At 43.3% G+C, this 115,343-nt stretch carries 89 protein-coding genes and 2 tRNA genes (1 of these 91 running past the window's edge); 53 read left to right on the top strand and 38 right to left on the bottom strand.

The window, feature by feature from the left end; all coding sequences use genetic code 11:
• Together NBH01_RS07855 and NBH01_RS07850 are read left to right on the top strand one after the other, a co-directional pair.
• Positions 1-695: the 3' portion of an o-succinylbenzoate synthase gene (locus NBH01_RS07855; RefSeq protein ID WP_022471050.1), read on the top strand. Its footprint begins 331 nt before the window's first position; the window shows 695 of its 1,026 coding nt (coding positions 332-1,026); its start codon lies beyond the left edge, outside the window; it ends in the stop codon at positions 693-695.
• The gene (locus tag NBH01_RS07850; protein WP_165360433.1) at positions 695-1,801 is read left to right on the top strand and encodes an AMP-binding protein; all 1,107 of its coding nucleotides are present in this window, start codon (positions 695-697) and stop codon (positions 1,799-1,801) included. Before NBH01_RS07855 ends, NBH01_RS07850 begins: the two co-directional genes overlap by 1 nt.
• Here NBH01_RS07850 and NBH01_RS07845 read toward each other — a convergent pair.
• Positions 1,772-2,335, bottom strand: a complete 564-nt coding sequence (locus NBH01_RS07845; protein ID WP_074857245.1) for an RNA polymerase sigma-70 factor — start codon at positions 2,333-2,335, stop codon at positions 1,772-1,774. The two genes, NBH01_RS07850 and NBH01_RS07845, sit on opposite strands and share 30 nt — an antisense overlap.
• A 350-nt stretch (positions 2,336-2,685) precedes the next feature.
• Here NBH01_RS07845 and NBH01_RS07840 point away from each other — a divergent pair, with 350 nt between their 5' ends.
• The 7 genes from NBH01_RS07840 to NBH01_RS07810 all read left to right on the top strand — a co-directional run bounded on the left by NBH01_RS07840 (position 2,686) and on the right by NBH01_RS07810 (position 14,309).
• Positions 2,686-3,609 carry a FecR family protein gene (locus NBH01_RS07840; protein WP_074857516.1) on the top strand — a complete coding sequence of 308 codons (924 nt, stop codon included), beginning with the start codon at positions 2,686-2,688 and terminating at the stop codon, positions 3,607-3,609.
• Between the two features lie 249 nt (positions 3,610-3,858).
• On the top strand, positions 3,859-7,164 hold the full coding sequence (locus NBH01_RS07835; RefSeq protein WP_074857513.1) for a SusC/RagA family TonB-linked outer membrane protein: 3,306 nt from the start codon (positions 3,859-3,861) through the stop codon (positions 7,162-7,164).
• A gap of 17 nt (positions 7,165-7,181) precedes the next feature.
• Positions 7,182-8,780, top strand: coding sequence for a RagB/SusD family nutrient uptake outer membrane protein (locus NBH01_RS07830; RefSeq protein WP_250700059.1), 1,599 nt, complete (start codon positions 7,182-7,184; stop codon positions 8,778-8,780).
• Between the two features lie 27 nt (positions 8,781-8,807).
• Positions 8,808-9,779, top strand: coding sequence for a glycoside hydrolase family 18 (locus NBH01_RS07825; protein WP_074857239.1), 972 nt, complete (start codon positions 8,808-8,810; stop codon positions 9,777-9,779).
• 28 nt (positions 9,780-9,807) lie between these two features.
• Complete coding sequence (locus NBH01_RS07820) at positions 9,808-10,941, top strand: DUF1735 and LamG domain-containing protein (protein ID WP_081363719.1); 1,134 nt, start codon at positions 9,808-9,810, stop codon at positions 10,939-10,941.
• A 46-nt stretch (positions 10,942-10,987) separates the two neighbouring features.
• Entirely contained in the window at positions 10,988-11,932 is a 945-nt protein-coding gene (locus NBH01_RS07815; protein ID WP_081363717.1) for a discoidin domain-containing protein, read from the top strand.
• Between the two features lie 493 nt (positions 11,933-12,425).
• Complete coding sequence (locus NBH01_RS07810) at positions 12,426-14,309, top strand: alpha-L-fucosidase (protein WP_250700058.1); 1,884 nt, start codon at positions 12,426-12,428, stop codon at positions 14,307-14,309.
• 97 nt (positions 14,310-14,406) lie between these two features.
• Here the strand turns inward: NBH01_RS07810 and NBH01_RS07805 are convergent, their stop codons facing one another.
• Entirely contained in the window at positions 14,407-14,883 is a 477-nt protein-coding gene (locus NBH01_RS07805) for a Dps family protein (RefSeq protein WP_016268133.1), read from the bottom strand.
• Positions 14,884-15,020: 137 nt separating this feature from the next.
• Here NBH01_RS07805 and NBH01_RS07800 point away from each other — a divergent pair, with 137 nt between their 5' ends.
• Positions 15,021-15,947, top strand: a complete 927-nt coding sequence (locus tag NBH01_RS07800) for a hydrogen peroxide-inducible genes activator (protein WP_016268132.1) — start codon at positions 15,021-15,023, stop codon at positions 15,945-15,947.
• 6 nt (positions 15,948-15,953) lie between these two features.
• Here NBH01_RS07800 and NBH01_RS07795 read toward each other — a convergent pair whose 3' ends face one another.
• A complete protein-coding gene (locus NBH01_RS07795) occupies positions 15,954-16,886 on the bottom strand; it encodes a DMT family transporter (RefSeq protein ID WP_225679840.1) in 933 nt (310 codons plus the stop codon).
• 121 nt (positions 16,887-17,007) lie between these two features.
• Here NBH01_RS07795 and NBH01_RS07790 point away from each other — a divergent pair, with 121 nt between their 5' ends.
• Entirely contained in the window at positions 17,008-17,697 is a 690-nt protein-coding gene (locus NBH01_RS07790; RefSeq protein WP_048692455.1) for an MIP family channel protein, read from the top strand.
• Positions 17,698-17,815: 118 nt separating this feature from the next.
• Here the strand turns inward: NBH01_RS07790 and NBH01_RS07785 are convergent, their stop codons facing one another.
• Entirely contained in the window at positions 17,816-18,535 is a 720-nt protein-coding gene (locus tag NBH01_RS07785) for a NigD1/NigD2 family lipoprotein (RefSeq protein WP_225679838.1), read from the bottom strand.
• A 179-nt stretch (positions 18,536-18,714) separates the two neighbouring features.
• Between NBH01_RS07785 and NBH01_RS07780 the strand changes: the two genes are divergently transcribed.
• The 13 genes from NBH01_RS07780 (at position 18,715) to NBH01_RS07725 (ending at position 33,398) form a co-directional block, all read left to right on the top strand.
• Positions 18,715-19,263, top strand: a complete 549-nt coding sequence (locus NBH01_RS07780) for an RNA polymerase sigma factor (RefSeq protein ID WP_008760422.1) — start codon at positions 18,715-18,717, stop codon at positions 19,261-19,263.
• 8 nt (positions 19,264-19,271) lie between these two features.
• Positions 19,272-20,531, top strand: a complete 1,260-nt coding sequence (locus NBH01_RS07775; RefSeq protein ID WP_250700057.1) for an outer membrane beta-barrel protein — start codon at positions 19,272-19,274, stop codon at positions 20,529-20,531.
• A gap of 180 nt (positions 20,532-20,711) precedes the next feature.
• On the top strand, positions 20,712-21,308 hold the full coding sequence (locus NBH01_RS07770) for an RNA polymerase sigma-70 factor (RefSeq protein WP_016268127.1): 597 nt from the start codon (positions 20,712-20,714) through the stop codon (positions 21,306-21,308).
• Between the two features lie 63 nt (positions 21,309-21,371).
• Complete coding sequence (locus NBH01_RS07765) at positions 21,372-22,349, top strand: FecR family protein (RefSeq protein ID WP_016268126.1); 978 nt, start codon at positions 21,372-21,374, stop codon at positions 22,347-22,349.
• 170 nt (positions 22,350-22,519) lie between these two features.
• Complete coding sequence (locus tag NBH01_RS07760; protein ID WP_016268125.1) at positions 22,520-25,939, top strand: TonB-dependent receptor; 3,420 nt, start codon at positions 22,520-22,522, stop codon at positions 25,937-25,939.
• Between the two features lie 12 nt (positions 25,940-25,951).
• The gene (locus NBH01_RS07755) at positions 25,952-27,295 is read left to right on the top strand and encodes a RagB/SusD family nutrient uptake outer membrane protein (RefSeq protein WP_016268124.1); all 1,344 of its coding nucleotides are present in this window, start codon (positions 25,952-25,954) and stop codon (positions 27,293-27,295) included.
• Positions 27,296-27,316: 21 nt separating this feature from the next.
• Positions 27,317-29,848 (top strand): glycerophosphodiester phosphodiesterase family protein, encoded by a 2,532-nt coding sequence (locus NBH01_RS07750; protein WP_250700056.1) that lies wholly within the window; start codon positions 27,317-27,319, stop codon positions 29,846-29,848.
• A gap of 14 nt (positions 29,849-29,862) precedes the next feature.
• On the top strand, positions 29,863-30,783 hold the full coding sequence (locus NBH01_RS07745; RefSeq protein ID WP_016268122.1) for a glycerophosphodiester phosphodiesterase family protein: 921 nt from the start codon (positions 29,863-29,865) through the stop codon (positions 30,781-30,783).
• Between the two features lie 15 nt (positions 30,784-30,798).
• Positions 30,799-32,157, top strand: a complete 1,359-nt coding sequence (locus tag NBH01_RS07740; RefSeq protein WP_016268121.1) for an MFS transporter — start codon at positions 30,799-30,801, stop codon at positions 32,155-32,157.
• A gap of 117 nt (positions 32,158-32,274) precedes the next feature.
• On the top strand, positions 32,275-32,409 hold the full coding sequence (locus NBH01_RS26560; RefSeq protein WP_016268120.1) for a hypothetical protein: 135 nt from the start codon (positions 32,275-32,277) through the stop codon (positions 32,407-32,409).
• A gap of 17 nt (positions 32,410-32,426) precedes the next feature.
• Positions 32,427-32,681, top strand: coding sequence for a hypothetical protein (locus NBH01_RS07735; RefSeq protein WP_016268119.1), 255 nt, complete (start codon positions 32,427-32,429; stop codon positions 32,679-32,681).
• A gap of 92 nt (positions 32,682-32,773) precedes the next feature.
• Positions 32,774-33,115 carry a type II toxin-antitoxin system RelE/ParE family toxin gene (locus NBH01_RS07730; RefSeq protein ID WP_008760431.1) on the top strand — a complete coding sequence of 114 codons (342 nt, stop codon included), beginning with the start codon at positions 32,774-32,776 and terminating at the stop codon, positions 33,113-33,115.
• The gene (locus tag NBH01_RS07725) at positions 33,087-33,398 is read left to right on the top strand and encodes a helix-turn-helix domain-containing protein (protein WP_008760432.1); all 312 of its coding nucleotides are present in this window, start codon (positions 33,087-33,089) and stop codon (positions 33,396-33,398) included. The genes NBH01_RS07730 and NBH01_RS07725 overlap by 29 nt, the downstream gene beginning before the upstream one ends.
• 115 nt (positions 33,399-33,513) lie before the next feature.
• Here NBH01_RS07725 and NBH01_RS07720 read toward each other — a convergent pair whose 3' ends face one another.
• The gene (locus NBH01_RS07720) at positions 33,514-33,780 is read right to left on the bottom strand and encodes a hypothetical protein (RefSeq protein WP_022471060.1); all 267 of its coding nucleotides are present in this window, start codon (positions 33,778-33,780) and stop codon (positions 33,514-33,516) included.
• A gap of 166 nt (positions 33,781-33,946) precedes the next feature.
• On the opposite strand from NBH01_RS07720, the gene NBH01_RS07715 reads away from it, so the two are divergent.
• Both NBH01_RS07715 and NBH01_RS07710 read left to right on the top strand, forming a co-directional pair.
• Positions 33,947-34,279, top strand: coding sequence for a type II toxin-antitoxin system RelE/ParE family toxin (locus NBH01_RS07715; protein WP_008766756.1), 333 nt, complete (start codon positions 33,947-33,949; stop codon positions 34,277-34,279).
• Complete coding sequence (locus NBH01_RS07710; protein ID WP_008760436.1) at positions 34,260-34,565, top strand: helix-turn-helix domain-containing protein; 306 nt, start codon at positions 34,260-34,262, stop codon at positions 34,563-34,565. The genes NBH01_RS07715 and NBH01_RS07710 overlap by 20 nt, the downstream gene beginning before the upstream one ends.
• Before the next feature lie 69 nt (positions 34,566-34,634).
• Here the strand turns inward: NBH01_RS07710 and NBH01_RS07705 are convergent, their stop codons facing one another.
• Together NBH01_RS07705 and NBH01_RS07700 are read right to left on the bottom strand one after the other, a co-directional pair.
• Entirely contained in the window at positions 34,635-36,749 is a 2,115-nt protein-coding gene (locus tag NBH01_RS07705; RefSeq protein WP_165360432.1) for a virulence-associated E family protein, read from the bottom strand.
• Positions 36,750-36,835: 86 nt separating this feature from the next.
• Positions 36,836-37,066 (bottom strand): DUF4248 domain-containing protein, encoded by a 231-nt coding sequence (locus NBH01_RS07700; RefSeq protein WP_008760437.1) that lies wholly within the window; start codon positions 37,064-37,066, stop codon positions 36,836-36,838.
• A gap of 194 nt (positions 37,067-37,260) precedes the next feature.
• Between NBH01_RS07700 and NBH01_RS07695 the strand changes: the two genes are divergently transcribed.
• The 3 genes from NBH01_RS07695 to NBH01_RS07685 are packed head-to-tail and all read left to right on the top strand — an operon-like array spanning position 37,261 to position 38,428.
• The gene (locus tag NBH01_RS07695) at positions 37,261-37,764 is read left to right on the top strand and encodes an HU family DNA-binding protein (RefSeq protein WP_074857210.1); all 504 of its coding nucleotides are present in this window, start codon (positions 37,261-37,263) and stop codon (positions 37,762-37,764) included.
• Between the two features lie 60 nt (positions 37,765-37,824).
• On the top strand, positions 37,825-37,992 hold the full coding sequence (locus NBH01_RS07690) for a hypothetical protein (protein WP_022470308.1): 168 nt from the start codon (positions 37,825-37,827) through the stop codon (positions 37,990-37,992).
• Positions 37,979-38,428, top strand: coding sequence for an N-acetylmuramoyl-L-alanine amidase (locus tag NBH01_RS07685; RefSeq protein WP_008766752.1), 450 nt, complete (start codon positions 37,979-37,981; stop codon positions 38,426-38,428). Before NBH01_RS07690 ends, NBH01_RS07685 begins: the two co-directional genes overlap by 14 nt.
• Here the strand turns inward: NBH01_RS07685 and pflA are convergent.
• The gene (gene pflA, locus NBH01_RS07680; RefSeq protein ID WP_032813866.1) at positions 38,421-39,146 is read right to left on the bottom strand and encodes a pyruvate formate-lyase-activating protein; all 726 of its coding nucleotides are present in this window, start codon (positions 39,144-39,146) and stop codon (positions 38,421-38,423) included. The genes NBH01_RS07685 and pflA overlap by 8 nt on opposite strands.
• 16 nt (positions 39,147-39,162) lie before the next feature.
• Positions 39,163-41,391, bottom strand: coding sequence for a formate C-acetyltransferase (pflB, locus tag NBH01_RS07675; protein WP_225679833.1), 2,229 nt, complete (start codon positions 41,389-41,391; stop codon positions 39,163-39,165).
• A gap of 240 nt (positions 41,392-41,631) precedes the next feature.
• Here pflB and NBH01_RS07670 point away from each other — a divergent pair.
• The 3 genes from NBH01_RS07670 (at position 41,632) to NBH01_RS07660 (ending at position 43,094) form a co-directional block, all read left to right on the top strand.
• Positions 41,632-41,716 (top strand) — tRNA-Ser (locus NBH01_RS07670).
• A 109-nt stretch (positions 41,717-41,825) separates the two neighbouring features.
• Positions 41,826-41,913 (top strand) — tRNA-Ser (locus NBH01_RS07665).
• 173 nt (positions 41,914-42,086) lie between these two features.
• Entirely contained in the window at positions 42,087-43,094 is a 1,008-nt protein-coding gene (locus tag NBH01_RS07660; RefSeq protein ID WP_008760442.1) for a beta-ketoacyl-ACP synthase III, read from the top strand.
• 50 nt (positions 43,095-43,144) lie between these two features.
• On the opposite strand, the gene nuoE is transcribed toward NBH01_RS07660, so the two are convergent.
• The 3 genes from nuoE to nuoF are packed head-to-tail and all read right to left on the bottom strand — an operon-like array spanning position 43,145 to position 47,325.
• Positions 43,145-43,621 (bottom strand): NADH-quinone oxidoreductase subunit NuoE, encoded by a 477-nt coding sequence (nuoE, locus tag NBH01_RS07655; RefSeq protein ID WP_008766748.1) that lies wholly within the window; start codon positions 43,619-43,621, stop codon positions 43,145-43,147.
• 18 nt (positions 43,622-43,639) lie between these two features.
• A complete protein-coding gene (locus tag NBH01_RS07650; protein ID WP_225679497.1) occupies positions 43,640-45,406 on the bottom strand; it encodes an NADH-dependent [FeFe] hydrogenase, group A6 in 1,767 nt (588 codons plus the stop codon).
• 11 nt (positions 45,407-45,417) lie between these two features.
• Positions 45,418-47,325, bottom strand: coding sequence for an NADH-quinone oxidoreductase subunit NuoF (gene nuoF, locus NBH01_RS07645; RefSeq protein ID WP_225679499.1), 1,908 nt, complete (start codon positions 47,323-47,325; stop codon positions 45,418-45,420).
• 581 nt (positions 47,326-47,906) lie between these two features.
• Between nuoF and NBH01_RS07640 the strand changes: the two genes are divergently transcribed.
• The 3 genes from NBH01_RS07640 (at position 47,907) to NBH01_RS07625 (ending at position 54,683) form a co-directional block, all read left to right on the top strand.
• Positions 47,907-50,663, top strand: a complete 2,757-nt coding sequence (locus NBH01_RS07640) for an endo-acting ulvan lysase-like protein (RefSeq protein WP_143919848.1) — start codon at positions 47,907-47,909, stop codon at positions 50,661-50,663.
• Between the two features lie 144 nt (positions 50,664-50,807).
• Positions 50,808-54,101, top strand: coding sequence for an alginate lyase family protein (locus NBH01_RS26660; protein ID WP_080979771.1), 3,294 nt, complete (start codon positions 50,808-50,810; stop codon positions 54,099-54,101).
• A 210-nt stretch (positions 54,102-54,311) separates the two neighbouring features.
• Positions 54,312-54,683 carry a hypothetical protein gene (locus NBH01_RS07625; RefSeq protein ID WP_008766743.1) on the top strand — a complete coding sequence of 124 codons (372 nt, stop codon included), beginning with the start codon at positions 54,312-54,314 and terminating at the stop codon, positions 54,681-54,683.
• Between the two features lie 105 nt (positions 54,684-54,788).
• Here NBH01_RS07625 and uxuA read toward each other — a convergent pair whose 3' ends face one another.
• Both uxuA and NBH01_RS07615 read right to left on the bottom strand, forming a co-directional pair.
• On the bottom strand, positions 54,789-55,976 hold the full coding sequence (gene uxuA, locus NBH01_RS07620; RefSeq protein ID WP_080974017.1) for a mannonate dehydratase: 1,188 nt from the start codon (positions 55,974-55,976) through the stop codon (positions 54,789-54,791).
• A gap of 12 nt (positions 55,977-55,988) precedes the next feature.
• Positions 55,989-56,804, bottom strand: coding sequence for an SDR family oxidoreductase (locus NBH01_RS07615; protein ID WP_225679501.1), 816 nt, complete (start codon positions 56,802-56,804; stop codon positions 55,989-55,991).
• Positions 56,805-57,016: 212 nt separating this feature from the next.
• On the opposite strand from NBH01_RS07615, the gene NBH01_RS07610 reads away from it, so the two are divergent.
• Positions 57,017-58,966, top strand: coding sequence for a glycoside hydrolase family 97 protein (locus NBH01_RS07610; protein ID WP_250700055.1), 1,950 nt, complete (start codon positions 57,017-57,019; stop codon positions 58,964-58,966).
• Here NBH01_RS07610 and murQ read toward each other — a convergent pair.
• The 3 genes from murQ to NBH01_RS07595 are packed head-to-tail and all read right to left on the bottom strand — an operon-like array spanning position 58,950 to position 60,937.
• The gene (murQ, locus tag NBH01_RS07605; protein WP_061474223.1) at positions 58,950-59,783 is read right to left on the bottom strand and encodes an N-acetylmuramic acid 6-phosphate etherase; all 834 of its coding nucleotides are present in this window, start codon (positions 59,781-59,783) and stop codon (positions 58,950-58,952) included. The two genes, NBH01_RS07610 and murQ, sit on opposite strands and share 17 nt — an antisense overlap.
• Positions 59,784-59,793: 10 nt before the next feature.
• The gene (locus NBH01_RS07600) at positions 59,794-60,177 is read right to left on the bottom strand and encodes a DUF3037 domain-containing protein (RefSeq protein WP_008760453.1); all 384 of its coding nucleotides are present in this window, start codon (positions 60,175-60,177) and stop codon (positions 59,794-59,796) included.
• A complete protein-coding gene (locus NBH01_RS07595) occupies positions 60,155-60,937 on the bottom strand; it encodes a HipA family kinase (protein WP_072067322.1) in 783 nt (260 codons plus the stop codon). Before NBH01_RS07595 ends, NBH01_RS07600 begins: the two co-directional genes overlap by 23 nt.
• A 152-nt stretch (positions 60,938-61,089) precedes the next feature.
• Here NBH01_RS07595 and NBH01_RS07590 point away from each other — a divergent pair, with 152 nt between their 5' ends.
• The 10 genes from NBH01_RS07590 to NBH01_RS07545 all read left to right on the top strand — a co-directional run bounded on the left by NBH01_RS07590 (position 61,090) and on the right by NBH01_RS07545 (position 80,012).
• Positions 61,090-62,700 carry a hypothetical protein gene (locus NBH01_RS07590; RefSeq protein WP_072067321.1) on the top strand — a complete coding sequence of 537 codons (1,611 nt, stop codon included), beginning with the start codon at positions 61,090-61,092 and terminating at the stop codon, positions 62,698-62,700.
• A gap of 110 nt (positions 62,701-62,810) precedes the next feature.
• Positions 62,811-64,730, top strand: a complete 1,920-nt coding sequence (locus NBH01_RS07585) for a glycoside hydrolase family 127 protein (RefSeq protein ID WP_032813852.1) — start codon at positions 62,811-62,813, stop codon at positions 64,728-64,730.
• Between the two features lie 185 nt (positions 64,731-64,915).
• On the top strand, positions 64,916-67,699 hold the full coding sequence (locus NBH01_RS07580; protein WP_165938003.1) for a two-component regulator propeller domain-containing protein: 2,784 nt from the start codon (positions 64,916-64,918) through the stop codon (positions 67,697-67,699).
• A 747-nt stretch (positions 67,700-68,446) separates the two neighbouring features.
• Positions 68,447-68,962 (top strand): RNA polymerase sigma-70 factor, encoded by a 516-nt coding sequence (locus NBH01_RS07575; RefSeq protein WP_008766735.1) that lies wholly within the window; start codon positions 68,447-68,449, stop codon positions 68,960-68,962.
• A 133-nt stretch (positions 68,963-69,095) separates the two neighbouring features.
• Complete coding sequence (locus tag NBH01_RS07570) at positions 69,096-72,326, top strand: SusC/RagA family TonB-linked outer membrane protein (RefSeq protein WP_170848630.1); 3,231 nt, start codon at positions 69,096-69,098, stop codon at positions 72,324-72,326.
• Between the two features lie 10 nt (positions 72,327-72,336).
• Positions 72,337-74,076, top strand: coding sequence for a RagB/SusD family nutrient uptake outer membrane protein (locus NBH01_RS07565; RefSeq protein WP_008760460.1), 1,740 nt, complete (start codon positions 72,337-72,339; stop codon positions 74,074-74,076).
• Between the two features lie 29 nt (positions 74,077-74,105).
• The gene (locus tag NBH01_RS07560) at positions 74,106-75,491 is read left to right on the top strand and encodes a DUF4979 domain-containing protein (protein ID WP_008766733.1); all 1,386 of its coding nucleotides are present in this window, start codon (positions 74,106-74,108) and stop codon (positions 75,489-75,491) included.
• 9 nt (positions 75,492-75,500) lie between these two features.
• Positions 75,501-76,877 (top strand): alginate lyase family protein, encoded by a 1,377-nt coding sequence (locus NBH01_RS07555; RefSeq protein ID WP_008766732.1) that lies wholly within the window; start codon positions 75,501-75,503, stop codon positions 76,875-76,877.
• 204 nt (positions 76,878-77,081) lie between these two features.
• A complete protein-coding gene (locus NBH01_RS07550) occupies positions 77,082-78,731 on the top strand; it encodes a glycoside hydrolase family 43 protein (RefSeq protein ID WP_055228983.1) in 1,650 nt (549 codons plus the stop codon).
• A 60-nt stretch (positions 78,732-78,791) separates the two neighbouring features.
• Positions 78,792-80,012 (top strand): glycoside hydrolase family 88 protein, encoded by a 1,221-nt coding sequence (locus NBH01_RS07545; RefSeq protein ID WP_011107138.1) that lies wholly within the window; start codon positions 78,792-78,794, stop codon positions 80,010-80,012.
• A gap of 99 nt (positions 80,013-80,111) precedes the next feature.
• On the opposite strand, the gene NBH01_RS07540 is transcribed toward NBH01_RS07545, so the two are convergent.
• From NBH01_RS07540 to NBH01_RS07525, 4 genes are all read right to left on the bottom strand, one after another.
• Entirely contained in the window at positions 80,112-80,588 is a 477-nt protein-coding gene (locus NBH01_RS07540) for a copper resistance protein NlpE (RefSeq protein ID WP_008760465.1), read from the bottom strand.
• Positions 80,589-80,647: 59 nt separating this feature from the next.
• Positions 80,648-81,934, bottom strand: a complete 1,287-nt coding sequence (locus NBH01_RS07535; protein WP_008760466.1) for a hemolysin family protein — start codon at positions 81,932-81,934, stop codon at positions 80,648-80,650.
• A gap of 217 nt (positions 81,935-82,151) precedes the next feature.
• On the bottom strand, positions 82,152-82,934 hold the full coding sequence (locus tag NBH01_RS07530) for a M48 family metallopeptidase (protein ID WP_011107141.1): 783 nt from the start codon (positions 82,932-82,934) through the stop codon (positions 82,152-82,154).
• Positions 82,935-82,972: 38 nt separating this feature from the next.
• Complete coding sequence (locus NBH01_RS07525; protein WP_143919844.1) at positions 82,973-85,351, bottom strand: TonB-dependent receptor; 2,379 nt, start codon at positions 85,349-85,351, stop codon at positions 82,973-82,975.
• Positions 85,352-85,448: 97 nt separating this feature from the next.
• Here NBH01_RS07525 and NBH01_RS07520 point away from each other — a divergent pair, with 97 nt between their 5' ends.
• A complete protein-coding gene (locus NBH01_RS07520) occupies positions 85,449-85,883 on the top strand; it encodes a putative signal transducing protein (protein ID WP_008760469.1) in 435 nt (144 codons plus the stop codon).
• A 26-nt stretch (positions 85,884-85,909) separates the two neighbouring features.
• Positions 85,910-86,728, top strand: coding sequence for an alpha/beta hydrolase (locus tag NBH01_RS07515; protein WP_008760470.1), 819 nt, complete (start codon positions 85,910-85,912; stop codon positions 86,726-86,728).
• Positions 86,729-87,092: 364 nt separating this feature from the next.
• Here the strand turns inward: NBH01_RS07515 and NBH01_RS07510 are convergent, their stop codons facing one another.
• Positions 87,093-87,866 carry a DUF4595 domain-containing protein gene (locus NBH01_RS07510; protein ID WP_231109670.1) on the bottom strand — a complete coding sequence of 258 codons (774 nt, stop codon included), beginning with the start codon at positions 87,864-87,866 and terminating at the stop codon, positions 87,093-87,095.
• Between the two features lie 100 nt (positions 87,867-87,966).
• Positions 87,967-89,421: a S41 family peptidase gene (locus tag NBH01_RS07505; RefSeq protein WP_250700054.1), complete on the bottom strand. Its 1,455-nt coding sequence runs from the start codon at positions 89,419-89,421 to the stop codon at positions 87,967-87,969.
• Between the two features lie 329 nt (positions 89,422-89,750).
• Between NBH01_RS07505 and mnmA the strand changes: the two genes are divergently transcribed.
• Positions 89,751-90,818, top strand: a complete 1,068-nt coding sequence (mnmA, locus tag NBH01_RS07500; protein ID WP_011107145.1) for a tRNA 2-thiouridine(34) synthase MnmA — start codon at positions 89,751-89,753, stop codon at positions 90,816-90,818.
• Between the two features lie 29 nt (positions 90,819-90,847).
• Here the strand turns inward: mnmA and NBH01_RS07495 are convergent, their stop codons facing one another.
• The 8 genes from NBH01_RS07495 to NBH01_RS07460 all read right to left on the bottom strand — a co-directional run bounded on the left by NBH01_RS07495 (position 90,848) and on the right by NBH01_RS07460 (position 104,732).
• Positions 90,848-91,510: a response regulator transcription factor gene (locus NBH01_RS07495; protein ID WP_008760474.1), complete on the bottom strand. Its 663-nt coding sequence runs from the start codon at positions 91,508-91,510 to the stop codon at positions 90,848-90,850.
• A gap of 85 nt (positions 91,511-91,595) precedes the next feature.
• Positions 91,596-92,186 (bottom strand): DUF4251 domain-containing protein, encoded by a 591-nt coding sequence (locus NBH01_RS07490; protein ID WP_008766721.1) that lies wholly within the window; start codon positions 92,184-92,186, stop codon positions 91,596-91,598.
• A gap of 67 nt (positions 92,187-92,253) precedes the next feature.
• Positions 92,254-93,681: a Na+/H+ antiporter NhaC family protein gene (locus tag NBH01_RS07485; protein WP_008760476.1), complete on the bottom strand. Its 1,428-nt coding sequence runs from the start codon at positions 93,679-93,681 to the stop codon at positions 92,254-92,256.
• A gap of 94 nt (positions 93,682-93,775) precedes the next feature.
• Positions 93,776-94,648 carry a VIT1/CCC1 transporter family protein gene (locus NBH01_RS07480; protein WP_008760477.1) on the bottom strand — a complete coding sequence of 291 codons (873 nt, stop codon included), beginning with the start codon at positions 94,646-94,648 and terminating at the stop codon, positions 93,776-93,778.
• Between the two features lie 121 nt (positions 94,649-94,769).
• Positions 94,770-95,204, bottom strand: a complete 435-nt coding sequence (locus NBH01_RS07475; protein WP_008760478.1) for a hypothetical protein — start codon at positions 95,202-95,204, stop codon at positions 94,770-94,772.
• Between the two features lie 47 nt (positions 95,205-95,251).
• A complete protein-coding gene (locus NBH01_RS07470; protein WP_008766719.1) occupies positions 95,252-96,427 on the bottom strand; it encodes an MFS transporter in 1,176 nt (391 codons plus the stop codon).
• A 19-nt stretch (positions 96,428-96,446) separates the two neighbouring features.
• Complete coding sequence (pbpC, locus tag NBH01_RS07465; protein WP_118417908.1) at positions 96,447-98,765, bottom strand: penicillin-binding protein 1C; 2,319 nt, start codon at positions 98,763-98,765, stop codon at positions 96,447-96,449.
• A gap of 318 nt (positions 98,766-99,083) precedes the next feature.
• Positions 99,084-104,732 carry an alpha-2-macroglobulin family protein gene (locus NBH01_RS07460; protein WP_195380518.1) on the bottom strand — a complete coding sequence of 1,883 codons (5,649 nt, stop codon included), beginning with the start codon at positions 104,730-104,732 and terminating at the stop codon, positions 99,084-99,086.
• 96 nt (positions 104,733-104,828) lie between these two features.
• Between NBH01_RS07460 and bamJ the strand changes: the two genes are divergently transcribed.
• The 3 genes from bamJ to NBH01_RS07445 all read left to right on the top strand — a co-directional run bounded on the left by bamJ (position 104,829) and on the right by NBH01_RS07445 (position 107,906).
• Positions 104,829-105,230 carry a BamJ family beta-barrel-assembly machinery protein gene (gene bamJ, locus NBH01_RS07455; RefSeq protein WP_250700053.1) on the top strand — a complete coding sequence of 134 codons (402 nt, stop codon included), beginning with the start codon at positions 104,829-104,831 and terminating at the stop codon, positions 105,228-105,230.
• 15 nt (positions 105,231-105,245) lie between these two features.
• Positions 105,246-105,803: a TlpA family protein disulfide reductase gene (locus NBH01_RS07450; protein WP_010537464.1), complete on the top strand. Its 558-nt coding sequence runs from the start codon at positions 105,246-105,248 to the stop codon at positions 105,801-105,803.
• Positions 105,804-106,988: 1,185 nt separating this feature from the next.
• On the top strand, positions 106,989-107,906 hold the full coding sequence (locus NBH01_RS07445; protein ID WP_061474238.1) for a HEPN domain-containing protein: 918 nt from the start codon (positions 106,989-106,991) through the stop codon (positions 107,904-107,906).
• 54 nt (positions 107,907-107,960) lie between these two features.
• On the opposite strand, the gene NBH01_RS07440 is transcribed toward NBH01_RS07445, so the two are convergent.
• From NBH01_RS07440 to NBH01_RS07410, 7 genes are all read right to left on the bottom strand, one after another.
• Positions 107,961-109,016, bottom strand: coding sequence for an endonuclease/exonuclease/phosphatase family protein (locus NBH01_RS07440; RefSeq protein ID WP_008760485.1), 1,056 nt, complete (start codon positions 109,014-109,016; stop codon positions 107,961-107,963).
• Between the two features lie 119 nt (positions 109,017-109,135).
• The gene (locus NBH01_RS07435) at positions 109,136-109,489 is read right to left on the bottom strand and encodes a DUF1622 domain-containing protein (protein WP_008766711.1); all 354 of its coding nucleotides are present in this window, start codon (positions 109,487-109,489) and stop codon (positions 109,136-109,138) included.
• Positions 109,490-109,660: 171 nt separating this feature from the next.
• Positions 109,661-110,944, bottom strand: a complete 1,284-nt coding sequence (locus NBH01_RS07430; protein ID WP_008760487.1) for a zinc-dependent metalloproteinase lipoprotein — start codon at positions 110,942-110,944, stop codon at positions 109,661-109,663.
• Between the two features lie 114 nt (positions 110,945-111,058).
• A complete protein-coding gene (locus tag NBH01_RS07425) occupies positions 111,059-111,454 on the bottom strand; it encodes a hypothetical protein (RefSeq protein ID WP_008760488.1) in 396 nt (131 codons plus the stop codon).
• 138 nt (positions 111,455-111,592) lie between these two features.
• On the bottom strand, positions 111,593-111,805 hold the full coding sequence (locus NBH01_RS07420; protein WP_008760489.1) for a hypothetical protein: 213 nt from the start codon (positions 111,803-111,805) through the stop codon (positions 111,593-111,595).
• Between the two features lie 674 nt (positions 111,806-112,479).
• Positions 112,480-113,490, bottom strand: coding sequence for a GGGtGRT protein (locus NBH01_RS07415; protein WP_008760490.1), 1,011 nt, complete (start codon positions 113,488-113,490; stop codon positions 112,480-112,482).
• A 19-nt stretch (positions 113,491-113,509) separates the two neighbouring features.
• Positions 113,510-114,211 (bottom strand): iron-sulfur cluster assembly scaffold protein, encoded by a 702-nt coding sequence (locus NBH01_RS07410; RefSeq protein WP_005677723.1) that lies wholly within the window; start codon positions 114,209-114,211, stop codon positions 113,510-113,512.
• 238 nt (positions 114,212-114,449) lie between these two features.
• Between NBH01_RS07410 and NBH01_RS07405 the strand changes: the two genes are divergently transcribed.
• Positions 114,450-114,854 carry an HsmA family protein gene (locus NBH01_RS07405; protein WP_008760491.1) on the top strand — a complete coding sequence of 135 codons (405 nt, stop codon included), beginning with the start codon at positions 114,450-114,452 and terminating at the stop codon, positions 114,852-114,854.
• Positions 114,855-115,343: the final 489 nt, after the last annotated feature.

Genomic DNA, 115,343 nt, shown 5'->3' with positions numbered 1-115,343 from the left:
GGGATACACCCTTCTCACGTGGGGAAGCAGGTATTCCGATAAACGGGCTTATCTGGATGGGTGACTTCAATAGAATGCTTGCTCAGATAGAGAAGAAGATGGAGGCGGGATTCCGCTGTATAAAGTTGAAGATCGGTGCCATCAACTTTGAAGAAGAACTGGCTTTACTCCAACATATCCGCTCTCACTATTCTTTTAAAGAAATAGAATTGCGTGTAGATGCCAACGGAGCATTCTCGCCAACAGATGCGATGGAGAAATTGAAACGCTTGTCCGAACTGGACTTACATTCGATAGAACAGCCCATTCGTGCCGGACAATGGGAAGAAATGGCACGTCTTACTTCCGAATCTCCTTTGCCGATAGCTTTGGATGAGGAACTGATAGGCTATAATACCTGGGAAGAAAAGCAAAGATTACTTTCGGCTATCCGTCCGCAATATATTATTATCAAACCTTCTCTTCATGGCGGATTAGCCGGTGGCGAGGAGTGGATTGCAGAAGCGGAGAAACTGAATATCGGTTGGTGGATAACTTCTGCTCTGGAGTCTAATATCGGTCTGAATGCTATCGCTCAATGGTGTGCTACTTTTCAGAATCCATTGCCGCAAGGGTTAGGCACCGGGTTACTCTTTACAGATAATGTAGAGATGCCTCTTGAAATCAGAAAAGATTGTTTGTGGTTTTGTAAATGATGATATTCGACCGACAAAAACAGCGTTTGTTGCTGGAGGGAAAGGAATATACTCCGGGCGATATACATAGCCTTGTAGCAGAAGGTGAGGGAAACCACCCTTCTGCTATATGGGACTTGTATCTTTTTCTAAACGAATGGTTTAATGATGATCCTGTGATCACTGTACATACTTCCGGTTCTACGGGGGCACCTAAAGAATTGCTTGTTCGCAAAGATCAGATGATACAGAGTGCACGCCTGACTTGTGAGTTTCTGGATTTAAAGCAGGGTGAAACGGCATTATTGTGTATGAACCTTCGCTATATCGGGGCGATGATGGTAGTCGTCCGTTCTTTGATTGCCGGGTTGAATCTTATAGTACGTCGGGCTTCCGGTCATCCATTGGCAGATGTGGACACTCCTTTAAGGTTTGCGGCTATGGTGCCTTTGCAGGTGTATAATACATTTCAGATACCCGAAGAGAAAGAGAAATTAAAGCAAACGGAGATTTTAATTATAGGAGGCGGAGCAGTTGACAAGGCTTTAGAGGAAAAAATCAGAAATCTGTCCAATGCTGTTTATTCAACTTACGGGATGACGGAAACCCTTTCTCACATCGCTCTTCGCCGTCTGAATGGCGCAGCAGCATCCGATCGTTATTATCCTTTTTCATCCGTAGAGTTGTTTTTGTCTTCAGAAAATACTTTGATGATTAATGCTCCGCTTGTCTGCGATGATACTCTGCAGACAAATGATATTGCCCGCATTTATCCGGACGGTAGTTTTACGATTCTGGGAAGAAAGGATAATGTAATCAATAGCGGAGGAATTAAAGTGCAGGCAGAAGAAATTGAAGCAAAACTTCATTCATTAATTATGGTTCCTTATGTAGTGACTTGTATTCCTGATATAAAACTTGGAGAAGCTATTGTTTTATTAATGGAGCAAACGGAGGATTGGGATAAAATAGAAAGAGCTTTACCCGGCATTTTGCCTTCTTATTGTTGTCCAAAGCAAATTAAAATAGTAGATCGGATACCACAAACGGAAAATGGAAAAGTGAATCGCGCGGCTTGTCGTTCATTGGCTGCAAAATTATTGTTGTCCGGAAATAATAAGCAGTAGTAAAAGAGGCATATAGTCTTTTAATTCATTACGTAGTAACTCCATTGTTTTTTGCTTATATCGGTTGATGGACTTAACGCTGAGATTCATTTCCTCTGCAATTTCCGTATGTGTTTTCCCCTCAAAAAAACTTTTTATAAATACGGTACGGTAGTTTTCGGGAAGTTTATTTAGTGTATTATATAACATTCGATAGAGTTCGTCCAATGTATATACACTATCCGGTTCAATTTCATAGATGGGAGCCTTTTTTTGAATGACTTCTGCATAATTCCATTCACACTCCTGATGTTTCAAGAAATTGAGGCAGTTGTTTTTTACGCACATCTTTATATATCCCAATGCTGTTTCTGATTTTAAGTCGAATGTATCAATTTTATCCCAAAGTGATGCGAATACATCTGATACAATATCTTCACGTGTATCCTTATCTTCAATGAATCTTTTTGCGTACAGGCAGAAAGGAGCATAATATTCTTCATAAAGCTGCTTGAAAGTTAACTCTTTAGTGTGTCCCGAAAAAGATAAGTTCATTATTTTTTAGATTTAATACAGTTGATTAGTGTCGCAAATATATAATAAGAAAGTCAGATAAAAACTATTTCCTTACTTTTTTTGTAGCTGATTCATATAAAAGGAGTCTAAAATATTAGTATTGTTATCCTTTAAGAGGAACGAACTATGCGAAATGAAGATTTTTTTTTTTCGTTAATAAATGATTGATAATGTGTGGTGTATGCATATGAAAGACTCCTTTTTTTAGTAAAGCTTACCTCAAATCCAAAAAATAAAATAAAAAAGTTCGGTTTCCCTGTCCTTTTCTAATACACTCGTTTGTATTATAAGTGTAATTGCAATTATAAAATATGATTTTGAAAGAGAATATGGAAAATATGAATCCTGAGTCATTGCTCCAGAAAGCGCATGCATTGGGAGAGGATATTAAAGAAATGGAGTCCATTGATGTGCTACACGCTTATCACCGGACACAGATGAAAATGAAAGCTAATCGGAGGCAACAGGTGTATAGCCTGATAATGCGGTGTGCTGCATTTTTGACTTTGCCATTGTTGATGACTTCATTAGTTTTAGGATATTTGTATTTTCATGAACCGGAGCTTGATGAAAAATATGCAGAAGTAACAGCAGCTACAGGTTCAGTGATACGTTATGAACTTCCGGATCATTCTGTAGTATGGCTGAATGCTGGCAGTACATTACGTTATCCGACTGTTTTTCGTGAGGAAAACCGTAATGTGACTCTGAAAGGAGAAGCTTATTTCGAGGTGCAGGCAGATCATAAACGTCCTTTTTATGTAAATACTCCCAGCGGACTTAGTGTGTATGTATATGGTACTAAATTTAATGTAGCTGCTTATGAAGACGACAGTAATATTGAAACAGTACTGGAAAAAGGTAAAGTAAACGTGATAACTCCCGACCGGAGTACTATTGTACAGTTAATACCTGGAGAGCAGTTGCTTTATGACAAACAGAGTAAGAAGTTGATAAAAAACAAAGTGGATGTCTACGAAAAAATCGCTTGGAAGGAAGGCAAGCTGATATTCCGCAATGCCTCATTGGATGATATTTTTAAGCGTTTGTCAAGGCATTTCAATGTAGATATTCAGTTTAATAATAAATCAGGTAAGGAATATAAATACCGGGCTACATTCCGGAATGAAACATTACCACAAATATTGGATTATCTGGCTAAATCTGCTGCATTGAAGTGGAAAACGGAAGAGGCTGTACAGCAGGCAGATGATACATTTACAAAGAAAAAGATAATAGTAGATTTATATTAGTAACCTTTTTAAAAGAGAGTAGCCTATGATATAATACAAAAAATGTAAAAAAGGAAGAAAGCTGCTATCAACAGCTGTCTTCCCCCAAATTTTTAGATTCACGGTACAGAGTCTCGCAAACGCTAACCGGAAATCAAACCATAGTTCATTAAGTAATAAACTTTAGTTAACCGCAAATGTATGAAAAAAAATCATTCATTTATTGCATTATATCCTAAATATGCTTTAAATCTAAAACTTCCTTTAATTATGAGGATCAGTCTGGTACTACTTTTTGCTGTAGTTTTGCAGCTTTCTGCCGAGAATGGATATGCCCAAAAAATAGGGGTTGCCATCTCGATGTCTAATGCTTCCATAGAGCAAGTTCTGAACCGGATAGAAGAAACATCCGATTATGTATTCCTGTACAATGATAAAACAATTCAGACAAACCGGATTGTTTCAGTCAGTAATAAGTCTGGTAAGATTCTGGATATTCTTGATGAGATATTTCGTGGTACCAATGTCACTTATACAATGGTAGATAAACAAATCATTTTGTCAACTCAGAAGCTCAATGTGACAGATCAGAGTGATAATAAGATTCTGCTGAAAGGTCTTGTAAAGGATGCTGGCGGAGAGCCTTTGATTGGTGTGAATGTTAAAGCACAAGGAGCTTCAGGCACTATCACTGATATTAATGGTAATTTTAATATTCAAGTTAAGATAGGAGAATCTATAGAATTCTCTTACGTAGGATATGTGCCACAGATAGTTAAGGTGACTGGTAATCAACCATTGAATATTATTCTTCAGGAAGATAACAAAGTGCTGAGTGAGGTTGTTGTGACTGCTCTAGGTATCAAAAGAGAGGCAAAAGCATTGACATACAATGTACAGGAGTTAAAGAGTGATGCAATCACAGGAGTTAAGGATGCCAGTTTCGTTACTAGCCTGCAAGGTAAAATAGCAGGTGTGACTATCAATCAAAGTGCGAATGGCATTGGTGGTTCTACACGTGTAGTAATGCGTGGTACAAAATCATTATTCGGAGATAACAATGCTTTGTATGTAGTAGATGGTATTCCATTATCATCCATGCGTTCAGAGCAGCCGATGGGGTCTTTTGAAGTGCCGGATGGCGGTGATAGTGACGGTATATCTAGTCTGAATCCGGATGATATAGAAACCATGTCTGTACTTACGGGTGCTGCAGCGGCAGCTTTGTATGGAGCGGCTGGTGCAAATGGTGTTGTATTGATTACTACGAAAAAGGGTACTGAGGGAAAGTTAAGTGTATCTTATTCAAATGATACTCAGTTTTTGATGCCGTTCGTAATGCCTAAATTTCAAAATACCTATGGACGTAAAAAGGAAGGTGTATTTGAGAGCTGGGGAAATAAACTGGCTACCCCTTCATCTTATGACCCGAAGGATTTCTTTCAGACGGGTTTTACTGAAACTAATTCATTAAGCGTAACTTCTGGAACAGATAGAAATCAGACCTATTTTTCCGCTTCATCTATTAATGCAGCAGGTATCATTCCTAATAATAAATATAACCGTTATAATTTTACCTTAAGAAATACGACTGAGCTCATAAAAGATAGATTAACTCTTGATATGAGTGCATCTTACATTATTCAGAATAATCAAAATATGATATCTCAGGGACAAGCTCATAATCCGTTGGTTCCTTTGTATTTATTCCCTCCCGGTGATGATATTGAGAAGTATAAGACATACGAGCACTATAATGCCGAACGTAATTTTAATACTCAATTCTGGCCTTATGGGAATAAGAATTTAGCTATGCAGAACCCGTGGTGGATTGTGAATCGTGAGTTCTTTAATAATAATAAACAACGCTATATGTTTACAGGTAGTCTGAACTGGAAGATAACTAGCTGGATGAGAGCGACCGGTCGTTTGCGTGTTGATAATAGTGAAGATACCTATACCCGAAAGATCAGTGCATCTTCCGACAAATTATTTGCTTCGGATTATGGTAACTACCAGAAGATGCGTACTCAATATAAGAACTTTTATGCGGATGCTATTCTGAATATAGATAAGAAGTTCGGTATATGGGGAGTAAATGCGAATATCGGAGGAAGTGTGACAGATGAAATTATGGGTGATGTTACCGGGTTTGAAGGTAACCTGGTTACTGTTCCCAACTTGTTTACTGTAGAAAATATTGACCGTAATGATGCGGAAACAAATATGTTGGGTGGAACAGGAGTTCATTATAATTCGCAGTCCGCTTTTGCAACTGTGCAATTCAGTTATAAGAGTGCTCTGTTTTTAGATGTAACCGGACGTAACGACTGGGCTTCTACTTTTGCCTTTACATCTAATGAGAAAAAAGGATATTTTTACCCGTCAGTGGGTTTGTCTTTTGTGCCGACGGAGATGTTTGATTTAAGCAAAACACCGATCTCATTCATGAAATTGCGTGCTTCTTATAGCGAGGTAGGTAATGCTCCAAAGCCCTATGTGTCTTCTTTATCCTATAAGATTACCCGTGGTAAAATAGAAGATCTGCCGTCACTTCCGGCAACAGGTTTAAAACCGGAACGTACCAAGGCATTTGAGGTAGGTGCTAATATCCGTTTATTCAAGGATAAGATTAACTTTGATGTTACTTATTATAGCTCAAATACCTATAACCAGTTCTTTACTCTGGATGCTGCTCCCAGTACGGGTTATAAAGAATATCATGTAAACAGTGGTAAAGTGAAAAACTGGGGTGTTGAAGCCATGCTGGGATATAAAGAAAAGTTAGGTCAGGTGAACTGGAATTCCACCTTAACCTTCACCATGAATCGGAATAAAATTAAAGAATTATTGAGTGAATCGGCACGTAATCCTATCACGAATGAGCGAGTCATTCTTCCTTATATGGACATCGTGACAATGGGAACTTACAAACAAAGAATTGAAGAAGGCGGAAGTATTGGAGATATTTACGTCCAAGGCTTGAAGACAGATCATCAAGGCTATATATATGTAAATCCTCAGGATGGTTCTGTTCAGGCGGATAGTGAAAACTGGATAAAAGCCGGAAATTCAGCTCCCAAATATAATTTTGGTTGGAATAATACTTTTAGCTATAAAGGATTTTCACTTGGCTTCCTGATCGATGCACGTCTAGGTGGTATTTGTGTTTCTGCCACACAAGCGCTTATGGATCGTTTTGGTACTTCTCAAGCTTCTGCTGACGCTCGTGATAATGGCGGCGTAATGGTGAATGGAGGGAAAGTAAATACTGAAAAATATTATTCTGTAGTCGGTGGTGGTACTACCGGATTATTAGCATTCTATACATATAGCGCAACCAATGTTCGCCTGAGGGAAGCTACTTTAGGATACACATTTCCCGATCAATGGTTTAGAGGGGCAGTGAAGAATGTGAAATTATCTCTGATTGGTAAGAATTTGTTTATGTTCTATCATAAGGCTCCTTTTGATCCTGAACTGGCGTCTTCTACAGGAACCTATTATCAGGGTATCGACTTTTTTATGCAACCGAGTTTGCGTAATGTTGGTTTTAGCTTAAAATTCCAATTCTAATACTAAAATAGAGAATAATGAAAAAGATGAAAATATATATGAAGTTGAAAAGCGCATTAGTATTGGGACTTTTCACATTAACGGCATGTACGGGCAATTATAGAGATTTTAATATGAATCCCGACAATGTTCCTGATTCTTACTTAGATATGGATGGCTTGCGTTATGGCTCGGCTATTACTTCTATGGAGTTGGATATGATTCCGTGCAGTGATCAGGGAGCTAATGCTTATCAGCGTGCTCAGAATCTGACAGGAGATATCTTTTCCGGTCAGTTGTGCGCTATTGGTGTCTGGAACGGTTGTTCTAATAATACAACTTATAACTTGCGTTTCGACAATTGGAATGATGTAATGTTCAATATTGCTTTCACTACTATAATGCCTGCTTGGAAGCGTGTTTGTACGGAAGAAAACAGAGAAAAAGAACCTGTGACTTATGCGATAGCACAAGTGCTGAAAGTTGCTGCCATGCACCGTTGTACGGATAATTATGGTCCGTTGCCATATTTTCAATTTGGGAATGGAGCGATGACTACTCCTTATGATGCTCAGGATAAGATATATGAATCATTCTTTAAAGATTTGAATGAAGCCATTGATATTCTGGAAGATTTTTGTGAGAAGAATCCCGATGCGCGTCCATTAAAAAAGTATGATTTGGTTTATGAAGGTAATATTACTAAGTGGGCTAAATTTGCCAATACTTTAAAATTAAGACTGGCAATGCGTATTGTATATGTTGATCCAGCTAATGCTCAAAAGTATGCTGAAGAAGCTGTCAGTACATCAAGAGGTGTCGGGGTTATGACGGAAAATGATGATAATGCAATGTTGCATTCGGCAAACGGTATTGTTGTGTATCATCCTTTGAGAGTGATTTGGGCAATGTATAAAGAAACGTGTATGGGATCTACCATGGAGTCATTTCTTAAAGGATACAGTGATGATCGTATTGGCAAATACTTTCATAAATCAACTTTAGAAGGTGGTGATTACCATGGAGCTCGTAATGGAATTATTATTGATGACCAGACATTATATCAGAGATTGTCCACTCCTAATATCGAGGCGTCAAATAAAGTGAAATGGATGTGTGCTGCCGAAGCATATTTCCTGCGTGCAGAAAGCGCTTTGCGAAAATGGAATATGGAAGGGGATGCGAAGGGATTATATGAAACAGGTGTTCGTACCTCATTTGCAGAATGGGAAGCGAACATAGGCAGTTACTTGACGAATAAAGATGCCAAACCTGCTAAATATGATGATCCTATTGGCAATAACAGTTATTCGGCTCGTACGGAAATAACCCCTGTCTATGATGAAAAGGCTTCTGTTGAAGAAAATCTGGAGCGCATCTTGACGCAGAAATGGATTGCCCTCTATCCGGAAGGACAAGAAGCATGGACTGAGTTCCGCCGTACTGGTTATCCCAAGATAATGCCGGTGGCCAATAATTTCAGCAATGGAGCAGTTGATACGGAAATACAGATTCGTCGTGTTACTTTCCCGCAACAAGAATATGATGGGAATAGTGCTGAAGTTCAGAGAGCCATTTCTCTATTAGGTGGTCCGGATACAGGTGGAACCAAACTATGGTGGGATAAGAAAAAATAATTAGTAACTCATAAAGAAGTGAATCAAATGAAGAAATTTATTTTATATATTCTGGCAGTACTAGCAGGAAGTTCTTTATTTATAGCATGTGAAGAACAGAATGAAATGGAAGCACGTGTTGTCCAGACAGTTCCGGAAAAACCGGAAGCATATTATGAAAATCTGCGTGCTTATCGAAATACAGATCACTATATTGCCTTTGGGTGGTTTGGCAACTGGTCGGCTGCCGGTCCGGCTATGTCCACAAGATTAGCTAATGTGCCGGATAGTATGGACATTATTTCTATTTGGGGAGATTATAATAAGATTACTCCGGAAATGAAAGCTGATATGGAATATGTTCGGAGAGTGAAAGGTATGAAAGTGATCTTTACCATTTTTGCACATTCTATTCCGGAAGAATTTGAAGTTACTAAAGAAGGAATTGAAGCCTATGCGCTTGCAGTATGTGATTCTGTTGATAAATATGATTATGATGGCTTGGATCTGGACTATGAACCGGGATTTGGCGGAGTGGGACCGTTGGTTTCAGGTCCTGGACACATGGACAATATGGAGATTTTTGTAAGAAAGCTGAGCGAAAAATTAGGCCCGGCTTCAGGAACAGGCAAACTGCTTACCATCGACGGAGTTCCTTTTCACTTAAATGAGGGATTAGCCCAGTTATTTGATTATGGAATTGTGCAGGCTTATAACTCTTATGGAGATAGTGATTTGCAAGGTCGTTTTGATGATGCTGATGCCAATGGCTGGAAACCGGAGCAGTATATTTTTACTGAGAACTTTGAAAGTCTGTGGTCAACGGGAGGAAACCCGGAATATCGGGATTCTAAAGGAAGAACGATGCCTTCATTGTTAGGAATGGCCCGTTTCAATCCGCGTCAAGGAAAAAAAGCGGGGGTGGGAACTTACCACATGGAATATGAATATTTGGCATTGCCTGACTATAAGTATCTGAGACAAGCTATTCAGATAATGAATCCGGCCATTAATGAATAATAGTATTACAATATAAATAATTAAAGATATGATGAGACTTAAATATATAATTGCGGGAATTTCTCTGCTCTTGCTTGCATCTTGCAAAGAGGCTGACGAGTTTCGTGATGTGGTGTATATGACTGGTACTGAATCCACTGTTATAAGCCGTTTGACAATAGATGGGCCTGCTACGATGGGAGTGAGTGCAACTTGTTCTTCTAAAATAGAAGGAACGGATGTGAAAGTCAGTTTTACGGTTGAGCCGGGACTGGTGGAAAGTTATAATGTAAAGAATGGGACTAAATATACGGTGTTGCCGGAAGGGAGTTATCGTCTCTCTGAATCTCAATCGGTTATAAAAGCCGGTTCAAATGTGTCGGAACCGATCATGTTTAACATTGATTCTACAGAGAAACTTCAGGAAGGTGTAGTATATATGCTTCCCATTTCATTAGCAAATGTGGAGGGGAAGAAAATGCTTGACTCTGGCAGAACCTTATACTTGATCGTGAATCAGACTATAATAACAAGTGCATGTTCTTTGTCCGGCAGCGTATCATTCAATGTTCCAAAGTTTAAGGAAAATCCTTCACTAAAGAGTTTGCAGGAGTTCTCCATGGAATGTCGTATAAAGATGAATGGTTTCGCAACTTGGGATCCTTATATTAGTTCAATAATGGGGATCGAGAGTGATGAAAACTTCCTGTTGCGTTTTGGTGATGTGACTATCAAGAATAATCAATTGCAGTTGACAGCAAAAGATCAGTTGACTACTCCAATGACTTTTGATACAGGGAAATGGTATCACGTAGCGGCTGTATATGATGGCGCTTCGTTGAATATCTACGTAAATGGCGCTTTGGAAGTAACCAAGGCTGCGGATAAACGTAAAGCCGTAAACTTATATGATGGTGGTGACTTTAATATTGGATATTCTTATAATGGACGCTATCTGAATGGTGCTATCAGTGAGGCCCGCGTTTGGACCAGAGCTTTGACACAAGCCGAAATAGAAGGCAATATTTGTTATGTTGCTCCTGATTCGGAAGGATTATTGGCATATTGGCGTTTTAATGAAGGGACAGGAAACACTTCTGCCGATATGACCGGGCATGGCTATAATGCTGAACGGAAGACAGGTACTCCAACATGGATTGAGGGAGTTCGTTGTCCTGAATGATGAGTCTTATTTTTCAGAAAGTTTTCGAAGGTCATAACATAGAAAGATGAACATTATGAAGAATTTTTATAAATTAATGATAATGGTTGCAGCCGTTTGGGCTGCAACCCCTTTCTTCACTTCGTGTAGTGACAGTGAAGAAGAAGATAACGAGTATACTACTTCTTTTGTCTATTTACAAAGAAACGATTATTTAGATGATGAGAAAGTATTTATCATAACTCATAACAGTATCACAGGGTTAGGAGGAAAGGTTGACATGCCCTTCAGGGTAAAAGTACAGCGACCAACTTCTGTGGATGTAACAGTTAATCTGGCAGTACAGACAAGTGAAGGATTGGAAGGGAAAATCGTATTAAGCTCTCAGCAAGTAGTCATTAAAGCCGGTGAAATGCAATCGGAAGAACTTACGGCAAGTATGCCCGATTTATCATTTTTATCAGGAACAGAAGATGCTATGAGTTATACTTTTTCTGTAATAATGGAAAGTATTCAGTCAACCAGTCAGAGTGTTAGGGCAAGTAGTATTTATAATGCACTGCCTGCTACAATTAACAAAGAAGCTCTATCCGTTGATAATCTGAAAAGCGGAGTGCCGGAGAATAGTGTACTTGACGATCGGTCTAAGTGGACTCTTACTCTGATGGATGGGGTGCAAGGTACGGCGTCTGATCTGATTGACGGTAATGGAGGATCGGATGTTGCTATGGATAATTCCGGTTTTTGGATTACTGTGGATTTAGGCAGTAAGAAGACTGTGACAGGAATTAAGACTCAGCATTGGAGTTCTGGCTATGCTCCTTCTAAAGTTGTGATCTATATATCTGAGGATGGAAATAAGTGGAAATCAATGGGAGACATTCGCACTAGTGGAAGCACTCAGAATATTTCATTGAAGGTTCCTATGGATACCCGGTTCTTGAAATATGATATGTTGTCATATCCGAAGCGTGTTGATGTCACAGAGTTCAATATTTATATAGCTAAATAGTTAAGTGCTATATCACAATTCTTAGAATTAAAGGAAATTCCTCGGAGATACTCACGTAGTATCTAAGATATGAACCGATAAGAACTATATTTCACTCTCCTTATTCATCTCAAAGTGACCATATATCTGTTGCTTGGGATGAATGGGGAGAAGTGAAATTTGGTCTTCCTGTGTTTTACATCCTTCACTAAATAAACGTTTCTTTGTAATCCTCTCTGCGATACCAATTCTTTGAGATATTTTTATCGGTATTTAGATTGACTCTGATAAATTTATTGAGCAGCTCTTTAAAGTATTTAAAGGTATTAATGCCATGTAGCTTGTATTTGTATGTCGAGTAACTTTGCTTTTAGTTCTCTCGATATGGATAGAGTATTCTTAATGTTGAAGATAACATGCACAGATCCGGTTGATTAGTAATATAATATTTCCTATCTTAGCACCGGCAAATAAAATCACCTGAAAAGATAAAACTATAAATGAATCGAACACCATGAAGAGAAAACCAATCGCAACCAGTATTTCTACAGCAATATTCTGTCTGTTTTTGACAGGATGTCAGGAAGTCAAATCACCGGAACCTGTTTTACCCATCCCGGAAGAGAAACAAGTCAATTGGCAAAAGATGGAAACTTATGCCTTTGTACATTTCGGTCTCAATACTTTTAATGACCGCGAATGGGGATATGGCGACTCTGATCCGAAAACTTTCAATCCTGCACGTCTGGATTGCGAACAATGGGTGCAGACTTTTGTCAACTCCGGCATGAAAGGAGTGATTTTGACAGCCAAGCATCATGATGGCTTTTGTTTGTGGCCTACCCAGCTGACTGAATATTGTATTCGAAATACTCCTTACAAAGATGGTAAAGGAGACATCGTCCGTGAACTTTCCGATGCCTGCAAGAAGTATGGGATTAAGTTTGCTGTATACCTCTCTCCGTGGGACAGACATCAGGCTAATTACGGTACTCCGGAATATGTAGATTATTTCTATAAACAACTTCACGAGTTGCTGACTAATTATGGAGACGTATTCGAAATCTGGTTTGATGGAGCCAATGGAGGCGACGGTTGGTATGGAGGAGCGAAAGATACACGTACCATTGATCGCAAAACATATTATGATTATCCGCGAGCTTACAAAATGATCGATGAACTGCAACCGCAAGCCGTGATATTCTCCGATGGAGGACCGGGTTGCCGTTGGGTAGGAAATGAGAGTGGATTTGCCGGAGCTACTAACTGGTCTTTCCTTCGGGCAGGCGAAGTATATCCGGGTTATCCCAAATATCGTGAACTACAGTATGGTCATGCGGACGGAAACCAATGGGTGGCTGCCGAATGTGATGTATCTATCCGTCCGGGATGGTTCTATCATCCGGAAGAAGACAATAGAGTGAAGACAGTCGATCAATTGACGGATTTGTATTACCGGAGTGTAGGTCATAATGGTACTTTATTATTGAATTTCCCGGTAGATCGCAATGGTTTGATTCATCCGACGGACTCTTTGAATGCAGTAACGTTCCATCAGCGGGTTCAGAAAGAATTGGCAGACAACTTATTGAGTAAAGCCAAAGTTTCAGCTTCCGATGAGCGTGGAGGTCAGTTCAATGTCCGTGCCTTGACAGATGGACAGTATGACACCTATTGGGCTACCAATGACAGCGTCATGGCGGCTGATCTGACTTTTACTTTCGAACAGCCGACAAAGATGAACCGGGTTATGATTCAGGAGTATATACCTTTGGGACAGCGTGTTAAATCTTTTGTGGTCAAATATAAGAAAGGAGATCAGTGGTTGTCGGTCAAATGTAATGAAGAAACTACGACTGTAGGTTACAAACGTCTGTTGCGTTTTGAAACGATAGAGACGGAACAGCTGCGTATACGCTTTACAGATGCCCGTGCGTGCTTGTGTATCAATGAAGCAGGAGCTTATTATGCTCCCGACGCTACGGAAAGTTACACATCCGCCACTTCGGAGTTGAGGAGTTTTCCGTTTACTATCGTGGGCGTTGATGAGGAGGAAGTCAAGAAATGCAGCGATAAAGACGATCAGACTACTGCTTTTATCCCCGGGAAAGAAATCGTGATTGATCTCGGTGAAAGCTGTACCCTTCATTCATTCTACTATTTGCCCGATCAGAGTGAGTACAGTAAAGGTTTGATTTCATCTTACGAATTGTCTGCCGGTTCGACTGAAGAAACGATGCAGGTTATTGCAAAAGGAGAATTCTCGAATATCCGCAATAATCCGATTCTTCAGAGTGTATACTTTAGTCCTGTTGAAGCCCGTTTTCTTAAATTGAAAGCGACACGTATGGTGGACGAAAGTGATTCTTTAGGATTAGCCGAAGTGGGATGTCAATAATCCACTCAGAGTTCAAGTCATAAACGAAAAGTGGGACGTATTGCTTTACGATACGTTCCACTTTTACTCACTTTCACTTAAAACCTAAACCTTGTATTTACTTGCTGTTATAAGCCGTCAACATCCAAACCATCTTTTCTTGTTCTTTCAGATAATCGCTCATCATCGAAACGGTTACTTCATCTCCGGCTTGTGAAGCGATAGACAGAATCTTGCGTTCTTCACCGATCAGATAACTGATAGACTGTAGTATGTTATCCAGTGCCTGTTCTCCGTTGCTTACCTTATCCACTTCGTTAATATTGGCTACTTTCAGATAATCACTGAATTTGTTGGCAGGAGTACCGCCCAGCATCAGGATACGTTCTGCGATTTCGTCCACTTTTTCGGCAGTGTCATCATACATCTTTTCGAATTGGCTGTGAAGTACGAAGAAGTCATGCCCTTTGATATTCCAGTGGAAACCGCGGAGGTTGGTGTAATATACTTGGAAGTCTGCCAGTAATTGTTGCAAAGATGCTACTACGTTGTTTGCTCCCGATTCGTTCAATTTGATAAATTCTAAAGTTTTCATATTCTATTTGTTTTTAATGATTTATATTCGTTTTCTTTTTTTCTGTACTGCAAAGATAAGGCGGAAAATGCTTGTTGTCAAACTGATAATTTCTATCTTTGCATAGAAGAAATCTATAACTTAATCATATTTGATAGATGACGATACAACAATTAGAATATATATTGGCGGTTGACCAGTTCCGTCATTTTGCCAGAGCGGCGGAATATTGCCGCGTGACGCAGCCCACGCTGAGTGCTATGATCCAGAAACTGGAAGATGAGCTGGGAGTGAAGTTGTTTGACCGTACGGTGCAGCCGGTCTGTCCCACAGCGATTGGAGAAAAGATCATTGATCAGGCACGTGTCATTCTGGCACAGACAGCGCAGGTGAAAGAAATAATCAGTGAAGAGAAACAGTCACTGGCAGGCGTGTTCCATTTGGGGGTATTGCCTACCATAGCACCTTATTTACTTCCCCGCTTCTTCCCCCAACTGATGGAAAAGTATCCGGAACTGGATATACGTGTCACAGAAATGAAAACACAGAATATCCAGCAGGCATTGCATGCCGGAGATATTGATGCCGCAATTATAGCCAGCAAATTGGAAGACACTTTCCTGAAAGAAGAAACACTTTTCTATGAAACATTCTTCGGATATGTATCCTGCAAAGAACCTCTGTTCAAGCACGACGTGATACGCACTTCCGATATAACGGGCGAACGTCTCTGGCTATTGGACGAAGGGCATTGCTTCCGTGACCAGCTTGTACGTTTCTGCCAGATGGAAACGGTCAAAGTCAATCAGATGGCCTACCATCTGGGAAGTATGGAAACCTTTATGCGTATGGTAGAAAGCGGAAAAGGAATCACCTTCATTCCCGAACTGGCTGTTTCGCAACTGAACGAAGAACAAAAGAAACTGGTACGTCCGTTTGCCATTCCCCGCCCTACACGGCAGATAGTGCTTGCGACCAGCAGGGATTTTATCCGTCATAGCCTGCTCAATGTACTCAAAGAAGAGATACTGGCAGCAGTACCCAAAGAAATGCAATCCCTGCAATCCATTCAGTACTTGCTGTAATATTGCTTATTCCTGCGTACTGCTTCCGGCTGTATGGCGTTTCAACCATCGCCCTATTTCAGCTCCCTTAAAATAGATAATGAGGGAGCTGACTATGATAATCATTCCTGCAACGGTACTGAATGTCGGATACTCTCCCGGGAGCATGATCCAGCTAAGTATGGCGCCCAATATCGGGTTGATCAGTCTGCACATATTGATATCACTCACTTTGGCTCCTTTACTCTGCAAGGCGATAAACCAGAAGCTGAAAGCAAAGACCGAGATAAATACCAGAATAGAAAGACTGATATAGAATCCGGCAGGTTTTCCGATAAATGAATGATACCCTTCCGTACCTAATCCTACCATATAGATAAGCAGTCCCCCGAAGAACATCTGCACGGCATTCAGGAAAATAGGGTTTACCTTGCCTTTATCTTCCGATACCGAAATTGCGGAATACCCCTGAAAGATGATACTGAGCAGCAAAAGTACAATTCCCGTGATCCCTTTCCAGTCCAGCGGAGCGCCATTGCTACCCATGCCTACGATAAGCAGCAAACCGATGAGGCTGACAATAAGGCTGATAATCTTGTGCACATTCAGCCGGTCATTGCTGGCCAGCAGATGGGCTAGCAGTACATTGATCAGAGGTGTCATTCCCATAATGATAGAAGAGATAGCCCCGCTGACGAAATCGACTCCGAAATAGAAAGCCGTGTACCCCATAAACATATTGATCAGGATCAGATTCAGAAACAGTTTGCTGTGTTGGCGTATTTCTTTCCACATTCCCTTATGCCAGGTATAAGCAAAAAGAATGATACCTACAGTGGTAAAGCGGATTCCTGCAAAGTTCATCGGCGAAAAGTCGTAACTCAGTCCCTGCTTGATAAACGGATTGACGATAGCCCATAATACAGAGGCCAGTATAGCATAAAAAAGTCCTTTTTTCATTTTATGGTTTGGTGGTTTTATTCAAAAATGCTGCAAAGATAGTAATAATTAGGCACATACATTTTGAATCTAGGTATTAATTCCTTATATTTGGAGAATCAACCATTTTTTATTTAGTAATATGAAAAAATACATTGCAGAAATGATCGGGACGATGGTGCTTGTCCTGATGGGATGTGGAAGTGCTGTTTTTGCCGGCAGTATGGCTGGTACTGTAGGAGCCGGCGTGGGAACGGTCGGCGTTGCTTTGGCATTTGGACTTTCAGTAGTGGCGATGGCGTATGCTATCGGAGGTGTTTCGGGATGTCACATCAATCCTGCTATTACGTTAGGAGTATTCCTTTCGGGTCGTATGAATGGAAAAGATGCGGGTATGTATATGCTTTTCCAGGTTATAGGAGCGATTATCGGTTCGGCTATTCTTTATGCCCTGGTGACCACCGGTGGGCACGACGGACCGACGGCTACCGGTTCCAACGGCTTTGGTGACGGCGAGATGCTACAGGCATTCATCGCAGAAGTGGTCTTTACTTTCATTTTTGTATTGGTAGTGCTGGGGTCTACCGATCCGAAGAAAGGAGCGGGAGCTTTCGCAGGCCTTGCCATCGGTCTTTCTCTGGTATTGGTGCATATCGTATGTATCCCTATTACAGGTACTTCCGTCAATCCGGCACGTAGCATCGGTCCGGCATTGTTCCAGGGTGGAGAAGCGTTGTCGCAGTTATGGCTGTTTATTGTGGCGCCGTTTGTAGGAGCGGCTGTCAGTGCGCTCGTCTGGAATTATTTCGGTGACAAGAATGAAAAGAAATAATAAGAAGAAATAAACGGATCACTTTATGATAAAATTAAGGGCGAGAGTTTCACAACTGTCGCCCTCTTTTGCGTAATTATATATTATAATAAAAAGAGTGTTTCTATAATTACTAGATTTAATTAGATGCGGGGAATTTCACTTCATAGAATTTTTCCCCGTTATATAAGGTCTTGACACGTATTCTGAGTCCTTTCTTGCCTTTCATCTGATCTTGAACCTTATCCAGTTTGAAAGATATATACCCTTCGCCCAGACGGTCGGCGGTGTCGCCTTCGTCGTTATGTCGGAATTCCAGATCGATATACTCATCGTTGACATCATCGGCAGCGGGTTCAGCATCCTTGTTGTTGATGACCAGATTCAGGAAATGTTTCTTGTCCTCGCTATGCGTGCCGTAATATTGGAATTCGATTGTCAGATATTTCTTGTCTTGGGTAATCCACATATAAGTAGAATTGATTTTATCGTCTCCGATCCTCTCTTCCGTATTTTCTCCTTCCCCCATAGTCACGATTTCTTTGGTCAGGATCTCTTTTATTTCTCTTACCTGAATATTATAGTCATATCCCTTCACCGGTTCTTCCAGCTCTTTGAATATCACAAAGGCGCGTTGCCCGTCTTTATTCTTGTCACTGATCCATCCGTTTCCATTGCTCGGGAACATTGTTTTTCCATCATCCAGAGTGAAATAGAAATCCTTGCTATCCGGGCTGATCAGATTGATGGTGCCGATGACCAGTGAATCGGATGAGGAGTCATCATCCAGACACGACTGAAGTATCGGCATTGTGGTCATAACAGCAATAAAAAATGCAATGAATTTAAATTTCTTCATATACTATAAAAATGTTTTTTAATGAGTACTATTTACTTGCTTTGTACTCTGAAAATGCAAGGGGGGAGAAAATATTGCATTTGGATCTGTTAAAGAAACAAAAGTTGCAAAAGAGTTGTTCTCTCTGTGCAGTATTTCTATCTTTGCTGCATTTATAAGGTAAACACGTGTATAAGCAAATGGAAGAATTTGAGTTGTCGGAACAATGCAGGCTGGGAAATAATCGAGCCCGCAAAGAATTGTATGAGCATTATGGAGGGCGTTTGCTAGGCGTCTGTCTGCGCTATACCGGCGACCGTGATACAGCTCAGGATCTGCTTCACGATGGTTTTATAAAGATATTCAGTTCTTTCGACAAGTTCACCTGGCGGGGTGAAGGCTCACTGCGGGCCTGGATGGAACGGGTGATGGTCAATACCGCTTTACAGTATCTTCGCAAGAGTGATGTAATCAGTCAGTCGACGCCTTTGGAAGAAGTACCCGAAGATTACGAGGAACCCGACGCTTCGGCTGTAGAGATGATTCCGCAAGCGGTATTGATGCGATTTATCGAAGAGTTGCCGGCAGGATACCGTACCGTGTTCAACCTTTACACCTTCGAGGAAAAATCGCATAAGGAAATAGCACAGTTGTTAGGTATTAATGAGAAGTCATCGGCTTCGCAATTATTTCGGGCGAAGAGCGTGTTGGCTAAGAGAGTAAAAGAATGGATAATGAATAACGGATAGGTAGAGATATGGAAGAGAAAGAATTATGGATGAATAAGTTGAAGGAGAAGCTCGGGAATTACTCGGAGCCGCTTCCTGCTTCCGGTTGGGAACAACTGGAAAAAGAACTTATGCCTCCTGTGGAGAGGAAGATATATCCTTATCGTAAATGGACGATAGCCGCTGCGGCTGTCATTTTATTGGCTTTGGTGTCATCGGTCAGCCTGTATTTCCTCGGGACTCCTGCTGCTGATGAAATTCGTCATGCCAAGACTCCGGCGTTAGCCTCTGTACCGGATGTTTTGCCGGATGCGCAGCAACCGGATATGACAGGAACAACGGTAGAACCGGTAGTGCGTCCGGTAGTGAAGAACCGTATCGCGAAAGCAGAACGGAACATTCCCCAGCTGACGGCAAATATCGACGAACCGGTGAAGAAAGAAGAGCAGCAACCTTCGGAACTGAACGCTCAGACCGGCGACCGGAAAGAAAAAGAAGAAGTGGAACCGGTGGAAGAAACGAAGGCCGCCCAGCATAAGCCCGCAGATACGGAACAACCGAGAAATAAGCCGCGCCGCCCTTCCAGCAGAGACAAACTGCATATTCCGGCAGAAAAGGCATCTTCGCAGAAAGGCACATGGTCGATGGGACTTTCGGTAGGTAACTCCGGTGGTGCTTCTACAGAGTTGGGATCGGGCATTCCTTCTTATATGTCCCGTGTGAGCATGGTATCGGTATCAAACGGTCTGCTGAGCATACCCAATGATCAGCAATTGGTCTTTGAAGATGGAGTACCTTATTTGCGTCAGGCCAATCAGGTGGTCGATATGGAGCACCATCAGCCTATTTCCTTCGGATTATCTGTCCGCAAAAGTCTGGCGAAAGGTTTCTCTGTCGAAACAGGATTGACTTACACCTTGCTTTCTTCGGATGCAAAGTTTGCGGACAGCGACCAGAAGACCGAGCAGAAACTGCATTATCTGGGTATCCCGTTAAAAGCGAACTGGAACTTCCTTGATAAGAAACTGTTTACTCTTTATGTATCTGGTGGAGGTATGATTGAGAAATGTGTTTATGGTAAGCTGGGCACAGAGAAGGAAACTGTGAAACCTTTGCAATTCTCCGTCTCCGGTGCAGTCGGCGCACAGTTTAATGCTACCAAACGGGTAGGTATATACGTAGAACCCGGTGTTGCTTATTTCTTTGATGACGGTTCCGATGTACAGACCATCCGTAAGGAAAATCCGTTCAACTTCAATATTCAGGCGGGTATCCGACTTACTTATTAGTCAATATAGTTGAGCTATATATTTTAAAAGCGATATTTTACCAATAACGGTTAAAATATCGCTTTTAAAGTTTTATATGCAGAAACTTTGCTGAAAAATCGGAAATCTGAGAAAATATTAATATCATTGTCACCTGTTTCTGACCGATGGTAACATACCTTTGTTGCAAAATTCTAAGCTATGGTGGATTCTATAAATGAAAAACGTTTATTAACCGAATTAAAGAACGGCTCCTTTCATGCATTTGAAAGATTATATAATATGTATAGCGGTAAGTTATACAACTTCATTATGCGAATTTCTTCCGGCAATCAATATATGGCTGAAGAAGTAGTTCAGTCTGCCTTTATCCGTGTTTGGGAAGTACGTGAGCGAGTAGAGCCGGAGTCTTCATTTATTTCTTTTCTTTGTACCATCGCCAAGAATTTATTAATGAATATGTATCAGCGTCAGACTGTAGAGTATGTTTACAATGAATATTTGAAAAATACAGGAGTAGATCGTGACTCCCAGACAGAAGAAAGTATTGACTTGCGATTCTTGAATGAATATATCGATTCTTTGGCTGAAGAATTGCCGGCGCAACGGAAGAAAATCTTTATTCTGAGCAAAAGGCAAAATTATACAAATAAAGAAATAGCGGAGATGATGGGTATTTCCGAAAGTACAGTTGCCACGCAACTATCTTTGGCCGTGAAGTTTATGCGTGAGCAGTTAATGAAGCATTATGATAAAATCGTTGCGCTTCTGTTTGCCTTTTTTGTTAATGAAATGTAATTGTAATCTTTGCTTTTGGATGGCAGATAGGATGAAAATGTATACCTGTAAATAAGTAGGAAGATGGATAAGATACATTATAAAGAGCTGATTGAAAAATATTTCGAAGGAAATATAACGGACACTGAAATAAAGGAGTTGTCCGATTGGATAAAGAACGACCGTCAGTTGCAAAACTGGTGGGAACAGGAGTTTACCAAGTCGGATGCCGCTATTGATCCGATACTGCGCGATAAACTCTTTGCACGGATAAAAGAAGGAACACTGAAACATACGTCACCGAGAACGAAGGGCGTGAGAACTCTCCCTATGACTCCTTGGAGGTGGGTGGCTGCTATTTTGTTACCTGTCTGTATTGCTTTTTTTACTTATTATTTGATCGATTCGTCGCAAATGACCAGTGCGCCTTTTATTGTCAAAGCAGATAAAGGTGATAAAGCTACAGTTGAATTGCCGGATGGAACGAATGTAGTGCTTAACTCAGCTTCTCAATTGAGTTATCTGAATAATTTTGGAGAGAAAGTCCGCAGAGTGCAACTGAATGGTGAGGCCTACTTTAAAGTCGCTCCTGATGAGAAACATGCGTTTATAGTGCAGGTAGGTGATTTGGAAGTAAAGGTATTGGGGACTTCCTTCAATGTATCTGCTTATGAAGATGCAAAAGACATTACGGTTGTTTTGTTGGAAGGGAAAGTAGGAATTTACACTCAGGAAACTTCGCGTATGATGAAGCCCGGTGATAAGATAGAATACAATAAAAACACTCATCAACTTGTTGCTACCCAAGTGCATCCCAACGATTATATTGAATGGACGAAAGGAAATATCTATTTCGAGAAAGAATCGTTGGAAAACATTATGAAAACTCTTTCACGGATTTATGATGTGGAGATACGTTTCGATTCGAATAAACTTCCTAAAGAATACTTTACGGGAACGATTCCTAGTGGCGGCATACAGAACGCCTTGAATATTCTCATGCTTACTTCGCCTTTTTATTATGAAATGGATGGCTCGGTCATTGTCTTGAAAGAGAAGTAGATAAGCATCTTTATCATGAAATTAGATATAGCCATTCCTGAGTTTTCCCCCGGAATGGCTTTTTAATTTATGAAGAACCGTTGGTTAACAAGAGTTAAAGATAGATAGCCGATTGGACGAAAGGGGAGAGCAGTCGGTATACCTGTCAAACAACTTAAAAGTTTTGATATATGGAAAACAGAACACCCTTTGTGAAACTCCCTCAGTCTACAGCAGGGAGAAGTAAGAACTGGAGAACATTACGGGCCATTTGTCTGCTACTGTTCATGAGTATCTCTTTGACCGCTTATTCTCAAATAACGGTTGATTTGAAAGACATTTCGTTAAGAGCCTCATTAAAAAAGATTGAGCAAGTTAGTAATTACAAGTTTTTCTACAGTGAGAGTCTGCCGGAATTGAGTTGGAAAGTTTCATTGAACGTTCGGGATGTAACGATCGACCAGACCATGACACGTCTTTTGGAAGGAATGGAACTGACTTACAAAAAAGAACAGGAAAACGTCATTGTGTTGATTCGTAAAACACAAAGTAAACAACTGACGAAAAAAGTAACCGGAACAGTTGTCGATGCCAACGGAGAACCCATAATCGGTGCAAGTATCGTGATTAAAGGTGAGTCTCACGGGACAATAACGGATTTTGATGGTAAGTTCGCATTGCCCGACGTACCGGAGAAAGCAGTCTTGACCATCTCTTATATCGGTTACAAGACAGTCAATCTTGCTACTACCGATCAGACATTGGTAAAGGTAGTACTTGAGGAAGATAGTAAGATGATCGATGAAGTCGTAGTAGTAGGTTATGGAGTTCAGTCACAGAAGCTGGTCACTACCTCTATCAGTAAAGTGAAGATGGAGAATATAGATCAGGGAAATGATTACAATCCGATTAAGATGTTGCAAGGTCGTGTGGCAGGTGTGAATATATCTTCTGCCTCCGGAACACCGGGTGAAACTCCCAATATAACTGTTCGTGGTATCGGTTCCGTTAGCGGAGGAAGTTCACCGCTGTATGTAGTGGATGGAATCCCCAGCGAAAAATATCCGAATTTGAATCCCAATGATATTGAGAGTATGGAAGTGTTGAAAGATGCGTCGGCAGCGGCAATCTATGGTTCGCGTGCCAATGCCGGGGTGGTGCTGATCACTACCAAATCGGGGCAGCAGGGGAAAACAAAGATCGAAGTATCCGGCCGTTACGGCTTTGCCTCCCTTGCCAGTGATATAGAGATGGCTAATTCAACGGAATACATGAATACTATGCAGGCTGCTATTGATAACTACAATGTGCAGATGGGAACCAACCTGCAACTGTATATTCCTTCTCAGATTCAGGAAACCGACTGGGTGAAAGAGATTTCAAGAAAGAACTCAAAGACGGGTGCCGGTTCTATCAGCATTTCCGGCGGAAATGAAAAGACTACTTTTTTTGCTTCCTTAGGAGCCAATACTCAGGAAGGCTATTTGAATAAGAGTAAGTATGACCAATACAATATGCGTGCTAAGTTCTCACATAAAATAAACAGCATCTTCAAACTAAATATGAATCTGGCAGGTTCGGCAAGTCGTTCGGACTTATTGGAAGAAACGAGTACCAGTTTGAAAGTATTGCGTACAGCCCGTGAGGAACAACCTTGGTATTCTCCTTACAAAGAAGACGGGACATCCTATAAAGTGAATGGAACGGATATTCTGCGCCATAATCCCCTCATGTTAATAAATGAAGAAGACTGGGTAGCAAAGAAATATCAGTTGTCGGGAGTATTCAGTATAGACGTCACCCCCTTCAAAGGTTTTAAATATACACCGACAGTGAGTGCGTACGGCATTTTGGATAATGTTTCAAAGAAGTTATCGGATAAGCACGATGCCCGTAAAAACAGTAGTGGTTGGGGAGCTTTGGCACAACAGAAAGACCAGAGTTTCCGTTATGTGATTGATAATGTTTTTTCTTACAATAACGAATGGAATAAACTTATTTACTCAGTTATGTTAGGACACTCTTTCGAGAAATACACTTACGAACAGTTTGGAGCAAAGAGTGATAATTACGCCAATGGTGCCTATCCTTCGTCCAGTTTCGATCTCATTAATGCCGGACCGAACATCTATGCCGGAGATATCAGTTATACTTCCTACGCTTTGGAGTCTTACTTTGGTCGAATCGCCCTGAACTGGGATAATAAATATATCCTGAATGCCTCGTTACGCAGCGATGGTTCTTCCCGCTTTGCGAAGAATAAGAGGTATGGTTACTTTCCCTCGGCTTCTTTTGCATGGAGAGCTTCCAATGAAGGCTTCTTTCCCAAAAACAAATATGTCAATGATGCCAAACTGAGATTAAGCTGGGGTATGACAGGCAGCATGGCAGGTGTCAGCAATTATGCTCCGTTGTCGCTCATTAGTGCGGGAGGCGCATCCTACAATGGCTCTGCCGGATTCCAGATTTCACAGGACGCACGTGCGCTGACTTGGGAGAAGGCAAGTCAGTTCAATATAGGTTTTGATATCGAAATGTTTCAGTCTCGTTTAACCTTGAACGTTGATATGTTCTATCAGAAAACGACCGATCTGCTGTTTAAGAAACCTGTAAATGCAAGTACCGGATATACCACTCTACAGTCTAACATCGGTTCGTTGGAGAATAAAGGACTTGAATTGGCATTAAACGGCAAAATTCTCACCGGAAAATTCAAATGGGACTTGGGAGGTAATATTTCTTTCGTAAAGAACAAACTGCTCTCTTTAATTGAAGGAAGTGAAATGTACGTTGTACCCAGTAGCGGGAGTAACCTTTTGGGTGGTTCCATGCATGCTTTGATCAACGGAGAACCCATCAGTACATTTTATATGTTGAAGATGGAAGGCATTTATCAGCGTGACGATGAAGTTCCCGCCAAACTTTATGCCAAGGGAGTGCGTGCCGGTGATGTGAGATATTTTGATTACAATGAAGATGGCGACATCACCGACGCCGACCGTGTGAATGTAGGAAAAGCTATTCCCGACTTTTACGGTGGTATTACTTCGAATTTCTCATACAAAGGTTTTGATCTGTCATTATTTGGGCAATTTTCCGTAGGTGGAAAAGTGATGGCGGCATGGCGGGGTGTCAATGGTTCCGAAGGTACCGACCATTTAGGTCTGGCACTGTCTAATGTAAAAGTGGGCGACCGTGGAGAATCCGTAGAACAGTTCTTTAATATCAGTAAGGAGGTAGCCAATGGATACTGGCGCGGTGAAGGCACCAGCAACTCGATTCCCCGTCCTGTAAGGATCGGTGTGCATACCGGATATGATTATGACTACAATGTTCAGACATCCACCCGCTATCTGGAAGATGCTTCCTACTTCAAACTGAAAACAGTCACATTAGGATATACCTTGCCGGAATCTATCACGAAGAAAATTCATGTGAACTCTCTGAGATTTTACGTTTCGGCAGACAACTTGCTGGCTTTTACAAAATATTCGGGTTACGATCCTGAAACTTCTTTCTCGGGCAGTCCCGGAGACTCCAATTACGGAGTTGATTTCGGCCTGCAACCAGTGTTGAGAACATTTATCTTTGGTTTGAATCTAAACTTTTAAAAACAGACGAGTATGAAACGATTTTATATGATCAACTATTTACTATGCGGCATTTGTCTTTTATGGATGACAGGATGCTCAAATATGCTGGATGAAATGCGACCGAAGGACAAGATACCTCAAGACGCATTGAGCGAGTCCGATTTGACAAAGTTGCTTAACGGGGTATATGCTGAAATGGAAGAACTGGTTTTCAAGTTCTATATGGACGGTGATGTGAAAGGAGAGAATTTCAAGGCGGGCCCGGGATTTTCCATGAATGATCCGATGTCGATGGCTCCGAGCTCCAAAGAGGTATTGGGGCAGTGGCAGAAATGTTTCACAGCCTTAAAGCAAGTCAATTTCTTGGTGGAGACCTACGAAGCATCCTCCAATAAAGACAGTCAGGTGGTGAAACAGACCGGAGGAACCGGCTATTATTTCCGGGCATTGATTTATTATCATTTAGTCACCCGTTGGGGAGGAGCGCCTATTTTACGTAAGCGTACTTACGATGTAGTGCCTATCTCACCCGAAGCCGATGTGTGGAATTTTATTAAAGAAGATTTGGGCAAGGCAGAGAGCTTACTTCCGGAATTTACCGATCGCTTTTACGTATCTTTAAGTGTATGTGATGCACTGAATGCAAAAGTTTGTCTGGCCTTGAAAGATTATACGAATGCGGCTATTTATGCAGACAGAGTGATCACTAAGTCCAATTTCGCATTGAGTACCACATCAGCTGAATATGCTAATGCTTTCATCTCCAATAGTAATAGCAAAGAACTGATTTTTGCTCTGGCCAATAAACGCAGCACGGGATTGTTACTTTTCTATCAGTCTGTTAATGATATTGACCCGACATGGGATTATTCTCCCTCTGCCGATTGCTATAGTCATCTTTATGCCGATACTTCAGTCAAAAAGCAGGATATTCGTGCCAAAGCAGTCTTTGGGGCAGATAATAGCCGGATCATCAAATTTCCGAATGGAAGCACCGGGCAGTTTGTGACCAACGAACAACCTTCTCAAACTCCTATAGTAGTGGCTCGTGTAGCCGAAATGTATCTGATTAAAGCGGAAGCACTGGGAGCAACGAACGGCCTGTCGACCTTGAAAGAGTTTATGAATAAGCGTTATGCTACAGTCTCATTACCTTCAAGCATGAGCGACACCGAGTTTCAGAATCAGATACTGGACGAACGCCATCGTGAACTGTATGCAGAAGGACAGCGCTGGTACGACTTGAAGAGGACCAATCGGTTGGATTTATTTACTTCGCTGAACGGAAGAAACTATTTAATGTACTATCCGGTTCCCCAGTCGGAACGCGATTTGGCAGGAGCCGAAAATTATCCTCAAAACGATGGTTATTAATAAATTAAGAAAGAACAGATTATGAAGAATATAAAAATATTTGCAACGTTTTGCATCTGCTTGCTGCTGTTTTCAGCCTGTTCGGATGACTGGAAAGAAAATGCGTTAACAGCCAAATTCTCTTTTGACAAGTCGCTGTATTATGTCGGAGATGAAGTTCGCATTACTAATGAAACCGTAGGCGGAGAAGGAAACTACACTTATGAGTGGGATTTGGGAGACGGAAAGACTTCAACGGACCCCAATCCCGTAGTCACCTATCAAACGAACGGTGCCTATACGGTGACTCTTCATGTGAAGGATGCAAAAGGCACTTATGCGATGGCTCACAAATTGTTGACCATTGATTCGGAGCCTTTGCCTGAAGTAGGAAATGTAAAACTGAAATGGGTAGGCGGTCATGTGTTAGGAGAAGTACGTTCTACAGCTCCGGCTGTCAGTGATGATAATGGGGTGTATATGACTTCCAATGATCATTATTTACGTAAATTTTCGGCAGCGACAGGAGACCAGCTTTGGGAATTTGACCTTTGGACATCTGCTGACGGCGATGCACCATCCGGAAATACGCATACTACTCCAAGCATTGAAATAGACGGAACAATCTACGTAGGAACCGGAGACACCAGTGGCAAAGTAGGACGTGTGTATGCAATAAATCCGGACGGGAGTAAGAAATGGCTGGTGGCAGGTGACGCTGAAAATGGCTTCTGGAATAAAGGAAAAGCTTCCACACCCCGTATCAATTACCTGACCTGTGCCATTGGGGAGAATCATGTATATATGGGTAATGGCGGTTCTACAGGATCAGTACTTGCAGTAGATAAGGTGACCGGCTATCGGGTAGGATGCGTAGCGAATGCGGATAATTCCGGAGGTCCTTCCGGAGGAGTATCTGCAGGAATAGTATTGGCAAACAACACTTTAGTTTGGGGTGGCGGAAAGAATGGATTGTTCGGGGCTTCTGCTTCTGCGTTGAATGCCGGTGGAAATGTAATGTGGGCTTGGCAGGTATTTAGCTCCGGCGATGATAAGCCGTCAGAAAATATGAACGGTTCTCCGGCAGTAGATGAGGTTGGTACTATTTACGGAACAGCTACGTTTGCAGGAATGGGAAGTAGCGCATTTGCTATAGGAAGTGATGGAGTGGAGAAGTGGCGTACTCCTTTGGGCAATGTCGGCACGCTGGATCAAGGCGGTGTTGTGATAGGACTCGACGGAAGCATTATCGTTACAGTGAAACGTGCTCCGGGGGAAGCAACCGGAGGAATCATCTCTTTGTCTCCGGGAGGAGCTATCCAATGGCATTACGGCATTGCGGAAGATGCAAGCGGTTGTGCGGCAATTGATCAAGCAGGAAACATACATTTCGGCACCCAGTCCGGCAATTATTATATCATTAAACCGGAAGAATCGGATGAACAATTGATTCTGAAAAAAGACCTTGCTGCGTTGATTAGTGAAAGTGACTCTCCTTTAAAAGGAGATTGGGAAGCGGGAATCGGTAAAATCTGGAGTTCGCCTACCATCGGACCGGATGGAGCGATTTATATCGGAGTCACCAATACGGTGGACCCTACAAAGAGCGTGTTGGTAGCTTTGGAAGATGAGGGAATTACCGGGGCCGCAACCTCTGCCTGGCCGATGAAAGGGAAGGACAGACGTCACTCCGGAGCCCAATCGGGAGGGAATGGAGAGAATCCCGGTGGAGAAGAAGGAGGACAGTTGCCTGTGACGGGGAATTTGAAAGCAGATTTAAAGAGTCTGTTTGAAAGCACCTCTTATAAAGTGTGGCTCTGCGCGCATCGTGGAAATACCCAAAAAGGGATGAAAGAGGGGATTCCCGAAAACTCGTTACCTGCGATAGAACACTCGGTCAAAGCAGGAGTTGAGATGATCGAGCTGGATGCACGGCCGACCTCTGACGGTGTGTTGGTATTGATGCACGACAACACCATCGACCGGACAACAAACGGTAGCGGTGCGGTGGGAGACTTTACTTATCAGCAATTACAACAATTTTATCTGAAAGATGCATCCGGCAATATAACTGGCGAACGAATCCCGACTTTGGAGGAAGCGATGAAGAAAGGAAAAGGAAAAGTTTATTATAATCTGGATATTGTCAACAAGAATGTTGCGGTAAATACGATCGTCGCATTGCTTAAAAAATTGGATATGGAAGGTTCCACTTTGCTGTATGTATCCAACAATCGCAATTATGCATTTGATTTGAAGGCAGCCAACAGTAGTTTGCTGTTGCACCCGATGGCGAAAGCTACCGATGACATCACATACTTCTCCTCATCCTACACTGATAATGTACAAATGATGCAGCTGTCTACGTCAGATGCTATGGGTGGAACGATGGTTAATGAGATTAAAGATAAAGGCTGGCTTCTTTTCTCCAACATTGTCGGAGCGAATGATACCAATATGTTGTCGGAAAACTACTCCGGTTTGGTGGGAATGATTAACAAACGCATCAACATTGTGCAAACAGACTATGCTGAAGTAGCTGCCAAATATTTAAAGTCTAAAGGATACAGATAATAGTACATATAGATATGAAGAAATATATAATGATAGGAATCTTATTCGCATTTCCTTTCTGCCTGTCGGCAGACGAACCGGTGAAAGCCATTTATGCGAAGATAACGAACCCTGACAATAAAGAAATCACGGTTGTAGCTCATCGGGCAGACTGGCGTTACGCACCCGAAAATTCACTTGCCGCTATTGAAAGTTCCATTCGTCTGGGAGCTGACGTAGTGGAGCTGGATGTTCAGAAAACCAAAGACGGTCAATTGATCCTGATGCATGACAAAACGCTGGACCGAACGACTACCGGAAAAGGAAAGGTAGCCGAATGGACATTGGATTCTATCCGGACACTCTATCTGAAAAATGGAGCGGCACTCAAAACCAAGCATCGTGTACCTACTTTGGAAGAGGCTTTATGGGTTGCCAAAGGTCGTGTGATGGTCAATCTGGATAAAGCATATCCGATATTTGACGAGATTTTTCCCATCCTCGAAAAGACGGGAACAGTGGATCAGATTATCATGAAAGGTTCCAAGCCTGTGGCAGACGTAAAGAAAGACTTAGGTAAATATCTGGACCGTATCATTTATATGCCTATCATTCATTTGGATAAGCCGGGAGCAATGAAGCAACTGGATGATTTTATGACGGAGCTGCATCCCGTAGCTTTTGAACTTCTATTTGTATCGGATACCTGCCAGGCCCCCAAGCAAGTAAAAACGAAGTTGAAAGGAAAAAGTAAAATCTGGTATAATACGTTGTGGGATACGATGGCTGGCGGACATGATGATGATAAATCGTTGGAGAATCCGGACGAAGGATATGGTTATCTGATCGATACACTCGGAGCGGCCATCATTCAGACAGACCGTACTGCCTATCTGCTGGAATATTTGCAATCGCGTAAGAAGCGTAGTGAAAACGGCCAAGATGCGTATCATTAAAATATAGACTTCTTTATGGGATTTAAACTATTGGATTTTTATAAAATCTCTCCTCCGGTGTCCGGGGGAGAGACTGATCCGGAACGCTCTGTCCGTTTCAAGCGTATTCGTTGGGCTACCTTTCTGTCTGCCACTACCGGATATGGCATTTATTATGTTTGTCGTTTGAGTATGAATGTAATCCGTAAACCGATTGTAGAAGACGGAGTTTTTACCGAAACCCAACTGGGGATTATCGGTTCCTGCCTTTTTTTCGTATATGCCGTCGGTAAGCTGACCAATGGCTTTCTTGCTGACCGTAGCAATGTAAAGCGTTTTATGTCTACCGGATTATTGTGTTCTGCTCTGATCAACTTATGTCTGGGATTCACGAATTCCTTCTTTGCTTTTGTTCTCCTTTGGGGGTTGAATGGTTGGTTTCAGTCGATGGGGGCAGCATCAGGAGTTGTGTCGCTGACTCGTTGGTATAGTAGTAAAGAGCGAGGTACTTTTTATGGCTTTTGGTCGGCCAGCCACAATTTGGGTGAAGCTCTGACTTTTATATCCATCGCTTTGCTGGTCAGTTGGATGGGATGGCGTTATGGGATGATCGGTGCGGGAGTGATTGGTTTGCTTGGTTTTCTGATGATGCTTGCTTTTATGCGTGATACGCCTCAAAGTCAGGGCTTTTTGCTAGATCGGTGGGGGACGTCAGATGCTCATTCCGTTTCCGGTAAGCAAACCGAGGAATTCAATAAAGCTCAGAAAGCAGTTTTGAAGAATCCTGCTATTTGGATTCTTGCATTATCCAGTGCTTTTATGTATATCAGCCGTTATGCAGTCAATAGCTGGGGTGTTTTCTATCTGGAAGCGCAAAAAGGTTATTCTACTTTGGATGCTAGTTTTATTATATCTATCAGTTCTGTATGCGGAATTGTAGGTACGGTTTTCTCAGGTATTATTTCAGATAAGTTTTTTGCTGGCAGTCGTAATGTTCCGGCTTTGATATTCGGATTAATGAATGTGTCTGCTCTTTGTTTGTTTCTATTGGTTCCGGGGGTACATTTTTGGGTGGATGCTTTGGCGATGGTGCTCTTCGGTTTGGGCATTGGAGTGCTGATTTGTTTTTTAGGAGGACTGATGGCTGTCGATATTGCTCCCAGCAATGCTTCGGGAGCCGCTTTGGGAGTTGTCGGTATAGCGAGTTATATAGGAGCCGGTTTGCAGGATGTGATGAGTGGCATTCTGATCGAAGGTCAGAAGACGGTGCAAAATGGAGTAGAAGTTTACGATTTTACATATATCAATTGGTTTTGGATTGGTGCAGCCTTGCTTTCAGTAGTGTTTGCTTTGTTGGTTTGGAATGCAGGAGAGAAAAGAAGTGAAATAAATTGAGTACATTAAAGTAAAAATAGAGTCATTGTTTTTGAAGGTATTAGTCACCATTTCGGGAAGCAGGCAATAGCTGTGCTTTCCGGAATGGCTTTTTTATAATTAATAAAAATCGTTTTTATGGAAAATTCATTGAGTGATGAATTGTTTTGTTCATTGAAGAATGAACTTCGTGAAGTAGATGCACAAATCAGTGTGCATAGTAAAAAACTGTTGGAGCTGATTGACCAAAAAAAAGAATTGTCGTCCAACTGATTCGGGAAGAAGAACAAATGACGCCCACTGTTATCGAATATCGGGGAGATCCGAAACGGTATGTTTCTGTTATTCTAGGTGCCATTGACCGGGGGAGGTTGACGTATAATGGAGACGCGAATTGCGAACAGACGTTCCGGTCCTTGTCAAGTGTGATAGATGTCATAAGCCCTAAGAACGGGAAAGCGCTCAGTATCGAAACGTTGGTCTCGTATGAGAAGAAAGAACGTGCCGGGGAGTTTTCAGATTATTCGGAAGGGAAATTCGAATAAAATGAGTACCTGAGAGGGAATTTAAGCCCGTTAGCAGTATAAATTCGACTTTAAAAGTTGTATGATATTGAAACTTTTATTATATTTGCACAATGAGAAGAAAAGTAATAGCATACGGTCAATACTACAAGGATTTTCTTGCCACTCTGACAGAAAAGGAAATTCAAAAAGTGAAATATGTGCTTTCATTGCTTGGAACAGAAGACCGTTTGCCTATCAAATTTATAAAGGTTATACGTGATGGTCTATATGAACTACGTATATCATATAACGGAAACATTTACCGTATCTTTTTCATTTTTGATGAAGGGCAAATAGTTGTTTTATTTAATGGCTTCCATAAGAAAACACAGAAAACCCCATCATCAGAAATAGATAAGGCATTAAAAATAAAGGAGGAATATTATGAGTACAAAAAACAACATGCTGACTGATATCAGCGCAGAACTTGATAAGGAGTTCGGAGCACCTGGGACTCCGGAACGTGAAAAGTTCGATGAAGAGGCATACGCTTTTTATACTGGTCAAATACTGTTGGATGCACGACGGGAAGCAAAAGTAACTCAGTCTGAATTAGCAAAGAGAATCAATGCAACTAAATCGTATATCTCACGTATTGAAAGCGGAGCTATAAATCCAAGTGTAGGAACATTCTACCGAATTATTAATGCATTAGGATTGAAGATTGAAATCGTAAAACCAATCATGGGTATATAGTCGAAAAAACCGAAGGATATCTTAATCCTTCGGTTTTTCATATTTTACTTTCCTATCACTTCGATTAACCAACGATTTAAGTTCCGGCTTTCTGCACTAAATTCCACTCCGATCTTTACAATAAGATATTCTTCCTTCGTATATCTTCAAAGGTTTGTATTCCAATAGGAAGTTTACGCATCAAGTTGTCCATATCTGATTCTTTTGATCTTTTGCACATCAAAGATAACAAATATTTCCTGAAGTCTGCTTCAATTGGTGGGCTGATTTGAAAATGCGGTGAGAAATAGAAAAAAGACGGTTGTGTTTTTCCGATTTCCCGCCGTCTTTTTGGAGAAAGAAAAGGTAAAAAGTGAGAGGAGTGAGAGAGGATTTCTAACATTCGTATTTTTTTTAGAGAAATATAGAAAGTAGAAATAAAGAAATAAAATAGAAAAAGTTTCAATTCCTCTCTCACTCCTCTCACTTTTGGGGGTGAAGATGATGAAAAATAATATAAAACGAGGAAATATGTTGTATAGTTGAACAACATTTCTTATATTTGCGTTATGAAAAGAGAAATAATAGCATATAAAGGATACTTCAAAGAATTCTTTGAAAATTTAGATGCTGGCACCCAAGATAAGATATTGTATGTGCTAATGTTATTGCAGACACAAGACAGAATACCTTTGAAATTTATGCGGTTGATAGAAGAAGGACTTTATGAACTTCGTATCGAGTACCAAAGCAATATATATAGAATATTCTTTTGTTTCGACGAAGGGCGTATTGTGATTCTGTTTAACGGTTTTCAAAAGAAAACCGAAAAAACACCAAAGAAAGAAATTGATAAAGCAAAGATATTAAGAAAGGAGTATTATGGAAGCAAAAACAAATGAGGAATTCTTTAATGTCAGTGCATTAATAGATGAGCGTTTTGGTAAGGAAGGAACAGCTTCTCGTGCAGAGGCAGAAGAAAAGGCCTACGCCTTTTATACAGGACAGATTATCGAGGACGCAAGAAAAAAGGCTAAAATCACTCAGGCTGAATTAGCCCGGCGTATCGGTTCTGACCGTTCTTATATTTCAAGAGTAGAAAGTGGTCAGACAGAGCCTAAAGTATCTACTTTCTATCGTATAATGAATGCGTTAGGCTGTAAAATCGAATTTTCAATGATTTTGTAAAAACAATAAATGCAGAGTATCTGTCAAGATGACTCTGCATTTATCTATATTCACAGGGCTTTCCCGCTTCTATTCATACAGCCTGTTTGATTTTACCTGCTCGATATCTATAATAAATACGGCATATCGGCGCCCGTTATTTCCTTTTTTAGATTCAAAATGGTGCTTAGTCATCACCTTCCCCAACTGTATTTTTGATCCGATGGAATACTGATAACCGGTACGCTCACGTATTAGTTCCGCAATCTCACTGACAGTCAGATAATAAACCTTCTCGAAACGTTCCGGCTTGCGGATATGCGTAAGAACCATTTCTTCTTCCGGTGAATGAAAGATGAAAGCCTCGTTATTCTCTTCAAGCCGTTCATTGTCCGCTTGCGTGAACCAGTATTGGTATCCCGGCTTATTCAGCAGATATTTGATCTGAGCATAGAGCTGCGCATAATTGATGGTAATAAATTGGATGGAATTAGGATGAAAACAAAGGAAACGCCGGTTGCCTGTCGTGTCGTGAAGCACTTCCTGATAGTTGCAGGTTCCTGCAAAGGAGGCCGTATGAGGGAAATTTTGCGAACGGCGTGCATAAGGCAGACGGAAACTGATCACTTTGCGCGTTACCAAATCTTTGAATGCATTCAGTTCCCGACCGCTCATCCCTTCAAACTCGTCGAGATTGATCAGCATGGCCTGCGTTATTTTGGCTAAATCATCTTTATTGTTCGAATTGATTAGTCCGGTAGAGAGATAAGCACGCAGTTCGGGAGGCAGGAGATTATTGATAAAGGTAGTCTTTCCTATGTTCTGTATCTCGCTGCATAGCAGAAGTACCGTGTGATTGACAATATTCTCCTGAGTAGCCGCTGCGCACATCGCCACCAGATAACGTTCCAGGCATTCCGCCCAAAACTCCTGATGACTCGTCTGGACACTATCCGCCAGGATACGGATATAGTCGGTTCCGTCCCATTCGGGCAGTAATTCGAAATATTCGCGAATGGGATGATACGACTGGCTGAAATCGGAGTAAATCAGATTTTCGATTGTTTTGACAGTGCAGGGATATCCCAGTTCGTTGATTTCTATCCAGATACTGTTTTCCATCATCTCATCCAAGATGCGGAAAGGCTCCGGTTTCTCGGTGTCGGGATGCCTTCTGCGATATTCCATGATATGCAGCACTTCGTTGTAGCGTGTTTCGTAGTGCTCGCTGATATATTGCTCTATCCGTAATATTCGTTTCTGCGTGCCATTCAGTTTACAGGTATTAAATTCGTCGGTATGAGCGTAGGCGCTATTGATCAAAGAGACTGTCTCGTCTGCCGGAAAGTCTGTAAACTGGCTTTTGATAAAAGCGGATGCTTCCTCCTGCGGAATGCCGTAGCGATTGAAGGTACATGAGAGATGGTGCAGATAATTGTTCCGGTTGCCCGCTATGTATTTTTCGGACTTGTTGTGATAGTAGGTTAAAGTCAGCACCAGAGAAGCGTTGGCGGAATGGGCGTTGAGCGCTGTGTCTTCATTCCTCGGGGGGCCGTCCGGAGGAGTCTGTTGTTTACTGCCGGAGAGATTTTTACGATTTGAAACCTTGTAGGATGCCTGAGGTTGATCTACAAGAAAAGCGTCAGCGTTCGGATTGAAATAAATCTCCGGATCGTAAGAGAACAGACAAGTGCGTGCCACATCCTGACCGGAGGTGTCGATTTCTATCCGACAGAGTTCGGTGTAAAAAGAAACGAGTCTGGTGTAAGCTGCATGATGGAAGTCTTCTATTTCCTGAAGGGTTTCGGGCAATGTCTCATCCGGATGGCATGCACGCACTATGATTTTCACGCCCATCCCTTTGGGACTGATAAAGGCGATGCGGGTGTAATTGCATCTCTTGATGATAGGGAGGATGCGTGCCAATTCTTCTTTGCTGAGATGGTCGATGTCTATCACGATGTGTCCCAGATATTTGACGAGGTTCACTTTGGTACGCCTTCCTCGGTAGCTGGCGGAGAAGGCGATTGCCGGCAATTCTTTTTTCTTCTCATTGGCAGCCTTTTCTCCTTGCTCTGCAAAGATGCGGCGTATTTCTTCGACTTTTTCCCGGTAGGTAAAACTGCCGATAGTGGACACTATTTCTTCTTCGGTCATCTCTGCTATTGCGTAGTAGAAATCTTGAAATATGGTGAAATGTTTCATTTTTATTTTGATTATTGTTTGTCGATGCAAAGGAACTTCTTTGCGGAAATGTGTAAAGGAACTTTGTGTAAAATGGCAATAAGTTACTACGGTTCGCCCAAAAAGTGTATGATAGTTGCCACTTGTTTCGGCGAAAGGAGACGGTTGCGTGCGCGGTAACCTTCCTGCTCGAGTTCGTGCAGGAGAGGGAGGTTGTAAATAATCCAACGACGAAGTATTTGTAAAGCAACTTTAAGGCAGACATGGGGATTGTAAAGGTGAGCCAATTCCGCTTTGGTATAGGTGCGGATAAGGAAAGAATCTTCTTTGTAATTCATGATGTTTTCTTCTTGTTTTATGCTATAAAGTTACAAAAAAAATCCTTGTTTTTCAAAGGTTTGACTTCGTTTTTATTCGTTGGGAATCAAGAAACTTCGTTGGGGAATATGGCTTGTCCGGATACCCTTATCTTTGTGCTGTTAACAAGAAAGGGATGCATCCTATGTATTATAAACTTTAAAATTATTTTATTATGGCAATGACAGTATCTTATTCAGTGGTGCCGCGCAAGAATCCTGCAAAAAAGAACGAACCGGCAAAGTATTATGCACAGGCGCAGGCGTCGGGAGAGTTGGACTTTGAAGAGTTGTGCGAAGCGATCACCAGTCGTTCTACTTGTACGGAAACGGATGTACGTGCGGCTATTTCGGGTATTCTTTACGAAGTGAAGCGTGCGTTGAAGGCAGGAAGAATTGCGAGACTGGGCGATTTGGGCAGTTTGCAGATAGGACTGAACAGTGAAGGTGCGGCATCGGTCAAGGAATTTTCCGGTTCGATGATTAAGGGGGCGCATCTTATTTTCCGCCCCGGTAAAACGCTGGCGGAGTTGATGAAGATTCTGAGTTACCAGCAAGTGCTGACTCGTGCGGTGGCGCAGGCGGGTGCGGGCGATGACGGGGGAGAAGACCCTGACAAGAACCCCGGTTCCGGTGGTGATGGCTCCGGCGATGAAGAGGCTCCGGACCCTACGGTATAATTGGCAGACGGGTCAAGGTAATAACGAATTAGAATAACTACCACTTAATATTTTGATAAGATGAAAGAAATAGTAAACCGGATTTTAGATGTGATCATGTATCTGATTCCTTTCTTCGGAAAGAGAAAGCGGGACAGGGTGGTGAGAGAAGTGCGTTATCATACTACTTGTAAGGAGGTGTGCAAAGTGAAAACGACGGAAAGGGAAAAGGAACATGAGAAAGATTAGTCTGATTGTGATCCATTGTTCCGCCACCCGTGTCGATTGCGACTTTACGGCAAAGGATGTGGATACGGCTCACCGTTATCGTGGCTTTTCGTGCTGGGGGTATCATTATTATATACGCAAGTCGGGCGAGATTGAGCCGATGCGGGATGAAGATACGGTCGGAGCTCATGCACGTGGCTACAATGCGATCAGCTTAGGTGTATGCTATGAGGGCGGTCTGGATGAGAATGGAAAAGCGGCGGATACGCGTACACCCCGTCAGAAGGAGGCGCTACATCGCTTGGTACACGAATTGTTGCAGCGTTATCCGGAAGCTAAAGTAGTAGGGCATCGGGATTTAAGTCCCGACACCAACTATAATGGGATCGTAGATCCTTGGGAACGGATTAAAGAATGCCCTTGCTTTGAGGTCATTGGAGAATTCTCCATTAATTAACTACCACCGTAGTGAAATACTCTTTGAATACCTCCGCAGCTTTTTCAAGCTGTTCGGGGGTATTTTCTTTTACCCCTTTCATCTTGTATTCCTGTCCCATCGCTTCGTACTTATGTACGCCCAGTGTATGGTAAGGCAGTATTTCCACCCGTTGGATCATCTTGTATTTTCCGAGTGCTTCTCCCAGTGCGCGTATGTCTTCTTCAAAATCGCTGTATCCGGGCACTAGCACATAACGCAGCCAGAAAGGTTTCTCCTGTTCTTCCAGCCAGGCGGCCGTGCGGATGGTTTGCTCGTTGCTTCTTCCGGTGAGCGTCTGATGGCGGTTAGGGTTGAATTCCTTTATATCCAATAACACAAGATCGGTCAGTCTGAATAATTCTTCTACGTCTTCGTTCCAAAGTCCTCCGTTGCTGTCCAGACAGACATGGATGCCTTTTTCTTTCAGTTCGCGGACCAGCGGGACGAGTGCTTTCGCCTGAAACGTCGGTTCGCCTCCAGAGAAAGTGATTCCTCCTCGTTTCCCGAAGAAGGGGCGCTGGCTCATTGCCATGCGGACGATTTCTTCCGGTGGGGTAGGCGTGCCTCCCTTTCCTGCTATCGTATCCGGATTGGCGCAATAGAGGCAGCGGAAGTTGCATCCTTGAAGAAAAACGACGAGCCGTAAGCCCGGCCCGTCGAATGTTCCCATACTTTCGTATGAATGTACGTTTATCATCATATAGAGTAATAGATTACATACGTTCGTGGAAGCTACGGCTGATAACTTCCAGTTGGTGTTCGCGGCTCAGCTTCACGAAGTTTACGGCATAGCCGGAAACGCGGATAGTCAGCTGCGGATAGTTTTCCGGATGCTCCATGGCATCGTACAGCATATCACGGTTCAGTACGTTTACGTTCAGGTGGTGGGCACCTTTGGTGAAGTAACCGTCCATCATCGTTACGAGGTTCTCGATACGGTCTTCGTCCGTAGCACCCAGTGATTTCGGAACGATAGAGAAGGTGTTGCTGATACCGTCCTGTGAGTCACGGTAACGAAGTTTCGCTACAGAACTCAGAGAAGCGATCGCACCATTCTTGTCGCGTCCGTGCATCGGATTGGCACCCGGAGCGAAGGCAACACCTTTGGCACGTCCGTCGGGAGTAGCACCGGTCTTTTTGCCGTACATCACATTGGAAGTGATAGTCAGCAAGGAGAGGGTAGGACGGGCATTCTTGTAAACTGGCAATTTCTTCAATTCTTCGCTGAAGAAGTATACCAGGTCTACGCCAAGGTGGTCTACCTTGTCGTTGTCGTTACCGAAGCAAGGGAATTCTCCTTCGATGTCGAAGCCTTCTGTCAGGCCGATATCGTTGCGGCGGGCAGTTACTTTCGCATATTTGATGGCAGACAGTGAGTCGAGTGCGATGGAAAGTCCGGCAACACCGTAAGCAAGGTTTATGCGCGGGTTCGTATCTACAAGAGCCATCTGGGCCTTCTCGTAGTAATACTTGTCGTGCATATAGTGGATGATGTTCATCGCTTCGTTATATACGCGGGCGATTTCGGTCAGCACTTTCTTGTAGTTGTCCATTACTTCTTCGAACTTCAGCGTGTCGCTGGTCAGTACGGGGATGTTCTTCACCATGATTGTACCGGTATTCTCGCAACGTCCACCGTTGATGGCAAGCAACAGGGCTTTGGCCAGGTTGCAACGGGCACCGAAGAACTGAATCTGCTTGCCTATTTCCTGATATGATACGCAGCAGGCGATTCCGTAGTCGTCGGACTGACGTACTTCGCGCATCAGGTCGTCGTTTTCGTACTGGATAGAAGAAGTGTCGATAGAAACCTTTGCACAGAATTCTTTGAATCCTTCGGGAAGTTCCGGGCTCCAGAGTACGGTCAGGTTCGGTTCCGGTGAAGGGCCGAGGTTGTACAATGTCTGCAGGAAACGGAAGGAGGTCTTTGTCACTTTGGTACGTCCGTCGTTGAGACGTCCGCCCAGAGATTCGGTTACCCAGGTCGGGTCGCCTGCAAAGATGTCGTTGTATGATTGCATACGCAGGTGGCGGACCATACGCAGTTTGATGACAAACTGGTCGATCAGCTCTTGCGCGAACGATTCGGTGATGGTTCCTTTGCTCAGTTCATATTCCAGATAGATATCGAGGAAGGAGGAAACGTTACCCAGTGACATGGCGGCACCGTCTTGTTCTTTGACGGCGGCAAGGTAAGCCATATATACCCACTGTACGGCTTCTTGTGCCGTGTAAGCGGGACGGCTCAGGTCGAGACCGTAGTATTCGCCCATCACTTTCATGTCTTTCAGTGCCTTGATCTGTTCTGCCACTTCTTCGCGCAGACGGATGCGGGCCTCTGTCATCGGACCGGTGAGGTTGTGCAAATCTTCCTTCTTTGCTTCGATCAGACGGTCGATGCCGTAAAGAGCCATACGGCGGTAGTCACCGATGATACGTCCGCGTGCATAATTATCGGGAAGTCCGGTGAGGAATCCCAGCGAACGGAAGGAACGGATTTCTTCCGTATATACGTCGAATACTCCGTCGTTGTGCGTCTTGCGGTAGTGAGTGAAAATATCTTTTACGCGGTCGTCCACTTCCACGCCGTTTTCGTGACAGGCTTTGCTGACTACATTGATACCTCCGAAAGGCTTGATGGCACGTTTCAGAAGTTCGTCTGTCTGCAGGCCGACGATCAGTTCGTTTTCCTTGTCGATATATCCGGCCTTGTGGGAAGTGATGGTTGATACGGTAACATTATCTAATGAGCGGACACCGTTGTTTTCTCTTTCTTCTGCCAACGCTTCGAGGCAGCGGTTCCATACGGCTTTGGTACGTTCTGTAGGTCCTTCGAGGAATGAAGCATCTCCGTAATACGGAGTGATGTTATGACTTACGAAATCTCTGACGTTGATTTCGCTGCTCCAAAGACCGTCTTTAAAGATATTGTTTAATTCCATAAAATGATAAAATTAGAGGTTGTAGTTATCCTATTCTTTAGAGCGCACAAAGTTACAATCATTTTTCATATAATCAGCATAAATATGCTCTATTTTATGCTTTTCAACATAAAATACCTATTAATTGCTATCCTTAGGAAAAGATTAGATTAAATTTTTAGTGAAAACTCTTGCAAGTTTAAAATATCTTCGTACCTTTGCACCGCTTTTAACGAAAAGCACTTCTGACAAGGAAGTTTTGGAGAGGTGGCAGAGTGGTCGATTGCGGCGGTCTTGAAAACCGTTGTACCGCGAGGTACCCGGGGTTCGAATCCCTGTCTCTCCGCTGAAAAGCAGCTTTTGGGCTGCTTTTTTGTTTTTATGGAGGGCGACGCCTCCGATGTCGTGAAACGAAAACGGGAGCGTTTTCTTAGTGTTTATTGAGTTTTTTGAAAGGAGAGATGCTCGAGTGGTTGAAGAGGCACGCCTGGAAAGCGTGTATACGCCAAAAGTGTATCGCGGGTTCGAATCCCGCTCTCTCCGCTGAATCTGAAATTTAGTCAAAACTTCTCGTTCTTTAGCCAAAAGTTCTTTTCATAGGTCAAAGTGTCTGGTATTTCTAGTACTCTTCTCTTGTATATCATTCTCTTTTCTGTATATTTGCGCCCGATATTTTTTTGAGATATCACATATTTGTAATTCTGAAAATAGACTTGATGGATAAAATAAATGCGGTAATTACTGGGGTCGGGGGATATGTGCCCGATTATGTGCTGACTAATGATGAAATTTCTAAAATGGTGGATACCACCGACGAATGGATCATGGGGCGTATCGGCATAAAAGAACGACATATCTTGAATGAAGAGGGGCTTGGAACTTCGTATATGGCCCGTAAGGCCGCCAAGCAGTTGATGCAACGCACAAAGAGTCATCCCGATGATATCGATCTGGTCATTGTCGCCACTACTACTTCGGACTATCGTTTTCCTTCAACGGCATCTATCTTGTGCGAAAGACTGGGACTGAAGAATGCTTTCGCTTTTGATATGCAGGCGGTTTGCAGCGGTTTCCTGTATGCGATGGAAACGGGAGCGAATTTTATCCGTTCGGGGAAATATAAAAAGATTATTATTGTAGGTGCTGATAAGATGTCGTCCGTAATCGATTATACGGACCGTGCCACTTGCCCTATCTTCGGCGACGGTGCGGCCGCTTTTATGCTGGAACCTACTACGGAAGAGGTCGGCATCATGGATTCGGTGCTGAGAACGGATGGTAAAGGGCTGCCTTTCCTGCATATTAAAGCGGGAGGTTCCGTATGTCCTCCTTCCTATTATTCATTGGATCATCATCTGCATTATATTTATCAGGAAGGCCGCACGGTATTCAAGTATGCCGTAGCGAATATGTCGGATTCCTGTGAAGCTATTATCGCCAGAAACCACTTGACTAAGGAGGATATTGATTGGGTGATTCCCCATCAGGCTAACCAGCGTATCATTACCGCTGTGGCGCAACGGCTCGAAGTACCGTCCGAGAAAGTGATGGTCAACATCGAACGTTATGGCAATACCAGTGCCGGTACGCTTCCGCTCTGCATCTGGGATTTTGAGAAAAAACTGAAGAAAGGCGATAATCTGATATTTACCGCATTCGGTGCGGGGTTTGCCTGGGGAGCGGTTTATGTGAAGTGGGGATACGACCCCAAAGAAGATGCGTGACATATCGGGTACCCGATACGTCACATCCTCTTTTGAAGGGCGGGGGAGACTTATTCCAGTTCCTCGATAATCTTCTTTACATCCACCGGTTGCAGTCGTCCGTACACCTTTTCGCCGATCATCACTACCGGAGCCAGTCCGCAGGCGCCTACACAGCGCAGGCAATCCAGCGAATACTTTCCGTCGGGGGTGGTTTCTCCGACTTCGATGCCGAGTACCCGCTTGAACTCTTCCAGCAACTTCTCCGAACCACGTACGTAGCACGCCGTGCCCATGCAGACGGAAATCGGATGCTTTCCTTTGGGAGTCATCGTAAAGAAGGTGTAGAATGTCACAACTCCGTAGACTTTCGACACGGGGATTCTGAGTTTGGAGGCTATGATCCGTTGCATCTCTTCGGGCAGATAGCCGTGCAGATGTTGCGCTTCATGCAAAATATTGATTAATTCGCCCGCATTGTTCCCGTGCTTGTCGCAAATCGTCTTGACTTGTTCCACCACATCGCAGGCTAGTTTGATATCTGACATAATAGTACTTGTTTAAAGTTAATCAATCGATTTGTTGAAATAATGCGTGTGCAAGAGCATTTCCGATTTCTCACCCAGCGGTTTGCCGAGGTATTCTTCATACAGTTTCTGAATATACGGGTTATCGTGAGATTTGCGCAAAGGTTTGTTGGCATCTTCCCGGTAAAGGGCGTTGGCACGGGCGTAGAGAACGTCCGAGTTGCCGTGATGTAACGGTTGCCCGCCACCTCCGATGCAGCCGCCGGGGCATGCCATGATTTCGATGACATGATATTCATTATGTCCGTTTCGTATATCTTCCAGTAAGTGCCTTGCGTTGCCTAGTCCGTGTGCGATGCCTACTTTCAGTTCAAATCCGTTCAGGTTGATGGTGGCGCGCCGGACGCCGCTCAGTCCGCGTACCTGTTCAAAGTTGACATTCTTCAGCGGCTGTCCGGTGTAGATTTCATAAACGGAGCGCAGGGCGGCTTCCATGACACCACCCGTCGTACCGAAGATGACACCGGCGCCGGTCGATTCTCCCATAGGCTTGTCGAACGGGCTGTCCAGCACGAGGGTAAAGCCGATGTTGGCTCGTTTTATCAGGCGTGCCAGTTCGCGGGTGGAGATGGAGTAATCGACGTCGGGGACACCGTTTACTTTGAACTCGTCGCGGTCACATTCATATTTCTTGGCTAGACAGGGCATGATGGAGACAACTACCAGCTTTTCGCGGGAGATTCCCATTTTCTCTGCCCAGTAAGACTTGGCGATAGAGCCGAACATCTGTTGTGGAGAACGGGCGGTAGAAGGGATATCCAGCATATCCGGGAAGTGGTGCTCGAAGAAGTTTACCCAAGCCGGGCAGCAGGAAGTCAGGATCGGAAGCCGGACGGATTTATCTCCGTCCAGATAGCGTGTCAGTCGGTTCAGGATTTCGGAACCTTCTTCCATGATGGTGAGGTCGGCGGCAAAGTCGGTATCGAATACATAGTCGAAACCCAGTTCGCGGAGGGCGTAAACCATTTTTCCGGTTACCAGTGTGCCGGGAGGCAAGCCGAATTCTTCTCCCAGGGCGGCACGTACGGCAGGGGCAGTCTGGACAATTACGATCTTATCGGGGTCGGCCAAATCGTCCAGAAGGCGGTTGGTGTAATCCCGTTCGGTCAGTGCGCCTACCGGACATACGGCTACGCATTGACCGCAGTAGGTACATTCGCTGTCCTTCATCATTCTGTCGAAAGCAGGGGCTATCGTTGTGTTGAATCCGCGGCGGATGGCTCCCAGTGCGCCGACTGTCTGTACATCGTTGCAGACACTTTCGCATCGGTGGCAGAAGATGCACTTGTCCATGTTGCGCACAATGGAGGAGGTCACTTCCCGTTTGCGGGGAGAAAGTTCGCCGCCGTTGAACGGCATTTCACGGATGTTGAAGCGCAGCGCCAGTGTCTGGAGTTCACAGTTGCCGCATTTGGGACAGGTGAGGCAGTCGTTGGGATGATCGGACAGGATCAGCTCGGCTACCACCTTCCGGGCGTTCATCACGCGCAGGGTACTGGTTTTCACTACCATTCCTTCCGTGCAACGGGTAGCGCAGGCGGGAGCCAGATTGCGACGTCCTGCCACTTCGACTACACAGATGCGGCAGGAAGCGGGATTGTTCTTGATACAGGTTCCTTTCAGGTCGATGTGACACAGCGTAGGTATGTTGATGCCGATTTTACAGGCGGCTTCGAGGATCGTGCTTCCTTCGGGTACGGTGATAAAGTGACCGTCTATCTGGAGGGTAATTTGTTTTTCTTCCATAGCAGTAGATTTTAGCAGACAAGAATAGCTTTGAATTTACAGCGTGCCATGCACATGCCGCACTTGATACATTTCTCGGGGTTGATGACATGAGGCTTGCGTACCAAGCCGCTGATGGCATCCGCCGGACAATTCTTGGCACACAGGTGGCAACCGATACAAAGTTCCGGATTAATGGTATAGGTCAGCAGGGACTTGCATTGTTTGGCGCGGCAGGTCTTGTCTCTGACGTGTTCCAGATATTCGTCACGGAAGTTGTCGAGGGTAGACAGTACCGGATTCGGGGACGTCTGTCCCAGTCCGCAGAGTGCCGTGTCCTTTATCACCCGTCCGAGGGTGGCAAGCGTGTCCAGGTCTTTTTCCGTGCCCCGTCCTTCCGTTATCTTGTTCAGCAGTTCCAGCAGGCGCTTGTTGCCAATACGGCATGGGGTACATTTACCGCAGGATTCTTCGACGGTAAAGTCGAGATAGAAACGGGCGACGGATACCATACAGTCATCTTCGTCCATCACGATCATGCCTCCCGATCCCATCATGGAACCGGCTGCCAGCAGGTTGTCGAAGTCGATGGGAGTATCCAGATGTTTCTCCGTCAGACAGCCACCCGACGGGCCGCCTGTCTGTACGGCTTTGAATTTCTTTCCTCCTTTGATGCCTCCGCCGATTTCGTAGATTACTTCCCGCAGGGTAGTTCCCATCGGTACTTCGATCAGTCCGACATTGTTGATCTTTCCGGCAAGAGCGAAGACTTTGGTGCCTTTGGAGCGTTCTGTTCCGATGGAGGCGAACCATTCGGCGCCTTTGGTCAGGATAATGGGAATATTGGCGAGGGTTTCCACATTGTTCACATTGGTCGGTTTGCCCAGATAACCGGATTCGGCGGGGAAAGGAGGTTTCAGGGTCGGCTCTCCCCGTTTTCCTTCCATCGAGTGGATGAGGGCGGTTTCCTCGCCGCAGACGAACGCGCCTGCTCCGTAACGGATCTCTATGTCGAAGCTGAAATCTGTCCCCAGGATGTGGTCTCCCAGTAATCCGTATGCACGGGCTTGCTCAATCGCTTTTTTGAGCCGGTTGATGGCCAGCGGATATTCGGCGCGGATGTAGACCAGTCCTTTGGAGGAACCGATGGAGTAACCGCAGATGCACATCGCTTCTACAATAGAGTGCGGGTCGCCTTCCATAATGGAGCGGTCCATGAAGGCGCCGGGGTCTCCTTCATCGGCGTTGCAGACAACGTACTTTACGTCCGATGCCTGCTTACTGGCAAATTCCCATTTCAAGCCGGTGGGGAAACCGCCACCGCCACGTCCCCGCAGTCCGGAGCGTTTGATGATGTCGATGACGTCGGCAGGCTGTTTGTTGAGAAGACAGTCGGCCAGTGCGAAGTATCCTTCACGGGCGATGTATTCTTCTATATTTTCGGAGTCGATGAATCCGCAGTTGCGCAAGGCGATGCGGAGTTGTTTCCGGTAGAAGTCCATGTGTTTGGAGTCGCTGACGGTTTGCTCGGTCTTCGGGTCTATGTAGAGCAGCCGTCCGATTCTTCGTCCTCCGATGATGTGTTCGCTGATGATTTCTTCCGCATCTTCGGGAGTGACTTGGGTATAGAACGTATTGTCAGGAATGATCTTAACGATGGGGCCCTTTTCGCAGAAGCCGAAGCAGCCTACTGTGATGACGTCTACTTTGTCGGTAATCCCGTTTCTTTCGATGGCTTTTTGAAGATTTTCAGTGATGCCCTGACTGGAAGAGGCTTTACAACCGGTACCTCCGCAAATAAGAATCTGGAGGTGTGTTGTTCCGGACGCCAGCCCGCAACATTTTTCGGAAACCTTTTCATTACTTTCTTCGCGCAATGAAAGATGGTGCTCCGCTCTCTTCCTGATTATTTGCAAATCATGGATAGATAGTATTTTCATAAGTATCAGAATTGTTAGATTTCTGCAAATATAATTCTTTGTTCGGAATTAGCGCTTTGTTTAGGGAAAATAAATATTCTTCTTTGGTGCCGGCTTGCGGAAGTATGGTATGAAATCTTTATTTTTAACACTTTTAATAGACAGTGTTAACTATAATAATAGCATAAAAAAATTATCTTCGCATCGAAAAAGGGCGGATACCCATATGAATCCAACGATAGTTGGGGAGATTCGCAAGAACATTGTGGAGTGGCTTATGGGGACCTGTCGGTACTGTGTCTGAATGGGGAAATGCTCCTTGTATGAGTTTTATATAGCTCGATGGCAAGGATGTACAGCGAGAGGTTCCGGCGGGGACGGGGAAACGTAAGTTGCCTCCCTGAGACAAAGGGAAAAAAGGGGATTGTGATAGCCTGTAAGTGGTATGCTTGCAGGCTATCTTTTTGAGTATACTTGAATGTCCGGAGTATGAAGGCAGTCCGTACCGCTGAAAATAAAAACAGCTTTTCTGATACCAGTTAGGTAAATTATTCCTTATTTTCGTATTAAATACGTAGCAAACGTAAATAAGAAATGGAAGTATGAGACGAATTTTGTTAGGATTATGTGTGCTTTTTTTCCTGAATGCGCACGGGCAGGAGATTCCGTTGCCGGAGAAGATGCCGCAGGATCATCCGAGAGTACTGACTACCCCGGAAGGAAAAAAAGAAACATGGAAGTTGATCAAGAAGGAAGCATGGGCACAAGATGTCTTTAACAAGCTGAAAGAACGGACGGAAGTATATACACGACGTACGGAAAGTCAGCCGGACTGGTTATTATCCCGTTTGGCCATGTACTGGAAGTCGCATGCAACGGAAGTGTACGTGAAAGGTGAGGTGTTCGACCATGCCGGAGGCGAGAAGGCGCCTGCCCCGACGGTTCGCTATACCGGAACACGAGGGACGGCCGCTACGCACGGTCGACCTAAGCTGGAAGATGTAGTACCTTATGACGATAGTGCGGAAGGAAACGTGACTTTCTGCAACAATGCCCTGGAAGGCCGTCCGCTGGAGAGTGTGCATCCGTCCAAGACCGGACGCAATATTGAAAGTCTGAACTGTGAGATTCTGGGAATTGCCCGTGACGCCGCTTTCCTCTATTGGATGACGGGAGAGGAAAAGTATGCCCGACTGGCTGCCGGTGTTTTCGATACTTATATGACGGGAATCTATTACAGAAATGTTCCTGTTGACCTGAATCACGGGCATCAGCAGACACTGGTGGGGCTGACTTCTTTTGAAGTGATCCATGAGGATGCTTTGCATATCGTTGTCCCTTTGTATGACTTCCTCTATCATTATCTGCAATCTAACTATCCGGATAAGATGATGATTTATGCCAGTGCATTGAAGAAATGGGCGGATAATATCATCGCCAACGGAGTCCCCCATAACAACTGGGATTTATTGCAGGCACGATATATCATGAACGTGGGACTGGTGCTGGAAGATAATAAAGAGTATGCGGACGGGAAAGGACGCGAATACTATATTGACTACGTTATGAACCGTTCGAGCATCCGCCAGTGGAGTCTGACCAAGCTGGCCGATTACGGCTTTGACTCCGAAACGGGTATATGGGCGGAATGTCCGGGATACAGCAGTGTAGTCATCAATGACTACGCGAACTTCGCCCATCAGTTTGACCACAATCTGCAATATGACTTGGTAAAGGCAATGCCTGTGCTGGCAAAAGCAGTAGCGACTACTCCGCAGTATCTTTTTCCGAACCGGATGATCTGTGGTTTCGGAGATACGCATCCAAGTTACTTAAGTACGAACTTCTTTATCCGGATGATACAGAATGCGCAGGCAAACGGAAAGAAAGAGCAGGAACGTTACTTCACCGCTTTGCTGAAATGTCTGAATCCGGAGGAAGGCAGCGAAAAAAGTGGCAAGAAGAATGTACGGGCCTCTGTCAACTCCTTCTTTGAGGACAAGCCGTTAGTGTTGGACCCGAAGGTGGAGGCGGGGAAAATCGAGGATTATGTATCTCCTCTGTTCTATGCTCCCAACGTATCGTGGCTGGTACAGCGCAACGGGATGCATCCGCGCAACAGTCTGATGATTTCTCTCAACGCAAGTGAAGGCAATCATATGCACGCGAATGGCATTTCGATGGAGCTTTACGGAAAAGGATATGTGCTGGGACCGGATGCGGGTATCGGACTTTTCTTGTATAGCGGTCTGGACTATGCGGAATATTACTCTCAATTCCCCAGCCATAATACGGTTTGTGTAGATGGCATTTCCAGTTATCCGGTGATGAAAAGTAATCATTCTTTCGATTTGCTTTCCTGTTTTCCGGCTTCGGCGGAACCGGGTAAAGGATTTACTTCCGTCACCTATAGTCAGGTAGCTTTCCGTGAGCCGGAGAGCAGGGCGGATCAGACTCGACTGATGGGCATTGTTACTACCGGTCCGGAGACAGGGTATTATGTGGATGTATTCCGCAGCCGGAAAGAACGGGGAGGCGATAAAATGCACGATTATTTCTACCATAATCTAGGTCAGACAATGACACTAACGGCTGCCGACGGCACGGATTTGAATTTGCAGCCTACTGAAGAGCTAGCTTTCGCAGGTGCCCATCTTTATGCTTATTCCTACTTATATGATAAGAAAGTGGCTGCCACCGATCAGGATGTGAAAGTGACTTTTACCATCGACATGAAGGATAAAGGCGGAGATGACATTTCCATGAATCTCTGGATGAAAGGAGAACCGGAACGGGAAGTGTTCACCGCACTGGCACCGATGACCGAAGGATTGAGCCGGACTCCCCATATGCCTTATAATATAAAGGAGCAGCCTACGCTCACCTTCGTTGCCCGGCAGCATGGAGAAGCATGGAACCGTCCTTTTGTTGCTGTTTATGAACCAAGTACGCAGAAAGAGCCTTCGGCTATTCAATCTGTCTCTTACTTCGATGCGGAAGAGCCCGGTTTGAAAGACTTTGCCGGTATCTGTGTGGAAAGTAAAAACGGGCGTACTGACCATATTTTCTCTTTGACGGATTCGTCGCAGACCGCAACCTATCAGGGAATGAAAGTGAAAGCGGACTATGCCGTAATCAGTAACGAATATGCGGGAAACCGGACGCTGTTTATAGGGAACGGAACGCAACTGATTGCATCCGGTATCAGTATCCAGACTTCGGAGGCTGCTAATGTGCTGCTCGAAAAGAAGCAGGGAAAATGGTATATTCTTTCTTCTGCCCCCTGTAAGATGGTGATTGACGGAAAAGCGGTGCAATCCGGAATAACCACCGAATTGACGTTGTTGGCTGTACAATAAGAATCATTGTTAGATGAATAAACATATCATTGTTTTAATTGAACGATTGTTGTTTTGCGAGTTTTCATAAATATCTTTGATAGAGAATAGGTGAATCGTCTTTATTGTTCGTAATACTATAAAAGAATTTTATTCGGTAATATCATGAAGAAATATTGGTTCTTATTATTAGCTGCATTATTAGGTGGTGCAACTTGTATCTTTGCTAAAGACACGCTTGCAACCTGGAAGGCTCCCGCAGGAGTTGCTTTAAATAGTGATTTTACGGTTAAGGTCCGTTTGCAAGATGGAGTCTGGCATACCTTATCTTCTTATCTGATTAAGGTGGATGAGGTAAGAGATACACGACATTATGTAGAAAATGCTTCGATGGCAATTTTTGATTTTACAGGAAAAGTGGAAGTAGCCGTAACCTATAATTTGGGAGAAGTACAGACGGCAAAAGTCCGTCCTCTCTCGTATGATATCCCATTTCAGATCGATGGTAATACAGTAACTTTTACATTAGAGCATCCTCGAAATTTGTCAGTAGAAGTAAATGGGGATATTTTTCATAATCTTCACTTATTTACAGGATCTCCGGAAAGAACGATTCCGGACAAAGATAATCCGGAAGTAATTTACTTTGGTCCTGGAATACATACAGTAAAAAATGGGGAATTGAGAGTGCCATCTGGTAAGACTGTGTATCTGGCAGGAGGAGCTGTTTTAATGGGGCGTGTCCTAATCGAAAACGTACATGATGTAAAATTGCTAGGAAGAGGAATTATCGATTATTCTATAAAAGGAGGTATTCGTATTGCGAATTCCCGAGATGTCTATGTAGAAGGAATTGTTGCTACTCAATGTGCGACAGGAGGGTCGGAAAATGTTACTATCCGTAATGTCAAAAGTATTAGTTATTATGGGTGGGGAGATGGCATGAATGTTTTTGCGAGCAATAACGTATTATTTGATGGTGTCTTCTGCCGTAACTCAGATGATTGTACAACTGTTTATGGCACTCGTTTGGGATTTGAAGGAGGTTGTCGGAATATAACAATGCAGAATTCCACTCTTTGGGCAGATGTAGCCCATCCTATTTTTATTGGAATTCATGGTAATTCTAAAGCTCCCGAAGTTTTGGAAGATCTGAATTATATTAATATTGATATATTGGATCATAGAGAGAAACAAGTCGATTATCAAGGATGTATGGCTATTAATGCAGGTGATAACAATTTAATACGCAATGTTCATTTTGAGGACATCCGTGTTGAGAATTTCCGTCAGGGGCAACTTGTCAATTTACGTATCTTTTATAATGAAAAATACTGTACTGCTCCCGGAAGAGGAATTGAGAACGTATTGTTTAAGAATATATCCTATACCGGAGAGAATGCGGAACTTTCTATTATTGAAGGATATGATGAAAAACGTAAGGTAAAGAACATACGTTTTGAAAATTTGAAAATAAATGGAAAATTGATTGATGATAATATGCCGGACAAACCTCGGTGGTATAAGACTTCAGATATGGCACGCATATATGTAGGACCTCATGTGGAAAATATTGTTTTTACAAGTGATGTAGCTCAGTCACAACGTCGTTTTGTTCATCCGGGTATTACTTATACGCAAGGTGACCTCGATCGTATGAAAGCAATGGTAGAGGCCAGACAAGAACCTTATTATTCTACCTTTTTGAAATTGAAGGAGTCTTCTTATTCATCACTTGATGCACCTGTGGTGAATCGTGGAGAGCAAATAAAGGAAGGGCGATTTAATGCTACAATCGGGGTGGATGGGCGTCGTGCTCATGATTTAGCTCTTCTTTGGCACTTGACAGGAGAAGAAGCCTATGCACGTAAGGCTGTAGAATATTTGAATGCAAATTCTTATTATACTAATACTAGTAGCCGTGGTACAGGACCGTTGGATAATGGGAAAATTTATTTGTTGATTGATGCGGCTGAAATGATGAGAGATTATTCTGGATGGACACGGCAAGATCAGCAACGTTTCAAAGATATGCTGGTTTATCCGGGGTATAGTAATACGGAAAATTATTCTGCTAAATATGCTAATTATCTGGATGATACAAAAAATGGAGTAACTTTTTATTGGAATATCTATAATTTTGATGCAGCGCGTTTCGGTAATCAAGGATTGTTTGCAGCACGCAGTATGATGGCAATGGCTATCTATCTTGATAATGAGATAATGTATGACCGTGCTTATCGCTATTTACTGGGAATGAAACATCGTAAAGATGATTTGCCATATCCTTCAGGACCGGCTATTTCCAGCGATCAACCCATTCATGTTTCTCCTACTATGATTGATTATAAATTGTTACAACGGAAGAATGATATTCAGGATTATGGTTATGACGAACAGCTTCAATATTATATTTATCCTAATGGTCAGTGTCAGGAATCTAGTCGTGATCAGGGACATGTATTAGCCGGGTTGCACAATTATGTTGCTATTGCAGAAATGGCATGGAATCAGGGGGATTCTTTATATAGTAGTTTGGACAATCGTTTATTGCTCGGGCTAGAATGGAGTTATCGTTATAACCTGTCAAGTATTCAATCTTACAAAAAACAGGAAACACCTTGGGAGCCAACAGGATTAACAAAGGATATGAATGAAGTCACATTTGATAACGGGAAATATCTCCAGATAAAAAGTCGTAGCGGACGTTGGGAGTCTGTGAATATCTCCTCTCATGGACGGGGAGATGTTGCCGGGACAGGAGGAACCAGAGAAATGGCATTGGCACATTATGCGGTGCGTAGTGGATTACCGGCTGAAAAATATACCTGGTTACAGCGTTATCGTGATTATATGATAGAACGTTATGGATGTGAGAATTGGGGAGTAGCCCCGAATTGGTTTTATGAGTGGACTGGTTGGGGGACTTTAACTAAGCGACTGACCCCTTGGATGGCAGGTGATCCGGTTACTTTTTCTACAGGTAAGCGAGTTTCCGGTTTGCATCAATTGCCCAGTACAATTTTGGCTGCTGATTATGATTATTATTGTATATCAGAAAATCCTGAAGGGCATACCTATCATAATATAGGGACAGTACGTGGAAATGAGTATCGTCCGGATGGAGCAGTTGAATTACAGAAAATAGATAATAAATACGTAGTGGTTCAGGTAGAAGACGGCGAGTGGATGAATTATACTGTTAATATCCCTAAAAGTGGAGCTTACGCTGTTTATCTTACTTATTCGGCAAATTCCTCTTCACATGTAGCAATGGCCTCTGATCAGGGATTAGAAATCTCGTCTTCGATCCCTTCTTCTAAAAAGTGGAAAGAAACAAAACTTGGCGAACTTTCACTTTCGGCTGGTGCCTGTGTATTGCGTTTACGTGTTGACAAGGCCGGACAAAAGTTATGTCTCAGTGCTTTCCGATTGGAAAAAGTAGAAAGGGATAGATAAAGTGGTGATATGATATAAGTATGTGTGAAGCATTTTTAGGGAGTAATTAACGTATTACTCAAGTAATTTGTAGGAAAATATAGAAAAAGAACAGAAAAATGATCATTATGATATTATAAATTACTATTTTTGTGCACTCTGTTACAGGATGATATTCTGATCCTGATAATTGAACCGTTGAGCATGTTTTATATTATAAATGATAGATATATGAAATTATTAATTTTTATTTCGTTATTTGGAGGCTTATTGTTAGCCTCTTGTGGTAGCAGTAGTTCACAAAAAAATGCAAGTACACAAGAAGTAAATCCGGCAGACACTATTTATTTAGGTGATTTACGTGAAAAATTTGAAGGAGATAGTATTTTCTTTAAGGTGGTTGCTCCTGACTTGATGCTGATGGATTACCAGTACTTCTGGGCGGCTACAGAGTCTGAAGCTGTGGAGAAAGGACTGACTAAAGAATATTATAAGCGTGTTAAGAAAGAAATTTCAGAAACCAATGAAGCAATTAAAAAAGGTGTAATGAAAGGTGCGGATGTAAAACGTATACCGGATTTCCAAGAAGGACAAAAGAAATAAATCGTTTCAAAGAGAAATTGATTATTGCTATGATAGATAAAAAGAAGGGAGATGTTAAATATGACTTCTCCCTTCTTTTTTGCATCAATGTCTGGTGAAAGAGAATCATAATTTCATCTGACGTTTTATTTCATCATCCACTACCGTCATCATACCCTCTACTTGCGCCAGTGCCAGCATACGTCCATAAAAAGAATAGCCTGGATTATACCCCTTGTCTTCATCTCCCAGCATCATTCTCCCGTGATCAATGCGCATAGGTAATCCCGGATTTTCTTTCTCAAAGATTCGGATAAGGTCAATGATATGTCCTCTTCCTGCCAGGTGAGAACTTTCAATGAAGTTTCCACCCGGCATGGCGGCTGTGCTGCGTAGGTGTATAAAGTGCGTACGTTTAGCAAACTTCTTTGCCAATTCGCGGGTATCATTGTGTTCGCCGGCACTCAAGGAACCTGCACAGAATGTCAGTCCGTTGTGCGGATTGTCTACTGCATTCAGGAACCAGGCTATATCTTCTTCATTGGTGACGATACGAGGAAGACCAAGAACCTGGAATGGAGGATCGTCGGGATGCACGCACATATTCACTCCGTATTCTTCGCAAACCGGCATAATGGCAGAAAGAAAGTGACACATATTTTCTCGCAGGATGTCACGGTTAATATCTTTGTACAAAGTTAACAACCGTTTGAAAAGGACGACCGGTTCTTTGTCTCCTTCTTTGATGTTCCCATTGACAAATCCTTGTGTCTTAACGATAATGGTATCAATCAGATCATCCTTCTCTTTTTCGGTGATCACTTGATCCAGTTCGGAAACTTTATGAAGTTCTTCTTCCGTATAATCCTTTTCAGCCCCTTCCCGTTCCAGTATCTTCATGTCGAAATAGGCGAAACGGATACGGTCATAATACAATGAGCTAGTACCGTCAGGGCAGAGGTACTGCAAGTCTGTACGTATCCAGTCGATGACTGGCATAAAGTTATAGCAAACAGTTTTTATTCCACATTTACCTAGATTGGTAAGGCTTACTTTGTAGTTCTCTATCAACTGTTCACGTTCTGACCCACCATATTTGATCGCTTCGCATACGGGCAAACTTTCTACTACAGACCAGCGCAGTCCGTATGATTCTATATAGGATTTCAGATCATTAATCGCTTCTATTGTCCATATTTCTCCGTTCGGTATGTCGTGCAAAGCTGTAACAATCCCTTCCACACCTATTTGCCGGAGCATTGGCAAGGTAATCTTGTCTTTCTTGCCAAACCATCTCCATGTTTTTTCCATCATAGTTTCTTCTCTTTATACGCCGCTGAATGCACTGAATCCACCGTCGAAAGGCAACATTGCACCGGTTACAAAACTGGCAGCTTCGCTACACAAAAATTGTACGGCACCGTTCAATTCTTTAATATCACCAAAACGGTTCATCGGTGTCTTGGCTAAAACCTTTTTGCTTCTGTCAGTCAGCGAGCCATCCGGATTGATAAGTACGCGACGGTTCTGATCGCCGATAAAGAAACCGGGAGCAATGGCATTTACACGGATGCCGTCACCATATTTCAGAGCCATCTCACTGGCAAGCCATTGTGTAAAGTTAGCTACAGCTGTTTTTGCAGCCGAATACCCCGGCACACGGGTGATGGCACTATAAGCAGCCATAGAAGACACATTGATAATGCAACCTTTTTTCTGCTCTGCCATCACTTTACCAAAGATCATAGACGGATAGACTGTACCGTTCATATTCAGACTGGTCACTTTCTCCCAACAGGAAATGTCCATATCATAGAAGTTCTGATCCGATTCAAGAGTGGCTCCCGGCATGTTGCCTCCGGCAATATTCAACAGAATATCAATCTGTCCCCATTGGGCAACAATCTCTTCCGCTACTTTTTCCAGACTGGCGATGTCCAGCACGTCTCCAATAATACCGATAATATCCTGACCATATTGTTTAAGTTCTGCTACACGGTTGTCCAGTTGTTCCTGACGGATGTCGATAGCTACAACTTTTGCTCCCTGCTGTACAAAGTGCTGGGCGATATTTCCTCCCAACACACCACCTGCTCCGGTAATTACAGCTACCTTACCGGCAATACTAAATAATTCGTTCATGGTTTTATTTATTATTTATATGAATTGATGCAAAAGTAGCTGCTTTTTGAATGTGATGTTGTGCTTATTTTTGCAAGATGTTTGTTTATATTTGCAGAAATGTATGAAAGAAAAGAGACTTTTATAAAAAGAATTGAGAAGTAGTGTTTCTTTGGGAGACAGATTGAGTATAATAATTAATTCGTTCGTATATATTGGAAAAACGGATAAACATGAATTTAAATAGAATGAAGAAAAGTATCTTGCTTTTACTGTTGGTAATACCGACACTGACAAAGGCACAGAATGTGATGACAGAAACCCGCCGGGAACTGACTTCCCCAGACGGAGCGTATCGGTTCACCTTTTACCAGCGTTCGTTCGGAGAGGATAATGCACGAATGTATTATACGCTGACATATAAGAATCGTCCGGTAGTGGAGGAGGGTGAACTTGGTGTACAGGTAGAGAATCAATTGTTTGAATCGGCATTGGGGGTACCAAATGATACTTGCTATTTTTGGTGCGAGAATCTGAAATTAACGGATACTGATCATCGGAAAAACGATGCAACATGGAAACCTGTATATGGAGAACGTGCCGAAGTTCGGGACTGTTATAATGAAATGACTTTAAAGTTTCGTAAAGGTGAGGGACAAGGGATGACTGAAGGCGGTTACGACAAACGTAAAAACTACTTTATGAATATTATCGTCCGTGCCTATAACGAAGGAGTGGCATTCCGTTATCATTTTCCGGAAACGACCAATGGGCTATTTTTACATATTACAGGTGAACGGACAAGTTTCACAATGCCTGAAGGTACAATGGCTTACTATGAACGTTGGGGACAAGGTCCTTATGAGCTTCGTCCCCTGTCAGGGTGGGGAAAAGAGGAAAGTGAACGCCCTTTGACTATGAAACTGCCAGATGGATTGACTGTTGCATTACTGGAAGCGGAGATGGTGGATTATGCTCGTGGAAAATTCCGTTTGTCTGCAGAGAAGCCTTCAACACTGGAAACTAGCTTGTATAGCAGCGTTGACATTATTTCTCCCTACAGTACCCCTTGGCGTGTCATTATGGCTGCCGAACGTCCGGTCGATTTGATCAATCATAATGATTTGGCTTTGAATTTAAATACTCCTTGTCGGATATCAGATACTTCTTGGATTAAGCCTGGGAAAGTATTCCGTTCTGGAGACTTAAAACAGGAGAAAGTAAAAGCAGCCATTGATTTTGCAGCGGAACGTGGCATTCAATATGTACATATGGATGCAGGATGGTATGGCCCGGAAATGAAAATGAGTTCGGATGCTACTACGGTTTCTCCGGATAAAGATCTTGATATTTCTGCTTTATGTAAATATGCAGAATCTAAAGGCATTGGATTAATGGTCTATGTCAATCAACGTGCTTTGGTTCAACAGCTAGATTCTTTATTGCCATTGTATAAAAAATGGGGATTGAAAGGAATTAAATTCGGTTTTGTACAGATAGGTAATCAGCATTGGAGTACGTGGCTACATGATGCAGTCCGTAAATGTGCGGAATATGAAATGATGGTGGATATTCATGATGAATATCGTCCAACCGGTTTCAGTCGTACCTATCCCAATTTGATGACGCAAGAAGGTATCCGTGGAAATGAAGAGATGCCGGATGCGACACACAATACCATTCTCCCTTATACTCGTTTTTTGGCAGGCGCAGGAGATTATACACTCTGTTATTTTAATAGTCGCGTGAAAAACACCAAAGCACATCAATTGGCAATGGCAGCCGTATATTACAGTCCTTTGCAATTTATGTTTTGGTATGATAATCCTGCTATGTATAAAGGTGAGGAGGAACTGGAGTTCTGGAAAGCCATCCCGACTGTTTGGGATGAAAGTCGTGCATTAGATGGAGAAATAGGTGAATATATTGTGCAGGCTCGTCGTTCCGGAAAAGAATGGTTTGTGGGAGCAATGACAAATACAGAAGCGCGTACCATTACGTTAACCACGGATTTTTTGAAACCGGGAACGAAGTATATAGTCAACTTGTATGAAGATGACGACAAGTTGAATACACGTACAAAGGTTCGTACTACTCATAAGAAGATAAAAGCCGGAGATAAGCTAACTTTGAAGTTAAAGTCCTCCGGTGGTGCTGCACTGCATTTTACTCTTGCTGAGTAGAGTTGTGTCTGCGATAGGCCTCTATCGCAGACTTAACCGAACCGTGTAGCAACAGAAGTGCCTCAGCCTTTTCGTAGTCCAGATGGAGTTCTTCAATGATCATGCGCGTTCCCCGATCAATGAGTTTTTGGTTACTCAATTGCATATTGACCATTTTATTTCCTTGCACGCGTCCCAGTTCAATCATGATAGTAGTGCTGATCATATTCAGAATCATCTTTTGAGCAGTACCCGATTTCATCCGAGAACTTCCTGTCACATACTCCGGACCGACAATAACTTCTATCGGTACATCAGCTTCGGTAGCCATCGGCGAATTTGGATTACTGGTAATGCAGCCGGTCAGTATTCCGTGTTCCCGTGCTGTATGCATGGCTCCGATCACATAAGGAGTGGTGCCGGATGCTGCAATTCCGATGACTGTATCTTCACTATTGATATGATGCTGCAATAACTCTTCCCATCCGCGGGACATATCATCTTCCGCATTCTCGACGGGATTGCGCAAGGCGGTATCTCCTCCGGCGATTAGTCCGATAACTACGGTGGGAGGCATACCGAAAGTCGGAGGTATTTCGGAAGCGTCGAGTACACCTAAACGTCCGCTTGTTCCGGCTCCCATATAGAATATTCTCCCACCTTTTTTTACTCGGGGAATAATTAATGTGACCAGTTTCTCTATTTGTGGGATTGCTTTCTGCACGGCATCTGCTACTTTATGGTCTTCAGTATTGATATCTTCCAGAATCTCTTTTACCGACTTCTTGTCGAGGTCATCATAGAGCGATGGTTGCTCTGTTATCTTGATAAATTCCATGATTGATCATTTAAAGCACTAATTCTTTGAACAAACGCTCCAAGGTAGCATCCAAATCCTCGGAAAATCCGGGATGCGGGCGGGATACTTGTATACATGAGCTTTTTACAGCGGTCAGCCACCGGAAACGATCGGGGACATCCATGCTTGCTATCATTCCCCCTTCCTTACTACCCGAACAAATCCTGTCGAAGACATGCAGTCCTTCTTTCAGACAATTCATATCCAGTTCGGAAGAAAACAGTTTCAGTTTATTCTCATCTATCGTATAAAGTGATTTGAGGTATTTGCATCGTTTGGAGAACAGTACAATACCTACATTGATAAATTCTTCACGTTCTACTTTGGGAACGAAACGAATGGTTGCGTATTCATATAAGTGCCTTTCTTGCATGTTGCGCTTCATTTACAAATAGTTCGGAATGCTTGATCCTTTCCTCTAAAAATTGAATATAAATATCTCTCAGGTCTTGTGGAGTTTCCTGTCCTTCCGTCCAGTTCAACCAGTCGTCGGGGACGGTATTGACTATTTCCCGTATCTTATCGGAGGTTAGTAACTGTCTGAATGCCATATCTGTTTCTTTCAGTTGGTCGGCAAATGGCAATAAAACATGATCTTTTATCTGCACGAATGGGGTGAGTGCCTGTTTCTGCCAGTTGGTCCAGCTATGTTGGAAGTAAAGGGAAGCTCCATGATCGATCAGCCATAATTCTTTATGCCACATCAGCATATTGGTATTCTTGATGGTACGGTCCACATTTGTCAGAAAAGCATCCATCCACACAATCTGTGAGGCGGTTTTACCATCCACTTGATGTACGACAGGATCGAAGGTCAACGCTCCGGACAAGAAATGCAAACCGATATTCAATCCACGGCTCCATTGCAGTAAATCCTGTATCTCTTCATCTGCTTCCGTTCGGCCGAAAGCTTCATCTAAATTCAGGAAGATGATCTCCGGTACTCTGAAGCCCAGAGTACGGCCTATTTCTCCTCCGATCAATTCAGCGATAAGGGCTTTGGTTCCGTGCCCTGCTCCTCTGAATTTTACGACATATTTGAACTCATCGTCAGCTTCAGCCAAAGCCGGCAATGATCCGCCTTCCCGCAGGGGAAGAATATATCTAGTTACGTTTGCTGTACGTAAATCCATATCACTCCTTTCTTAATTGAGAATAAAGATACGACGTTTTTGTGAAATTGTCGATGAAAGAGTTCCTATAATAATAGTTTTTTTATATTTTTCGGTTGAGTATACTTTGGTTTCGTTACGTATTACATAAAATAACGATAAATGAATGGAACATGAAACTACTTCGATTTTTAGTATTTGGAATATTAGTGTTTATGTTATGGCCGGAATGTATAGCGGCGGAATGGCAGTGGTCTGTACAGATACCCGGCATTATTTCTAACGAAACTGATGATCATCCACAGGCATTCCTATGGATACCTTCCGATTGTGCCCAGGTAAGAGGTGTGATGATAGGTACTCACAATATGACAGAGGAAACCCTGTTTGAGAATCTTCTGTTTCGGGAGAAAATGTCCGAAATAGGTATGGGCTTGATCTGGATTACTCCGGGCTGGGACCAGAAATGGGATGTATCTGCCGGAAGTCAGAGGGCATTTGAGCAGATGTTGGAGGACTTTGCCGCTATCAGCGGTTACAATGAATTAAAATACGTTCCGATTGTTCCTTTCGGACATTCGGCGATGGCAACTTATCCTTGGAATTTTGCAGCATGGAATCCCGAACGGACATTGGCTGTCATATCCTTTCATGGAGACGCACCGCGTACTAATCTTACCGGATATGGACGTGATAACATGGAGTGGGGGAAACGTACTATTGACGGCATTCCCGGCTTGATGATCGAAGGAGAATATGAATGGTGGGAAGATCGCGTAAATCCGGCATTGGCGTTTCGCCTGATGTATCCCCGGAGTTGCATCTCGTTTCTTTGTGATACTGGGCGCGGACATTTTGATATTGCAGACCGTACGGCAGTATACCTTGCATTGTTTCTGAAGAAAGCCATGGAGTACCGATTGCCGGAAACGTATGATGTAGATAAGCCCGTGATGCTGAAGAAATTGAATCCGGAAAACGGATGGCTTGCCGAGCGTTGGCATCCTGACCAAAAGAGACGTGCTAAAGCAGCTCCCTTCAAACAATACAAAGGCGATCCGCATGATGCCTTCTGGTATTTCGATAAAGAGATGGCTGACATGACAGAAGAACGTTATCGTCAGGAAAGAAGGAAAAAACCGCAATATCTTGGTTTTGTACAAGAGAACAGCCTTCTTGCATATCACCCGAAGTCTCATGTGAAAGTTGCCGCCCGTTTCCTGCCGGAGGAAGATGGACTTACTTTTCATCTGAAAGCTGTATTTACGGATAGTCTGCATACAACCATCTCCGACGAACATTCATCGACCTTTCCCGAAATAACCCGCATCTGCGGACCGGTACAGAAGGTGAATGATACTACTTTTACTGTTCGTTTCTACCGCATGGGAATGTATAATAAGCGTCGCACAGGAGACATCTGCCTCTTGGCGAGTCATGACGGTGATAATCAATATAAAAGTACAGTGCAGGAACTTAGTTTCCGGATTCCTTACCGTAACACGGAGGGGAAACGACAGTATATACTTTTCCCTGGCATTGGGGATGTGAAGGCAGGGGTGGAGTCCGTCACTCTTCGGGCTACTTCCGATTGCGGACTGCCTGTATATTATTATGTGAAAGAAGGCCCTGCGGAAATCGACGGAAACAAACTTGTATTTACTCCGATACCTCCTCGCAGTAAATATCCGTTGAAGGTGACAGTAGTTGCCTGGCAATATGGGCTGGCGGGAAAGGTACAGACAGCAGAGCCGATAGAACGAAGTTTCTTTATTTATCAATAATATGGAATAAAACGAAAGCTTACGGAACGATCAATCAGAATTAATTTCATTGTATTGAGTGTTGAACAGCGCTTATTCGTATCTTATTGAAAAGGATATAAAGAATGATTATGAATAAGAAAAATCTAGTTGTAATAGCATGGTTGGCAGTGTCGACTATGATGTCCGCCCAGTCTGTATACCCCGGTCAGCATCAGGGAAAAATGAAAAAAGAGACAGTGGCTCCAATTCGGGTACAGAGTTTTGATTTAAAGGATGTCCGCCTCTTAGCGAGTCGTTTTCGTGATAATATGTTGCGGGATTCGGCATGGATGACTTCTCTTGATGTGAATCGTCTGTTACATAGCTTCCGGACCAATGCCGGTGTCTTTGCAGGTCGTGAAGGCGGCTATATGACTGTAAAAAAACTCGGTGGCTGGGAATCTCTGGACTGCGAACTTCGCGGACATACTACCGGACATTTGCTTTCAGCTTACGCATTGATGTATGCTGCTACCGGAAGTGAGATTTTCAAACTTAAAGGAGATAGCCTTGTAAATGGATTGACCGAAGTGCAGAATGCACTTAAAGGAGGATATTTGAGCGCATATCCCGAAGAACTGATCAACCGCAATATTCAGGGAAAGAGTGTCTGGGCACCTTGGTATACCTTGCATAAACTTTATTCCGGTCTGATAGACCAATACTTATATGCAGATAATCAGCAGGCTTTGAGTGTGGTGACCAAAATGGGCGACTGGGCTTATAACAAACTGAAACCGCTTAGTGAAGAGACACGCCGGTTAATGATACGTAATGAGTTCGGGGGAATCAACGAATCATTTTATAATTTATATGCCATCACAGGCGACGAGCGTTATCGTTGGTTGGCGGAATATTTCTATCATAATGACGTGATCGACCCACTGAAAGAACTTCGGGATGATTTGGGAACCAAACATACAAATACATTTATCCCGAAAGTAATTGCAGAAGCTCGCAACTATGAATTGACACAGAATGAGACGAGTAAAAAACTTTCAGAGTTTTTCTGGCATACCATGATTGACCATCACACCTTTGCTCCGGGATGCAGCAGTGATAAAGAGCATTTTTTCGACCCGAAGAAATGCTCTAAACACTTGACTGGTTATACCGGTGAAACATGTTGCACCTACAATATGTTGAAACTTAGTCGCCATCTTTTCTGCTGGACCGGTGATTCTTCTATTGCCGATTACTACGAGAGAGCATTATACAATCATATCCTTGGACAGCAAGACCCGGAAACAGGGATGGTAACTTATTTCCTTCCGTTACTTTCCGGCTCTCATAAACTGTATAGCACCAAAGAAAATTCTTTCTGGTGTTGTGTAGGCAGTGGATTTGAGAATCATGCCAAATATGGAGAAGCCATCTATTACCATAATGATAAAGGCATCTATGTGAATCTGTTTATTCCTTCCCAAGTGACTTGGAAAGAAAAAGGACTGACGCTTCTTCAGGAAACCGATTTTCCGAAGGAAGAGACTACTCGGCTCACTCTTCGTGCAGAAAAGCCAAGGCATACTACTATTTATTTGAGATATCCCTCATGGAGTAAAAATGTGAAGGTACTTGTGAATGGTAAAAAGGTGTCAGTGAAACAGAAACCGGGTTCTTATATTGCTATTACCCGTGAATGGAAAGATGGTGACCGTATTGCGGCCACTTATCCCATGCAGATCGAACTGGAAGCTACTCCCGATAATCCGAATAAAGTAGCTTTGCTGTATGGACCGTTAGTACTTGCCGGAGAACGGGGAACGGAAGGAATGCAGGCACCTGCTCCCTTCTCTGATCCTGCTCTTTACAACGATTATTATACTTATAATTTTCATGTTCCTGCCGATCTGCGTACATCATTGAAAATAGACGTGAAACACCCCGAACGAACATTGCACCGTGTGGGAAAAGACTTGAAATTTACTACGGAGCAAGGAGATGTGATCCGTCCGCTTTATGATTTGCATCACCAGCGTTATGTAGTGTATTGGGATTTACAAGATTGATTTAATTTAATGAACAGGCACGAATAAATTATTTGGGTGCATTGAGTAAATACTTCCGCCTCTTCGTATTTGTCTATTAGCATCAGCAAATACGGAGAGGCGACTTTTTAGATAAGGAACCGCTCTCTTTTGGAGATTTTTGTGTATGTTTGTCACATGTTTAATATGATAAAGCCCGTTGGCAGGTGAAAAGCACGATTAAATATTTGGTTCTTATAATAATGTGTTGGGTTTGCGGGGAAAACTTGCAGGCACAACCCTATATGTTTCGTAATGTTGTTATGTCCGACGGCCTTTCCGGTTTGTTGGTGAATGCTATTTATAAAGACTCGGAAGGTTTCATCTGGTTGGGGACAGACAACGGCCTCGACCGTTTTGACGGTGTGAAGGTGAAGCATTTCGAATTCCGCGGAGTAGATTCGGGAAGAAAGAAACGGGTGAACTGTATTACAGAAACCGATAACAAGCAACTATGGATCGGAAATGGAATCGGACTCTGGCGGCTGAATCGCTCCGGTAGTGAATTGCAGAGAATCGTTCCCGAGAAGATCGACTGTGCCGTCAATGCTTTGTTGGCAGATGGAGATGTACTTTATATAGGTACGGAGAGAGGACTGTTTATTCAGAAAGACGGTCAGTTGCTTCAGGTACAGACCGATAAAAATATGCTGGCAGCCTGTAACCGGATCATGGACCTCTGCCTGAATGAAGATAAGAGTGTCCTTTGGTTGGCAACAGTGCAAGGGTTATTTTCTTATTCGCTGAAAGATGGTCAGATCAATTCCTGGCATTTCAGAGAGAATGTTCCCGAAGCCGATTATTTCCGTTGTCTGACCCGCATAGGTGAAACGCTGTATCTGGGTACAATGAGTCAGGGAGTCGTCTGTTTCGATATCCCGAAACAGACATTTGCCCATACGGTTTCTTTGGGATGTGATGTGATATCTGATATTTCCGGTGATGGAAAGGAGACGGTGTACATCGCTACAGATGGAAATGGGGTTCATTTCCTTTCTCACAAAGACCGGAAAGTGGTTCGCCGCTTTTTCCATGATGTGAATGATAAAGAAGGGATTCGCAGTAATTCTATCTACTCACTACTGGTGGATGACAGGGGTGCAGTCTGGGTAGGACATTTCCAAGCCGGATTGGATTATTCACTGTATCAAAACGGACTGTTCCGTACGTACGCTTATCTTCCTCAGTTTAACTCTGCCAATTTATCAATTCGTTCGTTCGTAAACCGGGGACCGGAGAAAGTGATTGGTTCGCGTGACGGATTGTTCTATATTAACGAAGCTACCGGCATAGTGAAAAGTTTCGTGAAACCGGTTCTTACGTCCGATCTGATCCTTACCATTTGCTTCTATGAAGGTGAATATTATATCGGTACGTATGGCGGTGGTATGATGGTATTAAATCCGCAGACGTTATCTCTCAAATACTTTACACAAGGTGATACGGAACTCTTCCAGAAAGGACATATCTTCTGTGTAAAACCGGATAACAGGGGAAATCTTTGGATTGGCACCTCGCAGGGACTATTCTGTTACAACGGGCAGACAAAGCAAATCAAAAACTTCACCAGCACCAACTCTCAGTTGCCCGAAGGAAATGTGTATGAAGTAAGTTTTGACTCTACCGGAAAAGGATGGATTGCTACAGAAACCGGTATGTGCATCTATGATCCGGCCTCACAAAGCCTTCGTTCCAATGTATTTCCGGAAGGATTTGTACACAAAGATAAAGTACGTACTATTTATGAAGATGCAGAACATAACCTTTACTTTATCCGTGAGAAAGGCAGCCTGTTTACTTCTACCTTAACGATGAACCATTTCCGCAATCAATCAGTACTTTCTACGCTTCCCGATAACTCGCTGATGTCAATAACAGAAGATAATCAAGGCTGGCTGTGGGTAGGCTGCAACGATGGATTGTTGCGTATTAAGGAAGAAGGAGAAGAGTATGACTCCTTCACCTTCAATGACGGAGTGCCGGGACCGACTTTCACTAACGGAGCGGCTTATAAAGATGAAAGAGGACTGTTGTGGTTTGGCAATACCAAGGGGTTGATCTATGTAGATCCGAAACAGGTAGATGAGGTACGTGGAAAGGTTCGTCCGATTGTCTTTACGGATATTCTGGCTAATGGAGTTTCTATCAATAAATCGTCTTTGAAGTATAATCAGAACAATCTTACTTTCTGTTTTACCGATTTTGCATATGGATTACCTTCTGCCTTGTTATATGAGTATAAACTGGAGGGAGCGGACAGTGACTGGAAGTTGCTGACAGCACAGAGTGAAGTATCGTATTATGGGCTTTCTTCCGGGACATACACATTCTGTGTACGTATTCCGGGCAATGAACAATCAATGGCCATTTATAAGGTGACTGTGCAGCCGATGATTCCTTGGTGGGGATGGGTGATTCTCGCTATATCGATTATTCTGATCGTTGTTCTAGTGAGATATTATGTGCGGAAATCTGCTCCATTGGTCACGGAAGTACACGAGATCTCATCCGAAGAAGAAGAGGAAGAAGAAAAGACGGTGGAACCACATCCTGCAGAAGAAAAATATAAGGCCAACCGTATGAGCGAAGCCGAATGTAAAGAACTTCATGACAGGCTTGTTGCTTATGTGGAGAAAGAAAAACCTTATATTAATCCCGACTTGAAAATGGGAGAACTTGCCGCCGCATTGCATACTTCTTCCCATTCCTTGTCCTATCTGCTCAATCAATATCTTAATCAGTCATACTATGACTTTATAAATGAGTATCGGGTTGCCCAGTTCAAGAAAATGGTAGAGGATAATGATTACTCCCGTTATACATTGACTGCATTGGCCGAACTATGCGGCTTCAGTTCACGTGCTTCTTTCTTCCGTTCATTCAAGAAAAGTACCGGAGTTACTCCGAACGAGTATATTCGCAGTATCGGAGGAACGGCTAAAGATGAATAGTAAATGTGCTCCCTTCATTAAGATATTATGCTGGTAAGATTAATGTATTCGGTCAGTAACAAGAGATCGTTTCACGTATGTGATTCCATCGGTTCATGTACGTGATTCATTGGGCTTACGTACATGAGCTGAACGGTTCACGTACGTGAAATGAATACATGAAAGTACCTGAATATATTAGTCAAGCCTTGTTTGTATGTTAAGCTTCCCAGCCTTTGTCTTAATACATGCAGCTTACATAGAACAATATTGGGCGTAAACAACGTACATTCATGGCAAAAATGGTGTTTTTAACATTGGTAGACGTTACCCTTGAATAGTCTGTCTAACACCTGATAATCAATTGAATAAATAGATCGCTTGTCAAAAACAGGTGATAATAGAAATCAATAACTATTCTATTATCACCTTATTATCACCATCTATTATCACCCTTACTGCTTTAATTATAAGACACTTGTCCTGCCAAGGTGATAAGTGACAATTACCAAAGGCTTTTTATTTCCCAGGTTACTTTGCTCAAATTGATGAGATGTGAACCATCGGTCTGCTTATTATGCCCAAACGGAGTCTCATTTTATAAAGTGAGACTCCGTTTAAAAAGTGTGTAAGTGATTGTAATTCATTTGCTTAAATAAAATAAAGTCTACCTAGATGCGTTGAGATTCATCTCCCTTGTTTTTTGAAATCATTCTCCGGAATTGCCTTTATATTTGCATCGTGTTCAAAACCGAAAAAGATAGTATTATGGAGACAACAGCTTACACTTCCGACAACATTATCACCCGTTCTTACGAGGAATATCATCAGGTAATCTTAAACTATATTACCTATCGGATTGCTCACCGTTATGAAGCGGAGGATTTAACTCAAGATGTATTTGTGCGTCTGATGGATTACAAACAGATGCTCCGTCCGGATACAGTAAAATACTTCCTTTTTACGATCGCACGCAATTTAGTGACCGACTATATCCGTCGTTATTATAAAAAGCAGGAGATAGATAGTTACCTCTATGATTTTACTGTCACTTCTTCCAATGATACTGAAGAGAAAATCATTGCTGATGATTTGATGGCGATGGAACGGACACGGTTGGCAGCCATGCCCGAACAGCGACGACTGATCTATACGTTAAATCGTTTTGAGGATAAATCTTCTCCGGAGATAGCCTCCGAATTAGAATTGAGTTGCCGTACAGTGGAAAACCATCTTTTTCTCGGACGCCGTGATATGCGTGACTTCTTCCGAAACTGTATATAAAATTATTCATATAATAAACAACCTTTGGTGCTTATGGAAAAGGAATCAATACTGAGTGAGAGGTATCTTTATGCCTCAACAAATTTTAGAGAACAAGAATTTAATACTATTTTTAAACCTCAAATTTAATGTTATGAAACGAAGAGGATTAATTTTTAATTCGCAACCTAATAAGGCGGTCATAGTTGCTTTAGGACTGATGTTGATGCTGTGTCCGGCTTCCCGGACATGGGCTTATGCAAATGTTAATGATAGCAGGACTATAGCACAGTCTCAAAAACAAGTCAAAGGTCAGGTTGTGGATGCGACGGGAGAACCTGTTATTGGTGCAAGTATACTCGAGAAGGGAACTACGAATGGAGTAATTTCTGATATTGATGGGAATTTCTCTTTAAATGTAAGTTCTCCGAATGCTGTGATTGTTATTTCGTATATTGGTTTTAAATCAATGGAACTTCCGGCTTCCGATCCTAAATTGCGGAAGATTATAATGAAAGAAGACACTGAAGTACTGGACGAAGTGGTGGTTGTAGGATATGGTACTCAGAGAAAGGAATCTTTAACAGGTGCTGTAACCGTTGTAGGAGCCAAACAACTGGAAAATAAAGGTACGATGTCAAGCCCGTTGCAGGCAATGCAGGGCACTGTGCCCGGAGTACTTATCACTCGTAATTCCGGAGCTCCTGGAGATGAGAGTTGGGGTATGAAACTTCGTGGAGCGTCTTCATCCAACTCTACTGATCCACTCATTATTGTAGATGGTGTGGAATATAGTGACGGTATCAACGGTATGCGCAATTTGAATCCGGATGACATTGAATCTATCAACTTCCTGAAAGATGCTTCGGCTGCTATATATGGATCGAAAGCAGCGGGAGGTGTTGTATTGATTACAACGAAGAAGGCAAAAGCGGGTAAAACTGTTGTCCAGTATAATGGTTCTTTTACTGGAAAAGTGGTAGGGCTTCAACCGGAATTGATGTCGTTGGATCAATGGGCGGATGCAGTGATTACTGCTCAGACTAATGATGGCTATTCTGATTCAAACTGGATTCGCTATGCCAGACTAGCCAAATTGTATAAGAACCAGTACATTGATTTGAGTCATAGTGCACACCCGATTCCCGAAGGATTCAAGGATGTGGAAGACTTTGTCTTTATGGATAATGACTGGCAGGATATTTTATGGGGAAATTCATGGTCTACACAACATGACCTCAGTGTCTCAGGAGGTACAGAGAAAAACTTGTTTCGTTTGTCACTGGGATATATGTATGACAACAGTACCTTGAAATGGGGAAATAATAACAATCAACGTTACAATATGCGTTTGAACAACCAATTTAAGCTATCGGATGCTGTGATGTTGACATCTAGTATCGGTTATAACCGTCAGGATCAAGTATCTCCCAGTATGATAGGGAAAGTTCTTTCCCAGTCTTCCCCACAACCGGGTTTGCCTGCTTCTACTATCGACGGACGTCCCTATGGATGGGGAACGTGGCGTGCATTGAACTGGTGGGCTGAGGAAGGCGGAGACAATAAACTGAAGGTTTCGGCTATCAATATCAGCGAATCGTTGAACTGGAAGATATATTCGGATCTGGATGCCGTTGTCAATGTGGGCTATAACACTTCAACCGCTACACGTGAGAAAGTAGAGAAATCTATTGATTGGTATAATTATGCAGGCACTAAATTGTTGGCGACAGAACCTACTCAGGAAAAGAGTAAATACTCTGATTCTTTTTCAAGAACAGACTACTATATGGTTTCCGGTTACCTGAATTGGCACAAAACATTGGCGGAAGTACATAATCTGAGTGCAATGGCTGGTACACAGTATAATTACACACAGTATAAATATACTTTTGTATCTGTAAAAGATATCAATCCGTCTTTAGAGATACCAAATGGTGCCGGAGAAGTTCTGATAAAAGATGGAGACAGTAAGCCTGCAAAATGGCATGAGGCAATGATGTCCTATTTCGGACGTTTGAACTATGATTATAAACAACGTTATTTGGTGGAAGGCAATCTGCGATATGACGGTTCTTCAAAGTTCCGTCCCGAAAATCGCTGGCAATTCTTTTGGGGAGTATCTGGAGGATGGCGTTTGAGTGAGGAAAGCTTCATGCAGCCGTTATCTTCTTTGGTCAGTAACTTAAAGCTGAGACTGTCTTATGGTGTATTGGGCAATCAAAGTGGCGTAGATCGTTACGATGGTACTCAGTTGTACAATTTTTCTTCGTCTAGCGGAGCATATATTGGCTCTGGAAAAGTTTCGACTATTGATACGAATGGGAAGATTGTAACTACAGACCGTACTTGGGAACGTATTCATAGTTATAACTTGGGGCTGGACTTCGGATTCTTCAATAACCGACTGACTGGTACTGTAGAGTTATTTATGAAGAAAAATAATAATATGTTGATTGATGCCCAGTATCCGGGTGTGTTGGGAGATAATGCCCCAACGATGAATCTTGGAAAGTTTGAGGCTAAAGGATGGGAAGGAAACATGACGTGGTCGGACAAAATAGGACCTGTACAATATCATATTGGAGGGACTATAACTTATACTACTAATAAATTGATTGATTTGGGAGCAACTTCCGTTCTGAAATCAGGTTTTGTTGGTAAGCAGCAAGGTTACCCGTTGAACTCATATTTTGGATTACGCTATGTCGGTAAAATTCAGACCCAAGAAGAACTGGAAAAATACAAATATTACTATTTGGATGGCAATGGAATTGGAATGCAGGATAATCTTCGTCTGGGAGACCACATGTTCGAAGATGTGAACGGTGATGGCAAACTGGATCAGAATGATTATGTATATTTAGGGACGGATGATCCGAAACTTTCTTATTCAATCAACATCGGATTGGAATGGAAGGGCTTTGATCTCTCTGCTATTTTTCAGGGAGTGGGGCGCAGAACAGTTTTCCGTGGTGGTGAAGGAAATGAAACATGGCGGGTACCGATGAGTGCTATTTACTTGAATACTACAACCCAGTCCATCGGTAATACATGGAACCCGGAGAACAGAAATGCCTATTATCCCTCTTATACAAGCATTGGTTCTATAAATAATTATAATTATCAGTGTTCTTCTTGGTCTGTAGAGAATGGAGCCTATCTCCGTTTAAAGAATCTGACTTTGGGATATACGTTACCTGCTTCATGGTTGGCCAAAACAAATGCGATCAGTAAACTACGGATATACTTTACAGGAGCTGATTTATGGGAACATAGTAAGTTAAGAGACGGCTGGGATCCGGAAGCTTCACGTAAAACTAAAGATTTAGGACGTTATCCTTTTAACAGAACTTTCACGGTAGGTGTTAATGCAACTTTTTAAATAGAATAGTATGAAACGATCAAAAATAACAATTCTCCTTGCCATAGTGTTAGGAATGACATTCCACTCTTGTTTGGATCTGGAACCTCAGGATCAGTTGGGTGGTAAGAATATGTGGACTTCTGTCAATGATTATAAGCAGTTTGCCAATACCTTTTATAGTTGGACGCGTGATTTTTCTTCTGTCGTATATGATGGAACACATAGTGACAAACGTTCGGATTTGATTACTTATCAGAGCTACAATGAATTTAGCCGAGGAATAAATTCAATTCCGTCTTCGGACGCCAACTATACGGATAACTACAAGCATATCCGGCGCACGAACTTATTGTTGCAGAATGCTGAAGCTTATGCTAAGCCGGAAGATATAAAGCAATATATAGGAGAGGCTTATTTTTTCCGTGCTTATAGTTATTTTGACTTACTTCAATTGTATGGAGACGTTATCATCACCAAGAAGCCGTTGGACATTACAGACCCTGAGATGAAAGTAAAACGGAATGACCGCAGCGAAGTAGTCGATCTTATTATCGATGATCTTAATCATGCCGTTGAAAATTTACCGGCTTTTAAAGAACTTACGACCGAAGAGGAAGGACGAATTTCTAAAGAAGGTGCACAGGCTTTCCTTTCAAGAGTGGCTCTTTATGAAGGAACATGGCAGAAGTCGCGTAATGGTAATCAGAATACGCAACGTTCCGCTAATCTGTTGGACATAGCTGCCAAAGCAGCACGGACTGTGATTGATGCTAAATATGGATACACATTCCGATTGTTTGGAACAGACAGTGAGACAAAAATACTGGGTGACAGTGCGCAGAAGTATATGTTCATTTTGGAAAATGAGAAGTCAAATCCGGCAGGTATTAAAAAGTCTTCTAATCATGAGTATATTTTTGCTCGTCGTCATGATCAGGTATTGGCCTCAATCGGTAAGAATATAACGCAAGAATGTCTGGCAAATGTGCAATGGGTCACTCGTAAGTTTGCCAATCTTTATTTGTGTGATGATGGATTGCCTATTGAGAAATCGGGGCGCTTCCAGAAGTATGATAAAAAGGTCTCTGAATTTTTGAATCGCGATAATCGTATGCGTTATACGTTGCTGAAACCGGGTACCCGCTATTGGGGGAATAAATTCGGCCGAACTTCGTGGCAGTGGGATGAGACGGATCTTAAAACATCCAAAGTTTATGATCCAGCTTCCGGTACATGTTATGGCAACCAAAAATGGAGTGCTGAACGTGTGGTACCCGATACGCAAGAGGGATATGATTTCCCGCTTATCCGTTATGCGGAAGTCTTGTTGAATTATGCAGAAGCCATATATGAGAGAGATGATAAAATTGAAAATGAAGACTTGAATATTTCCTTGAATCTGGTTCGTCAACGTGTAAATACCAATATGCCGGCATTGACTAACGAGCTTACACAGGCACATGGGTTGGATATGAGAACGGAAATACGGAGGGAACGTACTGTCGAACTCTTTAATGAAGGATTTCGCATTGATGATTTGAAACGTTGGAAAACAGCAGAGAACGAGATGCCGCAGACTATGTTGGGAATTAAATGGAAGGGGACTGAATATGAGTCCTGGAATACAACCTTTAGTTTGAATGATGAAGGATGTGTTGTTGTAGAGACTGGGCGTCAGTGGGCGGATAAGAATTACTTGTACCCATTGCCTTCTGATCAGTTACAGTTAAATCCGACTTTGGGACAAAATCCGGGTTGGGGAGAATAATGGAATATGAATAATAAAAAAGAAAAAATATGAAACATATAGCTTTCTTATCAGTAAAATGGATGTCAGTAGGTCTTGGGATGCTAAGCTTATTACTGTCAGTAGCTTCATGTGGCGATAAGGAATATGGTGATGCTATGAATGAGGCGCAACTAATGAATGATATAGAGGTAAATGTAGGTTCATCACTACCTTTAGCTGTAGGAATGGATTTTGTTTTAGATTATAAGCCGGTTCCGGAGAATGTGACGAATCCGGAGATTACTTTAACATCATCGGACGAAAATGTGGTGTCTGTTTCGCAGGACGGCAGGGTTACGGCTAAGATGATCGGAAAAGCATATATTAATTTGTCTCAGAGTACCGCCTTTGAGACTCTCAAAACAATAGAAGTCCAAGTAATGCCGGTGGCTACAGCTATAGAGCTTGAAAACGTGGAACTGTTTGAAGGAACAAATAAGAAAGTGATTGTCAATGTGACTCCTTCAGACGGATATAATGTGTTTGATTGGAAAAGTGATAATGAAGAAGTTGCAACGGTAGCGGACGATGGTACGATAACGGGGAAAAAGCCTGGAACAGCTAATATTTCAGTTTCAAGTCAAGATGGTAGTCAATTGACTGCTACGGCTGTAGTAACAGTAAAAGAAGTGATTCCTATTGATAAAATCACATTAAGTGAACCGGGATATGATATGATGATAGGAGATAAGACTCTGATAAATTGTCTTTTGGAACCAATTGATGCATCGGTTGGATTATTAAGCTGGAGTACTACCAATGACAGAGTTGCCACAGTGGATGCTGATGGCTTGGTAACTGCTGTGGGTGCAGGTGAAGCCGAAATTATAGCTCAGGATCCATTGTCCGGACTATCAGCATCGATAGCTGTCAAAGTAGTTGGTGAAGGAGTAGTCTCATTGTCACTATCTTATGTTCGTAATCAGGATGAACTGAAAGCACTGGGATGGGGATTTGGACAAACGCCCGCTTCGGTCAATTTTGATGCTGAAGGTATGACTGTAAATATGTCTCTGCAATCGAACAGCAAATATAGGGCAGACTTAAAGATGGCTTCTAATGACCGTCCGGTTGTCTTGAATATAGGAACTTACCGCTATCTTGCCTTTAGAATGGATGTGCCGGGTAACGGAAGTCTTAAGTTGGATACGAACAAAGGTGATTATGGTAACAATCCGACCGGAGTTTTGGCTGAAGATTCGCAGGTTATATATTATGATTTGCAGGCTAAGCCCTATTTTCCAACGGATGCTCCATCGGATAAGTTGACGACTTTCCAGCTGAAGATAGCGGACGTTACTGTACAACCTTATTCTTATAAGGTATATTGGGTACGTACTTTCAAGACATTGGAAGATTTAAAAGTTTACGTAGAAAAAGAAAATAACAAATAAATCTGAAATATGAAAACGAAATATATAAGCTTATTCTTTAGCTTTGTGATAGCATTTGGTATGATGTCCTGCAGTAGTGAAATTCCCAATGGGGATACCAGTAAATTCAGTGATTTGAAAAGTCCTGAAGAAGATATGGTTAAGAAAGACTATTTGCCATTGAAGCATCCTTGTATGCTTCATACACAGGCCGATATTGATCGCGTAAAAAGTAATCTGACACGATCGCCCTGGAAAGATGCCTACGCTCAACTGGAAGCAAGCGATTATGCGCAAAGTTCTTATACAGAAAAAACGAGTGCTTTGCTTGATGGATATTTGAAACGAATGGATAAGAATAATTGGTCGGGTAAATATCCGGATTACTCTAATTACACATCGTGTATGTATGATGCTGCGGCTGCTTACCAACTGGCACTCCGCTATCAGTTGTCGGGAAATACCGTATTTGCAGATGCTGCTGTAAAACTGTTTAATGCATGGGCTACGAACTGCAAGGGTATATTGAGAATGGAAGGTTATACTAATAATATTCCAGACCCTAATTTATATTTGATACCTATTCAGGCACATCAGTGGGCAAATGCGGCGGAATTGCTCAGAGATTACAACGGATGGGATAGGAATGATTTTGAGAAGTTCAAGACTTGGATGAAAGATACGTTTTACAGTGTTTCCAATATGTTCCTTAAGAATCATAACGGCGGACAGGGCAATATGCATTACTGGCTAAACTGGGATCTGGCTCAGATGACATCTATTCTTTCCATTGGAATATTGTGTGATGATAATGTGCTGATTAATCAAGCTATCGTATATTTTAAGAATGAAGAAGGAAGATATAAAGAAGCTGGAAATATCAAAAATGCAGTTCCTTTTTTGCATCAGGATCCGGATTCTGATGAGATTTTGGGACAGTGTGAAGAGTCGGGACGTGACCAAGGGCATGCGACATTGTGTGTGTCATTGATGGGGGCATTCTGTCAGATGGCTTATAGTATCGGTGAGGACCTGTTTGCTTTTGATAATTATAGGGCAGTAGCAATGGCTGAGTATGTAGGCAAGTACAATCTGATCAAAGATGAAGCCTTCAATAAAGGAACATTAGTTGGTGATGATTTTGTATATGATTCCAATTCTTTCCCCTATACTTCCTATTCAAATCCGTCTTATACCAATACAACTATATCTACAGACCAGCGCGGAACGAAAAGACCGGCATGGGAACTGTTCTATGGATATTGCAAGGCAAAAGGTATATCTTCCATTTACAGCGGGAAGTGGGCAGAGCAAATGCGCCCCGACGGAGGTGGTGGAAACTATGGACCGAATAGCGGTGGATTTGATCAGTTAGGTTTCGGCACATTGATGTATTACCGGGAATGACGATACATTTTGGAATATTTTTGCGAGGGGATTAGGTATTTACCTGATCCCCTTCGTATATATAAGCAAATAGGTCAGTAATAAGATTGTTGAAAAGAGATAAAGGATTCAGTTTTTAAAAGATTGGTTTTAATATAAGGTAAAAAGAACCTGTTTTTAGGAATAACGATTAGTATGTTTGAATGAAATGATTAGTAAGGTAATATGCGTAAAAAGATTCTGTTTATAGCAGGAATGATGGCTTGCTGTACTTGGGCGGGTGCACAGGAAATATCCCAGACCTGGGTGGCTGATAAAGGCAATGGTACTTATCAGAACCCTGTGCTTTATGCCGACTATTCCGATCCGGACGTATGTGCGGCAGGAGATGATTTCTATATGACGGCTTCCAGTTTTAATTGCATACCGGGACTTCCTATACTTCATTCCCGTGATCTGGTAAACTGGTCGCTGGTGAATTATGCGTTGCCGGTACAGGAACCCAAAGAGTTTTTCGATAAAGCGCAGCATGGGAAAGGTGTATGGGCTCCTGCTATCCGCTTTCATAAGGGAGAGTTTTATATTTATTGGGGCGATCCGGATTATGGAATCTACATGATAAAGACCAGAGATCCGAAAGGATCATGGAGCAAACCCGTATTGGTGAAAGCTGGAAAAGGAATGATCGACCCGACGCCACTTTGGGACGAGGACGGGAAAGTATATCTGATACATGCTTATGCCGGCAGCCGCAGCGGAGTGAACAGCATTCTGGTTATTTGCGAACTGAATGCGGAAGGAACGGAAGTGATCTCCGATCCGGTAATGGTGTTCGATGGAAATGACGGGAAGAACCATACGGTAGAAGGACCGAAGCTCTATAAACGAAATGGTTACTATTATATTTTTGCTCCGGCAGGCGGAGTAGCTACCGGTTGGCAGCTAGTGCTTCGTTCAAAGAATATCTATGGTCCCTATGAATCAAAGATCGTGATGGCGCAGGGGAAGACCACCATCAACGGTCCGCATCAGGGGGGCTGGGTAGATACAAATACAGGAGAATCGTGGTTCGTCCACTTTCAGGATCAAGGGGCTTACGGACGTGTTATTCATCTCAATCCGATGAAATGGGTGAATGAATGGCCTGTGATCGGAGTAGATAAAGACAAAGACGGTTGCGGAGAACCTGTCACCACCTATAAAAAGCCGAATGTCGGAAAGATGTATCCGGTAACTACTCCTCCGGAAAGTGACGAGTTCGATACACGGCACTTGGGATTACAGTGGCAGTGGCATGCCAACAAACAGGATACCTACGGATTTACGACCGATCTGGGATATATCCGACTCTATGCAGGCAGCCTTTCCAAAGAGTTCGTGAACTTTTGGGAAGTGCCTAATCTGTTGCTGCAAAAGTTTCCCGCTGAAGAGTTTACGGCTACTACCAAGCTGACGTTTACCGCCAAGCAGGATGGAGAGCAAGCCGGAATGATAGTAATGGGATGGGATTATAGTTATTTGTCTGTCCGTAAAGCCGGCGACAAGTTTATCCTGCAACAAGTCGTATGCAAAGATGCGGAACAACAGCACCCCGAACAAGTGAAGGAACTGGCGAGTTTTCCGGTGGAATATCTGAAAATGCCGGGAGTGGCTGATAATGAGTGGAAGACCGTTTACTTACGGGTAAAGGTTGCCAAGGGAGCCGTTTGCACCTTTGCCTATAGTCTCGATGGAAAGAAGTATACAGCAGCGGGAGAACCTTTTACTGCCCGGCAGGGAAAGTGGATAGGAGCGAAAGTCGGTTTATTCTGCGTCACTCCTAATGACGGAAATCGCGGATGGGCGGATGTAGACTGGTTCCGGGTAACTAAATGATAAGAAAGAATAAGTGAGAATAAAAAATAAGAAACTAACACGAAGATATAGAACGAAAAAATGAAGAAGATTGTAGCAGGGTTGGTTGTAGTACTAGGCTTTTGTGCATGTGCCCATCGGACTTCCGGTACGTTGGATGTGAATAAAGCTCTGGATTATTGCGCGGAACAGACCCAACGTTCACTGGTAGAACTGAAAGGAGACTCGGGTATAGACTATACAATGATGCCACGTAATGTCATGGCAGACGAACATCATTGGAACTGTCGGAAAGCAACGAAGGAAGAATGGTGTGCCGGTTTCTGGCCGGGAGTGTTGTGGTATGATTATGAGTATACACAAGACAAGCATATACTGGAAGAAGCCGAAAAGTTTACGGCATCCTTAGAGTTCCTTTCCCGCATTCCGGCTTATGATCATGATCTGGGCTTTTTGGTTTTTTGCAGCTACGGCAACGGATATCGCCTGACCAAGAATCCCGCTTACAAACAAGTGATTCTGGACACAGCCGATTCATTGGCTACTTTGTTTAATCCGGTAGTCGGCACGATGCTGTCCTGGCCGCGGGAAGTAGAACCCCGCAACTGGCCCCACAATACCATCATGGACAATATGATCAATCTTGAGATGCTTTTCTGGGCAGCAAAGAACGGGGGGAATCCTTACTTATACGACATCGCTGTATCTCATGCCGACAAGACTATGAAGTGTCAGTTCCGTCCGGACTATACCTCATATCATGTAGCAGTATATGATACTATTACAGGTAACCTGATTAAAGGAGTGACTCATCAAGGATATGCGGACAGCACAATGTGGGCACGTGGACAAGCATGGGCTATTTATGGCTATACCGTAGTCTATCGTGAAACGAAAGATCCCAAATACCTTGACTTTGTGCAGAAAGTAGCCGATGTCTATCTGGAACGCTTGCCCGAAGACAAAGTACCTTATTGGGATTTCAGTGCTCCAGGCATACCCGATGTTCCGCGTGATGCTTCGGCGGCTGCCGTAGTTGCTTCCGCACTGCTCGAACTGTCTGCCTATCTCCCCAATGGGAAGGGCAAACACTACAAGGATGCCGCTATCGAAATGCTGACAAGCCTGAGTTCCGACAATTATCAGAGCGGTAAAAGTAATCCGGCTTTCCTGCTTCATAGCACAGGCCATTGGCCGGCTCATTCGGAGATAGATGCTTCTATTATCTATGCAGACTATTATTATATAGAGGCATTGCTTCGTCTGAAACGCCTGCAGGAGGGAGAAGGAGTATTGGGATAGAAATAAAAAGGGGGATGTGTCAGACTTCCCTTTTAACGAAATCATCCTCGCCACAGATAGCTGTAGCGAGGATGATTTTACTGGTTAGGGTTTAGGTTGTTATTTCTTTACCTTGATGATGTCATAATTCAGATCGCTGACAGCTTCCTGCAGGCTATCGTTTACCAGACGCAGGGTAGTGTCATTTACAATCACAAAATACATTGGAGCCTCACCATCATTCGGAGTTAACTTAACAGCTTTGGTAGGTTTTTTGTTCACTACTTTTTGGATAGTCTGTTGTTTTCCTTTAGAAGAGAAGGTTTTATTCTTACCCTGACCTTCTGCATCGAGGTAAGTCATATCCAGTGTATACGTGGTATCTACACCGTCAGTTGCAGCGTTCAGAGTCAATACGTAGTCGATACCCGGACCGTCGGCAGCAGGGAGTGTACCTTCATAAACTTCGGTCACTTCTGTGATCGGAGCCATTTCTATAGAAAGACTGTCTGCTTCTGCCTCTGCGGCTTTGTTGGCTTTTGACTGGCAAGATGCCAAAGCAGCTACGACTGCTGCTAACATAATTACTTTTTTCATCGTTAAGTGCTTTAAGTTAATATAAATATAGTGAGCTTACTGCTCGGGTTATTTTTTCTTTATTCTTCGTCCCGTTTGATGACTAGCAGTTTGTCTACCCGTCCACGGTCCATATCCACTACTTCGAATTGCAGGTTCTTGTAGGTGAAGATATCTCCGGCTTTCGGGATACCGCCCAGCAGGAACATTGCCAATCCTCCGAGGGTTGTGAAGTCTTCGTCCTCCAGGTCTTCATAAGATAAGATTCCCATCTCTTCCATAAAGTCCTTGATGTTCATCGAGGCTTCCACCAACATCGAACCATCCTGTCTTCTGACGATATCTTCCTCTTCCGTATCGTCTTCTTCAAGGATATCTCCGAAGATGCTTTCGGTAAGGTCGTGCAGGGTAATGATACCTTCTGTACTACCATACTCGTTAACAACAACTCCGAACTTGTTTTTGTTCTTCTTGAACAGCTCTAAAATTTTATTTGCATATAAACTTTCGGGGATAAACAGAGCCGGGCGGGCTATTTCGCGCAGATTGAACTCCTTTTTATTGCCTACCATCAGAATAATATCTTTGACGGATACCACACCGATAATCTCGTCTTTCCGCTCGTCCACCAACAGATATTTGCTGTAGTGTTCTTCTTCGATTGTCTTCATCACCTTGTCTTTTGTATCGTCGGGATGGAAGATGACAAGGTCTCTGCGGTGCGTCATCAGTTCATTGGCACGTTTGTCCGAGAAACGGAACACATCACGCAGCATTTCCGTCTCTTCCTTGTCGATCACTCCCTGTTCGGAGCTTTGGTGGAGAATCATTTTGATCTCTTCCTGTGTCATCGGGCGTTCTTCGTTTTTTACGCCGATGATTCTGTTCAGCAGGCGGGTGGAGATACTGAGCAGCCAGACGAACGGATAGGAGACTTTCGTCAATAAAATCATAATCGGGCTGAACAAGGTTGCGTATCGTTCCGGATTGCTGAGGGCAATGGACTTGGGAACCAGCTCTCCGATGATAAGAGAGAGATAGGTAATGATTACCACAGTGGTGATCATGGCCAGATTACGTGCATAGGCTTCCGCTCCCGGTATGAGGGAGAAGAGCGGAACAAGGTCGTCCGCGATAGCGACACCACCATAGGCACCGGATACGATACCGATCAGGGTGATACCGATTTGAATAGTGGACAAGAACTTTTCGGGTTCTTCCAGTTGTTTCAGTACTCCACGTGCAGATTTGTTGCCTTTTCCGGCGAGAGTTTCGAGACGTGCTTTGCTGGATGATACCAGCGCAATTTCGTACATGGCAAAGATGCCATTCAGTACAAGTAAGAGAAGTATGATAAGAAATTCCATAAATGGATTTAAATGATTATTGCCGTGAAATTACATGAAATCACGACATCATGCAAATATGTGCTGTATATTAATGATTTTTTAATAAACAATTGGTGCGGAATGGTGATGTATTCTTTGAAATGAGGGGGCTTAAGAACAAAAGAACATATTCCGAGGTTGCAAAGTAAATGCTCTCGGAATATGTTCTTTTGTAATTTCTGATCTTGAGTCTTTTTTATTGTTTGTATTTATCAGCCAGTTCTTTAGCACGGGCTACACGTTTGGCAGTGTCGGGGTGTGAAGAAAACATTCTCTGCATGTAGGAAGATGCGGGAGCCCCATTGGACAATTCGAGAAGCTTATTCAGTGATTTGTACATACCATAAGGGTCGATGTTGTTTTTTACGCAGAACTCTACGCCGTAGGCATCTGCTTCGTACTCTTGTTTCTGTGAGTATTGTGCGCCGGCAAGTGCTTCTGCCATTGCTCCCAGTTCAGAGTCAGTCAGTTTGGCGACCTGGCTGCTGGCTGCTCCTGCCGCATTCTTTACAGCCGAACGGAAATATGCATTCTTCATTGCGTCTTTAGAGTCGGTATGGATGACATGACCGATCTCATGACCGATTACTGCCATTACTTCTTCGTCAGTCATGACGTCCATCAGTCCGGCACAGATACGCACGCTGCCGTCACCACAGGCGAAAGCGTTAACGTCCACTACTTCATATACGCCAAAGTTAACTTTCATACCATCTACTTCTTTGATGTTTCCGGTCAGTCTTTCCAGGCGTTTTCCGTATTCGCTGTCCGGTTTGGTCAGTGGGTTATGCTTGTCCATCCATTCCATATACTCCTTGCTCATAGCAGCAATGTCGGCGTCAGATAGAGAGATTGCTTGTGCGGCATCTTTTCCTGCTTGAATAGCTTTGCCTAAATTGAATTTCTTGAATTGTGCTGAAGCGTTAAAACAACTCATGCCCAAAAATAACAGGGCTACTAATGCAATTTGTTTTTTCATCATAGTGAATTTTTAGTTTGTTATTATATAATATAGTGTTAGTATTCAAACGTGATTCCCAAAGTCGGCAGCAGTGTACCGCTTTCTTGCTTGAGGGACTTCATGACATACCGTTGTTCGGCTATCGGTGCGTCCGGATTCTTGATTACTCCGGTGCTCATTAATACATCTGCCTGTTTCAGCTTGCTGCCCGCGATATTCTGCAGATCGATGTAGAAACCCAGCATACAGCGCTTCAGATAGAATGTTTTGTCTATGCGGATATCTACCTGAGTGAAGGCCGGGAGTCGTTCTTCATTGTATCGGGTATAGTCGTAATACGGTTTTCCCTGTGCATTCCAGGCTGTTACCAGAGATGACTTGTCGGCATTATAAGGAGTATAGGGGGCACCGCCTATACAGCTGACTTTCATTCCGACGCTCCAGTGCCGGGGGAGATTGTAAGTTCCCCGCAAGTTGAAAATAAAGCGGTTGTCCCATGCGGAAGCGATGTATTCGCTTTCCTTATCAGTACGATATTCGCTTTTAAAGAGCGTGAAAGATGAGGCGAGATTCAGTTTCTTGGCGATCAGCCATTTAAGGAGAAGCTCTGCTCCGTAAGACCGTCCCTGTGCGGTGGAAGTAAGCAGCTCGTTGCCAATCACTCCGTAATCGTTTCCTTTGCAGGTCAACGGAATGCCGTCGGCTACGGAAAGAGGAATTTTGTCATAATCTTTATAGAATCCTTCGACGGATACTTCGAAGGTATCGCCCTTTCTCCAGTTCAGTCCTACGCTACCCTGGCTGACTTGCATATAGCGGAGCGCATACTTGTTGGCATAGAGTCCGTTATTGTTTTTAAAGCCGAGAGCGGTGTAGGGAGGCAGTTGATAATAGAGTCCTGCGTTTCCGCTCAGCGACCAGTGCTCCGTCAGTTGATAGGAGAGCGACAGGCGGGGAGAAAGCTGGTCGGACAGGTCTTTCATGGCTGCCGAGTAGTTGTTGGCATCGGCACGCAGTCCCAGAGAAGCCGTAAAACGCTCGTCTATGGAGGTGTAATTGACCGTTCCGAAAAGTCCCCAGCGCATAATGCCCAGATAGGTATGGTAGTCGAACGTCTGCGCATGGTCGGTATATACCTTCTGAAAGGTGGTGTTGCTATACTGGCTATAGTCCAGACTGGTTCCGACAGTGACTTTCCAGTTGCGGAAAGACGAACTGTTCTCAAGACGGAGCTGAGTATTTTGTTCTGTAGAGCGGAGGCGGAGCATCAGATGATCCGGATCGCTTTCGTCGTTCTGCTGATATTTGGTGTTCCGGTTGTTCAGATAACTGTGGCTGGCAACGACCGACTGCACGTGTGCCCCTGCATAGTGCCGGTATACGGCACCTAGAGTGAACGTCTCCTGCTGAATCTTAGGCAGGTAACTGAGGATGTATTCGTTGTCTTCATTGTTGGCTTTGGTGTTTAGTTTCATCTTATCAATGCCGCCCAGCCCTAGTACAGTCAATTCATTCCGGGCGTCAAACCTTGTTTTCAGCTTGAACTGCGCATCCGTAAAAGTCGGCAGAAAGGGCAGGCCGAGCATATCAAACAGAAATTGCAGGTAGGACTGACGGACGGAAACCAGATAGGAAGTCTTCTTGCCCAGATGTCCGTTGGAGGCAAGGGAGACTTCGGAAGCTCCGAGAGTAGCTTTTAGGGAATTGCGTTCCATGTCCCCGTCGCGCAATTTGAAGTCGAGCACGGAACTGAGCGCATTTCCTTTGTCTGTCGGGAAGGCTCCGGTATAGAAGTTCACTTCCCGTATCAGGTCGGCATTAAGGATACCTACCGGACCGCCCGATGCTCCCTGTGTACTGAAATGGTTGATATTAGGAATCTCTACTCCGTCCAGGTAAAAGCGGTTTTCGGAAGGCGATCCGCCTCGTACGATCAGGTCGTTACGGTATCCTATCGGTGAGAAGGTAACTCCCGGATAAGACTGTACGATGCGTGAGATGTCCCGGTTGGCTCCCGGACTCTTTTCTATTTCCTGCAGTCCGATGATGCGCAGGCTGACCGGACTTTCAATGTCCCGGCGGAAAGGGGAGGCGGTGACGGTCACTCCTTCCAGTTCCGTCTGATTCTCTTCCATCTCTATTTGTATATGTAGGTCTCTGGTCGAAAGTATGTATTCAGGGGTAGTGACGGTTTTGTATCCGATAGCGGACGCTTGCAGGCGGTAGATGCCGGGCGGAACTTGCCCGATCGAAAACTTCCCTTCGGCATTTGTCACTCCGCCTTTATTGAGTCCGACAATCATTACATTGATAAATTCCAACGGCTGACGGCTGGATTTATCAATGACTGTTCCCTTCACTTGATGGACAGGCTGTGCCAGAAGGAAGGATATGGTTATGTTGCAAAACAGCAGAAGCGACAGTAGTCTTTTCATGTTATTTGTAGTTTAGCGACTGCAAAGTTAATGGAAAATAGTTTCACATTTCAATTTTATGTTCTATTTTTGTGGGAATAATAAAATCTGGTTAAGTATGAAAACCGTAAAATTGATTACCTGTAATGACGCGATGAAGGCGCATATCCTTCAAGGAGCGCTGGAGAATGAGGGCATTGAATCTATTCTGCATAATGAGAACTTTTCTACTTTGTATAAAAGTTGCGTAAGCAGTATTGCGGGAGTGGATATTCTGGTGGCGGATGAAGATTATGAGAAAGCCGTTCAGGTGCTGAGGCAGAACCAAAGCTGGCCCGAAGAACTGACGCTCTGTCCTTATTGCGGTTCGTCCGATATTAAATTCGTATTGAGAAAAGGACACAAACTACGTGCCGTTGGTGCGGCTGTACTTTCCATGCTGGCAGCGGCGCCTCCGGGGGACAATCATTGGGAATATACTTGCCAGCAGTGTCATCAGACTTTTGAGACACCTGTCGCCGAATTTCAACCTTCGGGAGAAGACGAAGAATGATTGGATCTAAACATATTATAAACACAATGAAAAAGAAAAAACTTCTATTAATCGCTCTTTTGTTAGTTGGGGCAGCGTCTTCTTTTGCTGCCAAAGTAGATACGTTATTAGTGAAAAGTCCTTCCATGAACAAGGACATCAAGGTAGTAGTAGTCACTCCGGATGCGGCATTGGGAAAGAAAGCTACGGCGTGTCCTACTGTTTATCTCTTGCATGGTTTTGGCGGACATGCCAAGACGTGGATTGAGATTAAACCGAATCTGCCTCAGATCGCGGATGAGAAAGGAATCATATTTGTTTGCCCGGACGGAAGTACCAGCTGGTATTGGGACAGTCCGAAAGACCCGTCTTTCCGATATGAAACTTTTGTCTCATCGGAACTGGTGAAGTATATCGACGGACATTACAAGACAATCACCGACCGCAAGGGGCGTGCCATTACCGGTCTGAGTATGGGCGGACATGGTGGTCTGTGGACTGCTATCCGTCATAAAGATACCTTTGGCGCTTGTGGAAGTACAAGTGGAGGCGTAGACATTCGTCCGTTCCCGAAGAATTGGGACATGGCAAAACGCCTGGGGGATTATGAATCTAACAAGGAAATATGGGACACGCATACTGTAATCAATCAGATTGATAAGATTCAGAACGGGGATTTGGCAATTATCTTTGATTGTGGCGAGGCTGACTTCTTCATTCAGGTGAATAAGGATTTGCACAACCGCTTATTGGAAAAGAAGATCGATCATGATTTTATCACCCGTCCCGGAGGACATACCGGAGAATACTGGAATAACGCTATCGATTACCAGATTTTGTTCTTTGATAAATTCTTCAAGAAATAAAACCGGAAAAGCTTGACTTTTGCATCCGGATGTCGTATCTTTGGAGACATAATCATATAGTAGATTGAAATTAAACTACGATAGAAGGAGGAAGTGAAAACTTTCTCCTTTTTTTGTGTACTACTTGGTGAGGAACTGTTCAGATCGGTGCTGGGAGTGGTTCAGCTTGGTGCTTATTGAAATTTAGAAGGGATGTCGGGAAGAATTAGAAGGTATGTTAAGGCAAATTACATACTATGTTAAGTGTAATCAGATGCTTTGTTAGGTGAAAACGGAGGCTTTGTTTCGATAAACAGACTTTTATGTAGCGGAAAAGGCCAGTCGGAGTTAAGAATCTATAATTCTGCTCTTGACAAGAATCGGGTTATTCAATCGTAATTGAGATCGTGCGATTCAGATAAGATATACTTTTGCCATTACCATATTTAGTGCTGACCTTTAGACTGACAGGTTTCTTGTTTTTATCAAAGCTATAAGTATATTCGGTTCTTTCGGTGTATGTGTCACTGGTTTTCTCCGGATAAGAGGCGATAGTAAGGTGTTGTGTCGGTTTGCCAAGCATGCCGGCAAACAAGGCTTCACGATGGAAGGAAAGGGGATAAGTATCCGCCACCAGCATACAGGGAAGACGATAATAATTGATATCTTCTCCCGCTTCATAATTAGTCTGAAGCTTTCCGTAACCGGTGGATGATTCATAGGGCAGTGAAGGAGAGATGGTGGAAATTAAATCGCCCTTGTCATACTGTAGAGAAAGAGTGTGCGCGACAACTGCATCGCTGCTTCCTTCCCGGGGCATAATCTTTTCATTCACTTGTGTCAGATAGCCGTCCGTATATGAAAAGGTATATTGTCTCTTCTGGTCGAGAGAAGCATATTCGCATTGCGTGGCGTATCCTTCTTCGTTTAGGATGTATTTACGCTCAGTCCCTATTTCGTCTGTGAAAGTAACACTGCTTCTGTTGTTTCCGTATTGGATGGTAAGCGAATGGCTGATGATCTCTGTCAAGTCCGCTATCGAAATTTCTTGCGTGTAGGTATAACCGGTCAGCCAGGCATCTTCGTAGCGAAACTCTTCTTCTTTAGTAACGTCAGATACTCCGATTCCATCGGACTTGCAAAATTCGGAGAACAGCATCTTGCTTATTTCCGGGTCAGGAACTTCTGTGCCTGCTTTTTCTTCATCATCCGAACATTACTATCGCACACAACAGAAGTGCTATCTTTTTCATACTTGTTTATTTAATCCGTAACCCTCCGGCAAATCTTCTGCTGGCAGGACTGCTGACACTTTTTTCTATCTTAATACTCTTGGTACTTCGAGTTTCTTCTTCTTTGTCTTCGTCTTTCGGCGGATAGGTTCCCTCCAATGTCTGGATGGCTATGCTTAGCATTCTTTCTTTAGGATTGCCGAAAGGGAGGAACTGGCTGTAATCAGTAGTCCCGTTAATAGACGTTTCGCTTATTTTGAATTTATCGCTGGGAACAAGCACGAATGCGTCTTCGCCTGCATCATGGTCGGAGTTGTAAACGGTGCATACCACCGGATTGACAGACCAACGGTAGGTTTCGTTGATGAATTGCTCTGTAGCCACTGTTTGTCCCTTGCTTGCGCTACCCATGACAATAATGTTAGGAGCCTGCTTTTCTTTGTATAGGCTGGTCAGTAGCATTTCTGCTGCTCCGGCTGTTGTTCCGCTGGTGATTGCTACCAAAGTGTTTTGATTCAGATTGACACCGGTCTTCAGCACCTCCTGATCGAAATTGATGGTCGCGTCTTTGTCCAAGTTCTTGTCGTTATATTCCAGATAAGCCATCGGAGTGCCCATTCTTGCATTTGGCACAAGGATGGTGGCAAGTAACTGAACACAGTCCAGCGATCCTCCTTCGTTATAGCGAAGGTCAAGGATAGTGGCTTGTACGTTGGCTTCCTGAAATATCGTTGAGACTTTACGTAATTCATTATTATACTTCTCCGGATCGTCATTGGTTCCGGCGGTGAAGCTGTTGTACATCAGATAGCCGACTTTAGCACCATTGTCTAAAGTCAGAATTTCGTATTTATGTACCGGTTGGTCTTCTATAGACTGGGCGGCTCCCAAATCCAGCGTGACACCGTTCGGCACTACTTTATACACCATAACCGGTTCTTCCGGTACTTCTTCCCCTTCTTCGGGCTCTTCCTCGACTTCTTTCCATACCCCCATCGAAAGTTCTCTTGCTATTGTACCTTGCAGTAGTTGCGTTTCATACTTCTTGCTGATATAGGAAGTGTCTACTTTCATAATCCAGTCACCGCGTTGGAGTCCGGCTTTTTCGGCGGGTGATTCGGGGATAACATAAGTAATCAAGGCATTGTATGCCGTATCGTTATCCTGACTCTTGACGAGCGAGTAGTCGAATCCATAGGTTGGCAACGGAGCTTCCAGGACAGAATCTACAAAAGAGTAGCTGTCTTTGTCCCATTTTGCTTTGGATAAGAAGGTGGCAGGGTCCTGAAACAGGTTTACTTCATCGTAGCCAGGCATATATTGATACCACAGATAATTCTGTTGCATGATATCATACATCCATGTATCCAGTTCAGTCAGGTGGGCATATTCCGGCCAGCGGTCCACACCACACGAAAAGAAGCTGCTGACAGATACGACGATCAGGGCAGGTATAAGTAGTATTTTGCGTAAATTCGTCATCTTAAAAAGCTTTTCAGTGTGCAAATGTAGGAAATACTTTGCTTATCTACCACATTTATGGTATAAAAATGCCTTCAATATGTGATAGGCTGTTAGCAAATCCCCCCTTATCTTTGCAACATCGAAAATGATCAATAGGTATTCATATAAATAGAGAGAGAATAATTAGAATCCAAAGAGAGTGATATAGAGTAAATGATTTTTGGATGGACCGTAACCTGACTTTGATAAAGATTTAATGAAACAGATTTGCTGATGTGCTAATTTGTCGGTGATTAATACATTGGCATCTTAGCACAACTTTTGTTGTTTAACGAATAATTATGATGATGAATATAGCTGCATTATTGTCCGGAGGTGTCGATAGCTCTGTTGTCGTTCACCTTCTTTGTGAGCAAGGATACAAACCGACTCTTTTCTATATCAAAATAGGTATGGACGGGGCGGAGTATATGGATTGTTCAGCCGAAGAAGATATTGAAATGTCCACTGCCATTGCCCGTAAGTATGGTTTGTCCTTGGAAGTCGTGGATTTGCATAAGGAGTATTGGGAGAATGTGGCCGCCTACGCGATTGATAAAATAAAGAAAGGACTGACACCGAATCCGGATGTGATGTGTAACAAACTCATCAAGTTTGGCTGTTTCGAACAGCAGGTCGGAAAGAATTTCGATTTTACGGCGACAGGGCATTACGCCACCACCATCCGGCAGGACGGCAAGACGTGGCTTGGAACAGCCAAAGACCCTGTTAAAGACCAGACGGATTTCCTGGCCCAGATAGACTACCTGCAAGTTTCCAAACTGATGTTTCCTATCGGCGGACTGATGAAGCAGGAAGTACGCGAAATCGCAAGCAGGGCAGGATTGCCCAGTGCCCGAAGAAAGGACAGTCAGGGAATTTGCTTTTTGGGAAAGATTAACTATAATGATTTCGTTCGTCGTTTCCTGGGAGAGCGGGAAGGGGCGATTATAGAACTGGAAACCGGAAAGAAAGTGGGCACGCATCGCGGCTACTGGTTCCATACGATCGGACAACGGAAAGGACTTGGATTGAGTGGCGGTCCCTGGTTTGTGATCAAGAAGGATGTTGAGGAAAATATCATCTATGTCTCTCATGGATATGGAGTCGAAACGCAGTTTGGCAGTGAGTTCCGTATCAATGATTTCCACTTTATTACGGAGAATCCGTGGAAAGATGCCGGAAAGGAGATAGATATTACCTTCAAGATTCGTCACACTCCTGAATTTACGAAGGGAAAGCTGGTACAGGAAGAGGGCGGTCAGTTCCGTATCTTATCTTCTGAGAAGTTGCAGGGCATTGCTCCCGGTCAGTTCGGGGTGATTTATGATGAAGAAGCGGGGATATGTGTAGGAAGTGGTGAGATAACCCGATAGGCTGTTCCCTTTCAGAACTGAACCGGCTGTCAAATATAGTATTCCGCTAAATCCACAATCCCTGCACGCATCGCGTACTTGGTAGCTTCGTGCACATTGTTGACTCCCAGCTTCCGGAAGATATTCTTTCGGTGGCTGTTGATTGTATGAAAGCTGAGGTTCTTTTCTGCCGCTATTTCTTTTGTCGTCTTCCCCAGTGCAATTTCTTTGAGGATATTCTTTTCTGTCTGCGTCAGCAGATGATCATCCACCGTTGCAGGGGATGCGGCGGAAGAAGCCGTTCCCGAAAGCAGCAGATTGCTGACATGATTGCAGATATACCGTTGTTTGCGTGAAGCGCATTGCAGGGCGGACATGATTTCCTCTTTTGAGTTATCTTTCATCACTACTCCGAAAGCCATACTGCTGAATAATACCTGCCGGAGAAAATTGATACTTAACTCATCGGAGAACAGAATCCAGTCGGCCTCTTTAAACCGCTCCTGCAGGACGATCAGTTCGTCCGCTCCGGCAAAATCGAATAAGGTATAATCCAGAATAACCACTGCTTGCGGATACAGGCGCAGCTGCTGAATCAGTTCGGCCTTGTTGTCAGCTTCTAAAAGAACGGATACATCCTTTTGCCGGCTTAGCAGAAACATCATTCCTGCCTTGCTGATATCCTGATTATCTGCGATGATATATTCCCTCATAATGATCAATTAAAAAAACTCCGCTACAAATGTACGCATTTTGCGCGATTTGTAGCGGAGTTATTCTTATATTCTTCTGTTCGGATTACCAGGCACGTCCTTTGAAGATGTTTGACTGATCCAGTGGGACGATGTTACCGTTCAATGTCAGGTTGTTGTTATTGAAGTTCGGGCTGATAGATACCGAAGCATTGTTGTTACCGCTGCTCATATTAATAAATACCTGAGCTGAGATACCGATGCCCTGTACACTGAATGAACAGTTTACATTTCCTTTCTTATCGATATTCATCTTCATGTCCGAAGAGTTACCGTCTACAGTCACACCACCGATACCGTTAGGGCCGGGATAAGGAGTGTTGAACGCTGTCTGTACAGTGGCTCTGTTTCCGTTCATCAGGACGAAGTTAGTGTTGGAAGTCACGAAGGAACTCATACCGTTACGGAAGATCACCTGATTGGCTTCCAGAACAAACTGTTTGTTCTTCAAAGCCTGTACAGCCTGCTGGTAGGCTGCCATGTCCTGTACCTGTTCTTCTGCGCGAAGTTTTGCTCTTTCTGCGTCTCTTTCTGCTTTTCTGTCTGCGCGGCGGATGGCTGCGTTACTTTCCTGTGCATACATCATTGTGCTCGCACTTACTAAAACTAATGCTAATAATGCAATAAACTTTTTCATAACTTTTTTTTGTTTAGGTTTAATACGTTGTTCGTTTATTGCAAAAACAAAGTGTATGCCAGATTGTTCACGGGCGTTTTACAATTTTATATCCGATAGCTGCGACAGCGATACTCATTAAAGGACTGATAATGTTGAAAAAGCAATAGGGGAGGTACACCAGCGTAGGCACACTCAGGATGGTAGCCTGAGTCATTCCACAGGTATTCCATGGGATCAGTACGGATGTAACGGTTACTGAATCCTCGGTGGTCCGGCTGAGCAGGCAGCTTTCGTAACCTTTTTTAGCATAAATGTCGCGAAACATATTACCGGTCAGGATGATGCTGATGTACTGGTCGGCAGTTGCCAGATTGAGGAAAAGCCCCGAACAGACGGTAGCCGATACGACGCTGACCGTTTTCTTCATGAAACGTACGAAGAGCGATGTGATGCTTCCCAGCATACCGCTGGCTGTCATTGCCCCGCCGAAACACATGGCACATAATATCAGCCAGATGGTATTCATCATTCCCGACATACCACGGGTGGCAATTAAATCTGTCAAAACAGCATTGTCGGTCTGCAGGCTTGTCTTGCCGTAGATGGTCATCATCAGTCCTTTAAATAGGGAGTCGAAGTTGGAAACGGCAGCCCCCGAAATTTCCCGCAACAAATCCGGTTGGAAGATCAGAGCGAAAATGCCCGCCAATAGAGTGGACAGAAACAGGGTAATGATGGAAGGCACTTTCCGTGCAATCAATATGCCTGTTGCTATCGGTATAATCAGCAGCCACGGGGTGATATGGAACTTTTCATTCAGGGCAGCTGCCACTTCCGCGATGTGCTGGGTATTGCTGGCGTCATGAGACAGACCTGCTACCGTAAATATAATCAGTGTGATGATCAGTGAGGGCACCGTAGTAATCATCATGTAGCGGATATGACGGAAGAGGGGCGTGTCCGTGACGGATGCCGCCAATATGGTCGTCTCGGACAAGGGAGAAACCTTATCGCCGAAATAGGCACCGGAGATGATAGCTCCCGCAATCCAGCCTTCTTCAAATCCCTGTGCCTTTCCGATGCCCATGAGGGCAATACCGATAGTGGCGATCGTTGTCCATGAACTTCCGGTCATAACGGAGATCAATACGCAAATAATACAGGTGGATGTCAGGAAGAAACTGGGATGGATAATCTGCATCCCGTAATAAATCAAAGTGGGCACTACTCCGCTAATCATCCAGATACCGCTTAATGCGCCGATAATCAGTAAGATGATGATGGCTGTTGTCACTCCTGCCACGTTGTTCGTGATTGCCAGTTCGTAGTCTTTCCAAGGGATTTTGTAGAAAGCCATGCCGATAAGGATACAAATGGCGGTGGTAGTAAGCAGCGATACCTGACTTCCGCCATTGAGGGCATCACTGCCAAATACACGAATGGTGGCGAATAGTAATATCACTAATACGACAATGGGCAATAGTGATACGAGGGGAGATGGAGCTTTCTTCATTCTAAATATAACGCTTTATTATTTAATCTGGTGGTTTAGGTTTCTTTATTATGTAACTGCCGGACCTTCAATGATGTCGGATGCTTTATTGATTTCAGGCATCGATTCCGGTAAATGTCTTTAGAGCATATCCTATCAGGAAGCTGATACCAGCCACGCTGAAACTGAGTACAGCCATTTCTGTAAACCGCTTTCGGAAGCTTTCACCACGGGCTACGGAATAATAGTAGTTGAAAAGGGCAATGATGATAAGTGCCATGGTCAGCATCACTCCCAAAGCTACGATTACATTGCTGATCAGTATAAACGGAGTAACCAGTGACACTACCGTGATCAGATAGGCGATTCCTGTATATACAGCTGCTTTTACCGGATGTTTCTTATCATCCCCTTCCGATTTGGTAGAAAGATATTCGGAAGATGCCATTGACAGTGCAGCGGCTATCCCTGTGATACTGCCGGTCAGTGCTATCAGTTTACTGTCACTCAAGGCAAGTGTGAAACCTGCCAGTGCACCTGTAAATTCAACCAGCGCATCATTAAGTCCCAGTACGACCGATCCCATATATTCCAGCCGTTCTTCATTGATTAGTGAAATCAACTTTTGCTCGTGCACTTCTTCTTCATGTGCCAGCCGTTGTAGGTCCGGTATATGGGCATATTTATCATAATTATTATGGGCATTTTCCTCACTGGACTCCATTAATTTGATGGCGAATGTGATACCTAGTATGCGTGCCAGAAAGTAGAAACGGGCGATACGCTTATAGTCCGGACCGATTTCTTTTCCTGTATATTTCTTGAGGATAGCGTAATGCGACTTTTCTTCTGCTGCTATCAGTCGGAGCGTTTTGCGGTTATTCTCGTCTTTTTCGATAGATGCGAGCCGTTCATATAAGATGCTTTCTGTTATCTCGTTTCGTTGAAAGCGGGTGAATTCGGCAATATCCTGTTGGGTTGGAATCATTTCTTTATTTTTTTGGTCGCGCAAAGATACAATAAAAAGACAGAATTCTTTTTGCCTTGCCGGACAGCACAATAAAATTTATTATAAGTTTATATTTTATTGGAATATAGATGCTTTCCTGTTACACCGGATTCGTCTTGCGCCTCAGCCACCAGTAACGGATGAAGAGTACGCCGGTCAGGATCAGTGCGATGGACAGTCCTGTGTAGAAGACAGATATAAAACTTTCGGGCAACAGGTGGAAGCTGCGGATGGTGATGCCCATACAGATCATAAAGATCATGACGATCCAGCTTTTGACATCGAAGAAGGAGAAAGGGCAGTTCTTCTGTTCCTTTTTCCGTTCGATCCTTTGAGTATGCTTGTAATAGAGTCTTTTGAAGATTAATACGAAGAACAGCAGAAAGACGATGGTTGCTTCTCCTATCTTGAACATCCAGCCTTCGGAGTTATTAAGCCATGTAACGATGCCTATTCGCAAGATATTGGCACCGGCGATAATCCAGACGGTGCCTGCTGTGATAAGTAAGATTTCTTTGTTAACTCCGTATTTCATGTTTCCCTTTTTTTGTATTAAACGGTTTACTGCTCCGTTTTGTTGACTCACTTCTTCGACAAAGTTGTAATTAGTAAAGAAATGCAGGTCAGTGTAGCTCCAATTCCAATAACACCATGCCATCCGTACAATTGCCAGAATGTACCCGCAAGGAAGGTTCCCAGGGAACCGCCGACGAAGTAGGTCGTCATGAAAATTGTATTGATGCGGTTGGAGGCTCGGGGTGACAGTTCGAAGATACTGGTCTGATTACTGAGCTGGATGCACTGCATACCTATGTCGATGATGATAATTCCCAGAATGATACCAAGGTAGGTGTTTTCTCCGACGAAGAAGAGTAGCCATGAAAAGAGGATCAGTCCGCAACCGATGAAGTTGAAGCGGCGGACACCCACTCTCTTTACGTATTTCCCCACAAAGGAGGCGGTTAATGCTCCCGCCACACCGCATAATCCCAGCAAACCGATGATGTCGCTGTTGGCATGAAAGGGGGCTTGCCCCATCTTGAAGGCAAGGCAGGACCACATGGCAAGAAGGGAACCGAAGTTTAACGCCGCACGAATGGAATAAATGCGCAGCTGCGGAAACTCTTTCACCAAAGCCAGCAGGGATTTCATCAGGTCGCCGTACTTGCCCCGGAAGTTGGTCTGAATATCGGGAAGGACTTTGAGCACGACAATCGCGCAGACGAACATCATGGCTGCGGCGATGTAATACATTTCGCGCCATCCGAACAGTTCGCCGACGAATCCGCTGACCACCCGTGAAGCAAGGATTCCGGTCAGCAAGCCCGATAGGACGATCCCGACATTCCTGCCTTTGTTTTCCGGACGGGAGAACTGGGCGGCTATGGGAATGAATATCTGCGGAATCATGGAGCAGGCTCCCGTGAAGAACGAAGCAAGGAGTATCAGATGGATATTATCTGCCAAAGCAATCGTCAGCAGGGAGAATATCAGGACAAAGAAATTGACAAGGATAATCTTTTTCCGCTGATACAAATCACCTAAGGGAGTGATAAACAAGAGTCCCGCTGCATAGCCTATCTGTGTGACCATGGCAATCAGGTTGGTACGGAATTCTGATATGCCAAGTTCATGGCGTATCATATTTAGCAGCGGTTGGATATAATAGATGTTGGCTACCGAGACTCCTGCCACAATGGCGAGCGTCCACAGGATGGATGCCGGCAGACCTCCGTTTTCTTTCAATGACTGTTTCATGCCGCAAAGATAATGAATATCACTCAACAAAGAAAGTGGTGGAGATGGTATTTCCTTCACCGTCTACTGCCGTCAGCGAATGTTTGCCGGCGGCGGGTTGCAGGGAGATTTTGTGAAAGTCCTGTGTCTGGGCTTGGTAGGTCTCGTCAAGATGCCAGAAAATGGTAGCATTAGGATTGCTGTGCGCCAGTTCTACAGTCAGGAAACCTTTGCTGCCATCCAGTTGCTTGGGCAGTTTGATGCGTGCGTTCATCGGAGGATAGATAAATTGCATCGGCTGGAAAGTATCTTCTCCGCATCCGGCTTTGAAAGGAGGCAGCGGTTTATACTCCGGATGATGTTGTTTGTAATACCATTCCCATACGGGTGGCAGTGTGAACCAGCTTTTCTGAAGCGTAGGCTCCGTGTTGGCGCAATTTTCATAAATACGCTGGCTTTCATCGGCTGATAAAGTGACGAGGTGGTGATAGGGGCATGCCTCTGTCCGCAGTCCTGCCGGTAAAACAAGAAGCGTGTCCGTTTCATCACAGAACCGTCCTTTCAGATGTCCCGATTTCCGGCAGACCTCTGCTTCGACAAAGATGCCCGTAGGGCGTGTAAACCACGAAGAGGCGGGAAGCAGATTAAAAATATCGAATAGTACGGGACCCGCTGTCTGTGCACCCACCAGTCCGGGCTTTCCTTCTCCGGTGGCATTTCCTACCCATACGCCGACTGCATAGCGGGGCGTAACACCCACCGCCCAAGCATCCCGGAATCCGTAGCTTGTTCCGGTTTTCCATGCAATGGTCTGCATGGAAGGAATGGATTTCCAGTCAATCTCTTCGGGACGGTTGACTTCTTTCAAGGCATCGAATGTCTGCCATACGGCGCCTGGCTGAAAAGGATCGGTTGATTCTGTGATTCGGCTTGTCGGGAGCAACAGGCTGCAAGACCTTTGCGGCAGTTGCAACAAACTGCGTCCCATCATTGCATATGCGTTTGTTACATCCCATAAAGTGGCTTCCGCTCCTCCCAGAATAAGTGATAAACCATAGTGGGAAGAAGAACGGTTGATGGTTTTTAGCCCGATCTGTTGCAGGAAGCTATGAAACTTCGGGACTCCGTATCTTTGCAGCATCGTGACTGCGGGAATATTTAATGAACGCGCGAGAGCTTCCGAAGCGGGAACAGCTCCTTCGAACTGCATACTGAAATTCTGTGGCGTAAATCCGTTGATATTGACAGGTACGTCCAGCAGCAACATATCCGGCAGTAAACTTCCTTCCTGTAACATTGCGTAATATAAGAAAGGTTTGAGAATACTGCCCGTACTTCTCGGAGCCTGAATGACGTCTACTTGATTTCCTCCCTGCTTCCGGTCGAAATGGACGTTACCGCAGTATGCCACCACTTGATTGCTCGGAATGTCAATCACCAGAATGGCCAGATTGCGAATATCACTTCGCCCGAATTCGTTACTCCATCGTTCCGCCAGGTCTTCTACTTGGGTCTGGATACCCTTGTTGATGGTCGAACGGGAGTATTCGCCGTTTCGTTCCTGATAGAACCGGCTGACCAGGTACGGTGCGATATGTGGGAGCGCATGAGGCTCGTCGGGAAGTGGCTCGCTGATAGCCAGTTCGTAGGTAGAGGAATCGATGGTTTTCTTTTCGAGAAGCTGTTTCAGCAGGCGGTTTCGTTTGTCAAGCAACGTTTTCCGTCCTTTGGACAGATGAATCATGGCGGGCGCGTTGGGAAGAACGGCAAGCATGGCAGACTCCGCCCACGATAAGTCATCGGCAGAATGTCCGAAGTAGCGCCATGCGGCGGCATCCAGTCCCACTACATTTCCCCCGAAAGGGGCATGGGAGATATACATGGAAAGAATCTCCTCTTTGGAAGCGCGAAATTCCAGTCGGGTGGCCCAGATCATTTCAATCAGTTTCTCACGGAAGGTGCGCGATTCGTTTCGTGCCAGGCGGATGGTCTGCATGGTCAGCGTGCTGCCTCCGCTTACGATGCGTTTATTCTTCACATTCTGATAGAAAGCTCTTCCGATAGCGAACGGATTGACTCCCCAATGGTGGTAGAAATGTTTGTCTTCGAAAGTGATGAGGCATTCCTTGATCTTTTCCGGAGTCGTGTTTCGGGGAGGGAATCTCCATTGACCGTCGGAGGCGATGCGTGCACCCAGCAGTTCCTCGTTCCGGTCCGTCACTACTGTGGAGTAGGGGACATGAAACAGGTGGCGGGGAAGACAAAAGATATATCCTGTCACCAAAAAAGCAAGAATACAAAGTATTACTTTTTGGGTGACGGACAATCGTTTGAAGAAATTCAAGATTTTGCTTCCCATGCAATATGCTGTCTGTTAATTTTATCTGTTATTCAGTTCCCTTAGACAGATACTCTTATATATGATAAACTCAACGGGGTTAACTAAAAAGTCGACTCTATCTTTAATGGGGTGACTAAAAAGTCGACTCTATCTCAACTCTCCTCCTTCGGGAAGGAGGAGTACCCGTAGGGGGAGGTGGTAGGTGAATTATAACTCTCTATATTACAGTGAACTATGCATTCACCTACCACCCCGGCTTTGCCACCCATCCTTCCCGAAGGAGGGGAATTTGAGATACTGCCGACTTTTTAGTCAGCTCTATTGAATCATCTCTTGTCAGCGGCTGACAGTCGTTCTTCCCGCTTTGGTGCGTGCCTGTACCGCTGCGTCATACATAGCTTCGCACTGAATGGCCGGAAGAATGAAGTTACCTGCATAAGTTGCCTGCAACCTTACGGTAAATGTTTTCGATTCACCCCGTCGCAGGTCGAAATAAGTCAATACCCGGTCGTCACGAATATCTTTATAGGTGTACTTACTGGCTGAACTTTCCGAAGTATTCGCTTCATTAGAATTGGAAGAGGACGCTTCCGGAACAATCATCCGTTCATTATATATTTCCCATCCGGACGGTATGATATGTGTCAATGCCAGATTGCTGTAATCGGAAGTACCGCTGATATTGGATAGGGTGACTGCAGACATAAAGTCCGTTCCCTGTCTGATGTCTTCCACGGAAATCGGTGAACCTGCCATATCTGTGTATTTTACATCCAGCCGGATATTATCGGCAATAGCTGGCAGCGTATCATTCAGCAATTGGGTACGTGTAATCAGGTCTACGCTCAATGCTCCTTTGCCTTGATTCTTCACAGAGACTGTTCCCGATTTCGGAGAAGTAGCTATCTCCTTCTCAAATACGGCTTTAGCAGATTTCACAACGGGCTGTTGCTTGCCGTTCCAGCTCCATGTGAAATCCAGTGTACCGGATAATTGCTCCGCAAGTCGTCCCATTGCTATCAGGGCAAAGGCGGTAGACTGCGTGCTGAACCAGTTTTCCTGTGCCAGATTCTGTGATACCTTTTTTGCCTGTTGCAACGCATCCCGATCCCGTTTCATCAGAATGAGCGTTTCCAGAATCATTGCTTCATCCCGGTCGGACGAACCGTAAATCAGATTCATGGAAGAGTAAGGAATGACGGTCGTTTCTGCGTTGTATACTAATTCTCCGGCAGGTTTCATCTTACCGGTCAGCGCGTAGGCGGCTGCCAGTCTCCATTTGGCTTGGATGGAGAGTCCCGGCTGTTCCTTCATGCGGTTCATGGCTCCGTATTCCGGTGCACCGGCCAGTGCAAGGGTATAGAGGCGGAAGGCCTGCTGCAATTCCGATTGCCATATCTGCCAGTTGCTTGCTTCCTGCGGCATACGCCAGTTTTGGGCGGCGGCACGCTGGAAGCGTTTCCATTTGTTCAGTACGTTCGGATGAACGGCATACCCTTTTTCTTGTGCCAGTGTCAGGAACATACCCGTGTAAGAAGTGATCCATTCATCGGCGACGGCGTTGCCCGGCCAGTATACAAATCCGCCGTTGGGAAGCTGGCGGGCATATATCTGCCGGATAGCTTCCTGTACATTCGTCTTTATTTTCTCGGCCTCCTGTTCGTCCACCGCCTTGAACTGGGAGACGAATAAGAGAGGTAATGCTTTGGAAGTCAGTTGCTCTGTGCAATGATGCTGATAGTTGTATAAGAAGTCGAATCTACGGCTGATGTCTACCGACGGAATGCGGGAGACTTCCAGTTGCACCTGATTGTTAGCCGAAGAAGAACCTGCCAGTGTATATGACAGTTCGGCCTCCTGACCGGCTTCTATCCATTGGCTGTTGCGTAAGGTAACCACCGGATTTGGATTCCGGACTTCTATTTCGATCGTTTCTTTCGTTTGCTGTCCGTTGCCGCTTGCCGTCAGGTGGATAGTTGCCTTTCCGGTTTTGCTGCCTGTTTTCAGAGTGAAGTATGCCAGTTGGTCACCCGGCTGGTCAAAAGTGAGTGACTGCTGGCGATTGCCCGTGATCTGTACGCCTGCGCCGGATGCTTCCAGCGATACGGTCACGTTCTTCACTTGGTTCTCCATAGCGAATACATTTACCGGAACGGTAATTTCTTCTTGTGTACTCAATACACGGGGCAGAGTAGACAACAGCATGAGCGGTGTCCGCACAAATGCAGTCTTTTCCGCATTTCCGTAAGCGCCGTCCTGTCCGGCAACTACCATCGCACGTACAGAGCCCACATACATCGGAAGCTTCAACGTATGTGTCTGTTGCTTGCCTTTCGCAAGATAGAAAGGACCGATAAATTTGACCACCGGTTTGAAACGGTTGGCTTTGGCATCTGCCGGTTTCAGTGAGGCATCTCCACCCGTGCTGAACAATGAACTGTAACGTCCGCCGGAAGCACCCAGCACATCGTCGTACATATCCCATGTACGGATGCCGAGAGCCTCGCGTGCATAAAACTCGTTCCACGGGTCGGGCGTCTTGAAGTTAGTCAGATCGAGCAGACCGTCATCCACAATCGCCAGTGTATAAGTCATCGGTTTTCCGCTTTTCTCACTGACAGTCACGTTAAAGTCAGTTTCCGGACGCAGCACTTCCGGCATCTTGATCTGCGGTTGCAGAATCGTCTGACGGTTGGTCACAAATACCGGAGCAATGCCGTACATACGGATCGGCAGATCATTGACTGTCTGCGCATGAGGCTGCAACAGGCTGATATGCAGATAAACATTCGGAGCCATTTCCGGTGTAATCTTGAAGGTGAGTTTCGTATCTCCCTGATCGGACACTTCGAGCCATTGCTGCTGCAAGACGGTCGAACCGTTTTCGAGGGATACCAGTGCACGTCCTCCGGCGGCTGCGGGAATGATTGCCGTGGCTGTTTCTCCTATCTCATAAGAATCTTTGTCCAGTGAGAAAGCGAGCATCTTGATGCCGCTCGGGTCTGTCTTGTTCGAACGTCCGCGCCAGTCGGGCCAGTCGATGTAGACGGTTCCTCCGGTAGCGTGTCCGCTTTCACGGTCTTTCACGTACACCAGATAGCGTCCCCAATCCGGATAATTGATGCGGAACTTGAAGGAGGCTTTTCCTCCTGTGGTCTGCAGGTTACCACTGGCAACGGGAGTGATGGAACTGTTGTTGATGTAAGTTCCGAAAGACTCTTCACCGTTTTCCCACCACCAGCTCCAGCTGATCCGGTAGATTTTATATTCCAGATTGGAACGGTTCACCGGCTGTCCCTGATCGTTGACCGTCACGATATCAAACACATGATCTTTGTCTGTTTCGATATACTTTCCTTTCGGCTGGTTCAGATTGATGCCCACATACGATGTGAACGGAGAGAAGGGAACAGTCTGCGAGTAGATGCTTGCATCTCCTCCCGGTTCGAAGACACGAGTGGTGAACGTTGCATTCAGCATACCCGGAGCCCCCGTTGCTACCGGAAGCTGTATGTTGACGCCTGCTCTTCCTTCCGCATCCAGTACCCCGTTGAACACATCCGCCCGGACGGTCGTAAAGTCCGTTGCCGGATTGTTGAACAGGTATTGTCCGTAGTTCTTGAACTGCGTATTGACTTTCGATAAGGACATTTCGACCTTTGCTTTCAGTCGCGATGCGGTGGCTCCCGTCAGCCATGAAGAAGTAAGCGGGGCATATACGTCTTTGCTCGAAGCCTGAAGGATGGTTGGCAAAGCCAGCGTAATCTTCAGACGGTTCGGCTTGATGGTTTCGATGCGCAGACTCTTGTGGAAAGCGGTTCCTCCTACTTTCACGTAGGCATTCCATAATCCGGTGGGATCGTCGGCTTGCGTGGGCACGGCAAATGTATAGAATCCGTTTGTCCCCTGGGTAGAGATCATTTTGGTATAGAACTGTCCTCTTGGATTGTAAATCTCCAATGCTACCGGATGTTTGTCCGGAATACGTTTCTCACGGTCTTCCAGCATGAAAGAAATATGCAGTGTATCTCCCGGACGCCATACGCCTCTCTCGCCATAGATAAATCCTTTCAGACCTTTCTGAATGTCTTTTCCTCCCACATCGAACCGGCTGACCGACTGCTCCTCGCCATCGACCACGCGTACATACGCCTTTTGCTTGTCCGCTTCGGCCACCGCTATGAAAGGAACTCCCTTCGGAGTGATTTCTACCAGCCCTTCACCGTTCGTCTCTCCCTTTCCAATCGGCTGAAGCTGGAAGTTATAAATCGTCACTTGTGCTTTCGCTACCGGTTTCGTATCCAAAATGTTATTTACTGCAATCCACAATTTATTCAGTGAATTACGTTTCACAATCATTCCCAGATTGGAGGCAAGGATATTGCAGGCGGCTATCCGGTCGGAATTCATATAGTAGGACGGATGGCAGGGGTTATCCCGTTCTGTCCATCGGTACTGACTCCAGTCCATCGGTACGCTGCCATTATAATAATAGTATGTTTCCGGAGTGTCCCATACTGCTTCATCGTCTTCCGACAATGTCTCTCCGCTGACTTTGGTCAGGTTGTCGGAAGACTTGTTGTCCGCAAACTGCATTTCCTTGTTTTCACTTCCCCCGCAAGGATAAGCGGAGTATTCCTGACGGAACGAGAGGATGACACGGTAAATGGCTCCCGGCTCCTGATGAATCAATCCGGCAAGGTCTATCGAATAGTCTTCCCAGCGGTGCACATCTTTGGAAGAATCTTTCGCCAGCCACAATGTCTTCTTATAAACCAGTCGTCCCGAACGTCGCAATTCATTGGCTGAGGAGAGCGAGTTGTTCTGCATGAACATCAATACGTTGTTTTCGAAAATACGGATCACGCTCAAATCCACCGCATATAGATTGACGGCACGGAAGGGGATGATCAGACTTTTCGAATCGGGCAGGATAGCGGCGGAAGTAGCCATTTCTACCTGCGGTTTCAGGTTCAGTTCACTGAATGAGATGGAGTGGGAAGTGCCCAGCGGTTTGTCCTGGCTGTTTCTTATTCCTTCATGGATATTCAGCGTCAGTTTGTTCAGTTTGCCGGTTTCGAAGTAAACGAATACTTTATTTTCTTTGATCTGGAAAATAGAGGAAGAAACTTCCGGAACGTCGATGAGTCCTTTCAAATCCTGTGTGTTGGATACAGGGTCGGAGAATATGATTTCAATTCCGTTTTCCGGTTGGTCGATGCGTACGGCGGACAGGAAGCGGAAACTGTTCTTTGCCGGGATCAGAATACTTTCGTTTTGGGTACGGTCGATGCCTGCCGGATTGCCTTTGGCGGTAATTTCCAGTTGGTAATCTTCCGCCTCCCTTGTTATCTGACTGATGCTGAATGCGTATCGGGTCGGGTGATCTGTCTGGGTGATTTCAATCGGATAGCTTTTGTTCTTTTCGCTTCCGGCTGTGAGCATTTTCTCTACTTCCTCTTTTTTCACTACATCGCTGAAACGTATTTCACCCGTTACGGTCACTTGGTCGGGCTGGGTGGCTGTGACGGTTATCGGATCGGTATGAATACTAAAGTTTCGTTCCTGCACGCGGAAGGAGAAGTTGAATTCTTCCAGCTTTTTGTCTACATCGACGAAATCTCCCAGGTGGAAGGTTCCTTCGTAAAAGGCACCTGGTTTCAGTGCCCCTTCTTCGGGGACAAATTCAATGGTATTGTTGCTGACCCAATACGTTTTTCCTTTCAATGAAGGAGAGAAACTGAACGGATTGTCTTTCAGTTCCTGATTCAGGTCTACCATCGGCTGGTCCTGTGTCAGTTCTATGCGTATCGTTGAGTTTTGCGAAATCACTCCTCCCGTATAAGCATTGACGTATGGAGCGTATTCGGCAGAAGGAATAATGTCTTTCTGATTACTTTTACAGGACGAAAATCCCGCAATTACTGTCAAAAGAATCAAGAATAGTCCGGCAGCAGTGCTGCATCTGGTTTTAATTTGTCCCATAGCGATGAGGTTTTATGATTCAACAAACAAATATACAGTTTTTATGGAAGAATTCTCTTAAATCTGCTTACTTTTGTACATTCAAATCATGTATTTATGGGAAGAAAGCAAGAATATAAAGAGACGAATTTGGAGTTCTTAAAAGAATTGTCATCGCAGGAAGGTGTTTATGCCTTGCCTTGCGGCATCTATTATAAGGTTTTGGAGACCGGTACGGGGACTGTTTTTCCTAATGTGCGGAGTATTGTTACCGTTCATTATAAGGGGAGTCTGATTAACGGTCGGGTGTTCGATAATTCTTATGAACGTAATTGTCCGGAAGCTTTCCGCCTCTGCGATGTAATAGATGGTTGGCAACTGGCGCTCCAACGGATGCGTGCGGGAGATAAATGGATCATCTATATACCTTACACGATGGGATACGGAACCCGTGCATCCGGTCCGATTCCGGCTTTTTCGACATTGGTATTTGAGGTAGAGCTTTTGGGAGTTACATAACTAACGAAGAAAGATATGAAAGTGGAAATAAGAAGCAAAGTGGTGATATTGCTATGTATCGTTCTGGCAGTTTTTTCTTCCTGTATCACGGACGATGATGATGATAGGGGAGACTTTGCTCTTGTTGCCGGTGACGCCCTTCCTCAGTTTTCGGTAGAGATGAGTGATGGGGGAATGTTGAATACGCAGTCATTTAGCGGGAAGGTTGGAGTGATTGTCTTTTTTCATACGGATTGTCCGGATTGTCAGAAAGAACTTCCGGTTATTCAGAAAGTTTATGATACATATAAAGAGAATCCGGATGTATTATTGTCTTGTATCAGCCGTTCGGAATCGGGCTCTGAAGTACAAGCCTATTGGGAAAAACATTCGTTTACCTTGCCTTTTTCCGCTCAGAATGATGATGCTGTCTTTTCGCTTTTTGCTTCCCATACCATTCCCCGTATATTGATAACAGACAAGGAGGGGATTATTCGTGCTGTATATACAGATGATCCTTTGGCGACCTATCAAGAATTGGCAAAAGATATCGATGCTGTCCTAATCGATAAGTTGTCCGGGAATGAACGATAGCTCATTTGTTGCAAATCAACAGGTGGTTTAATCTGGCTTTTTCTATTATTTGTTTTCATTCTTATAGACTGGTGAAAAACTTGTTTGTATCATATATTTACGATATTCCCCGGGAGATTAACAATTTTTATGTCAGTAAATGCAGGGTGGAACGGCAGAAGACTGAAAAAATAAAAAAGATGATCTCTTGATTGATTATCAGGATTTTAATTGTTGTGCTATCCCTACAGAAAAGTAAATCTACTGACACTACTGACAACTGACACCTTAAGGCCTCTTTACAGAGAATACATCCAAGAGGAATGGATGAGTATGTAAATTAAAATGCCTTTAAATAACTCTTAATCACTGAAGTTCCGCAAATTCTTTATATTATTGACAAACAGTAGTATCTCAATTGGGAGTGACTAAAAAGTCGGTAGTATCTTAATTCTCCTCCCAGGAGGGAGGGGAATTAAGATAGTTTGGATAACGCAAAAGTAACTTGCGAAACTTGAATTAATCATAGTTTACTAATAACTTTGTCATCACTGGAAGAAAGAAGCCTATTCAACGCTGTTGAAATTGTATTCCTACCTTCGTCCGGTTATTCATATTTGTTGTAGTGTATATATTTACAAATGAATGAATGGAAAAGTACTGCCACTAAATGTTCCATACTGACAGAGTGTGCATGAAATTAATATTTTAGATGTTTATAATGTGTTGATAATTAGTAATGTATGCAAACGGAAAAAGAAATGTTATTACTAAAGAAACGCTAAAGTGGCAGTTGTCAGTGTCAGTAGGGAATAAAGGACTTTTTAATGGTGCAAATAGTATACATATGTGAGTGCGGAAGAACAGAAATACAAAGAGAAAAGAACGAAAAGTGAAAGGAAATGAGGCAGAGGAGTGTAACGATTGAAGTACTTGAAGAGGGAAAATGATGTACAAGAATGTAAGAAGTCAAGTACTGGAGTTGAGAGTTTGAAGTACTTGAGTTGGAAGTATGAAGTACGAGAAACTGCAAGATGAAGTACAAGAGTTGATGGGAGTAAGTACTAGAATCAATGGAATGAAAAATAGCAGACATGCCATTTCTTAGTATAACACACTATCAAAGTCTTGAAAAAAGCGTTTCAATACAATCATTAATACACTGATTTAAGTTATCTTTGCGGTTAAGAATAGATGATTGTCATTATGAAAAGATCAATAAAGCGTTTGCCCAAACGCACACAGGAAGAGTTGGCAGTGCTGCAAGAACTGATATTGCAGTACCTTGTGAATGTACGTATGATTATCCTCTATGGGAGTTATGCACGTGGAGAATATGTCATTTGGGATGAAACATACGACGAACGAGGTGGACTTACTTACTACCAAAGCGACCTTGATATTCTGGTGATATGTGATACGGGCGATGCTATTAAAGCGGAGAATCATGCGAACGCCTTTGTTGTTCCTAGGTATGATAAACGAATGGAAGGAAGGAGACATCCTGCACCACCTCAGATCATTGTTGAAAGCACGACAACTTTTAATCGGGCTATCCGAAGGAAACATTATTTCTTTTATGAGGCCTTAAGAGACGGCATTCTGTTATATGATGACGGCACGTTTCAGATTGGCAAACCGGAGAAGTTGCCGTATCGGGAAATAAAGCAATATGCGGAGGAAGAATATGCAGGATGTTTCGACATGGCAGAGGGATTATTAAGACATGGAAAATTGGCTCAAGTGGAAAAAGAATATAAATTAGGTTCATTCTTTTTACATCAAGCTTGCGAACGTTACTACAAGACGTATATGCTTGTCCATAGTGGCACTCGCCCTAAATCCCATAAATTGGAAGTGTTGGGCCCGATGGCTAAAAGCCGTTCACGAGGTTTTGCTAATGTATTTCCAGTTAATACTCCCGAAGATAGAGAAGCGTTCGATAAATTATGTCGGGCGTATATCGAAGCTCGGTACAACCGACTATTCACTGTCAGTGAAGAACAATACGAATACATGCTGGCACGAACGGAAGCATTGCGCGAGGTGACTATTCGGGAGTGTGCCGCACGCATTGCGTATTATGATAAGATGATAGAGAAGGAAGAGAATTCTCTGATTTGAAGCTTTGGAATTTTAGGGTGACGCACGATGAAAGTCACCCTACTCAATATACTATTACCGTTTCTTCCGAATCTTAAATGTAGCAAGATTACCTTTATGGTCGCTGGGCCAAATACAAGAAGGCGTCAGAATCTTATCTTTAGAATCATTTTCTGTTATTTTTCCCCGGACAACTGTTTCGGAGGGACCTACCAACTTACTATTCTTCATGGAAAGCATCGACTCCAATGGATAATAATAAATGAAATCAATCCGGTCACGTTCGTCTGCTTCAGGCGCCCAAGCCAACTTTTCCAGTTTAGCCTCTTCTGCGAGTTTGTTTCCGGCTGGGAATGTAAAACCGGGATATCGAACTGTATTGGGATATTTTTCGCGATATGTATCTTTGAATCCTGCTTTGCTCAACATCATTGAGCAGTCCCAATGAATGACAGCCCCATTATGATCCCACAAATCCTTTGTATCTGCCTGCCAGTCTAAATGAGAGGGCTCATTAAAATCTCCTCCCATGATTATCGGGCGGCCTTGTTGAATGTCAGATTGTACTTCCTGAATAAAAGCACGGATGGTTTCATCCCGGAAAGACTGTCTGTTTGCTTTCAAGACTTCTTCTTCATCCGTTATCGGCTTATCCATTTTCTTCCAGGTAGTACCATTATATCCACGTGGCATATAGCATTGATAATGCCGGTAGTCCAAATGACAAGAATAGAAAGATACGGGTTGGCCTTCGATTGTTGCAACCATTTTCACCATAGCACGACCTTCGTCACCAGGTACGATGCAGCATTTGGTCCAACTGTCCGGCTTGAATTTACTCAAAACACCGATTGCAAGATCAAACGTTTCACCATAGTAATGTTTTCCTCTCTTCTCCAGCTCTTCGATCACATGAGGGATAAACTGTTTTCCGTCTCTGATTTCGCACAGAAAAACGACATCCGCATCCATCTGATCCAGTACATCAATAATGCCTTGATCTCCGTTGGGTACTTTAGTACATCCATGCCACAGGTTTAATTGGAAAACGGTAAAAGTGTCTTTCGCTTTTGCATGGCAAACATTGACCAGACAAAACAAGCAAAGTAATAATAGTAAGTTCTTTTTCATTTCGTGTCCTTTATATTCTTTGGAATTTCAGTCATTGTGAAATTCATTGATATATTCCATACCATAGGTCATTAAGAATTCATGCAAAAGTAATACATTTTTTATTTATTCCAATCTATTTATGTGCTTTTTGAATTTTCTTCTTCGGCTAGTTCTTTTATTTCTTTATTCAGAAAGACTGATAATACAGTTCTTACTATAACTACACCTCCTAAAATAGCCAGTTCGTCTAAAGTCGGGTCTACTACGGTCTTTAGTATGTCTGATGCAATTAGAAATTCTAATCCCAATAAGAGGTAACTGCCGAAATCAGCTCTCAGCTGCCGGACATTATTGATGGTATAGGTTCCGTTGATCCGTTTGAATTCGTTACGGAGAAAAGCGATGAATCCTACGAATACTCCATAGGTTACAATCAATAAACTGATTACGCCAATGATGGTGGCCAGTATGTTTAAAAATGTCAGTAGCATCGTTTCATGATGTTTGGTTATATTGTAATAACAAGTTATCCTGTATAAAAGTTTTGTATTGTGATGTAGAAAACGGATAATTAGTTGTAATAGTCAAGACTTGTTCTGACATTTGACTACTATGGAGGAACAGTCGATGAAATACTTGCTGCCCCGTTTTACCTGATTATGTTATTTCATTATACATATTGGCAAATTCAATCTGCCTTGTACGCCTCTGGTATCTATTCTGCTTTCTTTGGGACCTGGAATCAGTGGGCTATAGTTTAAGATATGGCGTATTCTTTTTCGTTGTTCTAAAGTTATTTCATTATAAAAGCAATATGCATAGTCCATAATGTTGTGTGCTTCATATTCTCCTTTTTCACAGCTATATCGTTTAGCTAAATCTTTTAATTGATATTTATTCTGTTTATCCAAATTGTTAAGCCATTGTTCATACTCACTACGGTTATAACTGGGAGTATCTTTGCAATAATCCGTATCGGTACACATTGAAGTGGTCCCTCCTTCTGAGAATACATGACGTAATCCTAAATAGTGTCCGAGTTCGTGTGCTAATGTTATTGCAGCATCGTTTTGATTAATTCTTTCATCTGTACTTTGCTCATAAATATATGAACTATTGATCGATATACAATATGGGAAACTCAAATTCTCTAAAGTGATCCACGAAGCTGATACCTGTTGAGTCCCTTCTAAAAAAAAGTCCTTTAAACTATATGGAAATGTAGATATGCCTAAAATCTGCGAATCCGTAAAAGGATATACCATTATGTTAATGTATTCATTGGGTTCCCATAGTAAAGATGTATATTTTCCTGTATTATCTCTCATAAACTTTTCGCAATCAATAGGAAGCTCATTAAATGGCACTCTTTCTACTCCAGGTTCTGGTAATGTGGTTCCATTCTTATCTTTGGTTGCTAATACAAATTCGAGATTTATATCAATTCCACATTTTTCAGATTGATAGAAATGGTTAGTTCGCACTAATACATCTTTTAAATGGTCTTCTTTTATATATTGATTTATGTCATTTTCGTTTTGATAAAGAACATGGAAAATAACGGGTAATTGATAGTGTATTTTATCTAAATCTGGATTAACTTCTCCTTTTTGTTGTGAAATCTTGATTGTTTGGTTTATCCCTTGGGCGGATATGATTAGATTAGTTTGTCTGTTTGCATGTTTGGTGTTAGCTAGAATTTTTATAGTAAGTATATCGTTTCCTTCTCCTTGATATTTGTCTGGTATGCACCAATCAGCTGAATTTGCGATGATCCATTCAGAATTAGATGTGATAGCAACAGTTATTTTCCCTCCGTTATTGTCGATGTTGCGGAAGATGTTTTGTGAAATTTCAAGTTTTATATCATCGATTTTCTCCGAATGATCACAGCTTGTGGCTAGAAATAGTAATGTAAAGAGAATAGTGTTATATACAATTTTCATAGCTTTTATTTATAAAAGCCGTAATTTCTCATTTTCAAGAAAAGGGAAATTACGGCTTTGGGATATTTGTAACCTTTACTGAATTTCTACTTTTACTGTAAAGATTGGTGGGCTTTAATCACGAGTTCCGGTAAAAGTGGTCATACTTCCTGCATTATTAAGGAAACTTATAGTCATTGCTTTACCTGTAACAGTTATGTTGATACCAGATGAGCTTTCGCTTGAAAGAATGTATTGATTGCCTTCTTTAGTAACATTGTAATTTTCACTACCGTTATCTGTGTAGAAGTCAGCGGTAACTTTTACTACAGAAGAAGATACTTTGGTGACAGTGACTACATATGCATCAGCTGTAACATTAGTTCCAACTTTGAGTTTACCTGTATAAACTCCTGCTATGCTGGCACTGAAATCACCAGACGTTTCATCATCATCATCTCCACATGATACAAATGACAGGCTTGATATAAGCACAATCATCAACATACTTAAAATTCTAAATTGTTTCATCTTTTTTGTTTTTAATGTGTAATCTTTTTAGTCATATACTTTGGTTGTCTTAAAAAACTTTGCAAAGATACATGCTCTTTAAACATAAATATCCTTTTAATTGTTGCTGTTTTATATACAAGGTTGTAGAAGATATTTCTATGTTCTGTTGTTATATATATCAGAATATATTTGGAAGAAATTGTATTCTAATATAATGGATATACGTAACAACAGTTCTGTATCTAAGCTCTGTCTTCTAAATATATTATATACATTAGTTCGATCGCAATAGAGTCGTCTTGCGAACCATGTGACCGAGCGTTCTTGGCGATGGAGCTCTTTTTCAATAATTTGTCCGATGTGTGTCATACTGGATTATTTTCGAGAGTTTATTTTATGTAATTCTTTATTTTCTAAAATTCTCTCTTTATATCCTCTTCTCTTTTTAATAATTTATGGATATTATTATCTCATTGCAAAGATATGTTATAAGCTGGTTCATGGTAAGAATTTGTTGTAGAGAACTAAACAACGATAGTGTAGATTATTTGTAACAATCATCATCTTTTTTATAAAAATAGGAGAGTGCCTTATAAAAAATACTCTCCTGTATAATAATAAGTAACTTTTATTACTTAGCTAAGGCCTGAGCTACGTTTACAGCGCAAGCCACAGTGCAACTTACCATTGGGGGGTACCAATTCCCAAGAATCCTATCATTTCGGCTTCTTGTAAACTATAGCAATCTGTTATTAATCAATACTATAATAGTTATTCATAAATGATTTGAGTTGGCAAAAGATATTAACTCTTCGATTTGCCCTCTCTCATAGCTTTCTGCTGGTTCAAGCGTTCCTGCTGCTTCTTTTGATTATGATTTTATGTAAATGTAGCTTTCATTGTATATAAATCTATCATTCAACAATTCTAAATGATAGGTGAGATAAGGTATCTGAAACTGCCATCTACTTCAAATTACCACAAATAAAAAACTCCTGTAATCACATGGACTACAGGAGTTTATTTATATAATGTAACTTTAATTACTTAGCCAAAGCCTGAGCTACGTCTACAGCACAAGCCACTGTACATCCTACCATCGGGTTGTTACCAATTCCCAGGAATCCCATCATTTCTACGTGAGCAGGAACTGATGAAGAACCAGCGAACTGAGCGTCTGAGTGCATACGACCCATTGTATCTGTCATACCATAAGAAGCCGGACCAGCTGCCATGTTATCGGGGTGAAGAGTACGGCCTGTACCACCACCGGAAGCAACTGAGAAGTATGGCTTACCAGCCAATACACGTTCTTTCTTATAAGTACCGGCAACCGGGTGTTGGAAACGAGTCGGGTTAGTAGAGTTACCTGTGATAGATACGTCTACGCCTTCTTTCCACATGATAGCTACACCTTCGCGAACATCGTCAGCACCGTAGCATTTTACTTTTGCACGAGGACCGTCAGAGTAAGCGATTTCGCGAACTACTTTCAGCTCACCAGTGAAATAATCAAACTGAGTCTGAACATAAGTAAAACCATTGATACGAGAGATGATCTGAGCAGCGTCTTTTCCAAGACCGTTCAGGATGCAACGCAATGGCTCTTTACGTACTTTGTCTGCTTTTGCAGCGATTTTGATAGCACCTTCAGCAGCAGCGAAAGATTCGTGACCTGCAAGGAATGCGAAACATTTAGTTTCTTCGCGAAGCAACATAGCAGCCAGGTTACCATGACCGATACCAACCTTACGGTCGTCAGCTACAGAACCCGGGATACAGAATGCCTGCAAACCGATACCGATAGCTTCAGCAGCTTCAGCAGCGTTTGTGCAGTTCTTCTTAAGAGCAATTGCAGTACCTACCACATAAGCCCATTTTGCGTTTTCAAAACAGATAGGCTGAGTTTCTTCACACGTTTTATAAGGATCAAGTCCGGCAGCTTCGCAGATTGCGTTAGCTTCTTCGATGTCTTTGATGCCGTTAGCGTTCAAGGCTTCAATGATACCTTTGATACGACGGTCTTGGCTTTCGAATTTTACTTCTCTAATCATAGTTTCTTTCCTCCTTATATTATTCGTGACGTGGATCAATGTGTTTAACTGCTCCCTGTTCTGCTGTTACACGACCATAAGTACCTGTAACTTTCTTCAATGCTTCGTTAGCATCAGTTCCCTTCTTGATTTCATCCATGAATTTACCCATGTGAACGAATTCGTATCCACAGATTTCATCATTCTTATCCAAGAAGATATTTTTGATGTAACCTTCAGCCATTTCAAGGTAACGAGGACCTTTAGCCAGAGTACCATAAAGGGTACCTACCTGGCTGCGCAGACCTTTACCTAAGTCTTCCAGACCTGCACCGATAATCAAACCACCTTCAGAGAAAGCAGACTGAGTGCGTCCGTAAACGATTTGCAGGAAGAGTTCGCGCATAGCTGTGTTGATTGCGTCGCAAACAAGGTCAGTGTTCAGTGCTTCGAGGATTGTTTTACCCGGAAGGATTTCAGCAGCCATAGCAGCTGAGTGAGTCATACCGGAACATCCGATAGTCTCAACTAAAGCTTCCTGGATAACGCCTTCTTTAACATTCAGTGTCAGTTTACAAGCACCCTGCTGAGGAGCACACCAACCGATACCGTGTGTCAAACCTGAAATATCAACGATTTCTTTAGATTTTACCCATTTGCCTTCTTCGGGTATGGGAGCCGGTCCGTGGTTAGGACCCTTCTTTACAACACACATGTGTTCCACTTCGTGTGAATAAGTCATAATTAGCTCTTTTTTTTAGTGATATAATTAAAAATACGTAGTCACGATTCTCTAAATCGCCCACAAAGGTAGTCGATTTATTTGTTTCTGCAAATCGCCATATCTTACTTTTTTGTGAAAAGTGACAAATCCGTTTACGTTTTTTCTTCGTTTGCTAAGTCGGGATTGCATTTGTGAAAGATTGCTATGCGTCGAACTATCTATTCGTTGCTTTGTTGTTATCTGAAATATAAATTTTATGGAACTCAATCAGGTTGATATACATTATTTGATAGCGGCAATCTGCGTTATTTCATCTGCATTGGTATTTTATACTATCGGTGTATGGGGAGAAAGGCTGCAAAAGAAACTGAAGTTATGGCATATTATTTTCTTTCTTTTAGGATTGGTGTCCGATGCAGTCGGGACCAGCCTGATGGAGCATATTGCCGAATTAACGCATTTGCATGATGAAATCCACACGGTAACGGGGACGATTGCCATTCTTCTGATGTTTGTACATGCTTCATGGGCGATATGGACTTATGTGAAGGGATCTGCCGAGGCGAAAAGGCATTTTAATCGTTTTAGTATCGTCGTTTGGTGCATTTGGTTAATACCTTATTTAATAGGTATGGCCATAGGAATGCATTTACATGCATAAATAGTTATATGTTTTTGCATTAGATAGACTTAAAAGAGTTCCTTCTTTCAGCTAACTCCTGCAAAGAAAAAAATATTTTAGTCTCACGGTCTCACTGTTTTTGTGTAATCTACATATAATTAGTATATTACAGAATGAGAGATACTTCTCAAATAGGTATCTCTCATTATTTTCTCCCTAGAATCGCTTCATTTCAGTCTATCCCTCACTCTTTTTGGGGTATCTCTCATTCCATTTCTTTGCCTTTTACGTAAGTAGTTGCCAAATGGATCTCGCATCTTGGTTGCTGTTTACTTGTTGTTTATATATTATGTTACTTATCTCTATGGCATTTGATGCCTTTATTCGTGTGTTATTTTACCGACATGTCTTACCCTGGATTTGGTTGACTACTATAAGTATCAACTAAAATGAATAAAAGATGAAAAAGAGTGACATGACCTTTAGTCCTTATCAGCTTGAACTTCTTGGCGATTTCTATCGTTCGAA

The organism is Bacteroides sp. B1-V-101 (genome assembly GCF_023656585.1).
Lineage (GTDB): Bacteria > Bacteroidota > Bacteroidia > Bacteroidales > Bacteroidaceae > Bacteroides > Bacteroides thetaiotaomicron.
Note: the sequence above shows the minus strand (reverse complement) of the source record. Positions and strands in the feature narration are given on the sequence as shown.

Bases quoted from the DNA above. Each gene is read 5' to 3' on its own strand.
- NBH01_RS07850 (WP_165360433.1), top strand. From the start codon at position 695: ATGATATTCGACCGACAAAAACAGCGTTTGTTGCTGGAGGGAAAGGAA.
- NBH01_RS07845 (WP_074857245.1), bottom strand. From the start codon at position 2,335: ATGAACTTATCTTTTTCGGGACACACTAAAGAGTTAACTTTCAAGCAG.
- NBH01_RS07840 (WP_074857516.1), top strand. From the start codon at position 2,686: ATGGAAAATATGAATCCTGAGTCATTGCTCCAGAAAGCGCATGCATTG.
- NBH01_RS07835 (WP_074857513.1), top strand. From the start codon at position 3,859: ATGAGGATCAGTCTGGTACTACTTTTTGCTGTAGTTTTGCAGCTTTCT.
- NBH01_RS07830 (WP_250700059.1), top strand. From the start codon at position 7,182: ATGAAAAAGATGAAAATATATATGAAGTTGAAAAGCGCATTAGTATTG.
- NBH01_RS07825 (WP_074857239.1), top strand. From the start codon at position 8,808: ATGAAGAAATTTATTTTATATATTCTGGCAGTACTAGCAGGAAGTTCT.
- NBH01_RS07820 (WP_081363719.1), top strand. From the start codon at position 9,808: ATGATGAGACTTAAATATATAATTGCGGGAATTTCTCTGCTCTTGCTT.
- NBH01_RS07815 (WP_081363717.1), top strand. From the start codon at position 10,988: ATGAACATTATGAAGAATTTTTATAAATTAATGATAATGGTTGCAGCC.
- NBH01_RS07810 (WP_250700058.1), top strand. From the start codon at position 12,426: ATGAAGAGAAAACCAATCGCAACCAGTATTTCTACAGCAATATTCTGT.
- NBH01_RS07805 (WP_016268133.1), bottom strand. From the start codon at position 14,883: ATGAAAACTTTAGAATTTATCAAATTGAACGAATCGGGAGCAAACAAC.
- NBH01_RS07800 (WP_016268132.1), top strand. From the start codon at position 15,021: ATGACGATACAACAATTAGAATATATATTGGCGGTTGACCAGTTCCGT.
- NBH01_RS07795 (WP_225679840.1), bottom strand. From the start codon at position 16,886: ATGAAAAAAGGACTTTTTTATGCTATACTGGCCTCTGTATTATGGGCT.
- NBH01_RS07790 (WP_048692455.1), top strand. From the start codon at position 17,008: ATGAAAAAATACATTGCAGAAATGATCGGGACGATGGTGCTTGTCCTG.
- NBH01_RS07785 (WP_225679838.1), bottom strand. From the start codon at position 18,535: ATGAAGAAATTTAAATTCATTGCATTTTTTATTGCTGTTATGACCACA.
- NBH01_RS07780 (WP_008760422.1), top strand. From the start codon at position 18,715: ATGGAAGAATTTGAGTTGTCGGAACAATGCAGGCTGGGAAATAATCGA.
- NBH01_RS07775 (WP_250700057.1), top strand. From the start codon at position 19,272: ATGGAAGAGAAAGAATTATGGATGAATAAGTTGAAGGAGAAGCTCGGG.
- NBH01_RS07770 (WP_016268127.1), top strand. From the start codon at position 20,712: ATGGTGGATTCTATAAATGAAAAACGTTTATTAACCGAATTAAAGAAC.
- NBH01_RS07765 (WP_016268126.1), top strand. From the start codon at position 21,372: ATGGATAAGATACATTATAAAGAGCTGATTGAAAAATATTTCGAAGGA.
- NBH01_RS07760 (WP_016268125.1), top strand. From the start codon at position 22,520: ATGGAAAACAGAACACCCTTTGTGAAACTCCCTCAGTCTACAGCAGGG.
- NBH01_RS07755 (WP_016268124.1), top strand. From the start codon at position 25,952: ATGAAACGATTTTATATGATCAACTATTTACTATGCGGCATTTGTCTT.
- NBH01_RS07750 (WP_250700056.1), top strand. From the start codon at position 27,317: ATGAAGAATATAAAAATATTTGCAACGTTTTGCATCTGCTTGCTGCTG.
- NBH01_RS07745 (WP_016268122.1), top strand. From the start codon at position 29,863: ATGAAGAAATATATAATGATAGGAATCTTATTCGCATTTCCTTTCTGC.
- NBH01_RS07740 (WP_016268121.1), top strand. From the start codon at position 30,799: ATGGGATTTAAACTATTGGATTTTTATAAAATCTCTCCTCCGGTGTCC.
- NBH01_RS26560 (WP_016268120.1), top strand. From the start codon at position 32,275: ATGGAAAATTCATTGAGTGATGAATTGTTTTGTTCATTGAAGAATGAA.
- NBH01_RS07735 (WP_016268119.1), top strand. From the start codon at position 32,427: ATGACGCCCACTGTTATCGAATATCGGGGAGATCCGAAACGGTATGTT.
- NBH01_RS07730 (WP_008760431.1), top strand. From the start codon at position 32,774: ATGAGAAGAAAAGTAATAGCATACGGTCAATACTACAAGGATTTTCTT.
- NBH01_RS07725 (WP_008760432.1), top strand. From the start codon at position 33,087: ATGAGTACAAAAAACAACATGCTGACTGATATCAGCGCAGAACTTGAT.
- NBH01_RS07720 (WP_022471060.1), bottom strand. From the start codon at position 33,780: ATGTTAGAAATCCTCTCTCACTCCTCTCACTTTTTACCTTTTCTTTCT.
- NBH01_RS07715 (WP_008766756.1), top strand. From the start codon at position 33,947: ATGAAAAGAGAAATAATAGCATATAAAGGATACTTCAAAGAATTCTTT.
- NBH01_RS07710 (WP_008760436.1), top strand. From the start codon at position 34,260: ATGGAAGCAAAAACAAATGAGGAATTCTTTAATGTCAGTGCATTAATA.
- NBH01_RS07705 (WP_165360432.1), bottom strand. From the start codon at position 36,749: ATGAAACATTTCACCATATTTCAAGATTTCTACTACGCAATAGCAGAG.
- NBH01_RS07700 (WP_008760437.1), bottom strand. From the start codon at position 37,066: ATGAATTACAAAGAAGATTCTTTCCTTATCCGCACCTATACCAAAGCG.
- NBH01_RS07695 (WP_074857210.1), top strand. From the start codon at position 37,261: ATGGCAATGACAGTATCTTATTCAGTGGTGCCGCGCAAGAATCCTGCA.
- NBH01_RS07690 (WP_022470308.1), top strand. From the start codon at position 37,825: ATGAAAGAAATAGTAAACCGGATTTTAGATGTGATCATGTATCTGATT.
- NBH01_RS07685 (WP_008766752.1), top strand. From the start codon at position 37,979: ATGAGAAAGATTAGTCTGATTGTGATCCATTGTTCCGCCACCCGTGTC.
- pflA (WP_032813866.1), bottom strand. From the start codon at position 39,146: ATGATAAACGTACATTCATACGAAAGTATGGGAACATTCGACGGGCCG.
- pflB (WP_225679833.1), bottom strand. From the start codon at position 41,391: ATGGAATTAAACAATATCTTTAAAGACGGTCTTTGGAGCAGCGAAATC.
- NBH01_RS07660 (WP_008760442.1), top strand. From the start codon at position 42,087: ATGGATAAAATAAATGCGGTAATTACTGGGGTCGGGGGATATGTGCCC.
- nuoE (WP_008766748.1), bottom strand. From the start codon at position 43,621: ATGTCAGATATCAAACTAGCCTGCGATGTGGTGGAACAAGTCAAGACG.
- NBH01_RS07650 (WP_225679497.1), bottom strand. From the start codon at position 45,406: ATGGAAGAAAAACAAATTACCCTCCAGATAGACGGTCACTTTATCACC.
- nuoF (WP_225679499.1), bottom strand. From the start codon at position 47,325: ATGAAAATACTATCTATCCATGATTTGCAAATAATCAGGAAGAGAGCG.
- NBH01_RS07640 (WP_143919848.1), top strand. From the start codon at position 47,907: ATGAGACGAATTTTGTTAGGATTATGTGTGCTTTTTTTCCTGAATGCG.
- NBH01_RS26660 (WP_080979771.1), top strand. From the start codon at position 50,808: ATGAAGAAATATTGGTTCTTATTATTAGCTGCATTATTAGGTGGTGCA.
- NBH01_RS07625 (WP_008766743.1), top strand. From the start codon at position 54,312: ATGAAATTATTAATTTTTATTTCGTTATTTGGAGGCTTATTGTTAGCC.
- uxuA (WP_080974017.1), bottom strand. From the start codon at position 55,976: ATGATGGAAAAAACATGGAGATGGTTTGGCAAGAAAGACAAGATTACC.
- NBH01_RS07615 (WP_225679501.1), bottom strand. From the start codon at position 56,804: ATGAACGAATTATTTAGTATTGCCGGTAAGGTAGCTGTAATTACCGGA.
- NBH01_RS07610 (WP_250700055.1), top strand. From the start codon at position 57,017: ATGAATTTAAATAGAATGAAGAAAAGTATCTTGCTTTTACTGTTGGTA.
- murQ (WP_061474223.1), bottom strand. From the start codon at position 59,783: ATGGAATTTATCAAGATAACAGAGCAACCATCGCTCTATGATGACCTC.
- NBH01_RS07600 (WP_008760453.1), bottom strand. From the start codon at position 60,177: ATGCAAGAAAGGCACTTATATGAATACGCAACCATTCGTTTCGTTCCC.
- NBH01_RS07595 (WP_072067322.1), bottom strand. From the start codon at position 60,937: ATGGATTTACGTACAGCAAACGTAACTAGATATATTCTTCCCCTGCGG.
- NBH01_RS07590 (WP_072067321.1), top strand. From the start codon at position 61,090: ATGAAACTACTTCGATTTTTAGTATTTGGAATATTAGTGTTTATGTTA.
- NBH01_RS07585 (WP_032813852.1), top strand. From the start codon at position 62,811: ATGAATAAGAAAAATCTAGTTGTAATAGCATGGTTGGCAGTGTCGACT.
- NBH01_RS07575 (WP_008766735.1), top strand. From the start codon at position 68,447: ATGGAGACAACAGCTTACACTTCCGACAACATTATCACCCGTTCTTAC.
- NBH01_RS07570 (WP_170848630.1), top strand. From the start codon at position 69,096: ATGAAACGAAGAGGATTAATTTTTAATTCGCAACCTAATAAGGCGGTC.
- NBH01_RS07565 (WP_008760460.1), top strand. From the start codon at position 72,337: ATGAAACGATCAAAAATAACAATTCTCCTTGCCATAGTGTTAGGAATG.
- NBH01_RS07560 (WP_008766733.1), top strand. From the start codon at position 74,106: ATGAAACATATAGCTTTCTTATCAGTAAAATGGATGTCAGTAGGTCTT.
- NBH01_RS07555 (WP_008766732.1), top strand. From the start codon at position 75,501: ATGAAAACGAAATATATAAGCTTATTCTTTAGCTTTGTGATAGCATTT.
- NBH01_RS07550 (WP_055228983.1), top strand. From the start codon at position 77,082: ATGCGTAAAAAGATTCTGTTTATAGCAGGAATGATGGCTTGCTGTACT.
- NBH01_RS07545 (WP_011107138.1), top strand. From the start codon at position 78,792: ATGAAGAAGATTGTAGCAGGGTTGGTTGTAGTACTAGGCTTTTGTGCA.
- NBH01_RS07540 (WP_008760465.1), bottom strand. From the start codon at position 80,588: ATGAAAAAAGTAATTATGTTAGCAGCAGTCGTAGCTGCTTTGGCATCT.
- NBH01_RS07535 (WP_008760466.1), bottom strand. From the start codon at position 81,934: ATGGAATTTCTTATCATACTTCTCTTACTTGTACTGAATGGCATCTTT.
- NBH01_RS07530 (WP_011107141.1), bottom strand. From the start codon at position 82,934: ATGAAAAAACAAATTGCATTAGTAGCCCTGTTATTTTTGGGCATGAGT.
- NBH01_RS07525 (WP_143919844.1), bottom strand. From the start codon at position 85,351: ATGAAAAGACTACTGTCGCTTCTGCTGTTTTGCAACATAACCATATCC.
- NBH01_RS07520 (WP_008760469.1), top strand. From the start codon at position 85,449: ATGAAAACCGTAAAATTGATTACCTGTAATGACGCGATGAAGGCGCAT.
- NBH01_RS07515 (WP_008760470.1), top strand. From the start codon at position 85,910: ATGAAAAAGAAAAAACTTCTATTAATCGCTCTTTTGTTAGTTGGGGCA.
- NBH01_RS07510 (WP_231109670.1), bottom strand. From the start codon at position 87,866: ATGCTGTTCTCCGAATTTTGCAAGTCCGATGGAATCGGAGTATCTGAC.
- NBH01_RS07505 (WP_250700054.1), bottom strand. From the start codon at position 89,421: ATGACGAATTTACGCAAAATACTACTTATACCTGCCCTGATCGTCGTA.
- mnmA (WP_011107145.1), top strand. From the start codon at position 89,751: ATGAATATAGCTGCATTATTGTCCGGAGGTGTCGATAGCTCTGTTGTC.
- NBH01_RS07495 (WP_008760474.1), bottom strand. From the start codon at position 91,510: ATGAGGGAATATATCATCGCAGATAATCAGGATATCAGCAAGGCAGGA.
- NBH01_RS07490 (WP_008766721.1), bottom strand. From the start codon at position 92,186: ATGAAAAAGTTTATTGCATTATTAGCATTAGTTTTAGTAAGTGCGAGC.
- NBH01_RS07485 (WP_008760476.1), bottom strand. From the start codon at position 93,681: ATGAAGAAAGCTCCATCTCCCCTCGTATCACTATTGCCCATTGTCGTA.
- NBH01_RS07480 (WP_008760477.1), bottom strand. From the start codon at position 94,648: ATGATTCCAACCCAACAGGATATTGCCGAATTCACCCGCTTTCAACGA.
- NBH01_RS07475 (WP_008760478.1), bottom strand. From the start codon at position 95,204: ATGAAATACGGAGTTAACAAAGAAATCTTACTTATCACAGCAGGCACC.
- NBH01_RS07470 (WP_008766719.1), bottom strand. From the start codon at position 96,427: ATGAAACAGTCATTGAAAGAAAACGGAGGTCTGCCGGCATCCATCCTG.
- pbpC (WP_118417908.1), bottom strand. From the start codon at position 98,765: ATGGGAAGCAAAATCTTGAATTTCTTCAAACGATTGTCCGTCACCCAA.
- NBH01_RS07460 (WP_195380518.1), bottom strand. From the start codon at position 104,732: ATGGGACAAATTAAAACCAGATGCAGCACTGCTGCCGGACTATTCTTG.
- bamJ (WP_250700053.1), top strand. From the start codon at position 104,829: ATGGGAAGAAAGCAAGAATATAAAGAGACGAATTTGGAGTTCTTAAAA.
- NBH01_RS07450 (WP_010537464.1), top strand. From the start codon at position 105,246: ATGAAAGTGGAAATAAGAAGCAAAGTGGTGATATTGCTATGTATCGTT.
- NBH01_RS07445 (WP_061474238.1), top strand. From the start codon at position 106,989: ATGAAAAGATCAATAAAGCGTTTGCCCAAACGCACACAGGAAGAGTTG.
- NBH01_RS07440 (WP_008760485.1), bottom strand. From the start codon at position 109,016: ATGAAAAAGAACTTACTATTATTACTTTGCTTGTTTTGTCTGGTCAAT.
- NBH01_RS07435 (WP_008766711.1), bottom strand. From the start codon at position 109,489: ATGCTACTGACATTTTTAAACATACTGGCCACCATCATTGGCGTAATC.
- NBH01_RS07430 (WP_008760487.1), bottom strand. From the start codon at position 110,944: ATGAAAATTGTATATAACACTATTCTCTTTACATTACTATTTCTAGCC.
- NBH01_RS07425 (WP_008760488.1), bottom strand. From the start codon at position 111,454: ATGAAACAATTTAGAATTTTAAGTATGTTGATGATTGTGCTTATATCA.
- NBH01_RS07420 (WP_008760489.1), bottom strand. From the start codon at position 111,805: ATGACACACATCGGACAAATTATTGAAAAAGAGCTCCATCGCCAAGAA.
- NBH01_RS07415 (WP_008760490.1), bottom strand. From the start codon at position 113,490: ATGATTAGAGAAGTAAAATTCGAAAGCCAAGACCGTCGTATCAAAGGT.
- NBH01_RS07410 (WP_005677723.1), bottom strand. From the start codon at position 114,211: ATGACTTATTCACACGAAGTGGAACACATGTGTGTTGTAAAGAAGGGT.
- NBH01_RS07405 (WP_008760491.1), top strand. From the start codon at position 114,450: ATGGAACTCAATCAGGTTGATATACATTATTTGATAGCGGCAATCTGC.